This is a genomic window from Rhodococcus sp. 105337, from assembly GCF_012844225.1.
In the GTDB taxonomy this organism is placed as follows: Bacteria; Actinomycetota; Actinomycetes; order Mycobacteriales; family Mycobacteriaceae; genus Rhodococcus.
Map to the genome: position 1 here is coordinate 57,672 of NZ_JABAGQ010000006.1, position 114,989 is coordinate 172,660.

General features: G+C 67.8%; 108 protein-coding genes (1 of these 108 only partly in view). 39 read left to right on the plus strand and 69 right to left on the minus strand.

Annotated features, from left to right (window positions below):
* Position 1 precedes the first annotated feature (1 nt).
* Positions 2–1,000: a UDP-glucose 4-epimerase GalE gene (gene galE, locus HF886_RS11675; protein WP_169620665.1), complete on the plus strand. Its 999-nt coding sequence runs from the start codon at positions 2–4 to the stop codon at positions 998–1,000.
* A 1-nt stretch (position 1,001) separates the two neighbouring features.
* On the opposite strand, the gene HF886_RS11680 is transcribed toward galE, so the two are convergent.
* Both HF886_RS11680 and HF886_RS11685 read right to left on the minus strand, forming a co-directional pair.
* Positions 1,002–2,129: a DUF4192 domain-containing protein gene (locus tag HF886_RS11680; RefSeq protein ID WP_169652378.1), complete on the minus strand. Its 1,128-nt coding sequence runs from the start codon at positions 2,127–2,129 to the stop codon at positions 1,002–1,004.
* A 148-nt stretch (positions 2,130–2,277) separates the two neighbouring features.
* The gene (locus HF886_RS11685) at positions 2,278–3,084 is read right to left on the minus strand and encodes a sensor domain-containing protein (RefSeq protein WP_346765352.1); all 807 of its coding nucleotides are present in this window, start codon (positions 3,082–3,084) and stop codon (positions 2,278–2,280) included.
* 148 nt (positions 3,085–3,232) lie between these two features.
* On the opposite strand from HF886_RS11685, the gene HF886_RS11690 reads away from it, so the two are divergent.
* The 4 genes from HF886_RS11690 (at position 3,233) to HF886_RS11705 (ending at position 8,805) form a co-directional block, all read left to right on the plus strand.
* Complete coding sequence (locus tag HF886_RS11690; RefSeq protein ID WP_169652379.1) at positions 3,233–4,177, plus strand: PAC2 family protein; 945 nt, start codon at positions 3,233–3,235, stop codon at positions 4,175–4,177.
* A gap of 191 nt (positions 4,178–4,368) precedes the next feature.
* Positions 4,369–5,406: an alpha/beta hydrolase gene (locus HF886_RS11695; RefSeq protein WP_169620662.1), complete on the plus strand. Its 1,038-nt coding sequence runs from the start codon at positions 4,369–4,371 to the stop codon at positions 5,404–5,406.
* Between the two features lie 76 nt (positions 5,407–5,482).
* Positions 5,483–7,987, plus strand: a complete 2,505-nt coding sequence (locus HF886_RS11700; RefSeq protein ID WP_169620661.1) for a DEAD/DEAH box helicase — start codon at positions 5,483–5,485, stop codon at positions 7,985–7,987.
* Positions 7,988–8,025: 38 nt separating this feature from the next.
* Positions 8,026–8,805 carry a LysR family substrate-binding domain-containing protein gene (locus HF886_RS11705; protein WP_169652380.1) on the plus strand — a complete coding sequence of 260 codons (780 nt, stop codon included), beginning with the start codon at positions 8,026–8,028 and terminating at the stop codon, positions 8,803–8,805.
* A gap of 7 nt (positions 8,806–8,812) precedes the next feature.
* On the opposite strand, the gene HF886_RS11710 is transcribed toward HF886_RS11705, so the two are convergent.
* The gene (locus HF886_RS11710; RefSeq protein WP_169620659.1) at positions 8,813–9,742 is read right to left on the minus strand and encodes a hydrogen peroxide-inducible genes activator; all 930 of its coding nucleotides are present in this window, start codon (positions 9,740–9,742) and stop codon (positions 8,813–8,815) included.
* 174 nt (positions 9,743–9,916) lie between these two features.
* Between HF886_RS11710 and HF886_RS11715 the strand changes: the two genes are divergently transcribed.
* Complete coding sequence (locus HF886_RS11715; RefSeq protein ID WP_169620658.1) at positions 9,917–10,507, plus strand: peroxiredoxin; 591 nt, start codon at positions 9,917–9,919, stop codon at positions 10,505–10,507.
* A complete protein-coding gene (locus tag HF886_RS11720; protein WP_169652381.1) occupies positions 10,504–11,037 on the plus strand; it encodes a carboxymuconolactone decarboxylase family protein in 534 nt (177 codons plus the stop codon). The genes HF886_RS11715 and HF886_RS11720 overlap by 4 nt, the downstream gene beginning before the upstream one ends.
* A gap of 72 nt (positions 11,038–11,109) precedes the next feature.
* Here HF886_RS11720 and HF886_RS11725 read toward each other — a convergent pair whose 3' ends face one another.
* A complete protein-coding gene (locus tag HF886_RS11725) occupies positions 11,110–11,832 on the minus strand; it encodes a hypothetical protein (RefSeq protein ID WP_169620656.1) in 723 nt (240 codons plus the stop codon).
* 50 nt (positions 11,833–11,882) lie between these two features.
* On the opposite strand from HF886_RS11725, the gene HF886_RS11730 reads away from it, so the two are divergent.
* A complete protein-coding gene (locus HF886_RS11730; RefSeq protein WP_169620655.1) occupies positions 11,883–12,146 on the plus strand; it encodes a hypothetical protein in 264 nt (87 codons plus the stop codon).
* 4 nt (positions 12,147–12,150) lie between these two features.
* On the opposite strand, the gene HF886_RS11735 is transcribed toward HF886_RS11730, so the two are convergent.
* Positions 12,151–13,413, minus strand: coding sequence for an aminotransferase class III-fold pyridoxal phosphate-dependent enzyme (locus tag HF886_RS11735; protein ID WP_169652382.1), 1,263 nt, complete (start codon positions 13,411–13,413; stop codon positions 12,151–12,153).
* 137 nt (positions 13,414–13,550) lie between these two features.
* Between HF886_RS11735 and hrpA the strand changes: the two genes are divergently transcribed.
* On the plus strand, positions 13,551–17,444 hold the full coding sequence (hrpA, locus tag HF886_RS11740; RefSeq protein ID WP_169652383.1) for an ATP-dependent RNA helicase HrpA: 3,894 nt from the start codon (positions 13,551–13,553) through the stop codon (positions 17,442–17,444).
* A 21-nt stretch (positions 17,445–17,465) separates the two neighbouring features.
* Here the strand turns inward: hrpA and nrdR are convergent, their stop codons facing one another.
* Positions 17,466–17,936: a transcriptional regulator NrdR gene (gene nrdR, locus HF886_RS11745; protein ID WP_169620652.1), complete on the minus strand. Its 471-nt coding sequence runs from the start codon at positions 17,934–17,936 to the stop codon at positions 17,466–17,468.
* Positions 17,937–18,133: 197 nt separating this feature from the next.
* The gene (locus HF886_RS11750) at positions 18,134–18,532 is read right to left on the minus strand and encodes a hypothetical protein (protein WP_240955074.1); all 399 of its coding nucleotides are present in this window, start codon (positions 18,530–18,532) and stop codon (positions 18,134–18,136) included.
* Between the two features lie 382 nt (positions 18,533–18,914).
* Between HF886_RS11750 and lexA the strand changes: the two genes are divergently transcribed.
* Positions 18,915–19,637 carry a transcriptional repressor LexA gene (gene lexA / locus HF886_RS11755; RefSeq protein ID WP_169652384.1) on the plus strand — a complete coding sequence of 241 codons (723 nt, stop codon included), beginning with the start codon at positions 18,915–18,917 and terminating at the stop codon, positions 19,635–19,637.
* A 99-nt stretch (positions 19,638–19,736) separates the two neighbouring features.
* On the opposite strand, the gene HF886_RS11760 is transcribed toward lexA, so the two are convergent.
* The 4 genes from HF886_RS11760 to ptsP form a co-directional block, all read right to left on the minus strand.
* Complete coding sequence (locus HF886_RS11760) at positions 19,737–20,879, minus strand: acyl-CoA dehydrogenase family protein (protein WP_169652385.1); 1,143 nt, start codon at positions 20,877–20,879, stop codon at positions 19,737–19,739.
* A 103-nt stretch (positions 20,880–20,982) separates the two neighbouring features.
* A complete protein-coding gene (locus HF886_RS11765; protein WP_169652463.1) occupies positions 20,983–22,233 on the minus strand; it encodes a solute carrier family 23 protein in 1,251 nt (416 codons plus the stop codon).
* A 205-nt stretch (positions 22,234–22,438) separates the two neighbouring features.
* The gene (locus tag HF886_RS11770; RefSeq protein ID WP_206038725.1) at positions 22,439–23,497 is read right to left on the minus strand and encodes a DUF2776 family protein; all 1,059 of its coding nucleotides are present in this window, start codon (positions 23,495–23,497) and stop codon (positions 22,439–22,441) included.
* Positions 23,498–23,708: 211 nt separating this feature from the next.
* A complete protein-coding gene (gene ptsP / locus HF886_RS11775; protein WP_169652386.1) occupies positions 23,709–25,376 on the minus strand; it encodes a phosphoenolpyruvate--protein phosphotransferase in 1,668 nt (555 codons plus the stop codon).
* A 112-nt stretch (positions 25,377–25,488) separates the two neighbouring features.
* Here ptsP and HF886_RS11780 point away from each other — a divergent pair, with 112 nt between their 5' ends.
* From HF886_RS11780 to HF886_RS11795, 4 genes are read left to right on the plus strand one after another with little or no spacing between them, the layout of a single operon-like run.
* Complete coding sequence (locus HF886_RS11780; RefSeq protein WP_169652387.1) at positions 25,489–26,256, plus strand: DeoR/GlpR family DNA-binding transcription regulator; 768 nt, start codon at positions 25,489–25,491, stop codon at positions 26,254–26,256.
* On the plus strand, positions 26,253–27,254 hold the full coding sequence (gene pfkB, locus HF886_RS11785; RefSeq protein WP_169620647.1) for a 1-phosphofructokinase: 1,002 nt from the start codon (positions 26,253–26,255) through the stop codon (positions 27,252–27,254). Before HF886_RS11780 ends, pfkB begins: the two co-directional genes overlap by 4 nt.
* Positions 27,255–27,263: 9 nt before the next feature.
* Positions 27,264–29,378 (plus strand): fructose-specific PTS transporter subunit EIIC, encoded by a 2,115-nt coding sequence (locus HF886_RS11790; protein ID WP_169620646.1) that lies wholly within the window; start codon positions 27,264–27,266, stop codon positions 29,376–29,378.
* 31 nt (positions 29,379–29,409) lie between these two features.
* A complete protein-coding gene (locus HF886_RS11795; protein WP_169620645.1) occupies positions 29,410–29,667 on the plus strand; it encodes an HPr family phosphocarrier protein in 258 nt (85 codons plus the stop codon).
* Here HF886_RS11795 and HF886_RS11800 read toward each other — a convergent pair.
* From HF886_RS11800 to HF886_RS11820, 5 genes are all read right to left on the minus strand, one after another.
* Positions 29,648–30,694 carry a hypothetical protein gene (locus HF886_RS11800; RefSeq protein WP_169652388.1) on the minus strand — a complete coding sequence of 349 codons (1,047 nt, stop codon included), beginning with the start codon at positions 30,692–30,694 and terminating at the stop codon, positions 29,648–29,650. The genes HF886_RS11795 and HF886_RS11800 overlap by 20 nt on opposite strands.
* Positions 30,694–32,160 (minus strand): GTPase HflX, encoded by a 1,467-nt coding sequence (hflX, locus tag HF886_RS11805; protein ID WP_169652389.1) that lies wholly within the window; start codon positions 32,158–32,160, stop codon positions 30,694–30,696. The genes HF886_RS11800 and hflX overlap by 1 nt, the downstream gene beginning before the upstream one ends.
* Before the next feature lie 73 nt (positions 32,161–32,233).
* A complete protein-coding gene (dapF, locus tag HF886_RS11810; RefSeq protein ID WP_169652390.1) occupies positions 32,234–33,100 on the minus strand; it encodes a diaminopimelate epimerase in 867 nt (288 codons plus the stop codon).
* Positions 33,101–33,179: 79 nt separating this feature from the next.
* Positions 33,180–34,136, minus strand: a complete 957-nt coding sequence (gene miaA, locus HF886_RS11815; RefSeq protein WP_346765353.1) for a tRNA (adenosine(37)-N6)-dimethylallyltransferase MiaA — start codon at positions 34,134–34,136, stop codon at positions 33,180–33,182.
* Positions 34,124–34,837, minus strand: coding sequence for a class III extradiol dioxygenase subunit B-like domain-containing protein (locus tag HF886_RS11820; RefSeq protein ID WP_169652392.1), 714 nt, complete (start codon positions 34,835–34,837; stop codon positions 34,124–34,126). The genes miaA and HF886_RS11820 overlap by 13 nt, the downstream gene beginning before the upstream one ends.
* A gap of 152 nt (positions 34,838–34,989) precedes the next feature.
* On the opposite strand from HF886_RS11820, the gene HF886_RS11825 reads away from it, so the two are divergent.
* Positions 34,990–36,402, plus strand: a complete 1,413-nt coding sequence (locus tag HF886_RS11825; RefSeq protein ID WP_169620639.1) for a DUF349 domain-containing protein — start codon at positions 34,990–34,992, stop codon at positions 36,400–36,402.
* Positions 36,403–36,468: 66 nt separating this feature from the next.
* Here the strand turns inward: HF886_RS11825 and HF886_RS11830 are convergent, their stop codons facing one another.
* Complete coding sequence (locus HF886_RS11830; protein WP_169620638.1) at positions 36,469–37,014, minus strand: hypothetical protein; 546 nt, start codon at positions 37,012–37,014, stop codon at positions 36,469–36,471.
* Positions 37,011–38,540 (minus strand): tRNA (N6-isopentenyl adenosine(37)-C2)-methylthiotransferase MiaB, encoded by a 1,530-nt coding sequence (gene miaB / locus HF886_RS11835; RefSeq protein ID WP_169620637.1) that lies wholly within the window; start codon positions 38,538–38,540, stop codon positions 37,011–37,013. The genes HF886_RS11830 and miaB overlap by 4 nt, the downstream gene beginning before the upstream one ends.
* Positions 38,541–38,761: 221 nt before the next feature.
* Here miaB and gluA point away from each other — a divergent pair, with 221 nt between their 5' ends.
* The 4 genes from gluA to HF886_RS11855 all read left to right on the plus strand — a co-directional run bounded on the left by gluA (position 38,762) and on the right by HF886_RS11855 (position 42,139).
* Positions 38,762–39,490: a glutamate ABC transporter ATP-binding protein GluA gene (gene gluA / locus HF886_RS11840; RefSeq protein ID WP_169620728.1), complete on the plus strand. Its 729-nt coding sequence runs from the start codon at positions 38,762–38,764 to the stop codon at positions 39,488–39,490.
* Positions 39,491–39,594: 104 nt separating this feature from the next.
* A complete protein-coding gene (locus HF886_RS11845) occupies positions 39,595–40,428 on the plus strand; it encodes a glutamate ABC transporter substrate-binding protein (protein ID WP_169620636.1) in 834 nt (277 codons plus the stop codon).
* Between the two features lie 131 nt (positions 40,429–40,559).
* Positions 40,560–41,240, plus strand: a complete 681-nt coding sequence (locus tag HF886_RS11850; protein WP_169620635.1) for an amino acid ABC transporter permease — start codon at positions 40,560–40,562, stop codon at positions 41,238–41,240.
* The gene (locus HF886_RS11855) at positions 41,237–42,139 is read left to right on the plus strand and encodes an amino acid ABC transporter permease (protein ID WP_169652393.1); all 903 of its coding nucleotides are present in this window, start codon (positions 41,237–41,239) and stop codon (positions 42,137–42,139) included. Before HF886_RS11850 ends, HF886_RS11855 begins: the two co-directional genes overlap by 4 nt.
* A 4-nt stretch (positions 42,140–42,143) precedes the next feature.
* Here HF886_RS11855 and recX read toward each other — a convergent pair whose 3' ends face one another.
* The 6 genes from recX to HF886_RS11885 all read right to left on the minus strand — a co-directional run bounded on the left by recX (position 42,144) and on the right by HF886_RS11885 (position 46,613).
* Complete coding sequence (gene recX, locus HF886_RS11860) at positions 42,144–42,785, minus strand: recombination regulator RecX (RefSeq protein WP_169652394.1); 642 nt, start codon at positions 42,783–42,785, stop codon at positions 42,144–42,146.
* 97 nt (positions 42,786–42,882) lie between these two features.
* On the minus strand, positions 42,883–43,923 hold the full coding sequence (recA, locus tag HF886_RS11865) for a recombinase RecA (protein WP_169620632.1): 1,041 nt from the start codon (positions 43,921–43,923) through the stop codon (positions 42,883–42,885).
* Between the two features lie 202 nt (positions 43,924–44,125).
* Complete coding sequence (locus HF886_RS11870) at positions 44,126–44,320, minus strand: DUF3046 domain-containing protein (RefSeq protein WP_169652395.1); 195 nt, start codon at positions 44,318–44,320, stop codon at positions 44,126–44,128.
* A gap of 88 nt (positions 44,321–44,408) precedes the next feature.
* A complete protein-coding gene (locus HF886_RS11875; RefSeq protein ID WP_296550890.1) occupies positions 44,409–45,554 on the minus strand; it encodes a nucleotide disphospho-sugar-binding domain-containing protein in 1,146 nt (381 codons plus the stop codon).
* Between the two features lie 39 nt (positions 45,555–45,593).
* Complete coding sequence (locus tag HF886_RS11880) at positions 45,594–46,313, minus strand: PIG-L deacetylase family protein (RefSeq protein WP_169652396.1); 720 nt, start codon at positions 46,311–46,313, stop codon at positions 45,594–45,596.
* 123 nt (positions 46,314–46,436) lie between these two features.
* Entirely contained in the window at positions 46,437–46,613 is a 177-nt protein-coding gene (locus HF886_RS11885) for a hypothetical protein (RefSeq protein ID WP_169620629.1), read from the minus strand.
* A 250-nt stretch (positions 46,614–46,863) separates the two neighbouring features.
* Here HF886_RS11885 and HF886_RS11890 point away from each other — a divergent pair, with 250 nt between their 5' ends.
* From HF886_RS11890 to HF886_RS11900, 3 genes are read left to right on the plus strand one after another with little or no spacing between them, the layout of a single operon-like run.
* Positions 46,864–47,460 (plus strand): biotin transporter BioY, encoded by a 597-nt coding sequence (locus HF886_RS11890; RefSeq protein WP_169652397.1) that lies wholly within the window; start codon positions 46,864–46,866, stop codon positions 47,458–47,460.
* A 20-nt stretch (positions 47,461–47,480) separates the two neighbouring features.
* Positions 47,481–48,161 carry an ABC transporter ATP-binding protein gene (locus HF886_RS11895; protein ID WP_169652398.1) on the plus strand — a complete coding sequence of 227 codons (681 nt, stop codon included), beginning with the start codon at positions 47,481–47,483 and terminating at the stop codon, positions 48,159–48,161.
* Positions 48,158–48,763 carry an energy-coupling factor transporter transmembrane protein EcfT gene (locus HF886_RS11900; protein WP_169620626.1) on the plus strand — a complete coding sequence of 202 codons (606 nt, stop codon included), beginning with the start codon at positions 48,158–48,160 and terminating at the stop codon, positions 48,761–48,763. Before HF886_RS11895 ends, HF886_RS11900 begins: the two co-directional genes overlap by 4 nt.
* 25 nt (positions 48,764–48,788) lie before the next feature.
* On the opposite strand, the gene HF886_RS11905 is transcribed toward HF886_RS11900, so the two are convergent.
* From HF886_RS11905 to pgsA, 5 genes are all read right to left on the minus strand, one after another.
* Positions 48,789–49,604, minus strand: a complete 816-nt coding sequence (locus HF886_RS11905; protein ID WP_169620625.1) for a hypothetical protein — start codon at positions 49,602–49,604, stop codon at positions 48,789–48,791.
* Between the two features lie 33 nt (positions 49,605–49,637).
* Positions 49,638–50,447, minus strand: coding sequence for a PspA/IM30 family protein (locus tag HF886_RS11910; RefSeq protein WP_169652399.1), 810 nt, complete (start codon positions 50,445–50,447; stop codon positions 49,638–49,640).
* Positions 50,448–50,639: 192 nt separating this feature from the next.
* Entirely contained in the window at positions 50,640–51,029 is a 390-nt protein-coding gene (locus HF886_RS11915; RefSeq protein WP_169620623.1) for a helix-turn-helix transcriptional regulator, read from the minus strand.
* A 101-nt stretch (positions 51,030–51,130) separates the two neighbouring features.
* Positions 51,131–51,637: a CinA family protein gene (locus tag HF886_RS11920; protein WP_169620622.1), complete on the minus strand. Its 507-nt coding sequence runs from the start codon at positions 51,635–51,637 to the stop codon at positions 51,131–51,133.
* Positions 51,634–52,311 (minus strand): CDP-diacylglycerol--glycerol-3-phosphate 3-phosphatidyltransferase, encoded by a 678-nt coding sequence (gene pgsA, locus HF886_RS11925; RefSeq protein WP_169620621.1) that lies wholly within the window; start codon positions 52,309–52,311, stop codon positions 51,634–51,636. Before pgsA ends, HF886_RS11920 begins: the two co-directional genes overlap by 4 nt.
* Before the next feature lie 82 nt (positions 52,312–52,393).
* On the opposite strand from pgsA, the gene HF886_RS11930 reads away from it, so the two are divergent.
* Positions 52,394–52,882 carry an amino-acid N-acetyltransferase gene (locus HF886_RS11930; protein ID WP_169620726.1) on the plus strand — a complete coding sequence of 163 codons (489 nt, stop codon included), beginning with the start codon at positions 52,394–52,396 and terminating at the stop codon, positions 52,880–52,882.
* Positions 52,883–52,921: 39 nt separating this feature from the next.
* A complete protein-coding gene (locus HF886_RS11935; protein WP_169620620.1) occupies positions 52,922–53,206 on the plus strand; it encodes a YciI family protein in 285 nt (94 codons plus the stop codon).
* 13 nt (positions 53,207–53,219) lie between these two features.
* On the opposite strand, the gene HF886_RS11940 is transcribed toward HF886_RS11935, so the two are convergent.
* From HF886_RS11940 to thyX, 6 genes are all read right to left on the minus strand, one after another.
* The gene (locus HF886_RS11940) at positions 53,220–54,203 is read right to left on the minus strand and encodes a TerC family protein (RefSeq protein WP_169620619.1); all 984 of its coding nucleotides are present in this window, start codon (positions 54,201–54,203) and stop codon (positions 53,220–53,222) included.
* Between the two features lie 165 nt (positions 54,204–54,368).
* On the minus strand, positions 54,369–57,098 hold the full coding sequence (locus tag HF886_RS11945) for a DNA translocase FtsK (RefSeq protein WP_206038727.1): 2,730 nt from the start codon (positions 57,096–57,098) through the stop codon (positions 54,369–54,371).
* 125 nt (positions 57,099–57,223) lie between these two features.
* Positions 57,224–57,847, minus strand: a complete 624-nt coding sequence (locus HF886_RS11950; protein ID WP_169652400.1) for a TIGR03085 family metal-binding protein — start codon at positions 57,845–57,847, stop codon at positions 57,224–57,226.
* 86 nt (positions 57,848–57,933) lie between these two features.
* Entirely contained in the window at positions 57,934–59,745 is a 1,812-nt protein-coding gene (locus tag HF886_RS11955) for a ribonuclease J (protein WP_169652401.1), read from the minus strand.
* Complete coding sequence (dapA, locus tag HF886_RS21080) at positions 59,746–60,651, minus strand: 4-hydroxy-tetrahydrodipicolinate synthase (protein WP_169620616.1); 906 nt, start codon at positions 60,649–60,651, stop codon at positions 59,746–59,748. It abuts the gene before it with no gap.
* A 60-nt stretch (positions 60,652–60,711) separates the two neighbouring features.
* On the minus strand, positions 60,712–61,467 hold the full coding sequence (gene thyX / locus HF886_RS11965) for an FAD-dependent thymidylate synthase (protein ID WP_169652402.1): 756 nt from the start codon (positions 61,465–61,467) through the stop codon (positions 60,712–60,714).
* 144 nt (positions 61,468–61,611) lie between these two features.
* On the opposite strand from thyX, the gene HF886_RS11970 reads away from it, so the two are divergent.
* Both HF886_RS11970 and HF886_RS11975 read left to right on the plus strand, forming a co-directional pair.
* Positions 61,612–62,136 (plus strand): toxin-antitoxin system HicB family antitoxin, encoded by a 525-nt coding sequence (locus HF886_RS11970; RefSeq protein WP_169620614.1) that lies wholly within the window; start codon positions 61,612–61,614, stop codon positions 62,134–62,136.
* A 63-nt stretch (positions 62,137–62,199) separates the two neighbouring features.
* Positions 62,200–62,640: an SRPBCC family protein gene (locus HF886_RS11975; RefSeq protein WP_169620613.1), complete on the plus strand. Its 441-nt coding sequence runs from the start codon at positions 62,200–62,202 to the stop codon at positions 62,638–62,640.
* Positions 62,641–62,653: 13 nt separating this feature from the next.
* On the opposite strand, the gene HF886_RS11980 is transcribed toward HF886_RS11975, so the two are convergent.
* From HF886_RS11980 to HF886_RS12035, 12 genes are all read right to left on the minus strand, one after another.
* The gene (locus tag HF886_RS11980) at positions 62,654–63,145 is read right to left on the minus strand and encodes an NAD(P)H-dependent oxidoreductase (RefSeq protein ID WP_169620612.1); all 492 of its coding nucleotides are present in this window, start codon (positions 63,143–63,145) and stop codon (positions 62,654–62,656) included.
* A gap of 48 nt (positions 63,146–63,193) precedes the next feature.
* On the minus strand, positions 63,194–63,667 hold the full coding sequence (locus HF886_RS11985) for a hypothetical protein (protein WP_169620611.1): 474 nt from the start codon (positions 63,665–63,667) through the stop codon (positions 63,194–63,196).
* Positions 63,664–64,419, minus strand: coding sequence for a 4-hydroxy-tetrahydrodipicolinate reductase (gene dapB / locus HF886_RS11990; protein ID WP_169620610.1), 756 nt, complete (start codon positions 64,417–64,419; stop codon positions 63,664–63,666). The genes HF886_RS11985 and dapB overlap by 4 nt, the downstream gene beginning before the upstream one ends.
* Before the next feature lie 115 nt (positions 64,420–64,534).
* Positions 64,535–65,872 carry a pitrilysin family protein gene (locus HF886_RS11995; RefSeq protein ID WP_169620609.1) on the minus strand — a complete coding sequence of 446 codons (1,338 nt, stop codon included), beginning with the start codon at positions 65,870–65,872 and terminating at the stop codon, positions 64,535–64,537.
* Positions 65,873–65,964: 92 nt separating this feature from the next.
* Positions 65,965–66,693, minus strand: coding sequence for a respiratory nitrate reductase subunit gamma (narI, locus tag HF886_RS12000; protein WP_169620608.1), 729 nt, complete (start codon positions 66,691–66,693; stop codon positions 65,965–65,967).
* A 3-nt stretch (positions 66,694–66,696) separates the two neighbouring features.
* Positions 66,697–67,374 (minus strand): nitrate reductase molybdenum cofactor assembly chaperone, encoded by a 678-nt coding sequence (gene narJ, locus HF886_RS12005; RefSeq protein WP_206036840.1) that lies wholly within the window; start codon positions 67,372–67,374, stop codon positions 66,697–66,699.
* A 2-nt stretch (positions 67,375–67,376) separates the two neighbouring features.
* Complete coding sequence (narH, locus tag HF886_RS12010; protein ID WP_169652403.1) at positions 67,377–69,050, minus strand: nitrate reductase subunit beta; 1,674 nt, start codon at positions 69,048–69,050, stop codon at positions 67,377–67,379.
* 34 nt (positions 69,051–69,084) lie between these two features.
* The gene (locus HF886_RS12015) at positions 69,085–72,783 is read right to left on the minus strand and encodes a nitrate reductase subunit alpha (RefSeq protein ID WP_169620606.1); all 3,699 of its coding nucleotides are present in this window, start codon (positions 72,781–72,783) and stop codon (positions 69,085–69,087) included.
* On the minus strand, positions 72,780–73,949 hold the full coding sequence (locus HF886_RS12020; protein ID WP_240952173.1) for a nitrate/nitrite transporter: 1,170 nt from the start codon (positions 73,947–73,949) through the stop codon (positions 72,780–72,782). Before HF886_RS12020 ends, HF886_RS12015 begins: the two co-directional genes overlap by 4 nt.
* A gap of 310 nt (positions 73,950–74,259) precedes the next feature.
* Entirely contained in the window at positions 74,260–76,533 is a 2,274-nt protein-coding gene (locus HF886_RS12025; RefSeq protein ID WP_169620605.1) for a polyribonucleotide nucleotidyltransferase, read from the minus strand.
* 325 nt (positions 76,534–76,858) lie between these two features.
* On the minus strand, positions 76,859–77,128 hold the full coding sequence (rpsO, locus tag HF886_RS12030) for a 30S ribosomal protein S15 (protein ID WP_169620604.1): 270 nt from the start codon (positions 77,126–77,128) through the stop codon (positions 76,859–76,861).
* Between the two features lie 182 nt (positions 77,129–77,310).
* A complete protein-coding gene (locus HF886_RS12035) occupies positions 77,311–78,273 on the minus strand; it encodes a bifunctional riboflavin kinase/FAD synthetase (protein WP_169620603.1) in 963 nt (320 codons plus the stop codon).
* Between the two features lie 80 nt (positions 78,274–78,353).
* Here HF886_RS12035 and HF886_RS12040 point away from each other — a divergent pair, with 80 nt between their 5' ends.
* The 4 genes from HF886_RS12040 to HF886_RS12055 are packed head-to-tail and all read left to right on the plus strand — an operon-like array spanning position 78,354 to position 81,618.
* The gene (locus HF886_RS12040) at positions 78,354–79,277 is read left to right on the plus strand and encodes a metal ABC transporter substrate-binding protein (protein WP_169620602.1); all 924 of its coding nucleotides are present in this window, start codon (positions 78,354–78,356) and stop codon (positions 79,275–79,277) included.
* Complete coding sequence (locus HF886_RS12045) at positions 79,274–80,038, plus strand: metal ABC transporter ATP-binding protein (RefSeq protein WP_169620601.1); 765 nt, start codon at positions 79,274–79,276, stop codon at positions 80,036–80,038. The genes HF886_RS12040 and HF886_RS12045 overlap by 4 nt, the downstream gene beginning before the upstream one ends.
* A complete protein-coding gene (locus HF886_RS12050; RefSeq protein WP_169652404.1) occupies positions 80,038–80,919 on the plus strand; it encodes a metal ABC transporter permease in 882 nt (293 codons plus the stop codon). The genes HF886_RS12045 and HF886_RS12050 overlap by 1 nt, the downstream gene beginning before the upstream one ends.
* A gap of 9 nt (positions 80,920–80,928) precedes the next feature.
* Positions 80,929–81,618, plus strand: a complete 690-nt coding sequence (locus HF886_RS12055) for a metal-dependent transcriptional regulator (protein ID WP_169620599.1) — start codon at positions 80,929–80,931, stop codon at positions 81,616–81,618.
* Between the two features lie 4 nt (positions 81,619–81,622).
* On the opposite strand, the gene truB is transcribed toward HF886_RS12055, so the two are convergent.
* The 11 genes from truB to rimP all read right to left on the minus strand — a co-directional run bounded on the left by truB (position 81,623) and on the right by rimP (position 92,610).
* Positions 81,623–82,543, minus strand: a complete 921-nt coding sequence (gene truB / locus HF886_RS12060; protein WP_169620598.1) for a tRNA pseudouridine(55) synthase TruB — start codon at positions 82,541–82,543, stop codon at positions 81,623–81,625.
* 3 nt (positions 82,544–82,546) lie between these two features.
* Positions 82,547–83,209, minus strand: coding sequence for a 4'-phosphopantetheinyl transferase Npt (npt, locus tag HF886_RS12065; protein ID WP_169652466.1), 663 nt, complete (start codon positions 83,207–83,209; stop codon positions 82,547–82,549).
* 41 nt (positions 83,210–83,250) lie between these two features.
* Positions 83,251–84,189 carry a metallophosphoesterase gene (locus tag HF886_RS12070; RefSeq protein ID WP_169620597.1) on the minus strand — a complete coding sequence of 313 codons (939 nt, stop codon included), beginning with the start codon at positions 84,187–84,189 and terminating at the stop codon, positions 83,251–83,253.
* A gap of 5 nt (positions 84,190–84,194) precedes the next feature.
* On the minus strand, positions 84,195–85,526 hold the full coding sequence (locus tag HF886_RS12075) for an MATE family efflux transporter (protein ID WP_296550895.1): 1,332 nt from the start codon (positions 85,524–85,526) through the stop codon (positions 84,195–84,197).
* A gap of 38 nt (positions 85,527–85,564) precedes the next feature.
* The gene (locus HF886_RS12080; RefSeq protein WP_346765357.1) at positions 85,565–86,530 is read right to left on the minus strand and encodes a DHH family phosphoesterase; all 966 of its coding nucleotides are present in this window, start codon (positions 86,528–86,530) and stop codon (positions 85,565–85,567) included.
* Between the two features lie 58 nt (positions 86,531–86,588).
* Positions 86,589–87,047, minus strand: coding sequence for a 30S ribosome-binding factor RbfA (gene rbfA / locus HF886_RS12085; RefSeq protein ID WP_169620594.1), 459 nt, complete (start codon positions 87,045–87,047; stop codon positions 86,589–86,591).
* 58 nt (positions 87,048–87,105) lie between these two features.
* Positions 87,106–87,396, minus strand: a complete 291-nt coding sequence (locus HF886_RS12090) for a DUF503 domain-containing protein (RefSeq protein ID WP_169620593.1) — start codon at positions 87,394–87,396, stop codon at positions 87,106–87,108.
* Between the two features lie 85 nt (positions 87,397–87,481).
* Complete coding sequence (gene infB / locus HF886_RS12095; RefSeq protein ID WP_169652406.1) at positions 87,482–90,430, minus strand: translation initiation factor IF-2; 2,949 nt, start codon at positions 90,428–90,430, stop codon at positions 87,482–87,484.
* A gap of 163 nt (positions 90,431–90,593) precedes the next feature.
* Complete coding sequence (locus tag HF886_RS12100) at positions 90,594–90,947, minus strand: YlxR family protein (protein ID WP_169620591.1); 354 nt, start codon at positions 90,945–90,947, stop codon at positions 90,594–90,596.
* 44 nt (positions 90,948–90,991) lie between these two features.
* A complete protein-coding gene (nusA, locus tag HF886_RS12105; RefSeq protein WP_169652407.1) occupies positions 90,992–92,020 on the minus strand; it encodes a transcription termination factor NusA in 1,029 nt (342 codons plus the stop codon).
* Entirely contained in the window at positions 92,017–92,610 is a 594-nt protein-coding gene (gene rimP, locus HF886_RS12110) for a ribosome maturation factor RimP (protein WP_169620589.1), read from the minus strand. The genes nusA and rimP overlap by 4 nt, the downstream gene beginning before the upstream one ends.
* A 155-nt stretch (positions 92,611–92,765) precedes the next feature.
* On the opposite strand from rimP, the gene HF886_RS12115 reads away from it, so the two are divergent.
* Both HF886_RS12115 and HF886_RS12120 read left to right on the plus strand, forming a co-directional pair.
* Positions 92,766–93,263, plus strand: a complete 498-nt coding sequence (locus tag HF886_RS12115) for a hypothetical protein (protein ID WP_169620588.1) — start codon at positions 92,766–92,768, stop codon at positions 93,261–93,263.
* Positions 93,260–93,703 carry a ferritin-like domain-containing protein gene (locus HF886_RS12120; protein ID WP_169620587.1) on the plus strand — a complete coding sequence of 148 codons (444 nt, stop codon included), beginning with the start codon at positions 93,260–93,262 and terminating at the stop codon, positions 93,701–93,703. The genes HF886_RS12115 and HF886_RS12120 overlap by 4 nt, the downstream gene beginning before the upstream one ends.
* 83 nt (positions 93,704–93,786) lie before the next feature.
* Here the strand turns inward: HF886_RS12120 and HF886_RS12125 are convergent, their stop codons facing one another.
* A complete protein-coding gene (locus HF886_RS12125) occupies positions 93,787–94,764 on the minus strand; it encodes a DUF5692 family protein (RefSeq protein WP_169652408.1) in 978 nt (325 codons plus the stop codon).
* A gap of 161 nt (positions 94,765–94,925) precedes the next feature.
* Between HF886_RS12125 and HF886_RS12130 the strand changes: the two genes are divergently transcribed.
* Positions 94,926–95,537 carry a TetR-like C-terminal domain-containing protein gene (locus tag HF886_RS12130; RefSeq protein ID WP_169652409.1) on the plus strand — a complete coding sequence of 204 codons (612 nt, stop codon included), beginning with the start codon at positions 94,926–94,928 and terminating at the stop codon, positions 95,535–95,537.
* Between the two features lie 35 nt (positions 95,538–95,572).
* Here HF886_RS12130 and HF886_RS12135 read toward each other — a convergent pair whose 3' ends face one another.
* The 3 genes from HF886_RS12135 to HF886_RS12145 form a co-directional block, all read right to left on the minus strand.
* Positions 95,573–96,460, minus strand: a complete 888-nt coding sequence (locus HF886_RS12135; RefSeq protein WP_346765354.1) for a phytanoyl-CoA dioxygenase family protein — start codon at positions 96,458–96,460, stop codon at positions 95,573–95,575.
* Between the two features lie 71 nt (positions 96,461–96,531).
* A complete protein-coding gene (locus HF886_RS12140; protein WP_169652410.1) occupies positions 96,532–97,188 on the minus strand; it encodes an O-methyltransferase in 657 nt (218 codons plus the stop codon).
* A gap of 35 nt (positions 97,189–97,223) precedes the next feature.
* Positions 97,224–98,957, minus strand: a complete 1,734-nt coding sequence (locus HF886_RS12145) for a proline--tRNA ligase (RefSeq protein ID WP_169620583.1) — start codon at positions 98,955–98,957, stop codon at positions 97,224–97,226.
* Positions 98,958–99,010: 53 nt separating this feature from the next.
* Here HF886_RS12145 and yaaA point away from each other — a divergent pair, with 53 nt between their 5' ends.
* Positions 99,011–99,754, plus strand: coding sequence for a peroxide stress protein YaaA (gene yaaA / locus HF886_RS12150; RefSeq protein ID WP_169652411.1), 744 nt, complete (start codon positions 99,011–99,013; stop codon positions 99,752–99,754).
* 37 nt (positions 99,755–99,791) lie between these two features.
* Here yaaA and HF886_RS12155 read toward each other — a convergent pair whose 3' ends face one another.
* The 3 genes from HF886_RS12155 to mqo all read right to left on the minus strand — a co-directional run bounded on the left by HF886_RS12155 (position 99,792) and on the right by mqo (position 104,193).
* On the minus strand, positions 99,792–101,240 hold the full coding sequence (locus HF886_RS12155; RefSeq protein ID WP_169620720.1) for an MFS transporter: 1,449 nt from the start codon (positions 101,238–101,240) through the stop codon (positions 99,792–99,794).
* A 59-nt stretch (positions 101,241–101,299) separates the two neighbouring features.
* Entirely contained in the window at positions 101,300–102,538 is a 1,239-nt protein-coding gene (gene cobA, locus HF886_RS12160; protein WP_169652412.1) for a uroporphyrinogen-III C-methyltransferase, read from the minus strand.
* Positions 102,539–102,663: 125 nt separating this feature from the next.
* The gene (mqo, locus tag HF886_RS12165) at positions 102,664–104,193 is read right to left on the minus strand and encodes a malate dehydrogenase (quinone) (RefSeq protein ID WP_169652413.1); all 1,530 of its coding nucleotides are present in this window, start codon (positions 104,191–104,193) and stop codon (positions 102,664–102,666) included.
* Between the two features lie 219 nt (positions 104,194–104,412).
* On the opposite strand from mqo, the gene HF886_RS12170 reads away from it, so the two are divergent.
* Together HF886_RS12170 and mtr are read left to right on the plus strand one after the other, a co-directional pair.
* Positions 104,413–105,477, plus strand: a complete 1,065-nt coding sequence (locus HF886_RS12170; protein ID WP_169652414.1) for an alpha/beta hydrolase — start codon at positions 104,413–104,415, stop codon at positions 105,475–105,477.
* A complete protein-coding gene (gene mtr / locus HF886_RS12175) occupies positions 105,474–106,847 on the plus strand; it encodes a mycothione reductase (RefSeq protein ID WP_169652415.1) in 1,374 nt (457 codons plus the stop codon). The genes HF886_RS12170 and mtr overlap by 4 nt, the downstream gene beginning before the upstream one ends.
* A 59-nt stretch (positions 106,848–106,906) precedes the next feature.
* Here mtr and HF886_RS12180 read toward each other — a convergent pair whose 3' ends face one another.
* Positions 106,907–107,473, minus strand: a complete 567-nt coding sequence (locus tag HF886_RS12180) for an alpha/beta hydrolase (protein WP_206036770.1) — start codon at positions 107,471–107,473, stop codon at positions 106,907–106,909.
* A gap of 146 nt (positions 107,474–107,619) precedes the next feature.
* On the opposite strand from HF886_RS12180, the gene HF886_RS12185 reads away from it, so the two are divergent.
* Complete coding sequence (locus HF886_RS12185) at positions 107,620–108,234, plus strand: DUF1360 domain-containing protein (protein WP_169652416.1); 615 nt, start codon at positions 107,620–107,622, stop codon at positions 108,232–108,234.
* Positions 108,235–108,280: 46 nt separating this feature from the next.
* Here the strand turns inward: HF886_RS12185 and map are convergent, their stop codons facing one another.
* Together map and HF886_RS12195 are read right to left on the minus strand one after the other, a co-directional pair.
* Positions 108,281–109,138, minus strand: a complete 858-nt coding sequence (gene map / locus HF886_RS12190; RefSeq protein ID WP_169620576.1) for a type I methionyl aminopeptidase — start codon at positions 109,136–109,138, stop codon at positions 108,281–108,283.
* Between the two features lie 117 nt (positions 109,139–109,255).
* Entirely contained in the window at positions 109,256–110,884 is a 1,629-nt protein-coding gene (locus tag HF886_RS12195) for an AMP-binding protein (RefSeq protein ID WP_169652417.1), read from the minus strand.
* A 113-nt stretch (positions 110,885–110,997) separates the two neighbouring features.
* Between HF886_RS12195 and HF886_RS12200 the strand changes: the two genes are divergently transcribed.
* Both HF886_RS12200 and HF886_RS12205 read left to right on the plus strand, forming a co-directional pair.
* Positions 110,998–111,855, plus strand: a complete 858-nt coding sequence (locus HF886_RS12200) for a LuxR C-terminal-related transcriptional regulator (protein ID WP_169620574.1) — start codon at positions 110,998–111,000, stop codon at positions 111,853–111,855.
* Between the two features lie 45 nt (positions 111,856–111,900).
* Complete coding sequence (locus tag HF886_RS12205; RefSeq protein WP_169652418.1) at positions 111,901–113,280, plus strand: APC family permease; 1,380 nt, start codon at positions 111,901–111,903, stop codon at positions 113,278–113,280.
* Between the two features lie 3 nt (positions 113,281–113,283).
* Here HF886_RS12205 and HF886_RS12210 read toward each other — a convergent pair whose 3' ends face one another.
* On the minus strand, positions 113,284–114,989 hold the 3' portion of the coding sequence (locus HF886_RS12210; RefSeq protein ID WP_169652419.1) for a penicillin-binding transpeptidase domain-containing protein. The gene runs 139 nt beyond the window's last position; the window shows 1,706 of its 1,845 coding nt (coding positions 140–1,845); its start codon lies beyond the right edge, outside the window; it ends in the stop codon at positions 113,284–113,286.

The window sequence follows — 114,989 nt, forward strand, 5'->3', positions numbered from 1 at the left end:
CGTGAGACTTCTGGTGACCGGCGGTGCCGGGTATGTGGGCAGCGTGTGCAGCACAGTGCTGCTCGAACAAGGCCACGAGGTGGTTGTGGTCGACGACCTGTCCACAGGCAACGCCGACGCGGTCCCCACCGGTGCCGAATTCGTCGAAGGCGACATCGCGACGGTCGCGACCGAGGTCCTCGGCTCCGGTGACGACGGCCCCCGCTTCGACGGCGTGCTGCACTTCGGCGCGCAGTCGCTCGTCGGCGAATCCGTCGAACACCCGGAAAAGTATTGGCAGGGCAACGTCGTCACAACCTTGACGCTGCTCGAGGCGATCCGGCGATCGCGCACTCCCCGTCTGGTGTTCTCGTCGACGGCGGCGACTTACGGTGAGCCCGACGAGGTACCGATCGTCGAGGACGCACCGACGAGACCCACCAATCCGTACGGCGCGTCCAAGCTGGCCATCGATCATGCGATTTCGTCGTACTCCCACGCGCACGGTCTGGCGGCGACGAGCCTGCGGTACTTCAACGTCGCCGGGGCGTACGGCGGTGCAGGTGAGAACCGGACGGTGGAGACCCACCTGATTCCCCTGGTGTTGCAGGTGGCGCTCGGGCAGCGAGACCACATCTCCGTGTTCGGCACCGACTGGCCCACCAAGGACGGGACCGCGGTGCGCGACTACATCCATGTCAAGGATCTCGCCGACGCGCATGTCCTGGCGCTCACGCGGTCGGAACCGGGTCGCCACCGCATCTACAACCTCGGCAGCGGTGAAGGTTTCAGTGTCCGAGAAGTGATCGCTGCGTGCGAACGCGTCACGGGACTGCCGATCGCGTCGGTCGACGCCCCCCGCCGGGCCGGCGATCCCGCGGTGCTGATCGCGTCGAGTGCTCGGGCGATGAACGAACTCGGATGGGCTCCGAAACACACCGATATCGACGAGATCGTCTCGGACGCCTGGGAATTCACCAAGAGCCTCGGCGATCGCTCGCACGCCGCACGTCGCGGCTGAGTCACCGGGCAGGTCCGTCCTGCGGTAGTGCGACACCCAGTCTCGCGGCGATCTCGTATCCGGTCGCTGCGAGGCTCCTGATCGCGTCAGGACGCAACCCTGCCTGCAACGCCTGATCGAGTAGATCGGAAAGCCGGTGTCGCGGATCGGATTCCAGCGCGACCCCGAGAGCGACGCCGGCGAACGGCCCGTCGCCGCGCACGTACGCTCCGAACGCCACCAGTGCGGCCGCATCGGCGCGTTCGGGGTCGGGCAGGGCGCGTACCAGATCCACCCAGAGGCGTTCGGCGGCGCCCGCCCACGGTCCTGTTGCGAGGGCCAGCGCGGCGTCCCGGACGGTCCGGTTCGCAAGGATCACAGCCAGTTCGGCGCATTCCCCCGGCAGCAGATGTTCCCCGTCGCGGCCCAGGAGGACCAGGGCCAGGAGGGTTCCCAGTTCGGCCCGGTCGGCGGCGGCGGATCCTCCGCTCCGTTCGGCACGCTCGTACGCGAGGTCGCGGGCGTGCACGGCCGCGTCGAGCCTGCTCGCGACGTCGGCGCGGAAACTCGCCGGGTAGGGCTCGAGGAGTGTGGTGAGTTCGCTGCGAGTTCGCCGGATGGGGTTGCCGTCGAACACCCGGGTGGCCGCCACGACGGAGGCGTCGGGGTCGGGCACCGTCCCGGAATCGTCGCGACCGGGAACGAACCACGTTGCGCCGGCATCGATGGCGGGGACCGCGAGCGCACCGCCGAGCACGATGTCGGCGGTCGCGAGATAGGCGGCGAACTCCTCGAGGAGGGCGTGAGCACGGCCGGCGGCAGGTCCGTGAGGGTCCTGAAGCCTGTCGTCGACGAGGATCGCGATCACCGAGTCGGCTTCCTCACGTGCGCACACGGCACGGAACCGGCGGAACGCCTCGCGCATCGGGTCCTGCGTCCCGTCTCGGGGTCCGTCGAGTAACAGGTCGTGCCGCATCACCGCTCCGATCGTGGCGGCCCCCGTCTCACCCGGCCGGGTTGTCACGGGCGAGAGGCTGAGAACGACGAGGGAGCGCGCGGGACGGAACCCGAGCAGCGCGGGCACCGCTGCGATCAGGTCTCCGATATCGGTGAGGCGGAGCGGGCGTGAGGACGAGGTGGGTGTGGTCATGCCCGAACGGTCTCCCGGCCCGAGGACAGGTCCGGTGCCTCCGGGGCTCCATCGGTGCGCTCTGGGGATCGACCCGCGCTCTGTGGACAACCGCGCGGCGTGCCGGTACCGCCGCGGACGCACGTGGCCGGCGCGTGGGTACCCGCGTCTACCGTGGCCGGGCTTCGAGCGCGTACCGCACCGCGTCCGCGTAGACCCGATCGACGTTCTCGGCGTCCGCGGCGCCCGATTCGAACGACATGTACGTCACCAGCACGCGCACGTCCCCGAGTTGGGCGGTATGCGTGAGTATCGACTGAGCGAGAGCGTCCGGGCCTTCCCCCGAGGTGACCGTCCGGGACAACGCCAGTGTCTCCGAGCCCGGGACGAGCACCGGCGGGTCGGGTTCGAGCGCCGTGGTGACGGTCGCGGTGACGCCCCGGTGGGTGGCCTCGACCCGCGCGCACTCGACCAGGTGGCGACGGTAGTCCGCGAGGGGCTCCGCCGGGGTCGTCACTTCGACGCTGAGCGTGGCGCGGCCGCCGGTGTCGGTGCCGACGGCCATCGCCGTCCCTCCCGGCCCGTAGTCCTGCGGCGGCGGCAGGCAGCCGCCTGGGTTCACGCGGGCACCCGGTGGGATCCCGGTGAGGTCCGGCGCCGCCTGCGCCACCGCCTGCGGGGGCAGGACCACGGCACTGTACGGCTCCGGGAAGCGGTCGACCGGCAAGAGCAATTCGGCTGGGGTGCTTCCGCTACCGGGAGCGGCGCCGGGTGGCGGCGCCGCGGTGGCCGGCGGGCTGCCGGTGTGCGGCGTGGCCTCGGGGCGTGCGACACCGGAAATGCTGGTCGTGCACGCTGCGACCAGGACTGATGCGCCGGTGAGGAGTATCGCTGCCGTGATCGTGCGGCGCGCGGCCGGGCGGGGCGGGCGAGGGTCGTCGGCGGTCCTGCACCGTGGAGCGTCGCACTTCGCCACCCGAACCTCCGTCGTCCACAGTCCAGCGGGGCCCGGACCCGGGAAATCGCCACCGCCGCTTCAATTAGACTCGGACACCACCATGCCACGCCGGTGCTGCACCGGCGGGAAGGCTACGACGGCGCAGTGTGATCGGAGTGGTTCCCCAATGGACGAGCAGTCCCGGATGTACGAGCTGGAGTTCCCGGCTCCACAACTCATGACCACCGACGGGCAGGGTCCGGTTCTCGTTCACGGCCTCGAAGGGTTCGCGGACGCCGGACATTCGGTCCGGCTGGCCACCACGCATCTGAGGGAGACGCTCGAGACCGAACTCGTGGCGTCGTTCGCGGTCGACGACCTCATCGACTACCGCTCCCGGCGACCGCTGATGACCTTCAAGTCGGACCATTTCTCCGACTATGCGGCCCCCGAGCTGAACCTGTACGCCCTCATCGACAATGCGGGAACTCCGTTCCTGCTGCTTGCGGGCAGCGAACCGGATCTCAAATGGGAGCGGTTCATCACCGCGGTGCGCCTGCTCGCCGAGCAGTTCGGCGTGCGGCGCACGATCGGCCTCAACTCCATCCCGATGGCGACACCGCACACCAGGCCGCTCTCGGTTACCGCCCACTCCACGAACAAGGACCTCATCGCCGGCCACCACCGCTGGTCCGGTGAGTTGCAGATTCCGGCGGGGGCGTCGTCGCTGCTCGAGCTCCGCATGGCGCAGCACGGACACGAGTCGGTGGGATTCTCCGTGCACGTGCCGCACTACCTGGCACAGACCGACTACCCGGCGGCCGCCGAGACGCTTCTCACCCACGTGGCGGAGATCGGCGATCTCGACATTCCGCTGCAGGCACTCGACGAGGCCGCGGCACGGGTCCGTGAGCAGATCGACGAGCACATCGAGGGCAACGAGGAAGTACAGGGAGTGGTGCAGGCCCTCGAACGGCAGTACGACAGCTACGTGGCCGCGCAGGAACAGCAGACCTCTCCCCTGCCGACCGACGAGAATCTGCCGACCGGCGAGGAACTCGGGGCGGAATTCGAGCGCTTCCTCGCGGAATACGGCCAGCGCGGCGACGACGATACCGATCAGTCGCTCTGAGCGGAACGGGGCGCGTCACGACGCGGCGGGTCCACGGTGGGACGTTTCATGACCGTTACGATCGTCGCCCATCGCGTCACATACACTCGGTACGCTCTCGCGGCATGCAAGAGTGACTCCGGGCGGCGATTACCGTCAGGTCGAGAAACCGGCCGTACGTAGGTGCCTCCCCACGTCGGCAGGAGACGGTGATGACCACAGCGCGTCCGAGGAAGCTCCGCCCGGTTCCCGACAAGGAACCGCGCATGGTCTTCCGCACGATCCACGGCTACCGGCGCGCGTTCCGGATGGCCGGCAGCGGACCTGCGCTGCTGCTCATCCACGGTATCGGTGACAACTCTTCGACGTGGACGGACGTGATTCCGCACCTCGCCGAGAAGTACACCGTGATCGCCCCCGATCTGCTCGGCCACGGCCGATCGGACAAGCCGCGAGCCGACTACTCCGTCGCCGCGTATGCCAACGGCATGCGTGACCTGCTGTCGGTGCTCGGGATCGACAAGGTCACGGTCGTCGGCCACTCCCTCGGCGGCGGAGTCGCGATGCAGTTCGCGTACCAGTTCCCGGGCAGGGTCGAGCGACTCGTGCTCGTGTCGTCGGGCGGCGTCACCAAGGATGTCCACCCTGTCCTGCGCATGGTGTCGGTACCCGTCGTCAGCGAGGTGCTCAAGCTCCTGCGCATACCGGGTGCGATGCCGGCGATGAGGCTCGCCGGCTCCGCGCTGGGCCAGCTCAACAAGTCGCCGCTCAAGCCCGGCGCACTCCTGCACGACGCCTCCGACCTGGTACGTATCCTCGGCGAACTTCCGGATCCGACGGCGTGCCAGGCCTATCTGCGGACCCTGCGGGCGGTTGTCGACTGGCGTGGCCAGGTGGTGACCATGCTCGACCGCAGTTACCTCACCGAGGATCTGCCGGTGCAGCTGATCTGGGGCGACCGCGACAGCGTCATTCCGGTGGGGCACGCTTACCTCGCGCATTCCGCGATGCCCGGTTCCCGACTCGAAGTGTTCCGCGGCGCCGGCCACTTCCCGTTCCGGGACGATCCCCTGCGTTTCCTCCGGGTCGTGGAGAACTTCCTCGACAACACCGCGCCCCTGCAGTTCGACGAGGAGAGCTGGCGGAAGCTCCTCGTCTCCGGGGTGAGCGAATCGCGCATCACCGGCGGCCCGGCCACCCGCATGGCCGTGCTCGACGTGATGGAGTCCGACGAGCGCAGCGCCACGTAGCAGGCCTCGCGGTCCGCTGCCGCGACGGAACGGCAGCGCGGAAAGGCCCTCGCCACCGGGCGACTAGCCTGGAGCAGTGCTGCTTCCCGATCTGATACCCGACCCCGTCGACGACGACACCCTCTTCGACGCCTTCACCTCCTGGACGACGGATCGGGGACTGTCGCTCTACCCGGCGCAGGAGGAAGCGCTGATGGAACTCGTGGGCGGTTCGCACGTGATCCTCGCGACGCCCACGGGGTCGGGCAAATCGATGGTGGCGATCGGAGCCCATTTCTTCGCGCTCGCGGCCGGCAAGCGCACGTTCTACACCGCACCGATCAAGGCGCTCGTCAGCGAGAAGTTCTTCGCATTGTGCGAGGTCTTCGGAGCCGACCGGGTCGGGATGATGACCGGCGACGCCTCGGTGAACCCGACCGCCCCGATCATCTGCGCGACCGCGGAGATCGTCGCCAACCTCGCACTGCGCGAAGGCCCGGACTCGGACATCGGCCAGGTGGTCATGGACGAGTTCCATTTCTACTCCGACCCCGACCGTGGATGGGCCTGGCAGGTGCCCCTCATCGAACTGCCTCACGCGCAGTTCCTGCTCATGTCCGCGACCCTCGGGGACGTGTCGTTCCTCCAGAAGGACCTCACTCGTCGCACCGGGCGCCCGACCGTCGAGGTCTCGGGGACCGAGCGACCGGTGCCCCTGACCTTCTCGTATTCGCAGGCCCCCATCGGTGAAGCGATCGAAGAGCTGGTCACCACTCACCAGGCACCGGTGTACGTCGTCCACTTCACCCAGGCCGCCGCACTCGAGCGTGCCCAGGCACTGACCAGCGTCAACATGTGCACGAAAGCCGAGAAGGAGGCGATCGCGGCCGCACTCGGCGAATTCCGGTTCTCGACGGGATTCGGCAAGACCCTGTCCCGGCTCGTGCGGCACGGCATCGGCGTCCACCACGCGGGAATGCTGCCCAAGTACCGGAGATTGATCGAAAAGCTCGCGCAGGACGGTCTTTTGAAGGTGATCTGCGGCACCGACACGCTGGGTGTCGGAATCAACGTTCCGATCCGCACGGTGCTGCTCACCGGACTGACCAAGTACGACGGCACCCGCACGCGGCAACTCAAGGCGCGCGAATTCCACCAGATCGCGGGCCGCGCCGGCCGGGCCGGGTACGACACCATGGGCACGGTCGTCGTGCAGGCGCCCGAGCACGAGATCGAGAACGTCCGGGCCCTCGCGAAGGCGGGCGAGGACCCGAAGAAGCGCCGCAAGGTGCAGCGGAAGAAGGCGCCGGAGGGGTTCGTCTCGTGGGGTGAGGGCACGTTCGACAAGCTCATCGTCGCGTCGCCGGAACCGATGCAGTCGCGGTTCGCCGTGAGCAACTCGATGCTGCTCAACGTGATCGCGCGGCCCGGCAACTGTTTCGACGCCATGCGGCATCTGCTCGAGGACAATCACGAACCCCGGCCCGCGCAGCGCAAGCACATCCTCAAGGCGATCTCCCTCTACCGGGGTCTGCTCCAGGCCGGTGTGGTCCAGCAACTCGACGAACCCGACGAATACGGCCGCAGGGCCCGGTTGACGGTCGATCTCCAGCGCGATTTCGCGCTGAACCAGCCGTTGTCGCCTTTCGCACTGGCCGCGATCGAACTGCTCGACATCGATGCTCCCGGCTACGCCCTCGATGTCGTCTCGGTGATCGAATCGACGCTCGACGATCCCCGGCAGATCCTCATGGCGCAGCAGCACGCGGCACGCGGGGAAGCCGTGGCCCAGATGAAGGCCGACGGTATCGAGTACGACGAGCGCATGGAATTGCTGGAGGAGGTCACCTGGCCGAAGCCGCTCGCCGAGCTGCTCGATCCGGCGTTCGAGACCTATCGCGGGGGCCATCCCTGGGTGTCGGAGACGCCGTTGTCCCCGAAATCGGTGGTGCGCGACATGATCGAGCGCGCGATGACCTTCTCCGAATTGGTGAGCCACTACGGTCTCGCGCGATCGGAAGGGCTCGTGCTGCGGTACCTCGCCGACGCCTACCGCGCGCTGCGCCAGACGGTGCCGGACGTGGCGCGCACCGAGGAACTCGAGGACATCATCGAGTGGCTCGGTGAGCTCATCCGGCAGGTCGATTCGTCCCTGCTCGACGAATGGGAATCGCTGACGAACCCGGGTGTCGAATCGGACGACCAGCAGGTCGCGTTCGGGGCCGACGTTCCGCGGCCGCTGTCCGCGAACACGCGTGCCTTCAAGGTCATGGTCCGCAATGCGATGTTCAAGCGCGTGGAACTCGCGGCGCGCCGCCGTTGGTACGACCTCGCCCAGCTCGGTGACGGTCTGGATGCGGAGGACTGGGAGGACCTCCTCGAGTTGTACTTCGAGGAGTACTCCGAGATCGGTACCGGGCCCGACGCCCGTGGGCCGCAACTCTTCTCGGTGGAGATGGACACCGACGTGTGGCGGGTCCGCCAAACGCTGCACGATCCTCAGGGCGACCACGGATGGGCACTGCTCGCCGAGGTCAACCTCGCGGAGTCGGATGCGGCAGGCGAGGTGGTGTTCGACGAGTTCGAGGTGGCAGAGGGCTGACGCGGTTCGGGCACGCGCCGTACCGGTAACCTGACCAGGTGAACGAAGAGTCCGCGCAGGCGTTCCGGCTGGCCTATGTCCCTGGGGTCACCCCCACCAAGTGGGTCCGGGTGTGGATCGAACGTATGCCGGACGTCCCGATCGAACTCGTCCCCGTGGAACCGACGGCGGGCGCCGACCCCCTGCGGGACGGAAGCGCCGACATCGCTCTGCTGCGCCTGCCGCTCGAGCGGGACGGACTGTCGGTGATCAACCTCTACACCGAGGCATCCGTGGTGGTTGTTCCGAAGGAACACGCGATCGCCGCCGTCGACTCCGTCTCCGTCGCCGATCTCGCGGACGAAACGGTGCTGCACCCGCTCGACGAAGTGCTGGACTGGGCCACCTTCCCCGGCGAAGAGGCGTTCGAGCGACCCGCCGACACGGAGACCGCGATCTCCCACGTGGCCTCCGAGGTCGGTGTGCTCGTCACTCCTCAGTCGCTCGCCCGCCTCCACCATCGCAAGGACCTCACCTACCGGCCCGTCACCGATGCGCCCGCATCGCAGGTCGGGCTCGTGTGGATGACCGAGAACACCACCGATCTCGTCGACACGTTCGTCGGTATTGTCCGCGGCCGCACCGCCAACAGTTCCCGGGGACGGCAACAGGATTCGGAAACCCCCGCGGAGAACACCAAGGACCGCAAGGGTCCTCGGCGCGGGGAACGACAAGGATCCCAGCCGCGGCGCGTCGTCGGCGACAAGAAGCAGAAGGCACGAGGCGGCAAAGCCACCCGGCCCAAGGGTTCGGGCCGGCCCCGCAAGGGACGCGGCTGACGCGCACTCAGGCGATGGGACGGACCTGCGGAGGCAGTTGCATCCTGATGAGATCGGCCAGCGCCCGATAGTCGGCCGCGCGGGCGGTGGACGACCGGACGACCAGCCCGACGGTGCGGCTCGGCGCGGGAGATGCGAAGTACGCCATCGCAAGATCTCCGCGCGCCGTCTCGACCGGAATCGACGACGCGGGAACGAGCGTGATCCCCAGTCCCCCCGCGACGCACCGCACGACGGTCGCGAGGGATGTCGCGCGGGTGTCGCCGGCCACCGGCCGGGCGTCGACGGACCGGCACAGATCGAGTGTCTGGTCACGCAGGCAGTGCCCCTCGTCGAGCAGCAGCAAGGGGGCGTTGTCGAGAGCGGAGAGCGGCACGTCCGTACGACCGGCCAGCTCGTGCCCCTTGGGCACGACGAGCACGAAGTCCTCGGAATACAACGGCATTTCGACCACCCCGGAGATGTCGGAGGGCAGCGCCACCACCGCAGCGTCGAGTGTCCCCGCCCGCAGCGCTCCGAGCAGCCGCGCGGTCTGGTCCTCGACGACGTGGAGCACCAGGTTGGGCATCGTCACACCGAGCGCGGGAAGCAGATCCGGCAGCACGTAGGGGGCGACCGTGGGTATGAACCCCAGACGGAGCGGGCCGGACAATCCGTCGGAGGCGCCGGCGGCCGCGGCGACGAAACCGTCGGCCGCGTCGAGGATCACCTGCGCCTGCGGCAACAATCGCGCGCCCGCCGGAGTCACCAGCACGCGACGGGTACTGCGCTCGATCAGGTGGACCCCGAGACCGTTCTCGAGGGCCGCCAACGCCTGAGAAAGAGTGGGCTGGCTCACATTCAATCTCGTAGCCGCAGTACCGAAATGGCGATACTTCGCGACTGCCACGAAGGCACGCAGCTGCGACAGGGTGGGTTGATAACTCTGATCGGACACGCCTATCAGTCTAGTGCCACCAATCACCTTTACCTTTTGAAAGGTTTCCGGCAAGATGGTTTTCATACCGGAGAACGGTCCGACAGGATCGTCCGGTAACGCATGATTCCGTGCCGACCGGCGCGGAAGCGCGTGATCGACTCGCTTGTTCACGACTTATCGAGAGGACCGAGAATGGCACTGCTGACCATTGGCGATCAGTTCCCCGCTTTCAACCTGAAGGCCCTCGTCGGCGGAGACCTGACCCAGGTCGACGCCACCCAGCCCGATGACTACTTCACCACCATCACCAGCGACGACTACGCCGGTAAGTGGAAGATCATCTTCTTCTGGCCCAAGGACTTCACCTTCGTGTGCCCGACCGAGATCGCCGCGTTCGGCAAGCTGAACGACGAGTTCGCCGATCGTGACGCACAGGTGCTCGGCGCTTCCGTCGACAACGAGTTCGTCCACTTCCAGTGGCGCGCACAGCACGAGGATCTCAAGACCCTCCCGTTCCCGATGCTGTCGGACCTCAACCGTGAGCTCGTCTCGGCCACCGGTGTTCTGAACAAGGACGGCGTCGCCGACCGCGCGACGTTCATCGTGGACCCGAACAACGAGATCCAGTTCGTCTCCGTCACCGCCGGTTCCGTGGGCCGCAACGTCGACGAGGTCCTCCGTGTCCTCGACGCTCTGCAGTCGGACGAGCTGTGCGCATGCAACTGGAAGAAGAACGACCCGACCCTCAATGCGGGTGAGCTCGTCAAGGCGGCGCTGCAGTGAGTGTCGAGAACCTGAAGAACGCTCTGCCGGAGTACGCCAAGGACCTCAAGCTCAACCTCGGCTCCCTTGCGCGTTCGACGGAACTCAACGAGCAGCAGCTGTGGGGCACGTTCCTCGCCGCCGCGGCCGCGACCAAGTCGCCGACCGTGCTCAAGGAGATCTCCGAAGAAGCTGCCGACGTGCTGTCCGCGGAGGCGTACAACGCCGCCCTCGGTGCCGCGTCCATCATGGGCATGAACAACGTCGCCTACCGAGCCAAGGGTTTCCTCGGTGACGACTACGCCCAGGTGCGGATGGGTCTGCGGATGAACATCATCGGCAACCCCGGCGTCGAGAAGTCCGACTTCGAACTGTGGTCGCTCGCGGTCTCCACGATCAACGGCTGCCACGATTGCACTGCTGCGCACGACAACGTCGTCCGCAAGGAGGGCCTCACCAAGGAACAGGTCTGGGAGGCCGTCAAGATCGCGGCAACCCTGCAGGGTGTCGCCCAGGCGATCACCACCGCCGAGCTTCTCGCCGGCGTTTGATCCGCCCTTCCGTTCGCTGAAAAGGACCCCTCCTCGGAGGGGTCCTTTTTTGCGCCGTCCCCGGTGCCGCGGTCATTCGGGAGGCGCAGCGCTCGCGGTGCCGCCGAGCGCCCGCCCCGTGGCGAGATCCTCGTCGTCGAGCAGAACCTCGATCTCGCCGCCGAAGTCCACGCCGGGCGCGAGGGGAAGCCGGTCCCCACTCCAGAACCGGCCCGGGTCGTACCAGTTGCTGCCGCGCCGCCGTTGCTCGAGCAGCCCCATTTCTTCCATCGTCACCGCCACCACCTCTGCGCAGTAAGCACTTTCGAGACCGCCTCCCCCGGGCACCCGGTCTCGTGCCGTCTTCCGGCTCAGCGGGAGCCGGCCGGCGAACCAGCGGCCCGTCAGCTTGGCGGTGGACGGGAACGGAGTGCCGTCGAGCCGGGCGACCGTTCGGAGCAACTGGTCCTCCTGCTCGGTGCTCACCGGCACGGAGATCTGCCGCAGCCATGCACGCTGCCCGTAGCGGGCGCTCCAGACCTGCACCGCACTGCGCAGGTCGTGCAACTGCACGCCGCGCTGGTGGCGGCCGGTCCACATGTCGGGCAAGGTTTTCCCGAGTTCCGCGTGCCACATCAACGGCGGCAGGTCGTCGAGCACGACCGCCATCCCGACGTGATTGACCGGAGCGTTGGTGAGGGCTTGGATCGCGCGATCCGCACCGCTGCTGCCGCGGAAGATCCAGAGATCGCCGGTGCGGGCGATGGACACCGCGTCGTCGAGGGTGATCTGCGACCGAGCCGGGTACGTGGGCATACCCGACAGCCTTCCACGCCGCGCGTGCGCACGACGCTAGGGTCGGGGGCATGGCACTTCGCGGCAGACAGTGGTGGAAGCTTCTCGGCTTGGCCGGAGTCGTGGGCGTCGCCGCGACCGGAGCGGTGACTCTGCGTGCGGAACGCAAGCGCCGCAGTTACACCCCCGACGAGGTGCGCTCTCGCCTGCACGAACGGTATGCGCGGGCCGTCGCGCAGCAGGACGGCCGCGGCGACCTCCCGCTCACCCAGGTCCCCGCGGGCGCACCGGCCCGGATCCGCCGTGTGCTTCGGCGGATCCGGGATCGCGGCTGAGCGGTCAGCCCAGCGCTGCGGCGAATCCGTCCGCGAGGTCGCGGACCTGCTCGTCGGTCATGACGAACGACGGCGAGATCTGCAACGCGCCCTGTCCTGCCGCCCGCCCCGAGATGCCGTGCGCACGGAGCTGTTTCACGACTTCCGGCGCCTCTGCCGGGTCGGTGAGCTGCACCGCTGCGACGGCTCCCAGTCCGCTGCGGACCTCCGCGACGCGAGGATGGTCGGCGAGCGGAGCCAGGGTCTCGTGCAGCGTCTTCTCGAGGCGCGCCGACTCGGCGAGCAGATTCTCGCGCTCGAGGATGTCGAGGTTCGCCAGAGCGGCCGCAGCGGCGGCGGCGTGGCCGCCGTACGTGTAGCCGTGACGCCACCACACGCCGCCCGCAAAGAAGGGCTCGGCCACCCGGGGAGCGATGAACACCGCACCCATCGGAAGGTAACCGGACGTCAGTCCCTTCGCGGTCGTGACCATGTCCGGCTGCAGATCGAACCGGGAGGAGGCGAACCACGAGCCACCGATCCGGCCGAAGCCGGTGACGACCTCGTCGACGACGAACAGGATGTCGTGCTCACGGCAGATGTCGCGGATCTCGGCGAGGTAGCCGTCCGGCGGCAGGTACACCCCGCCCGCGCCGATGATCGGCTCGCAGAAGAACGCCGCGATCGTGTCGGCACCGACCTTCTCGATCAGCGCGAGCAGCGCTTTCGCGTCGTCCCAGGTCACTGTCGCGGTGTCGTCCCACAGCCGGCCGTATCCGTCGCCGTTGACCGGGATACCCGCCAGCGAGGTGCCGCCGACGTGCATGCCGTGGTAGGCCTTCTCGCGTCCGACGAGCAGCGTCTTCGTGGGTTTGCCGACCTCCTGCCAATAGCGTCGCGCCAGTTTCGCGGCCGTGTCCACCGAATCGGAGCCGCCGGAGGTGAAGAAGATCTTGCTGCCCGGAACCGGAGCGATCGTCGCGAGGCGTTCGGCGAGTTCGACGGTCGGCTCGGAGGTCAGGTCACCGAAGTTCGAGTAGTGGGCCAGCTTCCCGATCTGGTCCGCGACAGCCGTCGCGATCTCGGTGCGCCCGTGCCCGACGTTGGTGAACCACAACCCTGCCGTCGCATCCAGGTAGCGGGTGCCCGCGTCGTCCCAGATGTAGGCGCCCTCACCACGGGCCACGACGAATGCGCCGTCACGCTCGACCACGCCCATATCGGCAAATCCGTGCCACAACGCGCCCACGACCAACTCCTGTCCACGACCAAGATTGTCGCCGGTCATCGTATGCGGCGACCTCGGTCGGGGCGCACACGCCCCGGCCCGGCACCGTGTTCCCTCGAGCCGGTCCCCGGTTTCCGGTTCGACGCAGGCCTCCGCGAGCCCCGGGCCCGGGCGTTTCGCTAGGCTGTGTACTCAGCATGTCCATCTCCCCTGCCCCGAACCGCCGCGACCTGAAGTCGGCGCTCGCCGACGTGTCGCTCCGCGACGAACACCGCCTCCGCCGCCGTCTCGACCGCGCACGTGGCGAGGACGCACTCGCCGGCATCGCCGCCGAGATCGAGCGCGCCCGCGGGCGTCTCGCCGACCGTGCCGCCGCGGTCCCGGCGATCACGTATCCCGAGGACCTGCCCGTTTCCCAGCGCAAGGACGACATCGCCGCGGCGATCCGCGATCACCAGGTCGTGGTGGTCGCAGGTGAGACGGGATCGGGGAAAACCACCCAGATTCCCAAGATCTGTCTCGAGCTCGGTCGCGGGGTTCGCGGTCTCGTCGGCCACACCCAGCCACGCCGGATCGCAGCCCGTGCGGTGGCCGAGCGGCTCGCCGAGGAACTCGGCTCGGAAGTGGGCGACACCGTCGGCTACACCGTGCGCTTCACCGATGAGGTGTCCGGGTCGACACTCGTCAAACTGATGACCGACGGCATTCTGCTTGCCGAGATCCAGCGTGACCGCATGCTGCGCCAGTACGACACCCTCATCATCGACGAGGCGCACGAACGCAGCCTCAACATCGATTTCCTGCTGGGCTATCTCCGCCAGTTGCTGCCGCGACGGCCCGACCTGAAGGTGATCATCACCTCGGCCACCATCGATCCCGAACGTTTCGCCCGGCATTTCGCCGATGCGGACGGAACACCGGCGCCGATCGTCGAGGTGTCCGGGCGGACCTATCCGGTGGAGGTGCGCTACCGGCCGCTCACCGTGGAGATCGGTGACCAGCTCGTCGACCGAGACCCCGTCGACGCGGTGTGCGAGGCGGTCGAGGAACTCCAGTCGGCCGGTGACGGCGACATCCTGGTCTTCCTCTCCGGCGAACGCGAGATCCGGGATACCGCGGACGCGCTGCACGACCGCAAACTCCGCAACACCGAGATCCTGCCGTTGTACGGCAGGCTCTCCGCCGCCGAGCAACACCGCGTGTTCTCCTCCCACACCGGCCGCCGGGTAGTCCTGTCGACCAACGTCGCGGAGACGTCGCTGACGGTGCCGGGTATCCGCTACGTCGTCGATCCGGGTACAGCGCGCATCTCCCGTTATTCGGTGCGCACCAAGGTGCAGCGTCTCCCGATCGAGGAGATTTCCCAGGCCTCCGCTCGCCAGCGCGCTGGCCGATGCGGACGTGTCGCCGACGGAATCTGTATCCGGCTCTACTCGGAAGACGATTTCGAGGGCCGCCCCGAGTTCACCGAGCCGGAGATCCTCCGCACGAACCTGGCGTCGGTCGTGTTGCAGATGACCGCACTCGGTCTCGGAGACATCGGTTCGTTCCCCTTCGTCGAACCACCCGACCCGCGTGCGATCCGCGACGGCATCGCGCTGCTCGAGGAACTCGGAGCGCTCGAACCGGCCAAGGCCGGGGAATCGCCGCGGCTGACCGCAACAGGACGTGAGATCGCCCGGCTTCCGGTGGATCCGCGCATGGCCCGGATGATCGTCGAGGGCCATCGCAACGGATGTCTGCGCGAGATTCTCATCATCGTCTCGGCGCTGTCGATCCAGGACGTACGGGAGCGACCCTCGGAGTTCCAGCAGGCGGCCGACGAGAAGCACGCCCGCTTCGCCGTGGAGGGCTCGGATTTCCTCGCCTTCCTACGCCTGTGGGATTACCTGAAAGAGCAACGGAAAGAGCTGTCCTCCAGCCGATTCCGGAGAATGTGCCGCGACGAATTCCTGCATTGGCTGCGCATCCGTGAATGGCAGGATCTGCAAGGGCAACTGCGCCAGATCACCGTCTCGCTCGGCTGGGAGACACATCACCGGCCCGTGAGCGACGAGGCGATCCACCGCTCGCTCCTCGCCGGCCTGCTCTCGCACGTCGGCCTCCGCGAAGGCGACAAGCGCGATTACCTGGGCGCCCGCGGTGCGCACTTCGCGATCTTCCCCGGCTCGTCCCTGTTCAAGAAACCCCCGCGCTGGGTGATGGCCGCAGAACTGGTGGAAACGTCGCGGCTGTGGGCACGGATGGTCGCGCGCGTCGAACCGGAATGGGTCGAGAAACTCGCTCCGCATCTGATCAAGCGGACGTACTCCGAGCCGCACTGGTCCATCAAGCACGAGTCCGCGATGGCGTACGAGCGCGTCACCCTCTACGGCATTCCCCTCGTCGCCCAACGGCCCGTGCAGTACGGACGGATCGATCCCGAGGTCTCGCGTGAGTTGTTCATCCGCCACGCACTCGTCCAGGGCGAGTGGCGGACGCGCCACAAATTCTTCCACGCCAACCGGGCACTGCTCGAGGACGTCGAAGAACTCGAGCACCGCGCGCGCCGGCGCGACATCGTCGTCGACGACGACACGCTCTTCGAGTTCTACGACGAGCGGGTCGGTCCGGACGTCGTCTCCGCCCGGCACTTCGACACGTGGTGGAAGAAAACCCGGCACTCCCAGCCCGACCTGCTGACGTTCACCCCTGAAACCGTCGTCAACCAGGATGCCGCCGCGGTCCTCGAAGGGGACTACCCCGACGCCTGGCGTCAAGGGGAGATGCAGTTCCCGCTCACCTACCAATTCGAGCCGGGCACCGAGAACGACGGTGTGACAGCACGGATTCCGGTCGCACTGCTCGCCAACGTCCGCCCGGTCGGCTTCGACTGGCTCGTTCCCGGGATGCGGCAGGACCTCGTCACAGCACTGATCAAGACTCTGCCGAAACCTCTTCGGCGGCAGGTTGTTCCCGCGCCCGACTATGCGGCCGCAGTGCTCGCGTCGGTGACTCCCCGTTCCGAACCGCTCGTCAATGCGGTCGCGCGTGAATGCTCCCGGCTCGGCAACTGCCGTATCGAACCGGGCGACTTCGACCTTGCGGCTCTCCCCGACCACCTCCGCATGACTTTTGCGGCGGTGGACGAGAAGGGCACGGTTCTGGCGCGCAGCAAGAGCCTGACCGAACTTCGGGCCCGACTGTCCACCAGGGTCGATGCCGAGGTATCCCGGGCCGCGTCGGGCACCGAACGCGCGCCCGCAGTGGTCTGGACCGCGGAGACCCTCGGCACGCTCGAGCCGACCGTCACCCGCAGTGTCGGAGGCCAGCAGGTCACCGGTTACCCGGCGCTCGTGGCGGAGGGTTCGGGTGTGGCCGTCCGAGTCCTGAGCACCGCGTCGGCCCAGGCTGCCGCGACCCGACTCGGACTGCGGACGCTGCTCCTCGCGACCGCACCGACGAAATCGAAGGCCATCACCTCCGGCCTCACCAACGCCGAACGCCTCGCCCTCGGCCGCAACCCCGACGGTTCGTTCGACGCGCTCGTCGAGGACTGCCGGGCGTGTGCAGTGGACGAGATGATCGCTGCGCACGGCACCCCGGTACGCACACCGGCGGAGTTCGAAGAACTGGCGAAAACGGTTCGTAGCCGTCTTCCCGGTGCGGTCGCCCGTCTGCTCCGCGCAGTGGTCCCGGTCCTCTCGGGCGCACACGAGGTCGGCGTCGCACTCGAGCGGGTCCGCGGTGAGGCCGCGGACGACGTACGAGAACAGTTGTCCTCACTGGTTTTCCCCGGATTCGTGACCGACCTGGGTTCGCGCCGCCTCGCGGAACTGCCCCGGTATCTGGCGGCAGCGGTGCAGCGCCTCGATGCGCTGCCCGGTGGTTCCCCACGCGACGCGCAGGGCATGGACGTCCTGGACCGCGTGTACTCCGCGTACGACCGGTTGCTGGCACGGCTTCCCGAAGGACGCCGAACGGCGCCCGACGTCGTCGATATCTACTGGATGATCGAAGAGTTGCGCGTGAGCCTGTTCGCGCAGGGACTGGGTACCCGAATCCCGGTGTCCGAGAAGCGGGTCCTCAAAGCGATCGACGCCGTCCGCTGAGCGGAAGCGCAGACCCCGCGCTCAGTCGGCGTCGGGGACGCGCTCGGTCTGGTGCTGACGAAGTTCCGTGATCTCGCGCTCGAAATCCTCTGCCGAACTGAAGGACCGATACACCGACGCGAAGCGCAGGTAAGCGACCTCGTCGAGATCGCGCAACGGGCCGAGGATCGCCAGTCCGACCTCGTGACTGGGCACCTCGGGTGAGCCTTTGGCACGGATCGTGTCTTCGACCTGCTGAGCCAGTTTGTTGAGCGCATCGTTGTCGACGTCGCGCCCCTGACATGCGCGGGCGACACCTCGGACGACCTTCTCGCGGCTGAAGGGTTCGGTGACCCCGCTGCGCTTGACCACCGACAGAACGGCGGTCTCGACGGTGGTGAAACGGCGGCCGCATTCGGGGCATGCCCGGCGGCGACGGATCGCGGCACCCTCGTCTGCCTCGCGCGAATCGACCACCCGAGAATCGGGATGGCGGCAATACGGGCAGTGCATGTGGGTTCCTTCGTCGCTGCCGTGAGGGCCGCGACGCCGGCGTGGGACCGATGCCGTCCTGGCGGAATCGCTGCCACCCTCGGGTGCAGTGATGCCGACGCGACCACACGGGGTGGTGTGACTGACAGTCCACGACAATACCCGCATGTCCGGTTCGGCCGGGTGCGGCGGGTCGACAGACGGCGTCGCCACCGGAATCACCCCCGGTCCGGCGCGGGCACCAGGAGTCGATGGCCCGAGGTCAGGGCCCCCGCGTCGAGGTCGTTCATCTCCGCGATCCGCGCGAGCGTGACATCGACCGGAGCGTCCGGATCGACCCGCACAGCCAGCGCAGCAGGCGTCTCCCCGTCGCGTACCTCCGTCACGACCGCCGAGCCCGCGCCCGCCGTCACCTGGCTCGTCCGAACGTGCGCGACCGTGAGCAGCGCGGCGGTGGCGAGCGCGCTGGCCAGCACAACGGCAATCATCTGCCGCCACGTGACGCCGTCGGACACCGCTCGCTGCGACGGACGCGCCGCCACGATCCGGGTGCGCCGGAAGAGCGGATCCACCTGGGGCGCACGACCGGACCGGACACGCTCGTCTCCCGCCCACAAGGCACCGGCACCTCCTGGTGTCGCGCGGGACACCAGCCGTGACGGCTGTCGCGTGCCGTTCCGTGCCGGCCGTCGCGTACGAGGATGCGCCGGCGGCACCACACCCCCCGCTCGACTGTGCGCCGCATTCCGCCGAACCGCTGTTGCACCCATCGGAACCTCCGTGTGCGTTCGCCGTGTCGATCGTACGTTCGATACCGTAAGGGTATTCGATCATCCGTTCGAACGAAAGTCTGTTCGAATTTCTATCACAGGGGCGCGACGGACGTCACCCGTTCGCCGCATGAATCTCGAACAGGTGTTTGATATACGCGGGCGATGTCGATAGATTCGGTAGGTAACACCAATCGCATCCGACACTCGACCCACGGAGGTCACGACCATGGCGGACGGCAACTCCGCGGCAGGCCGGAGCCGGAAGGCGGCCGACGACACGACACCCGGCCTCACCGAGCGCCAGCGCCGCGTCCTCGAGGTGATCCGGGACTCGCTCACGGTTCGCGGGTATCCCCCCAGCATCCGGGAGATCGGCGACGCCGTCGGGCTCAACTCCACTTCCTCGGTGGCGCACCAGTTGCGCACACTCGAGCGCAAGGGATTCCTGCGGCGTGACGCAAACCGTCCGCGGGCCGTCGACATCCGCGGACTCGACGACAACGGCTCGGTGACGTCTACGGAGACCGGCTCCGCCACCACGATCGTCGCGACCTCCGACCCGGATCTCATGGCCTCGGCCGCGATGGTGCCGGTGGTCGGGCGGATCGCCGCCGGCGGCCCCATCCTCGCAGAGGAGTCGGTGGAAGACATCTTCCCGCTCCCCCGCGAACTCGTCGGACAGGGTTCGCTGTTCCTGCTCAAGGTCGTGGGTCAGTCCATGGTCGACGCGGCGATCTGCGACGGGGACTGGGTGGTCGTGCGGCAGCAGAACGTCGCCGACAACGGCGACATCGTCGCGGCCATGCTCGACGGTGAAGCCACCGTCAAGACCTTCAAGCGCGTGAAGAACGACGTGTGGCTCATGCCGCACAATCCCATGTTCGAGCCCATTCCGGGCAACGACGCCGTCATTCTCGGCAAGGTCGTCACGGTCATCCGCAAGATCTGAGCGTCTGTTCCCGGACACGACGAGGCCGGGGTGCCGTCCGCGTAGTGCGGGGCACCCCGGCCTCTTCCGATCCGGTCACCGGGCGAGCCGGTACGAAGGTCAGATCTCGAGTCCGCGCCCGATGACTTCCTTCATGATCTCGTTCGTTCCGCCATAGATCTTCTGCACGCGCGCGTCGAGGTAGGCGCGTGCCACGGGGTACTCACGCATGTAGCCGTAACCACCGTGCAACTGCAGGCAGCGATCGATGAGCTCGACCTGCTTGTCGGTGGTCCAGTACTTCGCCATCGCGGCTTCCTGCACGGTGAGCGTGCCGGCATTGAGTTCCTCGATGCACTTGTCGACGAAGACACGCGCGAGCTTCGTTTCCGTCGCCAGTTCGGCGAGTTCGAAGCGGGTGTGCTGGAACTTGCCGATCGGCTTGCCGAAGGCCTTGCGGTCGCGGCAGTACTGGATCGTGTCCTCGAGGACCTTCTCCATCGCCGCAGCAGCGACGACGGCGATCGACAGACGTTCCTGGGGAAGGTTCTGCATCAGGTAGATGAAGCCCAGTCCCTCTTCGCCGAGGAGGTTGGCCGCCGGCACCCGCACGTCGGTGAAGTGCAGTTCCGCGGTGTCCTGGGCAGCGAGGCCGATCTTGTCGAGGTTGCGTCCCCGCTCGAAGCCGGGCATGCCACGCTCGACGACGAGCAGCGAGAACCCCTGCGCGCCCTTGTCGGGGTCGGTGCAGGCCACGACGATCACCAGGTCGGCGTTGATGCCGTTCGTGATGAAGGTCTTCGAGCCGTTGAGCACCCAGTCGTCGCCGTCGCGTACCGCGCGGGTCTTGATGCCCTGCAGGTCACTACCGGTGCCCGGCTCGGTCATCGCGATCGCGGTGATGATCTCGCCGGAACAGAAGCCCGGCAGCCAGCGCTTCTTCTGCTCGTCGTTGGTGAGCGCGAGGAGGTACGGCGCCACCACGTCGTTGTGCAACATGAAGCCGACGCCGCTGAAGCCGCCTCGCGTGGTCTCCTCGGTGAGGACGGTGTTGTAGCGGAAGTCGTCCACCCCGCCGCCGCCGAATTCCTCCGGCACGGCCATGCCGAGGAAGCCCTGCTCGCCGGCCTTCTTCCACACCTCACGGTCGACGATCTTGTCCTTCTCCCACTGCTCGTGGAAGGGGGCCACCTCCTGTTCGAGGAACTTCCGGTACGACTCCCGGAAGAGTTCGTGCTCGGGCTCGAAAAGGGTGCGTTGCATCTGCGCTCCTGTGTGTGACGGCTTTCGACACCCCAACCGTATGCACGGAAATGTGTGGTGACGCTGACAGGAGCGAGCGAGTTTTGTGACCGCGCACGCACCCTCAGCGACGAAGGTCACTCAATCGCCGAAGGATCGGGTACGCGATGAGGATGCCGATCGAACCCCAGGCGATGCCCCCGAGCTCCACCGAACCGACGGACAGAGTGAGGTCACCGATACCCGCGACCAGCGCCGCCGCGGCGACGGTGAGATTCACCGGGTCGGTGAAGTCGACCTTGGCGTCCATCCAGATCCGCACGCCCAGAAGGCCGATCAGGCCGTAGAGGACGAGTGTTGCGCCGCCGAGCACGCCGTCGGGCACGGTGAAGACGAGTGCGCCGAACTTCGGCGAGAAGGCCAGGACCACGGCGGTCACCGCCGCGACCCAGTAGGCCGCGGTCGAGTAGACACGAGTGGCAGCCATGACACCGATGTTCTCGGCATACGTCGTGGTTCCGGATCCGCCGCCGGCACCGGCGAGGGTGGTGGCAAGTCCGTCGGCCAGCAGCGCATTGCCTGCCACGTCGTCGAGGTTCTTACCCGTCATGGCGGCTACCGCCTTGACGTGCCCGACGTTCTCGGCGACCAGGACGATGACCACGGGAAGCGTCAGCAGGATCACGGAGAGTTCGAACGTCGGCCCCCGCAACTCGGGCAGCCCGAACCATGCAGCCTCGCGCATGGCGTCGACCCGCTCGGATGCGAGCGATCCGGTCAACGCGGCGAAGATCCACCCGACGACGACGCCGACCAGAATGCCCAGTCGCCCGAGCATGCCCGGTCCTACCACGGTGACGAGAAGGATCACGACCAGTGTCACGAAGGCGATCAGCGGCTGCGCTTCGAACGAACCTGCCGCTGTGGGGGCGAGATTGAGGCCGATGAGTGCCACCACCGCGCCGGTGACCACCGGCGGCATGACCGCGTCGATGACGTGGGCGCCGAGCGCTTTGACGAGCAGGCCGATCAATGCGAGCACGACGCCGGCGACCAGGATGCCGCCGAGTTGAGCGGCGGGACCCGAACCGGCGGATGCGGTGAGCGGCGCGATGAACGCGAACGACGACCCGAGGTAGCTGGGCACCCTCCCGCGGGTGAGTATCAGGAACAACGCGGTGCCGATACCGGAGAAGAGCAGCGTCGTGGTCACCGGGAAGCCGGTGATGGTGGGGACGAGCAGCGTCGCTCCGAACATCGCGATGACGTGCTGCATCCCGATGCCGATGGTTCGCGGCCACGACAGCCGCTCGTGCGGTGCGACGACCGCACCCTTGTCGATGTGGCGTCCGTCGCCGTGCAGCGACCATCCCAGACCGCCGAAGCGTCGGCGCTCGGTGCCGCTCTCGCGGTCTCGCTCGGTCCCGTCCACTCGTTCGGTCCCGTTTTCTCGCTCGGTCCCGTTCTCTCGCTCGGTCCCGTCCTCTTGTACGTTCACGAAACGCAATGTTAAGGCTCCGCGCCCCCTGCCGCCCAGGTCGCCCCACCCGAGGTCAGCGAAGCGGGCGACGCAGTGCGAATCAATCCCCGGATGAGGTGCCACTCTCCAAGATGCTGACGATGGAATAGAGCGAGAAGCAGATCGCGCCGAGCCCCACCAGCACCCGGGCGGCGATGAACACACTCTCGTCGTCGACGGCTGCCTGGAAGACGAATGCGGCCAGGAAGAGACACGTCAGCGCCGTCACGACCGGCAACAGCGGAACCCTGTTGGCGAGTTCGAACGTTCGGCGCCAGACGAGGGCGAGCAGGCCGACCTTGCTCAGAATGCTGAAACAGACGAGCCCCAGCCCGACCATTACGAAGCCCGGCGTCCGATAGTAGTCCGGCCCGTTCCACGCGAGCAGAACGATGCCCCAGACGAAAGCGATCGTCCCCGCCGCGATCACGAGCCAGGGCCAGATGATCCGGTGCCGAGGGCGGTAGGTGTCCTGGATCTGCCGCACGATGCTCACGACCAGCCCGATCAGCGCCGTACAGATCAGTGCCAGTCCTGCGACGACGTGCCCCACGGTGAAACGCGCGGGCGTCGTCCCGAGTACCAGGTTGGTGATCGCAAAGGCCCAGGCCACGATCGCAAGTACCACGGGAATCAGGCACAGCACCAGCGCGGTGGTCGGAGAGAAGGCCGTTTCCGGAGGCTCTCTGTCCCCCTCCGGCTCCGGTAGCTGTGAATTCTGCGGGATGAGCGAGAATTTCGTCGACGCGGTGGCAACGGTCGCGACACACCCACTGATCAGTCCGAGTCCGAACACCACGTGACCCGCCACATAGTCCGGGCTCTCCCCCGCACTCGATGCTCCGAGGAAGAGTGAGATGCCGTACGCGGCGGTTCCGATCGCCGCCGCGTATCCGAGCACCGGATAGAGGATCCGGTCGGTCTCGTTGAACCGGCCGATCAACTGGCGGATGATGGTCGCCGCAGTGCAGAACAGGCAGAGGCAGATCGCCCCGAGGAATGTCACCACCCTGCCCGCGACAAAGTTTGCCGGGTCGTCTGCCGCTGTCCAGACGTAGATGCCGAAGCCGAGACACAGCGCCATCATCATCAGCGGGATGGCCCGGAAAAGAACACTCACCCAATAGTTCACGAAGATCACGACCTCTTGTGTCGGGCACGTCGACCTAGCGTTCACATGAGGACCGTCGACCACCTACCGGTGGAGTGCCGGTCGGGTGCATATCGGGCCCGTTCTTGAAGTAGATCACGCTGCCGCAGCGCCTATGGCGCGTTCGGAGGCTCGAGATCAACGGGCCCGTTTTCGGGAGTCGGCGGATACGGCGGTCAGGTCACTCCAGGATCCGGGTCGCCGCCGATCGCGCGGACATCGCATCACCGGACGCGAGCACCGCCTCGGCTGCCTCCCGGCAGCGGTCCATCGTCACCGTCGCCAGCCTGGCGCCCACCGGCGCGACCGCGGACGCCGCACAGGACAGCGACGTCACACCCATGCCGGCCAGGACACAGGCGAGAAGCGGGTCTGCTCCCGCCTCTCCGCAGACGCCGACAGGTTTGCCCACTGCTGCCCCGGCCCGGGCCGTGTGCGCTACGAGGGTCAGAACTGCCGGCTGCCAGGCTGTGGTGAGGGCAGCGAGCTGCGAGGACATCCGGTCCGCCGCCATCGTGTACTGGGCCAGGTCGTTGGTGCCGATCGAGAGAAAGTCGACGTGTTCGAGCAGCCGGTCGGCAAGTAGAGCGGCAGAAGGGATTTCGACCATGACACCCGGGGAGAGGTTGCGTTCCCGGACCAGTGCTGCGAACTCCGCGGCTTCGTCGATCGTCGCGATCATCGGAGCCATCACCCATGGGGACGCACCGGTCCGGATGGCGGCGTCGGCGACGGCGTCGAGCTGGCGTTCGAGAATGCCCGGTGCGGCCGACGTGATCCTGATGCCGCGAACACCGAGAGCCGGGTTCGACTCCTCGGGGTGGTTCGCGAAGCGCAACGGTTTGTCGGAGCCGGCGTCGAGGGTGCGGACGACGACCTTGCGTCCGGCATACGCGTCGAACACCTCCCCGTAGATGTCGGCCTGTTCGGTCACCGTGGGCTCGGTTTCCCGGTCGAGGAAACACAATTCGGTGCGGAACAGGCCGATACCCTGCGCGGGAGTCTCGCGTGCGGCTCGTGCGCCTGCCCCGTCCTGCACGTTGGCGAGGATGTCGACGGGGTGACCGTCGGCGGTGGCGCCCGGTCCGGTCCATGCAGCGGTGCGCTCGCGCTCGGCGCGGTCGCGGCTCACCGCCTCGTCGGCCTCGTCCCGATTCGGTTCGATCACGATCCGCCCGGTGGCACCGTCTACGAGGACCGGCGTCCCGGGCGGGATGTCGTCGAGGCCGGTAGCCGCAACGACACACGGGATGCCGAGTTGGCGCGCGATGATCGCGGTGTGGCTGGTCGGGCCTCCGAGAGTGGTCGCGATGGCGACCACGAGTGCGGGATCGAGGCCTGCGGTATCGGCCGGGGCCAGGTCGTCGGCGAACAGCACCGAGGGCACGTCCGGGGTTTCGAGGCCGGGCTCGGGGAGGCCCTGCAGTTCGGAAATCACACGGTCGCGCACGTCGAACAGGTCGGTGACACGTTCCGCCTGAAGACCGCCCATCTTCTCGAACACGGCAGCGAACTGTTCGGTGGCCGCGGTGGCAGCGGAGACGGCATCGGACCCGGAACGGATGCGGGTGGCGGCAGCACCCTTCCACGCGCGGTCCTCGGCGAGCATGGCGGTCGCGGCGAGCACCTCGGACGCGGCGCCGGACGCCCGGGACGAACGGACACGGAGACGTTCCGCGACATCGGCGACCGCACTTTCGAACCGGCCCACCTCCGCTTCCCGGGCCGTGTCCGGAATCGACACGGGATCCGGTGACACGATCGGCCGCGGAGCAGGACGGATGACCGGGCCGAAGCCGATGCCCGGAACAACCGGCGTTCCGGACAGGACGCGTGCGGTGTTGCCCATGGATACCTCCTCGCAGGGATCAATGTGATCGAGATTACTCCGAACCCTTGACATGTCAACACAGACGGGCGTAAAACAACATAAAGCAACAGAAAACCTCGAAGGAGTGTGGGTGTACGCGGAGGAACGCCAACAGGCGATAGCGGACCTGATCGGTCACAGAGGACGCATGTCCGTGGCCGCGCTCGCCGATCGGTACGGCGTCACCACCGAAACCGTGCGACGGGACCTCGCACTGCTCGAACGACTCGGCCACGTGCGCCGGGTCCACGGCGGCGCAGTTCCCTTCGCGGCACTCACGGTCACCGAACCCGCACTGGCGGACCGGGAACACTCGCGGGCTGACCAGAAGAACCGGATCGCCGCCGCAGCGGCCGCATTCCTCCCGTCCTCCGGCGGAAGCGTCGTCTTCGACGCCGGCACCACGACCGGCAGGATGGTCTCGGCCCTGCCCACCGACACCGAACTCACCATCGCGACCAATTCCGTACCCATCGCCGCCCGCCTCGCAGCACTCCCCTCCGTGCAACTTCACCTGATCGGCGGACGCGTGCGGGGCGTCACGCAAGCCGCGGTGGGACCGGACGCCGTGCAGTTCCTCGAGATCCTGCATGTCGACGTGGCGTTCGTCGGAACCAACGCGCTCACCGTCGAACACGGGCTGAGCACGCCCGATGCGGACGAAGCCGCGGTCAAACGGTCCATCGTCCGCTGCGCGGAACGCGTTGTGGTGGTGACAGATTCATCGAAGGTCGGACGCCGGAATCTTCTCCGTTTCGCGCCCATTTCCGCCGTCGATGTCCTCGTCACCGACAGCGACATCGAGGAAACGGACCACAAGCAACTCGCCGAACTCGGAATCGAGGTGGTGATCGCGTGATCGTCACATTGACTGCCAATCCCAGCCTGGATCGCACCGTCGGACTCAACGGCGCGCTCGTGCGCGGTGCGGTTCTCCGCACCACCGGAACGACGGTCGACCCGGGAGGGAAGGGCATCAACGTCGCCCGCGTCCTGCGCCGTGCCGGACGCGACGTGGTCGCGGTTCTTCCCGCCGATCCCGGTGATCCGCTGCTGACCGCTCTCGACGAGCGCGCGGTGCCGTACCGGGCTGTCGCCACCTCCGGGCCGGCCCGCAACAACATCACGATCGCCGAACCGGACGGCACCACCACCAAGATCAACGAACCGGGGAACACGTGCACGGGTCGCACCCTCGGCGAACTCCACACGGCTCTGCTCGACTCCGCGCGCGACGCGTCCTGGACGGTCCTGTGCGGTTCGCTGCCACCCGGCATCCCCGACATCTGGTACGCCGACCTGGTCACGGCACTGCGAAGCCTGGGATGCCGCATCGCGGTAGACACCTCGGAAGCCCCGCTGCTCGCGCTCGCGGAACAGTTTCCCGCAGCCGCGCCGGATCTGATCAAGCCCAACTCCGACGAACTCGCCCAGCTCACCGGCGCCGACGCGGCCACGTTGGAGGCGCGCGCCGCAGTCGGTGATGTCGGCCCGGTCGTCGACGCCGGCCGGGTTCTGGTCGAGCGGGGCGTCGGAGCAGTTCTCGCGACGCTCGGGGCGGCAGGCGCAGTCCTCGTCACCTCCGACGGTGCGTGGCACGCATCGACGGCCCCGGCGACGGTGCGCAGCACCGTGGGCGCCGGGGACTCGTCCCTGGCCGGCTACCTCGTCGCAGAGCGTGCCGGGCACGGAAGCGCGGACTGCCTGCGGTACGCGGTCGCGTACGGCAGCGCCGCCGTCGAATTGCCCGGCACCGAACTTCCCGGACCCGAATCCGTCGATCCGAACGCCGTGCGCATCACCGGCCTTCAAGACCGTCCGGAGCCACCCACCCGCGCTCTCCCCTCACACCCGTAAGGACACGTCATGACACACAGCGCATCCGATCCCGGCGACCGCCCGGCGATCATCGACGCTGATCTCATTTCCCTCGACGTCGATCTGGGGTCCGACAGGGCGTCGGTGATCTCGGCACTCGCCGGACGCCTCGGTGCTGCCGGTCGCGCATCCGACGCCGAAGCACTCGCTGCATCGGTCCTCGACCGGGAAGCCAAGTCGGCCACCGGGCTTCCCGGCGGGCTGGCCATTCCCCACGCCCGGGCCGACTCCGTCACCACGCCTTCCCTGGCCTTCGCCCGATTGTCGCCGAAGGTCGATTTCGGGGCTCCCGACGGGCCCGCCGACCTGGTGTTCCTCATCGCCGCCCCCGAGGGCGCCGGTGCCGATCACATGAAGGTGCTCACCGCGCTCGCGCGGGCGCTGGTGCGGCCGGACTTCGTTGCCTCGCTGCGCGACGCGAAGTCCGCCGACGAGGTCATCACTCTGGTCGAGAGCGTCCTTCCGCCCCGGACACCGGGAACAGGAAGTGAACCGCAGCCGGCCGCAGCCGCCGCGGCCCCGCCGGGCGCCACCACGGAGAGCCCCACGGGCGCTGTGGCCGGCACCCACGCGCGGGAGGACGCCGAGGCGTCGACCTCTCCCGATTCCCGGACGATCGTCGCGGTGACCGCGTGCCCCACGGGTATTGCCCACACCTACATGGCCGCAGACGCATTGACCGCTGCCGCCGAACGCGCCGGAGTGACCCTCCGCGTCGAGACGCAAGGCTCGAGCGGCAGCACACCGCTTCCCGCCTCCGCGATCGCCGAGGCGGACGCTGTGATTTTCGCGACGGATGTCGGAGTCAAGGGACGCGAACGCTTCGGTGGTAAGCCCGTGATCGCCTCCGGAGTCAAACGCGCGATCAACGAACCCGACGTCATGATCGCCGAGGCGCTGCGGGCCGCATCCGATCCGTCGGCGCGCACGGTGGAGACCGACACGTCCGCCGCGACGCCGGAAGGCGGCGACACGGGATCCGATCTGGGCTGGGGCACCCGCCTGCGGCAGATCCTGCTCACCGGCGTGAGCTACATGATCCCGTTCGTCGCCGCCGGCGGCCTGCTCATCGCGCTCGGCTTCCTTCTCGCCGGACACGAGATCGGCGACTTCGCCGCCGACATCGTCCTCGACAACAGCCTCACCAATCTCCCCGACGGTGGCCTGACAACCTATCTCGGTGCGGTGCTGTATCAGATCGGGTCGCTGGCATTCTCCTTCCTGGTGCCGGCTCTCGCCGGATACATCGCGTTCGCGATTGCCGACAGACCAGGCCTGGCACCGGGTTTCACGGCCGGCGCCGTCGCCGTCTTCGTGGGAGCCGGGTTCATCGGCGGCCTGATCGGCGGCCTGATCGGCGGCTTCGCCGCGCTGTGGGTGGCCCGTATCCCGCTGCCTGCCTGGGCTCGGGGCCTGATGCCCGTCGTGATCATTCCGCTGCTCGCGAGCCTCATCGTCGGCGGCCTGATGTTCCTCGTGCTCGGACGCCCGCTCGCGGCGATTACCTCGGGATTGACCAACTGGCTCAACGGCCTCTCCGGAGGCTCGGCAGTACTGCTCGGCGTCATCCTCGGCCTGATGATGTGCTTCGACCTCGGGGGGCCGGTCAACAAGGCCGCGTACGCGTTCGCCGTCGCGGGACTGGACGTGAACAACCTGGCGTCGCTGCAGATCATGGCCGCGGTCATGGCTGCCGGCATGGTCCCGCCGCTCGCGATGGCGCTGTCGTCGCAGATCCGGCCGCGTCTCTACAGCGAGGCCGAACGCGAGAACGGGAAGGCCGCATGGCTGCTCGGGGCGTCCTTCATCTCGGAAGGCGCGATCCCGTTCGCAGCGGCGGACCCCTTCCGCGTAATCCCGTCCATGATGCTCGGCGGCGCGCTCACCGGCGGCCTCGTCATGGCCACGGGCGTCACGTTGTCCGCCCCGCACGGAGGACTGTTCGTCCTCTTCGCGATGGATCACGTGGTGTGGTTCCTCGTGGCACTGGTGGCGGGCACGATTGTGGCAGGAATCGCCGTCACCATCGCCAAGGAAGTCACCCACACCACCGACGCCATCGCCGACGAGTCCGATTCTCAGCCCACCGCAGTCCGTTCCTGAACCCGTCCCGTTCGCGATCGAAGGAGATCCCATGCCCAGCACCACCGTCGCCGTCGGCTCGTCCATCGGCCTGCACGCCCGTCCCGCCGGAATCATCTCCGAGGCCGTGGTCGCCTCGGGTGTTCCCGTGACGCTCTCCGTGGCCGGAGGCGAGCCGGTGGATGCCGGTTCGGCTCTGATGATCATGACGCTCGGCGCTTCTCAGGGCACCGAGGTGACTGTCACGTGCGACGACGACGCCGTTCTCGATCAGGTGGCGAAACTGGTGGCTACCGACCTCGACGCCTGATCGCCACCACTGCTGCGAGCGCGAGCACGACCACCGCCGCAGCCACCGCGCCCACCACGGGCAACACTGCGGTCGACAACTCTTCGTCGCCGGCGTCCTCGGGACTGTCGGCGACGAAGAGGTCTGTGACCCCGCGCACGATCCGGACGGGGGGCTGTTCCCCGGTGTCGGAGTTCACCTCCGACGCCGTCAGCAGATCACCGTCCGCGGTGAACGCTACCGCCTCGCCCTGTGGTTCTCCGGGGACGGCGATCCGCAGGTCCGGGCCGGACAACAGCGCCGCGACGATGTCGCGGTCCGGGGCGTGGAAGAGGTACACGTCGGTGTAGGTCCGTACCGCCGCGACCGTCCCGTCCTCGCTGACGGCTCCCCCGGTGATCATCGACGAGGACGCTCCCGGGACCGGTCCGCCCGGGGTCTCGGTAGGGCCGAGAGCGAGAGTGCCGACCCGCTCGAGATCTGTGGGTCCGGGCGACTCGAGTTCGGTCACGGTGCGGGCGCCGGCCGGCCGGTAGATCCCGCTCGGCCCGAACAACGACTTGGTGACGACGACAGGCTCGCCGTCGGCCGACACGAGAAGAGTTTCCGCGTCCTGGGGACCGTCCGGGTAGCGGAGGCGATACAGGTCGCCTGCGCCGGACTCGGGATCGAGCGAGACGAGCGCCACGGTCTGCCGGTTACGGGAGTTGTCACCGAGATCCGCGAGCCACAACCGGCCGTCGGACCCGGCTGCCATGTCCTCGACGTCGTACGGATCGGCGGGAGCCGGAAACCGTTGCACCACAGCGCACTCGGAATCGAGTTCGACGATTCTCTCGTCGGGGCCCGCGTCGGGTGTCGCGAACACCCGTCCGCCGAGCACCGCCAGACCCGACAGTTCGGCGAGTGCGGGATCGCTCGGGGTGCAGAGCACCTCGGGTACTACCCCGGCCGACGGGACCTGTCCGTCGTCTGCACCCGCCGGCGCCGCGAGCACCACGGCAAGCAGGAGCGGGACCCCCGCAGCCGAGCTGCGCACACCGCGCATCAGGCGGCGTATTCGCCCAATGCCGAGGCGAGCGCCATCGGAACCCTGGCATGCACACGCGTGCCGTCGGATTCGTGTGCCGAGTCCAGGATCTGCCCGTCGGAGTGGATACGGGCGAGCAGGTCTCCGCGGGTGTAGGGAACGAGCACCTTCACCTCCACGTCGGGGTCCTCGAGGACGCCGGCGAGCCGCGTGCGCAATTCGTCCATGCCCTCGCCTGTGCGAGCGGAGACGAACACCGCATCGGTGAGCAGGCTGCGGAGCTGGGTCAGCGTCACCGGATCGGCGGCGTCGACCTTGTTGACCACGATCAGTTCCGGCGGCGGCGGTGTGTCGCTCTCGCGCAACACCTCCGTGACGACCTCGCGCACCGCCTTGATCTGCTCGGTGGGCATCGGATCGGAACCGTCGACGACGTGCAGCAGCAGATCGGCGTCGGCGACCTCCTCGAGCGTCGACCGGAATGCCTCGACCAGCTGGGTCGGGAGGTGCCGGACGAACCCGACCGTGTCGGTCAGGACGAACTCGCGGCCGTCGGGCAGGGCTGCCCGGCGGGTCGTCGGATCGAGTGTCGCGAAGAGAGCGTTCTGCACCAGCACACCCGAGCCGGTCAGCGCGTTGAGCAGGCTGGACTTGCCGGCGTTGGTGTAACCGATGATCGCCACCGACGGAATCCGGTTGCGCAGCCGCCTGGTCCGTTTGGTGTCGCGCGCTGCCTTCATACCCTTGATCTCGCGGCGCAGCTTCGCCATCCGTTCGCGGATACGCCGACGGTCCGTTTCGATCTTGGTCTCGCCCGGACCGCGAAGACCGACGCCGCCGTTGCTGCCGGCACGGCCGCCCGCCTGGCGCGACATCGACTCACCCCAGCCACGCAGGCGGGGCAGCATGTACTCCATCTGTGCGAGGGAGACCTGTGCCTTGCCTTCGCGCGACGTCGCGTGCTGCGCGAAGATGTCGAGGATCAGCGCCGTCCGGTCGATGACCTTGACCTTGACCACCTTTTCCAGCGCTGTCAGCTGCGCAGGGGTGAGCTCACCGTCGCAGATGACGGTGTCGGCGCCGGTGGCAAGGACGATCTGACGGAGTTCCTCCGCCTTGCCGGAGCCGATGTAGGTCGCGGCGTCGGGTTTGTCGCGACGCTGGATCAGTCCGTCGAGGACCTCCGAGCCGGCAGTCTCCGCGAGTGCGGCGAGTTCGGCGAGGCTCGCGTCGGCCTGCGCGGACGTACCGCCGGTCCAGACACCCACGAGCACGACCCGCTCCAGCCTCAGCTGGCGGTACTCGACCTCGGTGACATCTTCGAGTTCGGTGGACAGCCCGGAGACGCGCCGAAGGGCGGCGCGATCGTCGAGTTGCATCTCGCCGACGGACGGATCGTCGACGGTCCAGTCTCCGTGTGCGGTGTTCGCATCGTCGGGACTGTCTTCTGTGGTGGCACGGTGGGTGTGCGATGTGTTTGTCATACGCCTCCATGTTCCCATGAAGCCCGAATCGATGCATTCGAGTTTCTGCCGCCTCCACCGGGGAGAGGCCAGGTCACCGGAGGGACGACCACCAGTCGTCTGCAAGCTCACCCTTCGCGACGAGGACCGAGGGACCCCGCAGCCACGCACGGCCCTGCTCGATACGCACCTCTACGGAGCCGCCGGGCACACGCACCTGGACCACGCCTTCCTCGCTGCCGTCGTAGTTCAGCGCGGCAGCCGCAGCGGCCACGGTTCCGGTTCCGCAGGAGCGGGTCTCCCCCACACCGCGCTCGTGCACTCGCATGTGTACCGCCCCGGAGAGGATCGGCGTCAGAAACTCGATGTTGACCCCCTGCGGGAAGAACCCCGGGTCGAACCCGGGCGCAGTCAGATCGAGCGCTGCGAGACTCGACTCGGTCAGAGCGGGGTCGACGCACGCCAGGTGCGGGTTTCCGACGTCGATGCCGATTCCACTGTAGAAGCGGCCGTCGAGCGTTGCGGTGGACGTGCCGAGTTGCCGGACGAGTCCCATGTCCACGGTGACCTCGCCGAAGACGGGTCCGGTCGCATGCACCTGAACCGGCTTTCCGCCCGCGCGGCTGCCGACCACGAAGTCCCGCCCCGTCTCGAGACCGTGGGCCGTGAGGTAGTGCGCGAAGACCCGGACCCCGTTGCCGCACATCTCGGCGATCGACCCGTCCGCATTCCTGTAGTCCATGAACCAGTCGTCGGCGCCGGTGCCTTCGGGGAGTTCGGGTAGCACCCCGGCGGACACGAGGGCTCCGGTGCGCGCGACACGGAGAACACCGTCGGCGCCGAGCCCGCGGCGGCGGTCGCACAGCGCCGCGATCCGTTCGGGCGCGAGATCCAACCGCGCGTCGGGATCGGGGAGGATCACGAAGTCGTTCTCGGTGCCGTGCCCTTTGCTGAACTCCATGCCGGTCACCTTATCGAGGACAGGCCGTCAGCGACGGTCCGGCGTCATCCGAGAGCTCGGCGTCACACCGTTCTCGGCGTCACACCGTTCTCGGCGTCAGACCGGTCTCGGCGTCCCGCACGGCACGCAGCGCGGACTCGGTGAGCTTCGGATCGCCGCCGTCGAGCCAGTGGATGCGCGGATCACGCCGGAACCACGAACGCTGGCGCCGGACGTAACGGCGGGTCCCGATGAACGTACGTTCGCGAGCATGGGCGAGGTCGTACCCGCCGTCGAGATACTCGAGAACCTGGGCGTACCCGATGGCGCGGTGGGCCGTGACGCCGTCGCGCAATCCGTTCTCGGCCAGCGTCCGGACCTCGTCCACGAGCCCGAGGTCGAACATGGTGTCGGTGCGGCGAGCTATGCGGTCGTCCAGTTCCCCGGTCTCGCGGTCGACGCCGAGGATCACGGTGTCCCAGCGGGGATCACCGATCGTCGGCTGGGATGCGGCGAACGGCATGCCGGTGAGTTCGACGACCTCGAGTGCACGCACCATCCGTCTGCCGTCGGTGGGAAGGATCGTCTCGGCCGCGACGGGGTCGGCGTGGCGTAGCGCCTCGTGCACGGCTGCGGGCCCGCCCTCGTCGAGCACTGCCTCCCACTTGGCGCGGACCTGCGGGTCCGTCGCGGGGAACTGCCACTCGTCGAGCAACGCCTGGACGTACATCATCGAGCCGCCCACGATCACGGGGACGCGTCCCCGGGCGAGTACGGCTTCGATATCCGCTGTCGCGGCAACCTGATAACGGGCGACCGTCGCCGTTTCGGAGACATCGAGAACGTCGAGTTGATGATGCGGAATCCCTCGCCGTTCCTCGACGGGAAGTTTGGCGGTTCCGATGTCCATGCCGCGGTACTGCTGCATCGCGTCGATGTTGACGATTTCGCCGCCCAGCGTGTCCGCGAGGTCCAGGCCGAGGTCGGACTTGCCGGTCGCGGTGGGACCGACGACAGCGATCGGTCGTAGTACCGTCCCGCCGGTCACGGGCGCCACAGCCCCGTGTAGTAGCCCACGCCGTACGGCGCCTCGGCATAGGTGACCGCCGCAGAGGCGGGCGCCCGAGTGAACGCGGCGGCGAACACCTGCCATGCCGCGCGGCCGGCCAGCCGGACCTCGGCGCACAGGGCCGGGTCGAGCGCCGCCAGACCGTCGGGGTCGCCCGAGGCCAACGCCGTCGCAAGCTCCGAGTCGACGTTCCCGGATCGGGGGTCGAACGCTCCCGGCGCCTTGTCCGTCAGGGTCGCGGGACCGTCCGCGACCACCAGCAGCGCACGTGGGACGGAGTCGGCGTCGAGCCGTTCGCGCACCAGGCGGCCGAGCTTCGCGCACGTCGCGGGGTCGGCGTCTTCGGCCAGGATGTGCACGTCGACGAGGGTTTCCGGAGCCACGCGGTCTCGAAGCCATCCGGCGACGAGAGCAGCGAGCGGGAGATCGGGATCGGGCTCGCCACGCGCGCCCGGTCCCAGCGCGACGGGAACATCCGCCCCGTACCCGCGGAAGGTGCCGCGTGCCGTCGGGGGGACCTCGACAGCAACATCTCCTGTGCCGACGACGAGCCACTCGGGGACCGCAGCGAGTTCGCGGGCGACGTCGAGCACCGCCCGGCGAAGGGCATCGGTTTCGGCCACGGCGAGACCGTTGAGCTCCGGTACGAGCAGCGGTGGGGAGGGCACGAAGGCCCCGGCGATCAACACACCGGCAACGGTAGTCGACCGGACCCGGCGCCCTGCGCCGCCACGACCTGTTTCAATAGGGGGCGGATGTGTGGTCACGGACTCCCGCGACCCGACCTGCGGTAGAACGATGCGACCAGGCAGCCGTGCCGCGCGGCAGAGATGAGGTACTGATGAGTGACCCGAATGCACCGGAACCCGCAGTGGAGCGGACGCCCGGCGATGCACCCCGGCCCGGACCGCCCAAGCCGGGTGCCCCGCGTCCCGGCCCGGTGAAGGCCGCGACCGCCGGCGTCCAGAGCACCGGCTCGCACCCCAAGCCGCACCCCGTCACCTCCCAGAGCCATCCACACATGCCCTCGGTGCCGGCCGGCGATCCCAGCAAGTTCGGCCGGGTCGACGAAGACGGCACCGCGTGGGTCGTCACCGCCGAGGGGGAACGCTGCATCGGTTCGTGGCAAGCCGGTGACGCAGCAGAAGGCCTCGCCCACTTCGGGCGCCGATACGACGATCTCGCCACCGAGGTAGCAATCCTCGAGACGCGGCTCGCCTCCGGCACCGGTGACATCAAGAAGACACGCGCCGCGGCGGAAGCCCTCGCCGAATCCCTCCCGACGGCCGCGGTGATCGGAGACCTCGACGCGCTCTCCGCGCGGCTCGCCGACATCATCACCGCGTCGGAGCAGGCTGCCGTCGCCGCCAAGCACGAGAAGGAACAGCAGCGCGCCGAGAGCACCGCACGGAAAGAAGCGCTCGCAGCGGAAGCCGAGACGATCGGTGCCGAGTCGACGCAGTGGAAAGCGGCGGGCGATCGGCTCCGCGAGATCCTCGACGAGTGGAAGTCCATCCGCGGAGTCGACCGGAAGGCCGACGACGTCTTGTGGCGCCGGTACTCGAAGGCCCGCGAAGCGTTCAACCGTCGTCGCGGTGCGCACTTCGCCGAACTGGACCGTGAGCGGGCAACCGCCAAGAGCCGCAAGGAAGAGCTGGTCGCGCGGGCCGAGTCGCTGCGGGACTCGACCGACTGGGGCGCTACCGCAGCCACCTTCCGCGACCTGCTCGCCGAGTGGAAGGCCGCCGGCCGGGCGCCGCGCGAAGCGGACGATCAGCTGTGGAAGCGTTTCAAGGCCGCGCAGGACGTGTTCTTCGCGGCGCGCAACAGCGCGAACGCCGAGCGCGAGGCCGAGTTCGAGGAGAACGCGCGCGCGAAGGAAGCCTTGCTCGAGAAGGCCGCGACGATCGACCCGTCCACGGACGTGGAGGCCGCGCGGGCGCAACTGCGGGAACTGCAGGACAAGTGGGAGGCGATCGGCAAGGTGCCGCGCGAGCGCACCCACGACCTCGAAGGCCGCCTGCGCGCCATCGAGAAGCGCGTCCGCGACGCCTCCGAGTCGGAGTGGCGCCGCACCGACCCCGAAGCTCTCGCCCGTGCCGCGCAGTTCCGTGAGCGGGTGCGTCAGTTCGAGGACCAGGCCGCCAAGGCGACGGCGAACGGCCGCGAGAAGGAAGCGGAGCAGGCCTTGGCGCAGGCTTCGCAGTGGCGTGAATGGGCCGAAGCCGCAGAAGGCGCCGTCGGCGAACTGTGACGGACATACGACGGTGCCCCTCCCGGAATCGGGAGGGGCACCGTCGTCTGTAGCGCCGGGGGATCTCTACGTATCGCGGAACAGCCGCGGGCGGTCGTTTTCGGCGACGACGCGACGCAGGTCGCTCTCTGCTTCGAGTTGTGCGGACGTCCGCGCCCACACCACGCGTGCCCAGTGGAAGACGATCACCATCATCGCGAACCAGCCCAGGACGACTCCGAAGCCCGGGCCGCTCGCCACCGACTCGACGGGCAGCGTCTGACGTGTCCAGATCGAGAGCATCCCGAACACGAGTGTGACCGACGAACCTGCCAGCGTCACCCAGGCCAGCACCCATTTGCGGGTGAGCAGCGCCAGGATCGAGCCGAGTCCGCCGAAGATCAGGGCGAACCACACGAACAGCCGGGACGGGAGGGCGATCTCCTGCGTCACGGCGTCGGGGGCGAAGGCCAGCACCTCCCAGCCGTTCGCCGAACCCGCGTGCGGCAGAGCGAACGAGCCGAGCAGCACGAGCACTGCGATCGCCACGACCATCGCACGCGCACCGGGATCGATCTCTTTGGCGGCGTTCCGTTCGGCGGCCTCGAGGCCGGCACGGATCTCCTCGGTCATGCGTTACATCCCATCTGGGTCGGGAGGTCGGCAGGAGCACCGATCGTGGGCAGGCCCAGACCCACGCCGATCGGCGGAGTCTTGGGGAGTTTGCCCTGCTCGAAATGGTCTCCGGCGCGGGTACGGCGGTGGGTGAGTATCGGGTTGTCGGCGATGAGGTGGTGCGGCGCCGCCCCGGTGACGACGACTGTGATCACGTCGCCGGGACGAACAGCGGTGTCGATGTTGCCTTCGGGACGGAAGTGCACGAGGCGCCCGTCGCGTGCGCGCCCGCTCATGCGCGCGGTCTCGGCGTTCTTGCGCCCTTCCCCGGCGGCGACGAGCAGTTCCACCTCGGTACCCACGAGTTCGCGGTTCGCCTCGAGGGTAATGCGCTCCTGGAGTGCGATGAGCCGCTCGTAGCGTTCCTGGACGACTGCCTTGGGAACCTGGCCGTCCATCTCGGCTGCCGGGGTGCCGGGGCGCTTCGAGTACTGGAAGGTGAACGCACTGGTGAAACGGGCCTGTTCGACGACGTCGAGAGTGTCCTGGAAATCTTCCTCGGTCTCGCCGGGGAAGCCCACGATGATGTCGGTGGTGATCGCGGCGTGCGGCATCGCGGCGCGCACCCTGTCGATGATGCCGAGGAACCGGTCCTTGCGGTAGGACCGGCGCATCGCGCGCAGGATCCGGTCGCTGCCGGACTGCAGCGGCATGTGGAGCTGCGGGCAGACATTCGGTGTGTGCGCCATCGCTTCGATGACGTCGTCGGTGAACTCCGCCGGATGGGGTGAGGTGAACCGCACACGCTCGAGGCCCTCGATGTCACCGCACGCACGCAGAAGCGAGGCGAAGGCGCCGCGGTCGCGGGGCTGTTCGGGATCGGCGAAGGACCGGCCGTACGAGTTGACGTTCTGCCCGAGCAGCGTCACTTCGAGGACACCTTCGTCGACGAGGGCTTTGACCTCGGCGAGTATGTCGCCCGGACGCCGGTCGACTTCCTTGCCCCGCAGCGACGGCACGATGCAGAACGTGCAGGTGTTGTTGCATCCGACCGAGATGGACACCCATCCCGCGTACGGCGACTCCCGCTTGGCGGGAAGCGTGGAGGGGAAGGCCTCGAGGGAATCGAGAATTTCGACTTCCGCGCGGCGATTGTGACGCGCCCGCTCGAGCAGCGCCGGCAGGTTCCCGATGTTGTGGGTGCCGAAGACCACGTCGACCCACGGGGCCTTCTGGACGACGAGACTGCGGTCCTTCTGCGCGAGACAGCCTCCGACCGCGATCTGCATGTCGGGGTTCTCGTCCTTGACCGGCCGCAGGTGACTGAGGTTGCCGTAGAGCTTGTTGTCTGCGTTCTCGCGGACTGCGCACGTGTTGAAAACAACGAGGTCAGGGGACGTTCCCGGGGAAGCGCGATGAAAACCGGCGTCCTCGAGCAATCCGGACAGTCGCTCGGAATCGTGCACGTTCATCTGGCAGCCGTATGTGCGGACTTCGTAGGTCCGGGCAGCGGCGCGGGAGACATTCTCGTCGATCAGTGACACGTCTCAGGGTAGCTCACGCGGACGAGGGGTCTTCCCGCCGGTGACGCCGGGCGACCGACGAACCGGTCTGTTCCGGTGGCGGCCGTAAATTTTCCGTGACAGCATTCACTCCACGGCCCGAAATGCGAGGAATCGGCGCAAGGACCGCATAAGGTCTTCCCATGACATCACCGGCAGCCGGGACGGAGAAGCCGTCCGACAACTCGGACAGCACCACCTCGATGATCTCCCTCTCCCGAGTCGACAAGCACTTCGGCGACCTTCACGTGCTGCAGGACATCAACGTCGAAATCCCTCGTGGGCAGGTCGTGATCGTGGTCGGTCCCTCGGGATCGGGAAAATCCACACTGTGCCGCACCATCAACCGGCTCGAACCGATCGACTCGGGAGAGATCCGGGTCGACGGCACGCTGCTTCCCGCCGAGGGCAAGGCTCTCGCGAAGCTCCGTTCCGACGTCGGCATGGTGTTCCAGTCCTTCAACCTCTTCGCCCACAAGACGATCCTCGAGAACGTGACGCTCGGGCCCGTGAAGGTGCGGAAGATGAAGAAGGACGACGCACGCGAGACCGGCATGCGGCTCCTCGAACGCGTGGGCATCGCCAACCAGGCCGACAAGTACCCCGCGCAGCTTTCGGGTGGCCAGCAGCAGCGCGTCGCCATCGCGCGGGCGCTTGCCATGAACCCGAAGGTGATGCTGTTCGACGAGCCCACGTCGGCGCTCGATCCCGAAATGGTTCAGGAAGTCCTCGACGTCATGACCTCGCTGGCGAAGGAGGGCATGACGATGGTCGTCGTGACCCACGAGATGGGCTTCGCCCGCAAGGCCGGCGACCGGGTGCTGTTCATGGCGGACGGCCGGATCGTCGAAGACACCGACCCGGACAGCTTCTTCACCTCGCCCAGTTCCGATCGCGCCAAGGACTTCCTCGGCAAGATCCTCAGCCACTGAGCCGACCTCGTGGGCGTACTGCCCCGTGAGGTCCCTGCAAGCGCCGGTGCGGAGATGTCCGCGCCGTTTCCACCCGCACGACACCCGCAAACCGGAGGTACTCGATGAAACTGTCCCGCTCGATCCGCCTGGGCATCGGCATGATTGCCCTTGCCGTCACCGCGACGGCCTGCGGCGGCGACGAGACGCGCAGCGTGTCGGATTCTGCCGAGAACGGCAACCTGACCGTCGGCATCAAGTTCGATCAGCCCGGGCTCGGCCTGCGCAACCCCGACGGAACCTTCACCGGGTTCGACGTCGAGGTTGCGAAGTACATCGCCGGCCAGCTCGGCGTCTCGGAAGAGAACATCGAGTTCAAGGAAGCCCCGTCGGCACAGCGCGAGACGCTCATCCAGAACGGTGAGGTCGACTACGTCGTCGCGACCTACTCGATCACCGATTCCCGCAAGGAGAAGGTCGACTTCGCCGGCCCGTACTTCGTCGCCGGCCAGTCGCTGCTGGTGCGCTCGGACAACACCGACATCACCGGCCCCGATTCGCTCAACGGTGGCAAGCGTCTCTGCTCGGTCGCAGGTTCGACCCCGGCGCAGAAGGTCAAGGACACCTACGCGCAGGACGTCCAGTTGCAGGAATTCGACACCTACTCGGCATGCGTCGAGGCGCTGCGGAACGGGGCCGTCGATGCGGTGACCACCGACGACATCATCCTCGCCGGCTACGCAGCACAGAGCCCCGGCGAGTTCAAGGTCGTCGGTGAGCCGTTCACCGAGGAGCGTTACGGCATCGGCGTCGCCCTCGGCGACGACGAGTCGCGCACCGCGATCAACGACGCGATCGAAGAGATGATCTCCAGCGGAGCATGGGAATCTGCGTTCCAGGAGACGGTCGGCGCGTCGGGCTACCCGCTCCCCGAAGCACCGTCGGTCGACAAGTACTGAGTAGAACCCGGCACCGGTCGATCCGGTTCCGGAAGTCCCCGCCGAAGTAGCGCCCGGCCGGTTCGTCGACGACGTCGCGAACCGGCCGGACCGCTCCGGCAACCGCCCTCCCCTCGATCCGGAGTAGACCTGTGGATCTGTTGAGCAAGTACGGAAGCCAGCTGCTCGATGCGTTCTGGACCACCATCCAGCTGACGGTCGTGTCGGCAATCGGCGCGCTGGTCCTCGGAACGATCCTCGCGGGCATGCGGGTTTCCCCCATCCCCGTCGCGAGGGCCATCGGCACCGCCTACGTGACCATCTTCCGTAACACGCCACTGACGCTGATCATCATTTTCTGCCTGTTCGGGTTGTCTCAGACACTCGGAGTGAAACTCGCCTCGGAGTCTTCCCCGACGTTCCTCGTCGACAACAACTTTCGCCTCGCGGTGCTCGGTCTGACCGTGTACACCGCCGCGTTCGTGTGTGAGTCCCTGCGCTCGGGCATCAACACCGTGTCGCTCGGGCAGTCCGAGGCCGGGCGCTCACTGGGCCTGACCTTCGGGCAGAACCTCCGGCTCATCGTGCTGCCCCAGGCATTTCGTGCGGTGATCGCGCCGCTCGGTTCGGTGCTGATCGCCTTGACGAAGAACTCGACCATCGCCTCGGTGATCGGTGTCTCCGAAGCGTCGCTGCTGATGAAGACGATGATCGAGAACGAAGCCGCGATCTTCGCGATCGGTGGCATCTTCGCCCTCGGGTTCGTGATCCTGACCCTCCCGACCGGCCTTCTCTTCGGCTGGCTCAGCAAGCGATTCGAGGTAGCACGATGAGTGCCAGCGGAAGCGTTCTCTACGACGTACCCGGCCCCCGCGCGAAGGCGATCTACCGGATCCTGTCGGTGGTGGTGGTCGCGCTACTGCTGCTCGCCGCGTGGTTCATCTACCGAGCACTCGACTCGCAGGGTCAGCTGACCGCGGCGAAGTGGGAGCCGTTCCTCGAATCGACCAGCTGGACAACGTATCTCCTCCCCGGCATCCGGGGAACGCTCATCGCAGCGGCCGCATCGATCGTTCTGGCGCTGATTCTCGGTGCTGTGCTGGGCATCGCGCGCATGTCGGATCATCGCCCGGTACGTATCGTCGCCGGCACCATCGTGGAACTGTTCAGGGCCGTTCCCGTCCTGATCCTCATGATCTTCGCCTACCAGGTGTTCGCCGAGTACCGCGTGTTCAAGTCGGATTATCTGGCACTCGCTGCGGTGATCACCGGCCTGACGCTCTACAACGGATCGGTGATCGCCGAGATCGTGCGAGCCGGCATCAACTCGCTTCCCCGCGGCCAGACCGAGGCCGCATCGGCGATCGGCATGCGGAAGAACCAGGTCATGCGGCTCATCCTGCTGCCGCAGGCGGTCACGGTGATGTTGCCGGCGATCGTGTCGCAGATGGTGATCGCGCTGAAGGACTCCGCGCTCGGCTACCTCATCGGATACGTCGAAGTAGTGCGTTCCGGACAGCAACTCGGCGCCTTCTTCTCCAACTACCTGCCGTCGCTGCTCGTGGTGGCCGCCATCATGATCGTGCTCAACAGTGCTCTGACCCAGTTCGCGACGCGACTCGAGAAGCGTTTGCGTTCCGGACGCGGGAAGAAGGGCGCAGTGCCTGCGGAAAGTCCTCAGACGATCCCTGTGCTGGCCGTCCCGGGCATGGACATCACCGACAAGCGGTGACCTGTCAGTCGGCGGGCAGGTCGCCGGTGTCGGCACCGAGGGCCGCGAGTTCCTGCCGCACCACGTCGAAGGCCATGCCCTGCGCGTAGCCGCGTCGTGCCAGCATTCCCACCAGCCGCCGCACCACCTTGTCTCGCTCGAGCGCACGTTCGCGCCGGTCGCCCTCGGTGGACAGCGGCGGCTGGGTGCGAAGCTTCTTCCGGACCAGTTCGACGGCGCGCTCTCGTTCGTCGTCGCTGTCGATCCGGTCGAGGGCCGCTTCGGCGTCGTCGGCGTCGATGCCCTTGCGCCGCAACTCGAGCGCGATCGCACGTTTTCCTCTGCCGGAGTACAGGTGACGTGACCGCGCCCATTGCTGGGCGAAGTCCGCGTCGTCGATCAGTCCCACCTCGGTGAGACGGTCGAGGGTGCGTTCGGCGACTTCCGCTGTGAAGCCTTTCTGCTCGAGCTTCGCGGCAAGTTCGGCGCGGCTGCGGGCGCGATCGGTGAGCAAGCGAAGGCACACGTCTTTCGCCTGTGCTTCGGTTCCTCCGCCGGGCCCCTTGCCGGTGCCCCGGTCGGTGCGGGAACTGCGGTCGGGCCCGGAGCTTCGCTCGGATCTGCGTCGGCTACTCCCCCGAGTGCCCCCTCGGCTGCTGTCGTCCATGCTGCGGACACTAGAGGAGGACACCGACGGGATACGAGGAAGGGACCGACCACACCGGTCGGCCCCTTCCTCACGAACCTCGTGGAAGTCTCGAACTCTAGAAGTCTGCGGGCTCTTCGGCCTCGCCGGCGGTGACGACCGCCCCGATGCCGAGCTTCTCCTTGATCTTCTTTTCGATCTCGTCACGCACGTCGGTGTTCTCGAGCATGAACTTTCGGGCGTTCTCCTTGCCCTGTCCGAGCTGATCGCCCTCGTAGGTGTACCAGGAGCCCGACTTCCGAATGAAGCCGTGCTCGACACCCATGTCGATCAGCGAACCTTCCTTGCTGATGCCGTGTCCGTACAGGATGTCGAACTCTGCCTGCTTGAAAGGAGGCGACACCTTGTTCTTGACGACCTTGACGCGGGTGCGGTTGCCCACCGCGTCGCCGCCGTCCTTGAGCGTCTCGATCCGTCGCACATCGAGACGCACGGAGGCGTAGAACTTCAGCGCCTTGCCACCGGTGGTGGTCTCGGGGCTGCCGAACATCACGCCGATCTTCTCGCGCAACTGGTTGATGAAGATCGCGGTGGTGCCGGAGTTGCTGAGCGCGCCGGTCATCTTGCGCAGTGCCTGGCTCATGAGCCGGGCCTGCAGGCCGACGTGGCTGTCGCCCATCTCGCCTTCGATCTCGGCTCGGGGCACGAGAGCCGCCACCGAGTCGATCACGATGATGTCGAGGGCACCGGAACGGATGAGCATGTCTGCGATCTCGAGAGCCTGCTCACCGGTGTCGGGCTGGGAGACCAGCAGCGCGTCGGTGTCGACTCCGAGGTTGCGGGCATATTCGGGGTCGAGCGCGTGCTCGGCGTCGATGAAGGCGGCGAGACCGCCGTTCGCCTGTGCGTTTGCCACCGCATGCAGTGCCACCGTCGTCTTACCGGAGGATTCCGGCCCGTAGATCTCGACGACGCGGCCACGCGGGAGACCACCGATTCCGAGCGCGACGTCGAGAGCGATCGACCCGGTCGGGATCACTGCGATGGGCTGGTGGGCTTCCTCCCCCAGTCGCATCACCGAGCCCTTGCCGAAGTTCTTGTCGATCTGCGCGAGGGCGAGCTCGAGCGCCTTTTCGCGATCGTGAGTCTGTGCTGCCATGTTGGTCCCCTTCATCGAATCTCGTCCTGCTTGTCGACGACGTTAGAAGCCGGTACCGACAAGTTCGCTGCGGCGAGCACAGAACGTCTCTTCTGTGGATGGATTCGCTCCGTGTGGACGGCGTCGTCACCGCCCGGCCATATCAGCATAGACGAACATCTGTTCGAATGGTCGGAACAGGGCACTCCCCGCTGCGCTGCGGTCACCGTCGCGCCGGTGGCACATCGAACTCTTCGCACAAAGCCCGCCACACCTCCCGAGGTTCCTGGCCTGCCTCGATCGCCTGGGCGGCGGTACGGCCGCCCAGTTCGAGGAGCACGTGGTCGCGCAGCAGGGCGTCGCCGTGCATCTGCCCGAATTCGTCTCGGACCATCTCGTGGAATTCCGTCAACCGCACGCGCCCCACGGTAGTCGTCCCCGACGACGCGGTGCCGCATCCGCCCCGCGGCAATTCGATCTTCCCGAGTTCCTCACCGCACCGTGCTTCAGCGGAGGGCGGCCTCGCACACCGCGACCGGGTCCTCGACACTTCCCGCCGTGGCAGCCGCGGCGCGGGCCGCCGCCGCGAACTCCGGGCGCGACAACACCGTCTCCACCGCGGTCCGCACCGCGCCCGCATCCAGCGGCCGCACGACCACGGCGCTGCCCTGGCGGGCCGCACGGTTCGCAAGCTCCCACTGGTCGCCTTCACCGGGAACGATCACGGCGGGAACTCCGGCGCTGAGCGCCTTCGCCAGCATTCCGTGCCCTCCGCCGCACACCACCACATCGGCGGCACGGAGCAGCACGTCCTGACGGCCGCGCCCCGCGACCGCCCAGTCCGGCAGCGAACCGGCCGGCGGGTCGAGCATCGTCGCCGCCACCCGCATCCCCGTGCCGCTCAGCCCCTCGCACACCGACTCGACCAGTCCCACGACACCGGTCGTGGCGGTCGACGGTGCGACCATCACCAGCGGCCCGGTGCCGGACGGAGGCTCGAGCACCACGTCGGTGGGTTCCCACAGCAGCGGGCCGACGACGTGGGCGTGCGCGGGCCAGTCGGGCCGGGGCACCTCGAGGGCGGGCACGGTCGCGACGAGGCGCGCGCACGGTCCGGGGTCCCGGGCCGGCAGGCCGATCCCGATCCGCGCGTCCGCCCTGTGCCGGACACCTTTACGCACCGAACTCGCGGTCATGGCACGCAGCACGGTGTCCCGGAGGCGTCCTGCCGCTCCGGTGCCCACGGCGAGCCCGCTTCCGATCGGCGGCAATCCTCGAGACGGGAGGTAGAGGGGGTGCGGCGACAATTCGATCCAGGGAATGCCCAGTCGCTCGGCCGCCATGCCGCCCCCGGCGGTGATGACGTCCGACACCACGAGGTCCGGGAGCAGGGCGCTGAGGTCCTGGAGCATCTCGGTCGCGATGTGAGCGGCCCGCCCATGGATCTTGGCTCCGGCATCCGCGTCGTCGTCGTCCGACCGCGGAGCCAGCCCCTTGAGCTCGGCGACGGTCACGCCCGGAACATCGATGCCGAACCAGCGCTCACCGGTGAACAGGATCGCCTCGTGGCCGGCGGCGGCGAACCGGCGCGACAATTCGATCGCCGGAATCGCATGGCCTGCATCGGGTCCTGCCACCACTGCCACTCGCACGCAGCTCAGACTGCCACAGCCGATCAGGACGGTCCGCTGCTACCCCGCGACGGTGAACAGTTCGAACCCGACGGCACGCTCGGCCGGGAACCCCGGCAACGCTCCCGACGACATCTGCACCTGTGCCCGGGCCTGCTCGTCGACGTCCACGGTGCTCAGCGCCTCGAGATATCGCCGGTGCGCCGCGAGCGAGCGCTCGGCGGTCTCGACAGTCTCGGTGACGTCGACCGCGTGCGTCGGTGACGGAGTGTTCACCGCGATCCACCGCACACCCGGCCAGGGTTCGAGCCCGTCGCGGGTCAATTCCGGAAAGATCCACTCGTTGGCGGCGTCGGCCACCGCGTCGAGGACGCAGATGCCGAGTGCACGATGGTCCGCGCTGTTGAGGATTCCGGGCAACCAGGTCTCCCCGAAATGGGCGGTCACGACCATCTGCGGCCGGTGCCGCCGGATCGCGGCCGCGATAGCGCGGCGCAGTTCCGGACCCGCGACGAGCAGGCCGTCGGCGTGCCCGAGGAACTCGACGGATTCGACCCCGACGATCCGAGCGGACTCCCGCTCCTCGTCCTCACGTACAGGCGCGGATTGTGCCGGCGGAAGACCGGCGATACCCGCTTCGCCACGTGTCGCGAGGACATACCGCACGTCCTTGCCCTGCCGCGTCCATCTCGCGACTGCCGCCGCCGCGCCGTATTCGATGTCGTCCGGGTGCGCCACCACCACGACGGCGCGTTGCCAGTCCTCCGGTACAGGATCCATGCACTCACTATCCACCCGCACGATCCGGCTCACCGGGCTCCGAGACACACCGCGCGGACGAAGACCCGGCGGTACGTCTACCGCCGGGCCCCCTCTCTGCCGCCGTGGCTGTCCACCGTCCGGTCAGAACCGGGTGACATGGTCGTCCCTGTCACTGCGCGACATCGCTTTGTACAGCAGATATCCGCCGAAGATGATCGCGCTGAGTACGAGGATGCCGAACAGGTGGTCGAACAGGGCGCCGATCACCGCGAGGCCCACCCACACGAGTGCGACCATTCCTACGATCTTCCAGAACATCGTGTTCTCCCGCCTGGCACCTGAGCACCGTCGCTGTCGTACACACTCGATCCTCACACCGTCACGACGGAAAAACACCACGTCATCGCGTAGTTCAGGAAAAGATCAGGGGATACCCGCAGCGCGCGGCCCGGCCGTCTCAGGGGTGCACCCCGAACGGGGGTGGTGGCGTGGGGACCCTCCTGGACCCTTACGCTCTACACGTTCGATCCCACTGCTACTCGACCCGCCGTCAGAAGGCTGAGAAATCGTGTCCTCGACCCGTCGTATGCCCGCTCGCGATCTCGCGCAGATCGCCGTCTTCGCCGCTCTGATCATCGCGCTGGGTCTGCCCGGCCAGATCACCATCGGCTCTTCCGGCGTCCCCATCACCCTGCAGTCTCTCGGTGTGATGCTGGCCGGCGCGTTGCTCGGCGCCCGGAAGGGTGTCCTGTCGGTGACGACGGTGATCGTGATCGGTCTCGCCCTCCCCGTGCTGGCGGGCGGACGTACGACGCTCACGTCCCTGGCCGGACCGACCGCGGGTTTCCTGATCGGCTGGATTCCCGCCGTCGCCGTCATCGGGTGGCTGAGCATGCGGATGCTCCCCCGGTACCGGACAGTGCTGGGTGTCGGAGTGAACGTGCTCGGCGGCATCGTCGTCCTGTACGCCCTCGGGATCGCCGGCATGGTGCTCCGGACCGACCTGACGGTGTGGGCCGCGGCCGCCGCGAACGTCGCCTTCCTTCCGGGCGACCTGATCAAGGCTGTCGTCACCGCTGCGGTCGCGGCGCAGGTCCACCGGGCCTACCCGGCGCTCCTCGCAGGCCGGATCCAGCGGCAGCCCGCAGCCGACCCGACGCACTGACGGACGGAGCGCACCGGTCGATGAGCGAAATCTGCTTCCGGCAGGTCCGGCACTCCTACGGTGACCGGACCGTCCTCGACGGCATCGACCTGACGCTGACCGAGCGACGGGTCGGCATCGTAGGGGCGAACGGGAGCGGGAAGTCGACGCTCGCGCGCATGATCAACGGTCTCGTGGTGCCCTCCGTCGGCGCCGTGACGGTCGACGGTTTCGACACCGCGAAGAAGGGCCGGGAGGTCCGCAAGCGGGTGGGCTTCGTCTTCACCGATCCCGACCATCAGATCGTGATGCCGACGGTCGCGGAAGACGTCGCATTCTCTCTGCGACGCAGCGGACTGGGGAAAGCGGAGCGCGCCGACCGGGTGCGGGAGGTGCTCGCCGAGTTCGGTCTCGCCGGGCACCACGATCATCCGAGCCACCTGCTCTCCGGTGGGCAGAAACAACTGCTGGCACTCGCGGCGATCATGGTCACCGACCCGGACGTGCTGGTGGCCGACGAGCCCACCACCTTGCTGGACCTGCGCAACACCAAGCTGATCGCCCGCACGTTCGCCTCGCTCCGCCAGCAACTCGTGGTGGTGACCCACGCCCTGGATCTGCTCACGGAGTTCGACCGCGTCCTCGTGGTGGACTCGGGTCTGATCGTGGCCGACGACGAACCCGGACCGGCCGTCGCGTACTACCGGAAGCTGATCGGGTGAACACCTTCGGCCTCTACCACCCCGGGACGTCGGTGCTGCATCGAGTGCCTGCCGGACCGAAGCTTGTCGTCACCGCAGCGATCATCGTGGTCCTGAGCCTGTGGATCCGGCAGCCCTGGCAGGTTCTTCCGGCTGCCGTACTCGCGGTGATCACGTACACGGTTGCACGAATACCCCTGCGGCTCACGGTGATCCAGTTGCGGCCGATCGTGTGGATGCTGGCGTTCGTCGGCGCGTTCCAATGGATCGTCGCGGGCTGGGAACGCGCTGTCGTGATCTGCGGTTCACTGCTCGTCGCCGTCGCACTCGCCGCGCTCGTCACCTTGACGACACGCATGACGGACATGCTCGACGCGATCGTGTCCGCCGCGCGGCCGCTGCGCCGTGTGGGCGTCGACCCGGATCGTGTCGGTCTCGTGCTGGTGATGACCATCCGCGCGATCCCGCTGCTGGGGGCGGTGGTGACCCGGGTGACGGAGGCACGCAAAGCCCGCGGACTCGGATTCTCGCTGCGCGCTCTGGTCGTGCCGGTCGTGGTCGGTGCGCTGATGACCGCCGAAGCGATGGGTGAAGCGCTCGCCGCGCGGGGCGTCGACGACTGAGGGCGGGCTTTCGGTCGCGCGCCGGCTACGGACGGCCGCGATAGCGCCGCTCGATCTGCGCGACGTCCTGCCAGGACAGTGCCCAGCTTTCGAGCTTGTCCGACGTGGTGATCAGCTCCGCTCGATGCTGTTCGAGCAGCGCCATCGAGCGGCTGCCCTCCGGGGCGGCAGCCAGGCGGGCGGCGGCCGCGACGAGTTCCTCGTACTGGTCGACGCCCGACTCGAGCCGCTGACCCGCAGCGGTGATCGCCGTGTCGAGGTGTGCGCCTGCGGCAGCACTCCCCCGCGACGCCGCTTCGAGCGCGACGACGTCTTCGACCACTGCGTCGAGCGCGGCCGACGCCGCACGCGCCGCCTCACCGATCTCGTCGAGGTCGTCGGCGGCGACAGCGCCGGATCGTGCGATGACGGCGAGCAGCCGGGCCAGGCTCTGCTCGTCGGCGGACAGGCGCTCCATGGGGGCGCGCGCCACCGAGCCTGCGGGAGGCAGAGTCCGGCGGCCCGGTCCGGGTGGAGGTAACGGGAGCGCGTCGAGGCGGCGGAACGTCCGCACCGCCATGACTGCGGGAACGACGAATGCGGCTGTCGCTCCGCCGGTGGCGACGATCGTCCAGTCGGGCGCCGACGCGGCGATGAGTGTGGCCGTACCGATACCCCCGGTGCCGCCTGCTGCGCCGAACAAGCGGGCGCGACGACGGGCCCGGCGCTTCTTGCGACGAAGTCGCGCCGCGGGATCACGCCAGCGGCGGGCAGCATCGACCGCAGCGCCCGTGGCGTCTCTGAGCACGGCAGCGGCCGGGCCGGAGATGCTTCCGGCCCGGCCGCTTCCGGGTGCGTTCATGGCGAGGTCACGTTCCTGGGGTGGTCGCGTGCGTTACTGGCTACCGGCACTGTCCGCAGCGGCCGGCGGCTCCTTGCCGATATCGACGGCGGGCGTCGCGGGCGCACCGGGCAGGGCGTCACCCTTCATGGAGGCGCGGATCTGCTCGAGCCGGCTGTGTCCGGCCATCTGGACGGTCGCCTGCTGGACCTCGAGCATCCGTCCCTGCACCGTGTTCTGCGCGAGCTCGGCAGAACCGAGCGCATTGGCGTAGCGACGCTCGATCTTCTCGCGCACGGCATCGAGACTCGGCGTGGTTCCGGGCGCGGACAAAGTGGAATCCATGGAGCGCAGGGATTCGCTGACCCGTTCCTGCATCTTGGCCTGCTCGAGCTGGCTGAGCAGCTTGGTGCGCTCGGCCACCTTCTGCTGCAATGCCATAGCGTTCTGCTCGACAGCCTTCTTCGCCTGCGCCGCAGCCTGCAGGGACTGGTCGTGCAGCACCTTCAGGTCCTCGACCGACTGCTCGGCGGTGACGAGTTGCGCGGCGAAGGCCTCGGCGGCGTTGGTGTACTGAATGGCCTTCTCGGTGTCGCCCGCAGCACTGGCCTGGTCCGCCATCATCACGGCCTGCCGGGCACTCGCGTTGAGCTTCTCGACCTCGTCCAGCTGGCGGTTGAGCTTCATCTCGAGCTGCCGCTGGTTCCCGATGACGGATGCTGCCTGCTGTGAGAGTGCCTGGTGCTGCCGCTGGGCGTCCTCGATGGCCTGCTGAATCTGGACCTTCGGGTCGGCCTTTTCATCGATCTTGGAGTTGAACAGCGCCATCAGGTACTTCCAACCCTTGACGAACGGATTAGCCATGGGTGTGATCCCGCCTCCATCTGGTACGCCGCGCAGAACGCGACCCGATGCGCGGCCCTCGCGCACCGATTCCGGACCGCCCTGCCGGTCGAATCCCGGCGGTCCAACCTGCCGAGCCCGGATCACCCTGGAGGCGAAGCCGGGATATGTCGCTTGTCCGCGCCGGATGCCCGGTGCGATCTTCAATCCATGTTAGGCGGCAGCAAGCGCCCGCGCCGCCGGTGCAGGGATCACAACTCTGGTCTCTTGCGCAATCCGCGCAGAATCCCGCGCCACCCCGTCGGATCCCGCGAGATCGGAGATACCGACCTCGGCAACCCGCTCGTTCATGCCACTGCGGCGGGGAACCGCATCGGCGAGCGACTCGCTCACGTCGGAAAGGACGTCGGAGAGCGGGACGGCGAGCGCGTCGCAGATCGCCGCGAGAAGCTCACTCGACGCTTCCTTGCGCCCACGTTCGATCTCGGAGAGATACCCGAGGCTGACCCTTGCGCTACTGGAGACTTCGCGCAGGGTGCGGCTTTGCGACACACGGGTACGCCGAAGGCTGTCCCCCAGTGCTTCGCGTAGCAACAGCGCCATCGCATCCTCCTTCGTCCTTCGTACCTATACCCCGACAACGTGCAACAGCACCTACGGGTTCCCACTTCTCGATCGAACCTCGAGAACGCGGTGAACAGACATTACAACGCCGAGGTCGTATGCAGGCGGGCGAGTAGTCCCGACACGGCGGCATCGACCGATCCGAGCCGGATGCCCCACCGGTCTCCCGCCACCTCGGGCCGGCCCACGCGGGTACCTCCCGGCCCGCTGATTCCGATGTACACCGTGCCGGGAGGATGTCCGTCCTGGCTGTCGGGTCCGGCCACGCCGGTCAGTCCCAGCCCCCAGGTGGCGTCGCATCGGGTACGCGCACCGTCCGCGAGTGCCGCAGCCGTGGACTCGGAGACGGGACCGTCGTGCGCGAGGATCTCGGTGTCGACGCCGGCCAGAACGGCTTTCAGGTCGGTGGCGTATACGATCAGCCCCCCGCGCAGGACCGCGCTGGCGCCGGGAACGCCGGCGATCGTCGCCGCGACCAGTCCTGCGGTGAGCGACTCCGCGGTCGCGACGGTCTGTCCGCGCGCCGACAACTCGGCCACGAGTTCGGCTGCCCGCGTCGCGGAGGCAAGCGGGTCGGCAGCGGTCACGACGACGTCCGGTCCCCGCCGCCGTCGTGCGCAGGTTCGCCGGCCCGCACCGCCGTACGCAGTCTGGCCGCCTGCACGACGTAGTCGAGGCCCGTCACGACGGTCAGCACCACCGCGAGCACCATCATCGTCACCGCCACCGGCGCGATCGCGTCGGGCAGCGGGAGCAGGTAGATCCCGATGGCAAGGGTCTGGACGAACGTCTTGGCCTTGCCGCCCCGGCTGGCCGGGATCACGCCGTGCCGCAGCACCGCGAATCGCAGAGCTGTGATGCCCAGTTCACGAGCGGCGATGATCGCGGTGACCCACCAGGTGAGGTCGCCGAGGAGCGAGAGCCCGACCAGCGCGGCACCGATGAGCGCCTTGTCGGCGATGGGGTCGGCGAGCTTGCCGAAGTCGGTGACCAGGCCGTACCGGCGCGCCAACTGGCCGTCGATCCGGTCGGTGATCGCGGCGACCGCGAAGACGGCCGTGGCCGCCAGGCGCCACCCGGTGTCGTGCCCGTCGCCGACGAAAAGCAACACCAGGAACACCGGGACCAGCGCGATTCGCAGCACCGTCAGGATGTTCGCGATGTTCCACAAAGGCACCGGATCGTGCGGGGAACCGGCGTTCGGTCCCGGGGCGGCGCCGCTCCCGCCCGATGCGGCGACGTGCTGGCGGGGCGTGCTCATGGGCCCCACAATATCGCCTGGGGCACGCGCTACTGTTCACCGCATGACAACAGCGGCGCCGGAATCCAGCACAACCGACCGAATGGTCGTGCGTCGGGCCCGAACGTCCGACGTGCCGGAAATCAAGCGGCTCATCGACATCTACTCGGGAAGGATCCTTCTCGAGAAGAACCTGGTGACCCTGTACGAGGCCGTCCAGGAGTTCTGGGTGGTCGAGGTCGGTGCGCGTGTCGTCGGGTGCGGAGCGCTGCACGTGCTGTGGTCCGACCTCGGTGAGGTCCGCACCGTGGCCGTCGACCCGCAGGTCAAAGGGCGCGGCGCCGGTCATCTCCTGGTCGCGCGGCTGATCGAGGTGGCCCGGGAACTCGAGCTCGAGCGGCTGTTCGTGCTCACCTTCGAAGTGGACTTCTTCGCCCGCCACGGATTCACCGAAATCGAAGGCACCCCGGTGACAGCCGAGGTCTACGCCGAAATGTGCCGGTCGTACGATACCGGTGTCGCCGAATTCCTGGACCTGAGCTACGTGAAACCGAACACGCTCGGGAACACCCGGATGTTGCTCACACTCTGAGCCGCGACGCCCGTCTCCCACCGGATCGAAGGAAACTTCATGGCCATGTTCGCCGTCGAATACACGTACTCCGACGCCACCGCCGCGGCCCGCGACGAGCACCGCCCGAAGCACCGGGCATGGCTCAGCGGTCTCGTCGAGGACGGACGGGTCCGGGCAACCGGCCCGTGGACCGACGGGTCCGGGGCACTGATCCTGCTCGACGTAGCCGACGAGGCCGCGGCGCGGGACCTGATGGCTCAGGATCCGTTCGCGCAGCGCGGCCTCGTCGATGCGGTACGCATCACCGCCTGGACTCCCGTGATGGGCGCTTTCAGCGGTTAGGCGATCGGCGCCGTCATCGCTTGGCGGATGCTTCCACGTGCCGCGTCCGCAGCAAGCTCGCAACCGTGGTGATGATGAGAACACCGACGATCACAGCCAGCGACAAGCCGGTGGAGATCTCGGGCACCGCCACGTGTTCGCCGCCGTTGATCCAGCCGAGCGTGTTCTCGTGCAGCGCGTGCAGCACGAGCTTGACGCCGATGAACGCCAGGATCACCGAGAGTCCGTACGACAGGTACACCAGGCGCTCGAGCAGGCCGCCGATGAGGAAGAACAGCTGCCGCAGACCCATGAGCGCGAACGCGTTCGCGGTGAACACGAGGTAGGGCTCTTCGGTGAGACCGTAGATCGCGGGAATCGAGTCGAGCGCGAACAGGATGTCGGTGAACCCGATCGCGATGAGGGCCAGCAGCATCGGCGTGACCATCTTCTTGCCGTCGATGCGGGTGACGAGCTTGTCGCCGTCGTATTCGTCGTGGACCGGCAGGAACTTACGCGCGAGAACCACCATCTTGTTCTCGGAGATACTTCCCTGGTCCTCACCGTGGTCGCGGATGAGCTTGACGGCGGTGTAGATCAGGAAGATCCCGAAAAGGTAGAACACCCAGCTGTACGCATTGATGGCGGCGGCGCCGACAGCGATGAACAGGCCGCGCATCACGAGGGCGAGAACGATGCCGATCGTGAGCACCTTCTGCTGATACTCCCGCGGCACCGCGAACGTCGCCATCAGGATCACGAACACGAAGAGGTTGTCGACGGACAGTGCCTTTTCGGTGACGTAGCCGGCGAAGTACTCCCCGCCGTACGTCGGCCCCCACACCATGAAGACGACCACACCGAAGATGATGGCGATCGTGATGAACACCGCGGACCAGAAACCCGATTCGCGCAACGTCGGCGCGTGGGGCTTGCGTACGTGGGCATAGAAGTCGAAGACGAAAAGTCCGACGATCACCGCGATGGTGATCAACCAGGTCGTCAGGGTTACGTGCATACCTCGGCCTTCCGGTAGGTGTATACCTGCCGGAGGTCTCTCCCGCCCTGCACGAATGCCGGACCGACGGCCCCGGAACGGCATCGGCGCCGTACGTGTTGACGAGACCGCCGCGAAGTAGGGGATACTCCCCTCCACAGCTGACACGATTGTGCCATATGTGTCTCAGGCGTCCCCGGACCCGGATCCTGCGTCGTCCGGATCCCCGCCGCCGCGGATCGAGTACAGGAGCCCGTCGAGTTCGTCCGGTTTGACGAGCACCTCGCGAGCCTTGCTGCCCTCGCTCGGACCCACCACCCCGCGAGTCTCCATGAGGTCCATGAGCCGGCCTGCCTTCGCGAATCCCACGCGCAGCTTGCGCTGCAGCATCGACGTGGAGCCGAACTGGCTCGTCACGACGAGTTCGACGGCCTGGAGGAACACGTCGAGGTCGTCGCCGATGTCTGCGTCGACGTCCTTCTTCTCACCGGCCTTCGGTGCCGTGACGCCCTCGGTGTACTCGGGTTCGGCCTGGTTCTTCGCGGCGTCGACGACCGCCGAGATCTCCTCGTCGGTGATGAACGCACCCTGCATGCGGACCGGCTTGCCGGCACCCATGGGCAGGAACAGCCCGTCGCCCATACCGATCAGCTTCTCGGCGCCGGGCTGATCGAGGATGACGCGCGAGTCGGTGAGAGAGCTCGTCGCGAACGCGAGCCGCGAGGGCACATTGGTCTTGATCAAGCCGGTCACCACGTCCACCGACGGACGCTGGGTGGCCAGGACGAGGTGGATGCCGGCGGCGCGGGCCTTCTGCGTGATCCGGACGATCGCTTCTTCGACGTCGCGCGGAGCCGTCATCATCAGGTCCGCCAGCTCGTCGACGATCGCGAGGATGTACGGGTAGGGCCGGTAGACACGTTCACTGCCGAGCGGGGCGGTGATCTCGCCCGACTTCACCTTCGAATTGAAATCGTCGATGTGGCGGACGCGATTGGCCTGCATGTCCTGGTAGCGCTGTTCCATCTCCTCGACCAGCCACGCCAGCGCGGCCGCGGCCTTCTTCGGCTGCGTGATGATGGGCGTGATGAGGTGCGGAATGCCTTCGTAGGGCGTCAACTCGACCATCTTGGGGTCGATCAGGATCATCCGGACCTCGTCGGGCGTGGCCCGGATGAGGAGCGAGACCAGCATCGAGTTGACGAAACTCGACTTACCGGACCCGGTGGAACCCGCCACCAGCAGGTGAGGCATCTTGGCGAGGTTCGCGGAGACGAAATCTCCCTCGATGTCCTTGCCGAGACCGATGACCAGCGGATGGTGGTCGCGGCGGGTCGACGGGGCGGCGAGGACATCCGACAGCCGGACCAGTTCGCGGTCGGAGTTCGGTACCTCGATACCGACCGCCGACTTACCGGGAATCGGCGCGAGCAACCGGACGTTGTCCGTCGCGACCGCGTACGCGATGTTCCGGGCCAGCGCGGTGATCTTCTCGACCTTCACGCCCGGTCCGAGTTCGACTTCGTAGCGGGTGACGGTGGGCCCCCGGGTGAAGCCGGTGACCGCCGCATCGATCTTGAACTGTTCGAGGACTTCGGTGATCGACTCGATCATCTCGTCGTTCGCCGGCGACCTCTTCTTCGGCGGATCGCCCTTGGTGAGCAGGCTCAGCGACGGCAGGACGTAATCGCCGTCGACTTCGCGGTCGGGAACGACGAGAGCATGGGCATCGGACTGCTCCGGCACCGGTTCGGGCTCCGGAACCGGTGCCGCCGGGACCGGACGTTTCGCGCGGGTGCGCGCCGGTGCGGGGGCGGTTTCCGGCTCGGGTTCGGGCGGCGGCGCCGCGGCGGTGGCCTCGTCGTCCGGCCACAGGGGCAGTATCTCGGTCTCGGCCTCGAATTCGTCGGGTGGGTAGTTCTCGACGGGGGTGCGGCGACGACGCGACCTGGGCTTTTCCGTGCGATACCCGTCGTCGTAGAGACCAGGATCGTCGTCGTAGTAGTCCCCGTATTCGTCCCCGTATTCGTCGTCCGCGGGGTATTCCAGGCCGAAGTACTCACGGAACAGTTCGGGCAGTTCCCGGATGGTGGTGCCGGTGAGCAGAAGAATGCCGAATCCGGCGGCGAGGAGCATCAGCGGAACGGACAGCCACGCGGTCAGTCCCGCGGTGAGAGGTCCGCCGACCGCGGCGCCGACGAAACCGGCGCCCTCGGATCGACCGGTCGCATCCCCCGGGAGGCCGGACGCAACGTGCCACAGGCCGAATGCCGGGAGAGCGACGAGAAGCCCACCGAGCACGAGCCTCGGGCGGATCTCGGGGAACGGTTCGGTACGCATCAGGGTCAGGGCGATGCCGATGGCGACCAGCGGGAGCACCGCTCCCGCGCCGCCCACAACGGCGCGCACACCGGTCTCGACCCAGTCCCCGACCGGACCTCCGACACCGAACCACAGCGATCCTGCGACGACCACCCCGACTGCGACGAGTCCCAGCGCGATACCGTCCCGCCGATGGCCGTGCTCGATGTCGGTGGCCATGCCCATGGTGCGCGCGGTGGCACCGAGCGCGCGCGCCGCCATGAACCATCCGGCGGCGACGCCCTTGCCGAGCGCGCCGAGTACCCCGCCGGAGGTGCGGGACCGCCGCGCTGCGGCGCCGCGCGGGGTGTTGGCGCGGGGCCGGGGCGAGCGGCGGGTTCCGGCCGAGCCCGTCCCGCGGGACGTTCGCGCTCCGCCCGACGTCTTCGCCGTCGCGCCTCGGCCCGCTGCTGCCCTACCGGTACCGGCCTTCGCCTTTCCCGACTTGGCCGAGGCCGCACGGGACCGGTTGGCACCGCCGGACGAGCCGCGTGCCCCCGTCCGCGACCGTGAGGTCGTTGAGGACGAAGCGCGACTGCCCGACTTTCCTGCCATAACCGCCAGGGTAACCGCCCGGGCCTCTCGTGAACCATGTGCAACACGGGTAACGCCGGGCGGCACTGGTCACAGGTGGTGCGGCGCTCTCGGCCACGACGCCGCGACGATGCGGGGCCGGCCGGTCACACTCCGCGCTTGGATCCGTCGATCTCGGCGACGGCGCTCGGCTCGCCCTCCTTGTCGACGTGCACCGCGTCGCGTCCGAACGCGTGAAGAAGTAGTTCCGCGGGCTCGCCCCGAAGGACGACGCTGCGAGGCCCACGCTTCCGGACGGTGACGCGCTCGCCGTCGGGGCGCTCGAAGACGACGGTGACATCGGACCCGCCGTAGCTGGTGCGCGCGAACATCCGCCCGGTCCTCCACAACTGGTCCTGGACCTCGGTGGAGAGGCGTCGCGGTTCCCATCCCTGCTGGGCGCGGCGCACATCCTCGTGGTGCACGAACATTTCCACTGCGTTGGCCACGGAGTCCAGGAGGAAGAGCGGCGACCACTTCGGCGGACCGGAGTCGACCTCGGACAGCAGGTGAGACCACTGCTTGTCGGTCGCCTCGCGACGGACCTTCTCCGTGTGGCCGGCGAAGGCCGGGATCATGATTCCGGGCATCGTGTCGACCCGGCGCTCTCGGACGAGGAGATGCGCGGCGAGATCGCGGGTCGTCCAGTCGCCGCAGAGGGTGGGCGCGTCGGGACCGACCTCGGACATCGTGCGGACCAGGGCATGTCGTTCCGTGCGGGCAAGACTCATCCGGCCACTCTATCGACGGCACGGGCGCGCGGCACGGGAAGAGTCCCGTGCCGCGCGAACATGCCTGGTCGGGCGGGCGAACTATGTCAGGACACAGCGATGACGGTCGGCACGATCATGGGGCGACGGCGGTACGTGTCGGCCACCCACCTGCCCACTACGCGCCGGATACCCTGCGCGATGCGGTGCGTCTCCGTGACGCCTTCGGCCGCAAGCTCGCTGAGGGTCTTGTCGACGAGCTGGGCGGCTTCGGTGAGCGCCGTCGGGTCGTCGGAGAACCCTCGGCCGGAGACCTCGGGTGTGCTCACGGCGCGGCCGGTGGTCGCGTCCACCGCGACCGAGATGGAAATGAATCCACCTTCGCCGAGGACGAGACGGTCCGACAGTGTCGATTCGCCGACATCGCCGACCGACAATCCGTCGACGTACACGTAGCCCACCGGAACGCGGCCCACGATCTCGGCGAGGCCGTCGACCATATCGACGACGACGCCGTCCTCGGCGAGGACGATTCGTTCCTTGGGCACGCCTGTGGCTTCGGCCAGTGCGGCGTTGGCGCGCAGGTGCCGCCATTCGCCGTGAACCGGCATCGCGTTCGTCGGCCGCACCGCGTTGTACAGGTACAGCAGTTCGCCCGCGGACGCGTGGCCGGACACGTGCACCTTCGCGTTCTGCTGCGTCACGACCGTGGCGCCGCGCTTGGCGAGACCGTTGACCACGGCGAACACGGAGTTCTCGTTGCCGGGGATCAGCGACGACGCGAGCACGACGAGGTCGTCGGCGCGGATGTTGATCTGGCGGTGTTCCCCGCGCGCCATGCGCGACAAGGCCGACAACGGCTCACCCTGCGAGCCGGTGGACACCAGAACGACCCGGTTGTCGGGCAACGACGCCGCGGCGTTCAGATCGACCTCGACGCCGTCGGGAACGTGGAGATACCCCAGGTCCTGCGCGATCTGCATGTTGCGCACCATGGAGCGCCCGACGAAGGCGACCCGACGGTTGTAGCGGTGTGCGACGTCGACGACCTGCTGGATCCGGTGCACGTGGCTCGCGAACGACGCCACGATGACCCGGTTGTTGGCCTTGCCGATGACGTTGTCGAGCACCCCGCCGATCTCGCGTTCGGGGGTGACGAATCCGGGGACCTCGGCGTTCGTGGAGTCGACCAGGAAGAGGTCGACACCTTCGTCGCCCAGGCGGGAGAACCCGGCCAGGTCGGTCAGCCGGTTGTCGAGCGGCAACTGGTCGAGCTTGATGTCACCGGTGTGCAGCACGAGACCGGCCGACGTCCGGATCGCGACCGCGAGCGCATCGGGAATCGAGTGGTTGACGGCGAAGTACTCGCACTCGAACGGGCCGTGATCGGTGCGTTCGCCCTCGGTGACCTCGACGAGGCGGGGCCGTTGCCGGTGCTCGCGGCACTTGGCGGCGACAAGCGCGAGAGTGAACTTCGAGCCGACGACCGGGATGTCGGGGCGCAGTCGCAGCAGGAACGGGACGGCACCGATGTGGTCTTCGTGACCGTGGGTGAGAACGATCGCCTCGACGTCCTCCATCCGGTTCTCGATGTGCCGGAAGTCCGGCAGGATCAGGTCGACGCCCGGCTGCTGGTCTTCCGGGAAGAGCACGCCACAGTCCACGATCAGCAGACGGCCCTGGTGCTCGAAGACGGTCATGTTGCGGCCGATTTCGCCGATGCCGCCGAGAGCGACGATCCGCAGACCGTTCTTGGGCGCCTTGGGAGGGGTCCCGAGGCGTGCGGTGGGATCGACGGGCGGACGCGGGTCGGGACGCTGCGCCGATGCCGAATTCTGGACGATGCGGCGCTGCGGCCGCGACGCCGGCGGGCCGGCGTTACGGGTGGCGCGGCCACGACTACTGGTGGGACGACTCATTTACAGAACCCCTGCTGCTTGAAGATCGGCCGCGAGGGCGTCGATCTGGGCCGATACCGGTGCGACCTGCGGAAGGCGCGGCTCGCCGACGTCGATACCCAGCAGTCTCAGCCCTGCTTTGGAAGCGCTGACACCGCCGAGTCTTGCGACCGCGCGGTAGATCGGCACCATGGACAGATTGATCGTGCGGGCCAGTTCGAGATCGCCTGCTTCGAAGGCGGTGTGCAGTTCGCGCAACCGGCCGGGCACGAGATGACCGATGACACTCACGAATCCCACAGCACCCACCGACAACCACGGCAGGTTCAGCGGGTCGTCACCGGAGTAGAACTTCAGATCGGTCGTGCCGATCAGTTCGGCTCCCGCATTGAGGTCACCCTTCGCATCCTTCACGGCCACGATCCGCGGATGCTCGGCGAGCAACCGCAGCGTGTCCGTTTCGATGGGCACCACAGAGCGTGGCGGAATGTCGTAGAGCATGACGGGAAGGTCGGTGGCATCGGCCACCGCCACGAAGTGCGCGTAGAGACCGGCCTGCGGCGGCCGGGAGTAATACGGGGTCACGACCAGCAGGCCGTGCGCGCCGGCGCGCGCGGCATCGCGGGCGAGTTCGGCGCTGTGCGCGGTGTCGTTGCTTCCGGCACCGGCGATGATCTTCGCGCGATCGCCGACAGAAGCGAGAACAGCCCGCATCAGTTCGAGCTTCTCGTTCTCGGTGGTGGTAGGCGACTCGCCGGTGGTACCGGCGAGTACCAGCGCGTCGCAGCCACCCTCGACGAGGTAGTTCGCAAGACGCACACCCGCGTCCACGTCGAGCTTGCCGTCGGCAGTGAACGGGGTCACCATCGCAGTGGCGACGGTGCCGAACGGGAGCTCGACAGCAGTTGCGGATTCACCGTTGGTCATGGTCAGAAGGCTACCGCGTGGGGATACAGGTCCGACACACGCCCGCCTCCGCCGGGTGGGTCAGCGGTCTGCGGCAAAGGTGGGAGCGGCGATTTCGCTGCCGTCGGGCATCGCCGTGATCGTGAAGTCGGAGAACGCGTTCGGCGCCGCATCGGTGAGTTGCCGCAGGCATTCGACGGCGAGCCGCCGGATTTCCACATCGGCGTGCTCGGTCGCGCGCATCGCGATGAAGTGCCGCCACGACCGGTAGTTGCCGGTGACCACGATGCGGGTCTCGGTGGCGTTGGGGAGCACCGCTCGCGCCGCTTCCCGCACCTGCTTCGCCCGCAGGGGCCCGGGAGGCAGATGCGCCATCTTCTCGTCGAGTGCGTCGAGCAGTTCCACGTACGCGTCGCGGCTGCGCCGGGTGGCGGCGAAGAACAGTTCCTCGAGATGAGGATCGCCCGCGATCGCGGGAGGAACGACGACCGGAGCATCGCCGTCCGCGACGAAACGCTGGGACAGCTGGGAGAACGAGAAGTGCCGATGCCGGATCAGTTCGTGGGTGCACGAACGGGAGATTCCGGTGATGTAGAAGGTGACCGAGGCGTGCTCGAGTACCGACAGGTGGCCCACGGTCAGCAGGTGCCGCAGATATCCGGTGTTGGTCGCGGTCCGCGGGTTCGGCTTCGACCAGCTCTGATAACACGCACGTCCGGCGAACTCGGCGAGCGCTTCCCCTCCGTCGGCGTCGGTTTCCCAAGGGATGTCGTCCGGCGGCAGGAATTCGGTCTTTGCGACGAGCCTGACCTTCAGGTTTGCGGGTTCGGGAATCATGCGCGTCTCCTCCCGGTGCGTGATCGCACCCTAGCGACCCGGAGCCTCCGCGCGCTCACCGCCACCTCGATGACGCCACCACGACAGCACTCGTGGCGTCATAGGCCTGTTGACTGATGTCACGCATGGCGTCACACTGACGGCATGAACATCGACACCTATACCGCGGCGATCACCGACGCCGTCGTCAACGCCGCCGAACTCGGCGACGAACAGACCCGCCGTACCGCAGCGGCCCTCTCCGCCGCTCTCGCCGCGCCGGCCCGGCTGGCCGTTCTCAGTGCGCTGTCGGATATGGCCGGGGAAATCAGCAAGCAGTTGGACGACCACACCGTCACGGTTCGGCTCGACGGCACGGAAGCCGTCGTGGATGTGCGCAGCGATGCCACGCCGCACACCGACTCGCCGTCGCAGACCTTCGAGGAGATGACCGGAGACATCAGCCGGGTCACCCTGCGTCTCGTCGAACAGATCAAATCCCGCGCCGAGGAAGCGGCCGCGCAGAGCGGTGTCTCGCTCAACTCCTGGGTGGCGCAGGCCGTGCAGGGCGCACTGAAGGATCAGAAGCGGTATCAGAAGCGCGCCGAAGAGTGGCGCCGGCAAGGCACCACACCCACCGCTCCCCCGGCGCCGGCTCCCCGAGAGGACGAAGACGGCGATACGGCCTGAAAACCCCTCCCGTGCGGTAGATTCCCGACGCACCGAACGCGGGAACGAGAGGACACCGAACCGATGGCCGTGAGCAGCACCAGAAGCTTCGAGATCAAGGCGACACCGGAGCAGGTGATGGCGGCTATCGCAGCGGTGGACCGGTTGCCCGAGTGGTCGTCGACGCACAAGAAGGTCGTTGTCGAGTCCACCTACCCGGACGGCCGCCCGCACCGGGTGCGCATGACCGTCTCGGTCATCGGACTCACCGACGAGCAGGTCGTCGACTACACCTGGGACGGCGACCGGTCGATGTCCTGGACGCTCGTCGAGAGCACGCAGCAGAACCAGCAGGACGGTGCCTACACACTCACACCGGCAGGCGGAGCGACCGAGGTCGGTTTCAGCCTGACCATCGATCCGAAGATTCCGGTCCCCGGATTCCTCGTCCGACGCGCCGAGAAGACGGCGATCGAGACAGCCGGCAAAGGCCTGACGAAGTTCGTCGAGGAGAACTACCGCTGACGCGGGCAGCCCCTCACACCCTGTCGGCGAGAGTCACCGCAACCGTCCCACCGAGCTCGTAACAGCGTTCGCGGACCTGCGCGTCGATCGGGCCGGTGATCTCCAGGTCGGCAGCCACCTGCGTCAACCCCATCCCCGTCACCAGTTTGCGCACCGACGACACCGCTCCCGCGGTGTCGTCGTTGCCGTGGACCCACATGCCGTACGGGCGGCCCGCAACGGCGTCCAGACACGGGTAGTACACGGTGTCGAAGAAGTGTTTGAGCGCGCCCGACATGTATCCGAAGTTCGCGGGAGTACCGAACAGGTAGCCGTCGGCGGCAAGCACGTCCGGGACGGTCGCGCCGAGGGCGGGCACCGCACGCACAGTCACCCCGTCGATGTCGGGGTCGTTCGCCCCCGCCAGCACCGCTTCGAGCAGCTCGCGCGTCGCCGGAGACGGCGTGTGGTGGACGACGAGCAGCGTCCGGTCCGTGGCGTCGGTTCGTTCGGGTTGTTCGGTCACAGGCGAAGACTACGACGGGGCGTTGCCCGAGCCGCGATACCGCGCCCGCTACGTCGTGCTGTCGCGTTCTGCTTTTTCGAGGGCAACCGCCCGGCGCATCGTCTCGCGGGCACGCCCCCGGTCACCCGCATAGTCGTAGGCGCGCGCCAGCCGGTAGGAGTTCCGCCAATTGTCGGGATCGGCTTCCCATTCCCGTTTGACGGTCTCGAACAGGGCGTCCGCCGCGTCGCGGTCGATCTTTCCGGACGGCCGTCGCGGAAGGTCGGTGACATCGAGTTCGAGACCTTCCTCGTGGATGCGCTGCGCAAGCTGCTGGTGCTGCCAGCCCGCACGCAGACTGGCGTACACGATCCAGACTCCGACGAGCGGGAGCAGCAACACGCCGATACCCAGCCCGACCGCGGCGACGCCGCCGGACCGGACGAGTTCGACTCCGCGGCTGCCGAGCAACACGAAGTAGAAGGCGAGCGCGGCGACGATGAACGCGATCGGTACGAGGACCTTGACGAGATCTTTTTTCACAGGTCGAGGAGGGGGTCGATGCCCAGCGTCAGGCCGGGACGGGAAGCGATCTCGCGGACTGCGAGGAGTACGCCCGGTGCGAACGAGGAACGGTCGATGGAATCGTGGCGGATCGTCAGCGTCTCACCCTGGGTTCCCAGCAACACCTCCTGGTGCGCGACCAGCCCGGCGAGACGCACCGAGTGCACCCGCACCCCGTCGACGTCGGCGCCGCGCGCACCGTCGAGTTCGGTGGTCGTGGCATCGGGGCTGCGTCCCACGCCTGCGGCGGCACGTGCCTCGGCGATGAGTTCCGCGGTGCGGTAGGCGGTGCCGGACGGCGCATCGGCCTTGTTGGGATGATGCAGTTCGATGACCTCGACGGAGTCGAAGAATCGGGCGGCGGCCTGCGCGAAGCGCATCGACAGCACCGCGCCGATCGCGAAGTTGGGAGCGATGAGCACACCGACGGCGGGCTGATCGGCGAGGCGGCTGCGGACCTGCGCGAGGCGGTCGTCGTCGAAGCCGGTGGTGCCCACGACGGCGTGGATGCCGTGGTCGATCAGGAACTGCAGGTTGCCCATGACCACGTCGGGGTGCGTGAAATCCACGACGACCTGCGTGCCGGAGGTCACGAAGTCGTCGAGGCTGTCGCCTCGGTCCACCGCTGCGACGAGTTCGAGGTCGGGGGCCGCCTCGACTGCCGCGCAGATGGCCTGGCCGACTTTGCCCTTGGCCCCGAGCACACCCACCCGAACTGCTGCTGCGTTCACTTTGCCGTCCACGACCTTCCCGTCACGTCTTTCCGAGGAAAGCGTACGCAACCGGGGTTGTGGTCTGCACGGGTGGTCACCGCGACGGCGCAGGTGCCCGGCAGGCGGAACAGGGTCAGCCGACGATGTCGCGCACCGCGGCGGGGAGATCGCGCGGGCGTCGGTACGGCCCGACCACCGCGGCGGCGAACGGACGGTGCAGTAGTTCGGCTGCGACCTCACGCACCTGTTCCGACGACACGGTCGCGATGCGCTCGAGGGTCTCGGTGAGGCTCCAGTGCCGGCCGTAGTTCAGCTCGCTGCGTCCGATGCGGTGCATTCGCGCCCCGGTGTCTTCGAGACCGAGGACCAGACCACCGCGCAACGAGCCTTTGGCGCGAGCGCATTCCGCGTCGGTGATGCCGTCCTTCGCGACGGCGCCGAGCACCTCGCGGATCACGGCCGCGACCTCGGAGAGATTCTCGGGCTGGCACCCGGCGTACACGGAAAACGCGCCGGTGTCGGCGAAGGTGTCGATACCGGAGTAGACGGAGTACGCCAGACCCCGCTTCTCGCGCACCTCCTGGAACAACCGTGAGCTCAATCCGCCGCCGATCGCGGCGTTGAGCACCGACAGTGCCCAGCGGCGGTCGTCGTGCCGGCCGAAGGAACGAACGCCGAGCGAGAGGTGCGACTGCTCGCCGTCGTGCTCGGTGATGCTCAGGGTGGGTGTGGTGCGCAGTTCGAGCCGGCCTTCCCGGCGCGGCACCGGCCCGCCCGTGCCGTCCAGGTGCCCGGCGAAGGCGCGGCGGACGAGTTCGACGGTGTGCTCGTGATCGACGTTGCCGGCGACCGCGACGACCATCCGCTGCGGGGTGTACCTGCGCACGTGGAAGGAGTGCAGCTGAGCGCGGGTCATCGCCTCGATGGAGTCGACGGAACCGATGATGGGACGGCCGATGGGGTGATCTCCGTACAGCGCGGTGAGGAAGGAGTCACCGAGGAGATCCTCGGGATCGTCGTCGCGCATCGAGATCTCCTCGAGTACGACCTGCCGTTCGACGTCCACGTCGGCGCTGCGGCACCGGCCCCGTAACACCACGTCGGCGACGACGTCGACTGCGAGCGGAAGATCGTCGTCGAGGACGTGCGCGTAGTAGCAGGTGTGTTCCTTGCTGGTGAACGCGTTGAGTTCACCGCCCACCCCGTCGATGAGCTCCGCGATGTCGAGCGCCGTGCGCGTCGGGGTGGATTTGAACAGCAGGTGCTCGAGAAAGTGTGCCGCGCCGGCGACGGACGGCTGTTCGTCGCGGGAGCCGATTCCGACCCACACGCCGACCGCCGCCGATCGCACGCCCGGCACGTGCTCGGTGACCACTCGCACGCCTCCGGGCAGAACGGTGCGGCGAACGCCGGAATCCACTGCGGGGGCGGAAGCGGTATCGGAAGGAGAAACGTGCCGGGTGGGAGCCATGTGTGAGTTCTACGGTCCTGCGGTCGGGGTCCGGCACATACGTCCGGGAACGGAACATCACACGATACATGCGCGGGCGGATCCGGCGACGGTCACCAACCGCGGCGCCGGGGCTGGGAGCCGACCAGCTGACCCTCTCGCGCCTCTCCCCTGCTGCGGTAGACGATGTACGGGCGGAACAGATATCCCACCGGTGCGCTGAATGCGTGGACGAGCCGGGTGAACGGCCAGATCGCGAACAGCACCAGACCGATCAGGGTGTGGATCTGGAACGACACCGGCGCCTCGACGAGGAGTTCGCCGCGTGGCTGCAGGATCCAGATGGACCGGAACCACGGCGAAACGGTGTCGCGGTAATTGTGTTCGCCGACCACTCCCGCGCCCATGAGGGTGGTGGCGAGACCCGCGACGATCGCGGCGACCAGGACTACGTACATGACCTTGTCGTTGAGGGTGGTCGCGGAGTACACCGGGCCGTTGGTACGCCGGCGGTAGATGAGCAGGCACACCCCGATGAGGGTCGCGGCGCCGGCGATGGTCCCGAGCACGAGAGCTTGGACGTGGTACGCGTGCTGGCTGATCCCTATCGCGTACGTCCACTGTTTCGGGATCAGCAAGCCGATGACGTGGCCGATGATCACCACCAGAATGCCGAAATGGAACAGCGGACTGCCGATGCGCAGCAGCCTGCTCTCGTAGAGCTGTGACGAGCGGGTGGTCCAGCCGAACTTGTCGTATCGGTACCGCCACCACGTGCCGACGATCAGGATCGCGAGTGTCACGTACGGCACGATGTCCCAGAAGATTGCACCCGCGCTCATCGTTTACGGCCCTTCTCGTCGGTCGTGGGCGTCCCGGCGTGGCGGAACGGTCAGGGTGAACGGCTGCAGGCCGATCGCCTCGGCCGGAGGTCCGGCGTGCATCAGCCGGCGGGCCCGTTGTTCCTGGGCCTCGTCCACAGGAGGCAGCGTGGCGCACACCGCGGCGACGGTGTCCGCGTACGGCGAATCGTCGCCGACCAGCGCGCGATGCAGGACGTCGATCGGTACCCGGTGCGCGACGAGCAGCCGTTCTCCCGCCTCGGGTGCGACGGTGGCCGCGAACTCGAGGACCACCGGGAGGTGGTCGGGCGCCTCGCCGACCGGAGGTTCGGCGCCCGCCTCCCGATAGGTCTGCACGAACGCGTGGATTTCCGATCCCCGGTTGCGTGTGTCTCCCGCGGTCCAGTAGGTCAGGTACATCGTCGAGCGCCGACGCAGGTCGAACGTGTCGACATACGCCTGGGCCGCATCGAGCAGGCTGCTACGACGCAGGTACGCGGCGGTCCGGGTGAGCCGGCCGCGCGCGGGCTCGTCGATGTGGTCGACGAGTGCCTCGACGGTGTCGAGACGCTCCGCCATCTGCTCGTCCGGATACGCCAGCAGCAACGAGGCCGCCTGGTGGACGAGCCGGGTCTGCAACCGGCGAGCGGGATCCTCTCGGCGTGACGCCCGCCGGAACAATGTCACCGCCGCTCCTCGCCGTCGCCGGGCCAGGCACCCGGGAACAGACCCGTGGGCGCTCCTTTGCCGTCCCAGTTCAGCAGATTGACGCGGGAGGGCTCGCGCTCGTTGACCGCGAGGCCTTCCGTGGTCTGGCGCTCTGCGAGCGCGTGGAACGTTTCCACCGCGACCGGGACGGGTCCGCCGCTCGACTCACCGAAGGGCCCGGACTCGTACATTCCCGGTCCACCGTCGAACGACAGAGAGCAGTCCGTGGCGGATTCCTCGAGCTTGTGTCCTTCGGTCGCGTAGGCCGTCGGGATCACGTAGCGCTCTTCGTACTTGGCGAGGGCGAGCAACCGGTACATCTCGTAGATCTGCTCCTCCGTCATGCCCACGGACTCCGGGATATGCGGCTGGGTGTCGCGACCGAGGTTGATGTCGCGCATATACGACCGCATCGCGGCGAGCCGTTGCAGGACGGCTTCCACGGACGCGGTGTCCCCCGCTGTGAACAGCTCCGCGAGGTAGCGGATGGGAATGCGCAACGACTCGAGTGCTCCGAACAGGTTTCCGAGATCTTCCCCGTCGTGACCGTCGCGGCTGACCGCGTCGACGACCGGCGACAGCGGCGGCACGTACCAGACCATCGGCATGGTCCGGTACTCCGGATGCAACGGCAGCGCGACCTTGTAGACGTTGATCAGAGAGTAGATCGGTGACTTCTGTGCGCCGGCGATCCAGTCGTCGGAAATCCCTTCGGCCCGGGCCCCCGCGATGACCTCCGGATCGTGGGGGTCGAGCAGGACCTGACGCTGGGCTTCGTAGAGATCCTGTTCGTTCTCCACCGCCGCCGCGTCGAGCACCCGGTCGGCGTCGTAGAACACCAGCCCGATGTAGCGCAGACGCCCGACGCAGGTTTCGGCACACACCGTCGGTAGCCCGACCTCGATGCGGGGATAACAGAACGTGCACTTCTCGGCTTTGCCGGTCTTGTGATTGAAATAGACCTTCTTGTACGGGCATCCGGAGATGCACATCCGCCAGCCGCGGCACCGGTCCTGGTCGACGAGGACGATGCCGTCCTCCGAGCGCTTGTAGATCGCTCCGGACGGGCACGACGCGACACACGAGGGGTTGAGGCAGTGCTCGCAGATCCGGGGCAGGTAGAACATGAACGTCTCTTCGAGCGACGTCTTGACCTCTTCGTTGATCTTCGCTAGGATCGGGTCGTCCGGAACGATCTCGGGCGAGCCCGCCAGGTTGTCGTCCCAGTTGGCCGACCACTCCACTTTCATCGGTTCGCCGCTGAGGAGACTGCGCGGTCGCGCCACCGGGATGTTCTCCCCCGCAGGGGCGTTGGTGAGGGTCTCGTAGTCGTACGTCCACGGTTCGTAGTAGTCGTCGATCGACGGCATCTTGGGGTTGGAGAAGATCCGGCTGAGCTTGTGGAGGCGGCCGCCGTCGCGCAGCCGAATCCTGCCCTTCTTGTCCCTGATCCAGCCGCCGCGCCACTTGTCCTGATCCTCGTAGGTGCGGGGGTACCCCTGACCCGGACGGGTCTCCACGTTGTTGAACCAGACGTACTCGGTTCCGGAACGGTTGGTCCAGGTCTGTTTACAGGTCACCGAGCACGTGTGACACCCGATGCACTTGTCGAGGTTCATGACCATCGCCATCTGTGCCATGACCTTCATGAGTGCCCCCGTCCGTGGGGTCCGATGGTGTACATCAGTACGTCACCTCCTGAGACCGGCGGCGCACGACCGTGACTTCGTCGCGCTGGTTGCCGGTCGGTCCGAGATAGTTGAAGGCATACGAGGTCTGGGCGTAGCCGCCCGCCAGATGACTCGGTTTCATCAGGATCCGCGTGATCGAATTGTGGATCCCGCCACGCTTTCCGGTGGTTTCGGTGAGCGGGACATCGATGACGCGTTCCTGCGCGTGGTAGACGAACACCACGCCCTCGGGCATGCGCTGCGACACGATGGCCCGGCACACCACCACGCCGTTGCGGTTCACGGCCTCGATCCAGTCGTTGTCGCGCACCGAGATCTTCGCCGCGTCCGCCGGACTCATCCACATCGTCGGTCCGCCGCGCGAGAGCGAGAGCATGAACAGGTTGTCCTGATACTCCGAGTGGATCGACCATTTCGAATGCGGGGTCAGGTATCTCACCGTCAGCCCCACTCCGTCACCGGTACCGAGGGATGTCTCACCGAACAGACGGTTCATGTCCAGCGGGGGCCGGTAGGTCGGAAGTTGCTCGCCCATCTCCTCGATCCAGTCGTGGTCGAGGTAGAAGTGCATCCGGCCGGTGAGGGTGTGGAACGGTTTGAGTTCCTCGATGTTGGTGGTGAAGGGTGCGTAGCGGCGACCACCTGTTTCGCTGCCCGACCATTCCGGGCTCGTGACCACCGGTACCGGCCGGGCCTGCGTGTCGGCGTAGGTGATCCGGCGTTCCTCACTGCCTTCGGCGAGGTGGACGAGCCTGCGCCCGGTTCGCTTCTCGAGTTCGCGATACCCCTGCACGGCGAGCCGGCCGTTCGACGCCCCGGACAGCGCGAGAATCACGTCGCACATCCGTTCCGCAGTGGTGATCGCCGGGCGCCCGGCGGCGGCACCGGAATCCATGACGCCGAACTTGACGGCGAGTTCGGCGACCTCCTGGTCGGGGTGGGTGGTCACCCCCTTGGTGGTCAGCCCTGCCGACTCCGCGAGCGGCCCGAGCGTGGCCCACTTGTCGGCGACGGCGGTGTAATCCCGCTCGACGACCACGAGAGGCCCCATGGTCTTCCCCGGGATGGGCACTTCACCGGTTTTCCTCCAGTCGTTCTCCGTGCCACCGGGATACGCCATCGCACCGGGCGTGTCGTGCTGGAGCGTCCCCATCACCACGTCGGTCCGCGTTCCCAGATGCGTGCGTGCCAGGGCGCTGAACGCCTTCGCGACCGCACCGAACGCCTCGTAGTCCGAGCGGGTCTCCCAGGGCGGATCGATCGCGGGGCTGAACGCGTGCACGTAGGGGTGCATGTCGGTACTCGACAGGTCCCCCTTCTCGTACCAGGTCGCTGCGGGCAGCACGACATCCGAGAACAGCGTCGTCGACGTCATCCGGAAGTCGATCGACATGAGCATGTCGAGTTTGCCGTCGGGGACGTCCTCCCGCCAGGTGACGTCGTTGGGCCGCAAATCCGGCGCGGTCTGAGCACCCTGAATGTTCGAGTCGGTACCCAGCAGATGCTGCAGGAAGTACTCGTTGCCCTTGCTGGAGGAGCCGAGAAGATTCGACCGCCACACGCTCAGCACGCGCGGCCAGTTACGCGGCGACCCGGGATCGGTGACGGCGAGTTTCACCGTCCCCTTGGCCAGTTGTTCGGCAACATATTCGGGGATGTCGCGACCGGCCGCACGAGCCTCGTCCGCCAGATCGTGTGTGTTGCGGTCGAACTGCGGATAGAACGGCGACCAGCCCATCGCGACGGCCGACGCCATCACATCCATGGTGTGCTTGTCCCGGAAGCGCCCCCGCGACAGCGGGCTCGAGAGGGCGTCCGCCCGGTACCCGTCGTACTTCCACTGGTCGGTGTGCACGTACCAGTACGAGGTGCCCGCCATCTGACGAGGTGGCCTGCTCCAGTCGGTGGCCATCGCCATCGTGGCCCATCCGGTGGCGGTTCTGCACTTTTCCTGCCCGACGTAGTGCGCCCAGCCGCCGCCGTTGCGTCCCATTGCCCCGGTCAGGAGCAGCAGGGACAGCACGGCCCGGTAGGTCGCGTCGCCGTGGAACCACTGGCAGATTCCGGCTCCCATGATGATCATGGAGCGCCCGCCCGATTCCTCGGAGTTTCGCGCGAGTTCCCGGGCCACCCGGATCGCTTGCGCCGCAGACACTCCGGTGATCGATTCCTGCCACGCCGGCGTGTAGGGCGTCGACGGATCGTCGTACCCGGTCGGCCACTGCCCGGGCAGATTCAACTCTGCCCGCTGCACGCCGTATTGGGCGAGCATCAGGTCGAACACCGTGCAGACCAGGTGCTCACCCACCCGGCGGACCGGCACACCGCGCTCGAGGCTTCCGCCCCGACCGTCGATCGTGTCGAAACTCGGCAGATGCACGGCGAGGACCTCCGCTGTGCCGCCGGCCGGCGGTGCCACCGTGAGGGCGGGCGACAGGTCACCCAGTTCGAGGTTCCACTTGCCGATACCCTCCTCGCCGTAGCGGAATCCGAGGGAGCCGTGAGGAACCGTCACGCTGTCGGTGGCGCTGTCGAGGAGCACCGGTTTGAACGGGGCGTTCTCCACGTCCTGCCCGAGGTCGGCCGCGGTGAGGTTCTTGCCCGCCACCCACTTTCCGCCGCGCTCTTCGAGTTTCACGAGGAAGGGCAGATCGGTGTACTGCGCGGAGAAGTCGGTGAAGAAAGGTACGGGCTTCTCGACGTAGCACTCGCGCAGCAGGACGTGGCCCATCGCCATCGCCAGGGCACCGTCGGTTCCGGCAGCGCACGGCATCCACTCGTCCGCGAATTTCGTGTTGTCCGCGTAGTCCGGGCTGATCGCGACGACCTTGGTCCCGCGGTACCGCACCTCCGTCATCCAGTGTGCGTCGGGGGTGCGGGTCACCGGGACGTTGGAACCCCACATCAACAGGTACGACGCGTCCCACCAGTCGCCCGATTCGGGGACGTCGGTCTGGTCCCCGAACACCTGCGGGGACGCGACCGGAAGGTCCGCGTACCAGTCGTAGAACGAGGTCATCGCGCCGCCGACCAGTTCGACGAACCGGGAACCGGCTGCGTGCGACACCATCGACATGGCGGGAATCGGGGAGAAACCGGCGATCCGGTCGGGCCCGTACTCCTTGATGGTGTGCACGTGGGCCGCGGCGACCATTTCGGTGGCTTCGGCCCAGGTGACCCGCACCAGCCCGCCCTTGCCTCGCGCACGCTGGTACCGGCGCCGGCGCTCCGGGTCGTTCTGAATGTCCGCCCACGCCAGTACCGGATCACCGAGACGCTGTTTGGCCTCGCGATACATCTCGACGAGGACTCCGCGCGCGTACGGGTACCGCACCCGTGTCGGAGAGTAGGTGTACCAGGAGAAGGCCGCTCCTCGGGGGCAACCGCGCGGTTCGTACTCGGGGCGGTCCGCTCCCACCGTGGGATAGTCCGTCTCCTGGGTTTCCCAGGTGATGATCCCGTCCTTGACGTAGATCTTCCACGAGCACGAACCGGTGCAGTTCACGCCGTGTGTCGATCGCACCACCTTGTCGTGGCTCCACCGGTCGCGGTAGAAGATGTCACCTTCTCTGCCGCCCTGGTGCAGGATGCTGCGGGTGTCGGCGGATTCTTCGCCACGCGTGAAGAACCGGCCGCTACGCACCAGCAGTTCCTCGAGCGTCCCACCCACAGCGACTTTTTCCGTAGTCACGTGCTCTCCTCCGGTTGCCTGTGTGGAGCGTCCCGCGATGCGGCAGGTTCACGTGCCTTCAGCCAGACCGCGGTGTAGACCAGTGCAATGAGAGCCGCCGCGACCAGGAGCAACAGGCCCACGGTGTAGTCGTTGCCCACCGGGTCGTAGGTCGCGCCCATGACCAAGGGCGGGAAGTATCCGCCGAGGCCACCTGCCGCCGCGACGATTCCGGTGATGCTGCCGACGGACTGCGCGGGCGAACGCCGCGCCACCCAGGCGAACACGCCTCCGGTGCCGATGCCGAGGAAGATCGCCATCGAGATGAAGACAACGGCCGACCAGAAGTCCGGCGGTGGCTTGAACGTGGCGATGAATGCGGTCACGGCGGTGCCGGCGAAGGATGCGATCACCACGTACTTCGGTGGGATCCGGTCGGAGAGGGTTCCGCCGATGGGGCGGGCGATCACCGCGGCGACGGCGAACCCCGCGGTACGGGTACCTGCATCCACCGCGGAGAACTCGTACACCGTCCTGATGTAGGTGGGCAGGTAGCTGCTGAACGCGACGAAACCGCCGAAGACGATGGCATACAGGAACGACATTTCCCAGGTGACCCGGAGTTTGCATGCCGCAAGGAATTTGGGCACCACCGGCTGGGTGTTGGGAACGAATGCGGGCGCGTTCCTCATGACGGTCAGACACAACACCGCGGTCAGTGCGAGCACCACTGCGATGATCACGTGGGTGGCGACCAGCCCGAACCATCCGACGAAACGCGGCGTGAAGAAGGCCGACAGTGCCGTGCCGACCATGCCCGCACCGAATACACCCGTGGCGAAGCCACGACGCGACGGGTCGTACCAGTTGTTGGCGAACGGGATCCCGACGGCGAAAATCGTGCCGGCGATTCCCAGGAAGAATCCGAAGACGAGCAGCAGCGGGTACGAGCCCGCACTGCCCGCGAAGCCGACCGCGAGGACCGGCAGTATCGACGCGAGGGTGATCGTGATGAACATGACCCTGCCGCCGTAGCGGTCCGTGAGGGCGCCCACCACGATCCTGCCGAGCGACCCCACGAGGATCGGGGTCGCCACGAGCATCGATGTCTCGGAGCTGCTCAGCGACATGTCGCCGGCGTAGGTGGTGGACAGCGGTCCGATCAGGTTCCAGGCCCAGAAGTTCATGGCCGACACCCAGGTCGCCAGTGCCAGGTTGACTCCTGGACGTGCCCCGATTCCTGAGGCTGTAACCGTGCTCACACCACCAGGGAACACCCTCGGCAGAATCGCCGTACGCCTTTTGCCTAAAGGTTTACACGGGGGTGGTCTTCGATTCTCCATGTTGCGAGCCATCGGCGACGCTCCGCCGCAGGTCGGGTCGGCGACCGGACAGGACCCTCGCGCAACGACACCGCGCGCTGTTCCCGCCCCGAAGGGAAGGAACAGCGCGCGGTGATTGCCTGTCCCGGAGCGGGAGGCTACCGGGAGGAGCCGATCAGGACTCGGTGGCTGCCTCGGCCGGAGCGGCCTCGGCGGCGGCGTCGTCCTCGACGGGCACGAGGCTGATCTTGCCCCGGTTGTCGATGTCGGCGATCTCGACCCGCAGCTTGGACCCGACGCTCACGACGTCTTCGACCTTCGCGATGCGCTTGCCGTTGCCGAGCTTGCTGATGTGCACCAGACCGTCACGGCCCGGGAGCAGGGAGACGAACGCACCGAACGCCGTGGTCTTGACCACGGTGCCGAGGAAACGCTCGCCGACCTTCGGCAGCTGCGGATTGGCGATGGCGTTGATCTTGTCGATCGCTGCCTGCGCGGACGGACCGTCCGCAGCTCCGACGTACACGGTGCCGTCGTCCTCGATGGAGATGTTGGCGCCGGTCTCCTCGGTGATCGAGTTGATCATCTTGCCCTTGGGCCCGATGACCTCGCCGATCTTGTCGATCGGAACCTTGATCGTGGTGATGCGCGGCGCGAACGGGCTCATCTCGTCCGGAGCGTCGATGGCCTCGGCCATGACCTCGAGGATCGTGGCGCGCGCGTCGTGTGCCTGCGACAGCGCACCCGCGAGCACCTGCGACGGGATTCCGTCGAGCTTGGTGTCGAGCTGCAGCGCGGTGACGAAATCCTTCGTTCCGGCGACCTTGAAGTCCATGTCGCCGAAGGCGTCTTCGGCTCCGAGGATGTCGGTCAGTGCCACGTAGCGGATCTCACCGTCGACCTCGTCCGAGACCAGGCCCATCGCGATACCCGCGACCGGAGCCTTGAGCGGAACACCGGCGTTGAGCAGCGACAGGGTCGAGGCGCACACCGAACCCATCGACGTGGAACCGTTGGAGCTCAACGCTTCCGACACCTGACGGATCGCGTACGGGAACTCTTCCTGGCTCGGGAGCACCGGCACGAGTGCCCGCTCCGCGAGGGCGCCGTGGCCGATCTCGCGACGCTTCGGCGAACCGACGCGGCCGGTCTCACCGGTCGAGTACGGCGGGAAGTTGTAGTGGTGCATGTAGCGCTTGCTGGTCTCCGGGCCGAGCGAGTCGACCTGCTGAGCCATCTTGACCATGTCGAGGGTGGTGATACCCATGATCTGGGTCTCGCCACGCTCGAACAGAGCCGAACCGTGTGCACGGGGAACGACCGCGACCTCGGCCGAGAGTGCACGGATGTCCGTGATCCCGCGCCCGTCGATACGGAACTGGTCACGCAGGATGCGCTGGCGAACCAGCTTCTTGGTCAGCGCGCGGAAGGCCGCGCCGATCTCCTTCTCGCGGCCCTCGAACTTCGGGCCGACCTGCTCGAGAACCTCGACCTTGATCTCGTCGGTGCGCTCGTCACGCTGCTGCTTGCCGGCGATGGTCAGCGCCTCGGCCAGCTTCGTCGACGCCGCAGCCTCGACCTCGGCGTACACGTCGTCCGCGTAGGCCGGGAACAGCGGGAAGTCGCCGGTCGGCTTCGCGGCAGCAACAGCGAGCTGCTGCTGAGCGACGCAGAGGCGGGCGATGAACGGCTTGGCGGCCTCGAGGCCCTGCGCGACGATCGCTTCGGTCGGCGCCTGTGCGCCACCCTCGACGAGTGCGATGACGTTCTCGGTGGCCTCCGCCTCGACCATCATGATCGCGACATCAGCGGTGTCCGGGTTGTCCGCACCGCCGACGATGCGGCCCGCGACCACCATGTCGAACACGGCGTTCTCGAGCTGCTCGACCGTCGGGAAGGCAACCCACTGGCCGGCCTTGTTGTCGTCGGACGTGATGAGTGCGACACGCACACCGCCGACGGGTCCGGAGAACGGCAGTCCGGCGAGCTGCGTCGACGCCGACGCCGCGTTGATCGCGACCACGTCGTACAGGTCGTTCGGGTTCAGGCTCAGAACCGTGACGACGACCTGGATCTCGTTGCGCAGGCCGTCCACGAAGGACGGGCGCAGCGGCCGGTCGATCAAGCGGCACGTGAGGATCGCGTCGGTGGAGGGACGGCCCTCGCGACGGAAGAACGAGCCCGGGATGCGCCCGGCAGCGTACATACGCTCTTCGACATCCACCGTGAGCGGGAAGAAGTCGAAGTGCTCCTTGGGGTGCTTCGACGCGCTGGTGGCCGACAGCAGCATGGTCTCGTCGTCGAGGTAGGCGACGACGGCGCCGGCGGCCTGCTGTGCGAGGCGGCCGGTCTCGAAACGGATGGTGCGGGTGCCGTAGGCACCGTTGTCGAGTGTCGCGACGGCTTCGTAGACGCCTTCGTCGGTCTCGACTGCGGAATTGCTTGTCATCTTTGTATCTTCTCTTCCCTCTTCGTCTTCGCCGTACCCGCGCGGGCTCCACGGCCCCCTTGGCCGTGGTAGCGCACCGATTCACGGAGGCGGTCGTCGATCGAAACCCTCCGGCGGGGGCGTCTCTTACGGACGCCGTGCCCGGACCGGAAAGTCACTACCGAGGACCGACACCATCGGTGCATACGGTTCACCGCCGTCGGCGGTGTGGCGTGCCGGCTATACCGGCACAAACACCGATAGCCAACGGGGCCCAGTGTAGTGGGTGCCCCGTTGGCTGTCGGAAAAGATCAGCGGATGCAGATCGTGTCGCTTCTCGGCTGCGTCAGCGACGCAGGCCCAGACGCTGGATGAGCGAGCGGTAACGCTCGACGTCGACCTTCTCGACGTACTTCAGCAGGCGGCGACGACGACCGACCAGCAGCAGCAAGCCGCGGCGGGAGTGGTGGTCGTGCTTGTGCTGCTTGAGGTGCTCGGTGAGGTCGACGATGCGCTTGGTGAGCATCGCAACCTGAGCCTCGGGCGACCCGGTATCGGTCTCGTGCAGGCCGTATTCGCCGAGGATCGACTTCTTCTGTTCGGTGGTCAATGCCACTGGTAGTTCTCCTGAACAACTGACGTCCGCGTGACAGATAGCGGACCGGGTCCGCCGGTGCGGCCGCCGCGAACCGCAGCACACACCAGCGGTCGATATTACCAGAGCCGCGCCCGCCCCCCGCGCGCCCGCCTCTCCCGTACGTTCGGCCGACGGGGATACCCGGCGGCCGGTACATGCGGTCAGCCGGCAGCGAGTACCTCGCGCACGCGGTCGGCATCGCGGTGCATCGCAGAAATCAGCGCCTCCACGGAATCGAACTTCTCCATGCCGCGCAGCCGTTCGACGAAGTCCACCGCCACGTGCTGACCGTAGAGATCGGCTTCCTCGTCGAGGACGTATGCCTCGACGGTGCGCTTGCGTCCGGAGAACGTGGGATTGGTTCCGACGGACACCGCGGCCATGTACCGCTCCCCGACCGAGACACCGTCGACGGGTGATCCCGAGCCGAGCACGGTGAACCATGCGGCGTAGACGCCGTCGGCCGGGATAGCGGCGTACATCGGCGGCGCGACGTTCGCGGTCGGGAAGCCGAGCCCGCGCCCTCTCCCGTCGCCGTGCACGACGACTCCTTCGACGCGATGAGGGCGGCCGAGCGCATCGGCCGCCGCAGCGACATCACCGGCGTCGACACAGGACCGGATGTAGGTCGAGGAGAACGTGACGGCGTGCTCGGCGACGAGGGTCAGGCCCTGCACCGCGAAACCGGATCGCGCGCCGATCGAGCGCAGGAGGTCGACGGTGCCGGCCGCCTTCTTGCCGAAGGTGAAGTTCTCCCCCACGACCACTTCCGCGACATGGAGTCGTTCGACGAGGATCTCGTGGGCGTACCGCTCCGGCGAGAGCTTCATGAATTCGGGGGTGAACGGCACGACGCAGAACACGTCGATTCCCAGTTCCTCCGCCAGCTCGGCGCGCCGCGCCAGTGTCGTCAGCTGCGCGGGGTGACTTCCCGGCCGCACGACCTCCATGGGGTGTGGATCGAACGTCATGAGCACGCTCGGGACACCTCGTTCCGTCGCGGCTTTCACAGCGCTCGAAATCAGCTGCTGGTGCCCCCGGTGTACGCCGTCGAACACCCCGATCGTCACCACACAACGACCCCAGTCCGCAGGTATCTCGTCCAGACCTCGCCATCTCTGCACATCGGCAGCCTACGGCGCACGCGCCGGTCGGTCATCCTCGACCGGCTCCGTAGCCCACGTGGACAACATCCGGCACCCGAATGCATAATTTCGGTGTGCCGAAGATTTCCATTGGATGGGTCAAAACCGCCGTTCTGGCGGCTGCTGCCGTCGCCCTCACCGCCTGCACCTCACCGACGGACGCCGACGAGCGGCCGTTCGCCCTCACCACGTTCACCGTGATCGCCGACATGACCCGCGCCGTCGCCGGAGACCATGTGCGCGTCGAATCCATCACGAAACCGGGCGCCGAGGTCCACGGCTACGAGCCCACTCCCAGCGACCTCCGCAACGCCGCCGACGCCGATCTCGTCCTGGACAACGGACTCGGGCTCGAGCGCTGGTTCGAACAGTTCCTCGAAGACGCCGACGCCTCGCACGTCGTCCTCAGCGACGGCATCGAACCGGTGTACATCACCGGAGACAGCTACGCCGGGCAAACCAATCCGCACGCGTGGATGTCACCGCTCACCGCGCAGATCTATGTCGACAACATCGCCGCCGCGTTGTCCGATCTCGCACCCGAACACGCGGACGACTTCGCGGCGAACGCATCCACGTACAAAGCCGAACTCGCGGCGCTCCACGACGAACTGATCGCCGGTGTCTCGGCACTACCGGAGGAGCAGCGAGCCCTCGTGACGTGTGAGGGCGCGTTCAGTTATCTGGCGCGCGACGCAGGGTTGCGGGAGGCCTACCTGTGGCCGGTCAACGCGGACCAGCAGGGCACGCCCCAGCAGGTCGCCCGGACCGTCGACTTCGTGCGCGAGAACCGGGTCCCCGCGGTGTTCTGCGAATCGACCGTGTCGGACAAGGCGCAGCAGCAGGTCGCGGCGGACACCGGGGCGCGGTTCGGCGGCACCCTCTACGTCGATTCGCTGTCCGGCCCGGACGGTCCCGTCCCCACCTACCTGGACCTGCTGCGGCACGACATCTCGACGATCACGGCAGGATTGACACGATGACGGCACCTGCACTGGACATCGATACGGTCACCGTCCGCTACGACACCGTCACCGCGCTCGACCGGGTGTCCCTGAGCTTGTCGCCGGGAACGGTGTGCGGTCTGGTCGGAACCAACGGCTCGGGCAAGTCGACCCTCTTCAAGACGATCATGGGCCTGGTCCGGCCCGTGTCGGGACGCGTGTCCATCGCGGGCGAATCCACGGTGGTCGCGCGCCGGACCGGCGCAGTGGCATATGTGCCGCAATCGGAGGCCGTCGACTGGGATTTCCCGATCGGGGTGCGGGAAGTGGTGATGACCGGCCGCTACGGTCACCAGGGATTCATGCGCCGGCCCCGGCCGGCGGACCGCGCGGCAGTCGAGTCCGCACTCGACCGTGTCGGCATGACCGACTACGCGACACGGCAGATCGGCCAGCTCTCCGGAGGACAGCGCAAACGCGTGTTCGTGGCGCGCGCGATCGCGCAGGAAGCTCCGCTACTCCTGCTCGACGAACCGTTCGCCGGCGTGGACGCGAAGACGCAACAGGCACTGACAGCGGTGATCCGGGACCTCGCGGCCTCGGGACGCGCAGTCCTGGTCGCCACGCACGACCTCACCGGACTGCCGGTTCTCTGCGACGAAGCCGTGCTGCTGCAACGACGCCTCCTTGTGCACGGTCCACCCGAGGAGGTGCTGCGTCCCGAGAACCTGGCGCTCGCATTCGGCGCTTCCCCCACCGAGTCGCCGGCGAGTGCGCCGGTCGCGCGAGAGGTGCAGTGATGCTGGATCTCCTTGTCGATCCTCTGCAGTACGGATTCATGCAGCGCGCGCTGATCGTGGCGGTCGCCGCCACAGTGGTGTGCGCGTTGCTCAGCTGCTGGCTCGTCCTGATCGGCTGGTCGCTCATGGGCGATGCCGTCTCGCACGCGGTCCTGCCCGGTGTCGTACTCGCCTATCTCGTCGGCGCACCCTTCGCGCTCGGCGCCCTGCTGTTCGCCGGGATCGCGGTTGCCTTGATCGGACTCGTGCGCAGCACGAGCCGGGTGAAAGAAGACGCGGCGATCGGAATCGTGTTCACCACGCTCTTCGCACTCGGTGTCGTGCTGATCTCGAAGAATCCCAGCCAGGTCGATCTGAACCACGTACTTTTCGGCAACCTGCTCGGACTTGCCTCGAGCGACGTCTGGCAGGTCTCGGCGCTCGCGGCGGTCGTGCTGATCGTGCTGGTGGTCAAACGCCGCGACCTGACGTTGTTCGCGTTCGACCGGGTGCAGGCGCACGCCCTGGGTATCTCGCCCGGCAGGTTGTCGGCTCTGCTGCTCGCACTCCTGGCCGTGACCATCGTCAGCGCGATCCAGGCCGTCGGCGTCATTCTGGTCGTGGCGATGCTCATCATTCCGGGCGCAACCGCGTATCTGCTCACCGACCGTCTCGCGCGGATGCTCGTCATCGCCCCCATCCTTGCGGTCGCGGCCTCGGTGGTCGGGGTGTACACGAGCTACTACACCGACGCCGCGACCGGTGGTGTCGTGGTGCTGGCGCAGGCAGTGGTGTTCGCAGCCGTGTATCTGTTCTCGCCGCGCCACGGAGTGGTCACCAAAGCGATCCGGCATCGCACCGGTGCCGGCGACGCGGGTGAATCCGTGCTGCCGGTTACCTAAACTGAACGCGTGACGGACACGAGCGAGACCACCGCGACCGAGACACTGTCCTCGGTGGCCCAGGACTATCTGAAAATCATCTGGACGGTCCAGGAGTGGTCCGGAGAGAAGATCTCCACCAAACTGCTTGCCGAGAAGCTCGGAGTCTCGGCGTCGACCGTGTCCGAAGCGGTGCGGCGCCTGGCCGATCAGGGCCTGCTCGACCACGCACGCTACGGGTCGATCTCGCTCACCGATGCAGGCCGGACCGCTGCCGTTTCGATGGTGCGGCGGCACCGCCTCATCGAGACCTTCCTGGTACGGGAACTCGGCTACGGCTGGGACGAAGTCCACGACGAAGCCGAAGTGCTCGAGCACGCGGTATCCGAACGGATGGTCGCCGCCATCGACGCCAAACTCGGTTACCCGGAACGCGACCCCCACGGCGACCCCATCCCGTCGCACGACGGCCGTATTCCGGCGCCGCCCGCCCGTCCACTGACCACGTTCAGCGACGGCGAGCACGGCCGGGTCGCGCGGATCTCCGACGCCGACCCGGCGATGCTGCGCTACTTCGACGAGGTCGGCATCGCCCTCGACACCGATATCCGCGTGGTGGAACGACGAGATTTCGCCGGAACGGTCTCGATCGGGATCGGCACCGACGGCCGCACCGTGGACCTGGGCACCCTTGCCGCAGGCGCGATCTGGCTCGTCTGAGCCGTCACATGTTCGCGGGCCGGACCACGAACACCGACGCCGCGCGACGCCCCTTCTCCTGGACCAGCGCCGCCGCGCGGCCGTGCTCGTCGACCGCCGCGTAGACCCCCTCGATCCCCACGGGTTCGAGCCAGCGTCCGTTCGCGAGCACTGCTGCTTCGTCGTCGCTCACGGTCCGGCACTCGAACGCGGTGCGGATCGCGTCGTCGATGCCGAGACTCGGCACGGGATCGTCCGCGAGTTCCTCGAGGGTGCGCGCGTGTTCGAGTCCGAACGGGCCCACCCGGGTGCGGCGCAGGGCCGTCAGGTGTCCCCCGACTCCCAGGGTGGCCCCGAGGTCACGGGCGAGTGCGCGAATGTAGGTTCCCGACGAGCAGTCCACCTCGACATCGAGGTCGACGAAGGCACCGTCGTTGCGGCGCGCGAGCACGTCGAACCGCGACACCGTCACCGGCCGCGCGGGGATCTCGACGGTCTCCCCCTCGCGCATGCGGGCATAGGCGCGCTTACCGTCGATCTTGATGGCACTCACGCTCGCCGGAATCTGCTCGATGTCTCCGGTCAGCGTCTCCACCACCTGGGCGATCCGCTCGTCGGTCACGCCGGACGCATCCGACGTCTCCACGACGTCGCCTTCGGCGTCGTCTGTGACGGTGCTCCGGCCGAGCCGGATCGTCGCGGTATAGGACTTGGTGGTCAGCGACAGCAGACCGAGAAGCTTGGTGGCCCGCTCGACGCCGAGCACGAGCACACCCGTGGCCATCGGATCGAGAGTGCCGGCGTGGCCGACCTTGCGGGTGCCGAGCAGCCGGCGGCAACGCGCCACCACGTCGTGGCTGGTCATGCCGGCAGGCTTGTCGACGACGAGCAGGCCCGCGCGGGCGACGGCAGGATTGTCGGAGAATTCGTGGGTTCGGTCGGTCATCGTTCAGCGCACCGTGATCGCGGTGAGAACGAGACCGTCGGCGACGAGCCATCGTCCGTCGAATCCGGTGAGCGGTGGACCGTTCGGCGTGTCGCCGGGCACCAGTATCCGGGAATGGAAGGTGCCGGTCACGGCATCGGCGGTGGTGTCGCGCTCGAACGTGATGTGCGCGTCCTCGAACCCGAGCCACCGGCCGGTGAGCGGGAACCATGCCTTGTAGGTGGCTTCCTTCGCGCAGAACAGCAGACGGTCCCAGTGCAGGTCGTCGCCCGCCGACGCGAGCCATTCCCGTTCCGGTTCGAGGCTGACCGCAGGCAGAACGCCGTCGGGGAGCACGTCGTGAGGCTCTGCGTCGATCCCCAGCGACCGCACCTGCAGCGAGTAGCCGAGCACTGCGGCCCGGTACCCGTCGCAGTGGGTGAGACTGCCCACCAGCCCACGCGGCCACACCGGAGCGCCGCGCTCGCCCCGCAGGACGGGGCCGGGTTCGACCCCGAGGTGCCGCATCGCCTGCCGGGCACAGTGCCGGGCACCGGCGAACTCCCGGCGGCGTTTGTCCACCGCGCGTGCGACGAGCGGTTCCTCCTGCGGATGCGGCCGCAGTCCCGGCGGGTCGGAGAACATTTCCGCAGCGGCGACCCCCTCCGGCACGATGCGCGACAGCAGCGCCGCGTGCGTCTCGGCCTGTTCTCCGACGGACGGCTCGGTCACCGCATCTCCCTCTGTCGTTGTGCTCGCATCTTCTCGGCTTCGGCTTCCATCTCGGGTGTCACCGTGAAGTGACCGCCCCACTTGTTCAGGGTTCCCGGCGGGTAGTCCGGCACCGGAAGGATCTGCCGGAGAAGCCGATCGGGCAGTCCGCGCCGCTGCCATTCCCTCGGGTAGCCGACCGACACCTCTTCGAAGCGGACCCCGTCGTAGTACGTCGTCCGGGGAATGTGCAGGTGCCCGTAAACGCTGCACAGCGCGCGGTAGCGCAGATGCCAGTCGGCCGTCTCGGTGGTCCCGCACCACAGTGCGAACTCGGGGTAGAACAGCATTCGGGTGGGTTCACGCACCAGCGGGAAATGATTGATCAGCACCGTGGGCAGAGCCGGGTCGAGCGCGTCGAGCCGAGCCCGGGTCTGTTCCACCCGCACCGCGCACCACGTGTCCCGCGTGACATACGGGTCGGGCCGAAGCAGGAACTCGTCGGTCGCGACGACGTTGCGGTCGCGTGCGACGGTGAGGCCTTCGGCCTTGGTGGTGGTGCCGTCGGGCAGGAACGAGTAGTCGTACAGCAGGAACATCGGTACGAGCACTACCGGTCCCCCCTCGCCTTCCCAGACGGGATAGGGATCCTCGGGCGTGAGCACCCCGAGTTCGCGGCACATCGTGACGAGGTAGTCGTAGCGGGCCACCCCGTGCATCTGCACGGGATCCTTCGCGGTGGTCCACAATTCGTGGTTGCCCGGAACCCAGATGACCTTCGCGAACCGGCTGCTCAGCAGCGACAGAGCCCAGCGGATGTCGTCGGTTTTCTCCGACACGTCGCCGGCCACGATCAGCCAGTCGTCGGGCGACTCCGGATACAGGTCTTCGGTGACCGGCCGGTTGCCTCGATGGCCTACGTGAATATCACTGATCGCCCACAGCTTCGCTGCCACCGGCATCAACCTCCCGACTCGTTGTGCACGCCGACCTGCCGGTCCGCGCCCGTCACCGCCCATCGACCCGAGACCGTGCGTCCCACGACGGCGAGCATCCGCAACACGATGAACACCGTAAGCCCCGTCCAGATCCCCGCCAGACCCCAGTCGAAGACGAGAGAGCACCAGATGAACGGCAGGAACCCGATCAAGGCCGACAGCAGCGTTGCCGTACGCAGGAACGCGGCATCACCCGCACCGAGGAGTACCCCGTCGAGCGCGAAGACGACACCGGCGACCGGCATGATCGCGACGAAGAACCACCATGCCACGTCGATCTGACCGAGTACCGCGAGGTCCGACGTGAACAAGCCCGGAATCACCGTGCGCCCGAGCAGGAACACGACGGCGAGACCGGTGGCGAACAACGCGGACCACGCGGTGACCCGCCATGCGAGCCGGGTGGCACCGCGCCGATCGGCGCCCCCGAGCGCAGCACCGACGAGCGCCTGCGCCGCGATCGCCAGCGAATCCAGCGCGAGCGTCACGAAATTCCACAGTTGCAGGACCACCTGGTGGCCGGCAACTGCCGCGGCGCCGAACCGCGCGGCCACGGCCGCGGCGGAGAGAAAGCACGCCTGAAATGCCAGGCTGCGGGCGATCAGGTCCCGTCCGAGCCGTAACTGGGCGCCGATCACCTCGGGCCGGGGCCGCAGCGGCACTCCCGACCGCAAGAGCGCCACCACGAACAACGTCGCGGCGACCGTCTGGCCGAGCACGTTCGCGACGGCGGAGCCGACGAGTTCCCATCGCGGTGCTCCCAGCAGTCCGTGCACCAGCACGGGACACAACACCGCGGACAGGGCGAGACCTGCGATCACGTAGCGCAGCGGCCGGAAATTGTCCTGCACTCCCCGCATCCAGCCGTTGCCGGCCATACCGATGAGGATCAGAGGCACTCCGAACAGTGCCACCCGCAACCACGACACGGCTTCGGCGGCGATCTCGTCGTCACCGGCGATCAGGCGCGAGACAGGTCCGGCGAGGAGCTGCCCGGCCAGCAGAATGAGCAACCCCACTCCGACGGCGAGCCAGGTCGCCTGGACGCCCTCACCGACGGCGTCGTCGTGGCGGCGGGCGCCGTGGAGTCGCGCCGATCGGGCGGTGGTGCCGTACGACAAGAAGGTCAACTGTGTGCTGACCGTGGCCAGGACGAGTCCGCCGATCGCGAGTCCCGCGAGGGGCAACGCACCGAGGCGCCCCACCACAGCGATGTCGAAGAGCAGGTACAGCGGTTCGGCGGCGAGGACTCCGAGCGCGGGTAGGGCCAGACCGAGAATGCGACGGCCGGAGATCTCCGGCGTCGTCGCGGTGTCTCCCGTGGGTTCCGTCGTCACCCGAGTACGCCACGCAGTGCCGCCACCACCGAGTCCGGTGCGCCGTGCGCGGTGTAGCCGGCTGCGAACGCGTGGCCGCCGCCGCCGAGGGCGGTGGCGGCTGCGGATACATCCACCACGGTCTTCGACCGGAGCGACACCGTCCACACTTCGGTCCCGACCTCCTTGAACACCGCGGCGACCTCCGCTTCTGCGGTGGTCCGCACGATGTCGATCACGCTCTCCACCTCCTCCGAACCGAGGTGTGCCGAATCGGCGCGACGAACGAACGCGTAGACCAGTCCCCTGCCCCGCACCGCCTCGGGTACCAGAGTCGCGGACGCCAGCACCGACGAGAGCATCGGCAACCACCCGAAGGGATGGGTATCGAGGAGCCCGCGGGTGATCGCGGATCCGTCGATGCCGGTCGCGAGAAGACGCGCCGCGAGGAGATGCGACGCAGGCCGGCCCCAGCGGAACGAACCGGTGTCCGTCACGAGCCCCGCGTACAGGCAATGGGCGAGGTCCGCGTCGAGCACGACACCCCACTCGTCGAACAGGTCGGCGAGCACCACGGCGGTGGCCTCCGCGTCCGGCACGATGAGGTTGTCGGTCCCGAACCGGGTGTTGGACACGTGATGGTCGATGACGAGGGTGCGCGCAGCACCTGTCAGGCGGTCACGCAGATCGCCGAGGCGCCCCGCCGTTCCGCAATCGACGGTCACCACGAGGTCCGCATCCCGGCGCACCGCGGCGGCGGGCGTAACCAGATGCCCGCCGGGCAGTGAGCGCATCGACTCCGGCACCTCGGCGGGAGCGGCGAAGGCCACCTGCACAGCGACGCCCCGCCGCTCGAGCGCGAGACCGAGTGCGAGCCCGCTGCCGAGGGTGTCGGCGTCGGGCTGGATGTGACACAGCACGGTCACCGTCGTCGCGGCGTCGAGCAGGGCCACGGCGCCCGGCAGGTCGACCGAGGCCCCCACTGCGGGCGCGGTGGCGTCCGCGCGAGGAGCAGCAGACCTCGGTTCGCTGCTCGGATCGTTACTCGGCGTCGTCACCGGTGTCACGCTCACGGGGCTCCTTGTACGGATCGGGATCGCCGGCGGGTACTGCGCCCTCGCGGGCGCGGGCCACATCCTCGTCGGCTGCGCGTGCCCGCGCAAGCAGTTCCTCCATCTGCCGTGCCGTGTCCGGCACGGTGTCGGTGACGAAGGTCAAGCTCGGGGTGAAGCGCACACCGGTGCCCGCACCGACCATGGTCCGCAGAACGCCCTTGGCCTTCTCGAGACCGGCGGCGGCTGCCTCCACGTCGGGTTCGGTGTCGAGGTCGGCGCCGCGCACGGTGTAGTAGACGGTCGCGTCGTGCAGGTCGGCGGTGACCTTCGCGTCGGTGATCGTCACGAACTCGAGCCGCGGATCCTTGATCTCGGTGCCGATCGCCGTGGCCACGATGGTGGCGATGCGCTTGGCGAGTCGGCGGGCCCGTGCTGGATCGGCCATGTCGTTCGTTCCTCTCCTCGGCCACCAGTGCCGGTGGCCGTGATGTCCGTCGGCCGGGTCAATCCTCCGGACCGAACAGTCTTCGTCTGGTGGACAGCAGGTCGAGTTCGGGGCGCTGTGCGACCAGTCGCTCGCAGGTGTCCAGTATGTCGCGCACGTGCGCGAAGTCGGGTGCGACCACCGCCACAGCCAGGGTGGAGCGCCGATAGAGGTCGTGCTCGCCGGTTTCCGCGACGGACACACCGAAGCGACGCAATTCGGCGAGGACCGGCCGGATGTACGACCGCTTCTCCTTGAGTGAATGCACGTCTCCGAGCAGGATGTCCAGCTCGAGCGCTCCCAGGTACATCCGCATCCTCGGTGTCGGTGGTGGCGTCCCGACACGCCCGTGGCGGCGAACGACGAATCGTTCGCCGCCACAGGCGCGGGGTGTATCAGTCGCGCGGCTTCTCGCGAAGCTCGTACGCCTCGATCACGTCGCCGACCTTGATGTCGGAGTAGGTGACCGTCAGACCACACTCGTAGCCCTCGCGGACCTCGGTGACATCGTCCTTCTCGCGTCGCAGCGACGAGATGGTGATCGTCTCGGCGACAACGTTGTTGTCGCGGAGCAGACGAGCCTTCGCGTTGCGCTTGACGATGCCGGACTGCACGAGGCAACCCGCGATGTTGCCGACCTTCGACGACTTGAAGATCGCACGGATCTCGGCGCGGCCGAGCTCGACCTCCTCGTAGACCGGCTTGAGCATGCCCTTGAGAGCCTTCTCCACCTCGTCGATCGCCTGGTAGATGATCGAGTAGTAGCGGATGTCGACGCCCTCGCGGTTCGCCAGCTCCGTCGCCTTGCCTTCGGCGCGGACGTTGAAGCCGATGATCACCGCGTTGGACGCAGCTGCCAGGTTGACGTTGGTCTCGGTGATGCCACCGACACCGCGGTCGATGACCCGCAGACGCACCTCGTCGTCGATCTCGATACCCATGAGGGCCTCTTCGAGGGCCTCGACGGTACCGGAGTTGTCGCCCTTGAGGATGAGGTTGAGCTCGTTGTGCTCCTTGAGAGCGGCATCGAGATCCTCGAGGCTGATCCGCTTACGGCTCTTCGCAGCGAGCGCGTTGCGCTTGCGTGCATTGCGCCGGTCGGCGATCTGGCGAGCGATACGGTCCTCGTCGACGACAACCAGGTTGTCGCCGGCGCCGGGCACCGACGTGAAGCCGATGACCTGGACGGGCCGCGACGGAAGCGCCTCGAGGACGTCCTCGCCGTGCTCGTCGACCATCCGCCGGACGCGACCGTAGGCGTCGCCCGCGACGATGGAGTCGCCGACCCGCAGCGTGCCGCGCTGGACCAGCACCGTGGCGACCGGACCGCGACCGCGGTCGAGGTGCGCCTCGATGGCGACGCCCTGCGCCTCCATGTCGGGGTTGGCCCGCAGATCGAGCGATGCGTCTGCCGTGAGCAGCACCGCTTCGAGCAGCTGGTCGATGTTCAGCCCCTGCTTCGCCGAGATGTCGACGAACATGGTGTCGCCGCCGTACTCCTCGGTGACAAGGCCGTACTCGGTGAGCTGCTGACGGATCTTGTCCGGGTTCGCGCCCTCCTTGTCGATCTTGTTCACCGCGACCACGATCGGCACGTCGGCCGCCTGGGCGTGGTTGATCGCTTCCACCGTCTGCGGCATGACACCGTCGTCGGCCGCGACCACGAGGATCGCGATGTCGGTGGACTTCGCGCCACGGGCACGCATGGCGGTGAACGCCTCATGACCCGGGGTGTCGATGAAGGTGATCAGGCGATCGTCACCGTTGAGGTGTGTGAGCACCTGGTAGGCACCGATGTGCTGCGTGATGCCGCCGGCCTCGCCCTCGCGGACCTTGGCCTGACGGATCGTGTCGAGCAGTCGGGTCTTGCCGTGGTCGACGTGACCCATGACGGTGACCACGGGCGGACGCTGCTGGAGGTCTTCCTCGCCGCCCTCGTTCTCGCCGTACTGAATGTCGAACGACTCGAGCAGTTCACGGTCCTCGTCCTCGGGGGAGACGACCTGCACGACGTAGTTCATCTCCGAGCCGAGCAGCTCGAGGGTCTCGTCGTTCACGGACTGAGTGGCCGTGACCATCTCACCGAGGTTGAACAGTGCCTGCACGAGTGCAGCGGGGTTCGCGTCGATCTTCTCGGCGAAGTCGGACAGCGATGCGCCACGAGCGAGCCGGATGGTCTCGCCGTTGCCACGCGGCAACCGCACGCCACCGACCGACGGCGCCTGCATCGAATCGTATTCCTGCCGCTTCTGCCGCTTCGACTTGCGACCGCGACGCGGAGCACCACCGGGGCGACCGAACGCACCGGCTGCGCCGCCACGGCCACGACCGCCGGCGCCACCGCCGCCGGGACGACCGCGGAAGCCACCGGGAGCACCTGCTCCTGCGGGCGCGCCGCCACCGGCGCCACCACCGCGGTAGCCGCCGCCACCGCCGGCGCCGCCACCGGGACGACCGCCCGGAGCACCGCCGGGACGACCCGGACGGCCGGCCGGAGCCGGACGTGCAGCCCGCTGCGGCATGGCACCGGGGTTGGGACGAGGGGGCATCGAACCCGGAGTCGGGCGAGGTCCGCCCTGACCGGGAGCCGGACGCGGACCGCCCTGGCCGGGAGCCGGACGGGGTCCGCCCTGACCTGCGGCGGGACGACCCTGACCGGGAGCCGGGCGGGGTCCGCCCTGACCTGCGGCGGGACGACCCTGGCCGGGAGTCGGGCGAGGACCGCCGGGACGCGGAGCCGGACGCTCTGCCGGAGCAGACGAGTACGGGTTGTTACCGACGCGCGGGGCCTTGGGGCCGGGACGCGGGCCTGCCGGCTTGGGACCGGGCTTGGCCGACGGAGCCTGCGGGGACGCCGCCGCAGCGGGTGCCGCTGCTTCGGGAGCCGACGCAGCCGGAGCCTCGGCAGCCGGAGCGGCCGGAGCCTGCGCGGCCGGAGCCGGAGCTGCGGGAGCCGGCTTGGGGGCGACCGGCTTGGGAGCGCCGGGCTTCGGCCGCGAACCGGCGGCCGGGCTCGGAGCCGGTGTGGTCTCGGCCGGCGCGGGTGCCGCCGGTGTTGTTTCGGGGGCCGGGGCTGCAGCCGCCGGCGCGGGTGCCGCCGGGCGCGGACCCGGACGGGGTCCTCCGCCGGGACGCGGTCCCGGGGTGGGTGCGGCCTTACCGGCCGTAGCGCCGTCTTCCTTCGCGCTGCCGAACGATTCGCGCAAACGACGCGCAACCGGGGGCTCGACGGTCGAAGACGCCGACTTCACGAACTCGCCCTGCTCCTTGAGCCGTGCGAGTAGTTCCTTACTGGTGACACCGAGTTCTTTAGCCAACTCGTGCACGCGGGCCTTGCCTGCCACTGCTCTCCTCACTGATGAGGTCGAGCCGGCCAATGCCCGCACGACCTCGGGTTATCTCCGATGGACGTTCATCGCTGGTGCTTCACGGTGTGCTCATGAGTGTTCGTACCTGTTCTTCTCAGAGTTCGATGTCACTGTTGGTGCCTCGTCGCCGATCTCACTGTCACGCAGTCCGGTGACAATCGCCGGACTCCGCCACGTTCTGTGATCTCGCCGCCGCGGACCCGACCAGCTGATCCAGCGCCGCTGTATCCGGATTTCCGGATACTTTGAGTGCTCTGCCGAATGCTCGGCGCCGAACGGCCTGACCCAGGCACTCCGGGGTGGGGTGCAACCATGCACCTCGCCCGGGAAGCCTGTGCCCGGGGTCGGGAACCACGACGAACGTTCGTGATCCGTGCTCGCGTGCCACGACCCTCAGCAGCTCGGCAGCCAGCGTTCGCTGCCGACAACCGATACAGGTACGCACCGAGCCGGTGCGCGACCCATGGGCCGAGGGCAGTTCATGCTGAACCATCGACCACTCTACCGTTGTTTTGCGAAGAATCCCGCATTCCACGCCTACCTGCCTGTCGGCGCGTTACCGGAAGCCTCGTTCGTGGCGGGTGCAGCGTCACTGCGGATGTCGATTCGCCAGCCGGTCAGGCGTGCTGCCAGGCGGGCATTCTGACCCTCTTTGCCGATGGCCAGGGACAACTGGAAGTCGGGCACCACCACGCGCGCGGCGCGTGCTTCGGGGTCGACGACCGTGACCGATACCACCTTCGAGGGCGACAGGGCATTTCCGACGAACTTCGCAGGATCCTCGTCGTAGTCGATGATGTCGATCTTTTCCTCGCCCAGTTCGCGCATCACGTTGCGCACGCGCTGACCCATCGGCCCGATGCACGCGCCCTTCGCGTTGAGACCCGGAACGAGCGAGTGCACGGCAATCTTCGACCGGTGACCGGACTCGCGAGCGACCGCGACGATCTCCACCGAGCCGTCGGCGATCTCGGGCACCTCGAGCGCGAACAACTTGCGGACCAGGTTCGGGTGCGTACGCGAGAGCGTGATCTGCGGTCCGCGCTGGCCGCGGGACACGCCCACGACGTAGCACTTGATGCGGTCGCCGTGCTCGTACGTCTCGCCGGGGACCTGCTCGGCAGGAGGGATGAGCCCCTCGGTGCTGGTCGTCTCGCCGCCGATCTTGACCACCACCATGCCGCGGGCATTCGCGCGGGAGTCGCGCTGGACGACACCGCTGACGATTTCGCCCTCGTGGGTGGCGAACTCGCCGAACCGCTTTTCGTGTTCGGCGTCGCGAATGCGCTGCATGATGACCTGGCGCGCCGTCGTTGCGGCGATGCGTCCGAAGTCCTCGGGGGTGTCGTCCCATTCGGCGACGACGTTGCCGTCCTCGTCGCGCTCTTCGGCGAGCACCTGGATCGCACCGGTCTTGGTGTCGACGGCGACCCTGGCGTGCGGCTGGTGGCCGTCCACGTGGCGGTACGCCGTCAGCAGCGCGGTTTCCAGCGTCTCGATCAGTTCTTCGAACGGGATGTTCTTCTCGGACTCCAGCATTCGCAGAGCCGCGATCTCGATATTCACTTGTCCAGCCTCGTTTCGTTCACGTCTTCTTCTTCGTCTTCTTCGTCGCCGAGGACCTCGGCGATCTCGCCTGCGGCCGCCCTGCCGTCCGGGAGTCCCCCGGCCAGTTCGAGCTCGCGCGGGTTGGGCTTGGCGAACTCCACCTCGACCACCGCATGCCGGATCTCGCTCAAGGGGATAGCGCGCACGAACGGGCCGGCACGATCCGGCAGCACGACGCGGATCTCGTCACCGACCAGTTCTCCGACGCGCGCGACGATGGTCTCGTCGGCGAGCTGGATCTTCGCCTTGCGTCCTTGAGCCCGCCGCCAGTGCCGATCGTGGACGAGCGGGCGGCCTACACCCGGACTGGTCACTTCGAGCATGTAGGGCGCCTCCCCGAAGTCCGACACGGAGTCGAACGCCTCGGAGACCACCCGGCTCAGTCGCGCAGCCTCGTCCAGGCTGAGCCCGGCATCGCTGTCGACGAGCAGCCGGACCGTGCTGTGTTTTCCGGCCGCGGTCACCACCACGTCTTCGAGGTCGTATCCCTCTTCGGCGAGAAGATCGGAGACGAGCTCGACGATCCGTTCCGGGGGCGGCACAGGCATTGCGGGCGGGCTCCTCGTTCAGTTGTGGTCACAGCGGACAGCCGGCCGATACGGATCCGAACCGGCTGGGTCAAGCGTAACGCGCAAATCGGGGCGCCGTGACCAGGCCGCCGTGGTTCGCTACCGGGGTCTGCTGGCACGATGGTGCGGTGCCGATGTCAGTTACCCGTACCACCCTGTCCCGACGAGCCCTGTTGCGATGGTCCTCGGCGACGATCGGCGGGGTCGGTGTCCTGGGAGTCACCGGATGCGGGCTCTCCGACGACGACGCCGAATCGGAGCCGGATCCGCTGCTGGCGCAGGCCGCGAGCGCGCGGCGGGATGCCGCGACCGCCCGCGCACTCACCGCCCTGTACCCGGATCGGGCGGGCGCGCTGAGCGTGATCGCCGACGAACGCACCGCGCACGCCGACGCGTTGGACGCGGACGTCGCTCGCATGGCGGGAATCACTGCCGACACGACCACATCGGGTACCTCGTCCACCACGTCTGCGCCCGGCGCGGAGCAGCCGACCGTCGAACAGTTGCGGGAAATGCTGGTCCGGTCGCAGCGCAGCGCGGCGGACCTCGCCCGCACGCTCACCGGCTACCGAGCCGGTCTCCTGTCCTCGATCAGCGCAGCATGTGGAGTCCAGACGGAGGTTCTGCTGTGAGTTCCCCGGAGCTCGGACCCGAGCAACAAGCCCTTGTCGACGCGCTGGAAGCGGAGCATTCGGCCGTCTTCGGGTACGGACTCGTCGCCGCGTTCGCGGACCCCTCCCGTTCGGGTGACGTCGCCGCCGATGCCGCCGCGCACCGTGCCCGCCGCGATGCAACCGTCGACGCACTCCAGTCCGCCGGAGTGACACCGCCCACCGCCGCGCCCGGGTACACCGTTCCGTTCCCGGTGACCGACCCCGTCGAAGCAGCCCGGCTGGCCGTGCAGATCGAGAGTGACACGGCGGTCGCGTGGCGGTCGGTCGTCGAGCGCGCACGCAGTGAGGCCACGCGTGGAAACGCACTCGACGCGCTCACCGAAGCCGCCTTGCGCGCTGCCCGCTGGCGTGTCGTCGAAGGGGTTCCCCCGACCGTCGCCTTTCCCGGCCGGCCCTGACAGCGGCGCCGTGGCCGAGCCCGCAGGCTCGACCACGGCGCGTGGTGTTGCTGCTCGCCCGGCCGGGGCCGGACGCGCGGCGGTCAGACCCTGGCCAATCGGTCCGAGTCCCGGGACTCCGGCAGAACCGACGGCGACTCGACCGGGAGGTTCGCGTCGCGCACCTCGCGGTACGGGCGCAGGTGGGTGTACAGCTCGTCGCGCAACGGGTTGCGGTGCCGCGTGACGATGGTGAACACCTGGTAGGCCGCGACGGCGATGTTGGCCGCGAGCGACAGCGCCGACACGACGAACAGTGCGGTGGGGTTGTGCGACGACTCGACGGCGAACTGCGACGAGGTCACGAACGTCGGGACTGCCATCGTGAACATCATCCACAGGGCCAGCGTGTGGGCGCGGTGCTGCAACCAGGCGCCCTTCTTGATGAAGAAGGCGGGGATGGTGCAGGAGATGAGCAGGGCCGCACCGGCGTAGAAGGCGTGGTCACCGACGCAGTTGTAGACGTAGGCGAAGTTCCACAGGTCGTACGCGATGATCCAGAACCACATCATGTCGGGCCAGATCATGTCCTTGGACTTGTCGCGCGAGACGATGATGCCGGCCCAGCCGCAGATGGTGACCAGGTTGAGGATCCCGGCGATGCCGTTCATGTAGTTCCACGGACCGCCGACCATGAAGACGCCGTCGTGCATGCCCTGCATGCCCGCGACCTCGAAGTCACGAATGACTGCCTCGCCGATGTTGATCGCCAGGATCAGGGCGGGGAACATCAGCATCCAGCGGTTCTTCGCCAGACGCGGGACGTACCGGATGAGCATGAAGCCCAGGCACCCGATGAGCGCCGAGTACACCTTCACCCAGTGGAACCAGGTGCCCGTCGACGAGCCTGCGCCGGCCGTCGTCGGCCACACGAACAATGTCAGGACGAGAGGCAGCGCCACGAAGAAGCCGAGACCGGCCCACTTCCAGCGGCGCGTCACCTCGTTGAGGGCGATGAGGGCGGCCAGCACGACGCACCACATCACCCAGGAGTACCAGGGAATGGATTCGAACAAGAACATCGGAGCTCCTCTTCGCGGCCCGCGGCGTGCGTGCCGTCCGGATATCTTTCGCGGCCCGCGGCATGCGTGCCGTCCGGATATCTACGGTAGGAATCCCGGCACCGAGCGTCACTAGACATCTGACGCGATGTGTCCAGGGACCTCGGGCGGTACCGTGAGCCATGGCCGACGAGAGTGCCGATGCGCAGCGGCGTGCAGGTGCACGCGACGCGCTGGCAGCCGCGCTCAAGGCCCGGCTACGGACCGAGCCGCTCGACAAGGTGACCGTGACGGAGCTGACGCGCGACTGCGGACTGACGCGGCAGGCGTTCTACTACCACTTCCCCGACGTGCGGCACCTCGCTGTCTGGGTGTTCGAGAGAGAGGTCGCCGGCCGTGTCCGCACGTACGCGTCCGAGGAGGGATGGGCCGACGGTCTGGTCCGGTTGCTGCTGTACATGCGCGACAACCGCTCGTCGACGCTCGGGGTGCTCGACGGGCTGGGCAGATCCGGGCTCGAGCGCTTCCTGTTCGGGCAGATGCGGCCCGTCACCGAGGCCGTGATGGACCAGGACGGCGGCGGACCGGCACGCGTGCAGGACCGCGTACTGGTGGTCGACTTCTATACCTCGGCGGTGCTCGCCGTGGTGCTGCGGTGGGTCTCGGACGGCATGGTCGAGCACCCGTACCAGTTGGTCGGCGATCTCGAGATCATGCTGCACGGCGCGGTGCGGGAATCCGTCCGCCGGCTCGACGCTCGTGCCACGCCGCCGCGGCGAGCTCAGGGCCGGTGACCGGCAGGGCCGGGTTTCCGGGACAGTCCCGACCGTCACCGGTTCAGTGCGCGCCGCACCGCCATCCCCACCGGGGCGGTGCCGGTGGCGTCGAGCCGGAAGGGCGCGACCGTCTCGATCGGCGGCTGGGCGATGATGCGCGGTGGCCGAGTTCCGCTCTCCTGCCCGCTGTTCGGCGGTTGAGCGCTGCGCATCGGCTGGGCCGCATGCACCAGGAACGGGTGGCACACATAGACATCGCCCGCGGCACCGGTCGCCTCGACCGTCGGCCGGGAAGCCGCGTCGAGCATGCCGTCCTCGTCCATGGCGCGGCACAACTCCAGCACCGAACGCCCGTCGCGGTGGTCGACGAGGTAGCCGGGCACGTCGAGGTGCGAACCCACCTTGATCCTGGTGGGAGCGTCGTCCGGTCCTACGTCGGTGAGCAGGAACAGCACCAGCAGACCCCGGCCGCGTGAGCGGAGATCGACGTACGGCCAGGTCTGTCCCTCGACGGCGAAACTACCGTCGACGTGCCATCCGGTATCTCCGGGATCGGCGGGATGCGGAAACCGGACGGGAAACGTGCCGAGGCCGCGGGGCCGAACCCAGCGACCGGATCCCAGCAGACGGTCGTAGGCGTCGAGTAGGACCGGCATCGTGGCGGCCTCGACGAACGGCGGATCCCATCGACCTCCGACCCGCACGACAGGTTCGGTCCACGTGCCCGGGTCCGATCGGTCTGCGTCGAGATCTTCCCAGAGGAGATCGCAGCACCGCTCCGTGATCGAGCGCGGAACGGCGCCTGCGATCCGCAGATATCCCTCGTCGATGAAACGCTCGGTGTCGACCATGCGCTCGGTGTCGACCATGCGCTCGGTGTCGATCACGCGCTCGGTGTCGATCACGCGCTCGGTGTCGGCCGCTTCCCGGTTCTCGCTCACACGAACAATGTCCGCCGTCCCGGGTGCCGGGCGCCACCGATTTTCTGCCGGACCGGCGGTCCCGGCTACGGCTACTGCTCGACGACCAGTGCCAACGCGAAACCGTCCCAGCCCTTGACCCCGACGGTCTGCAACGCCGTGGCGTCGAGACGAGGTTCGGCCGCCAGCACGGCGAGCAGTTCCCGCGACGCGCGGACCTTCGAGTCGTCGTCCTCCGGATCGCTGATCGCGCCGGCGCGGACCACGTTGTCGACCACGATCACCGTGCCCGGACGTGACAACCGCAACGCCTCGCGCACGTAGTTGCTGTTGTTCTCCTTGTCGGCGTCGATGAACACCAGGTCGAACGGTCCTTCGAGGTGCGGGAGCGTGTCGAGCGCCGGGCCGACGCGAATGTCGACGCGCGCTCCGACGCCGGCCTGGTCGAGGTTGGCACGCGCCACCTCGGCGTGCCGGGGTTCGTACTCGAGGGTCGTCACGTGTCCCGACTCGCCGACCGCGCGTGCCAGCCAGATCGCCGAGTACCCGCCGAGCGTGCCGATCTCCAGCACCCGGCGGGCACCTCGGATCCGGGCCAGCAGGTACAGGAACTTGCCCTGAACCGGCGCGACGTCGATGGGCCTCAGTCCCGCCTCCGCGTTCGCCTCGAGGGCGGCGTCGAGGGCGGGATCGTCGCCGATGAGGAAATCGGCGAGATAGGTGTCGGTCGCGCTCCAGTTCTCGGACATGGGCCCATTCTGGCCCACCGGCTCCGGGTATGCGATCAGCGCCCGAGGATCTCCCGCACCGCCTCGCCCACCGGCACCTCGCTCGACTCTCCGGTGAGGCGGTTGCGCACTTCGACGTTGCCGTCGGCGAATCCGCGTCCCACCACGACGACCAGGGGCATCCCGAGCAGTTCCGAATCCTTGAACTTCACACCGGGCGACGCCTTGCGATCGTCGAACAGCACGTCCAGGCCGGCGTTCGAAAGTTCCTCGACGAGGTTTTCCGCCCCGGCGCGAGCCTGCTCGTCCTTGTTGGCGATGACGACGTGCACGTCGAACGGCGCGACCTCGGACGGCCAGCGCAGGCCCTTCTCGTCGTGCTGCTGCTCGGCGATCACCGCGACCAGGCGGGACACGCCGACGCCGTACGAGCCCATCGTGGGGCGCACCGGCTTGCCGTTCTCGTTGAGCACATCGACGGCGAACGCGTCGGTGTACTTGCGGCCGAGCTGGAAGACGTGGCCGATCTCGATGCCACGGGCGGACACCAAGGGGCCGGCACCGTCCGGCGACGGGTCACCGTCGCGGACCTCTGCGGCCTCGACCGTGCCGTCGGCGACGAAGTCACGACCGGCGACGAGCCCGAAGACGTGCTTGCCGTTCTCGTCCGCGCCGGTGATCCATGCCGTTCCGTCGACCACGCGCGGGTCGACGAGGTAACGGACGCCGTTGGCGAGCAGCGCCTTCGGGCCGATGTAGCCCTTGACGAGGAACGGGTTGGCGGCGAAATCGGACTCGTCGAGCAGCGCGACCTCCGCCGGCTCGAACGACGCCTCGAGACGCTTGTCGTCGACCTCGCGGTCTCCCGGGATGCCGATTCCGACCAGTTCCCACTCTCCGCCGGGCTGCCGCACCTTGACGAGGATGTTCTTCAGGGTTTCGGAGGCGTCGACGTCACGGCCGAGGATCTCGGTGGCCACCTCGACGAGCGAACCGATCGTCGGGGTGTCCGGCGTGTCGTGGACGACCGCGTCCGGCAGTCCGTCGAACGGAATCGGTGCGGGGGCGAGCGTCTTGACGGCCTCGACGTTGGCGGCGTAACCGGACTCGACGCACCGGACGTAGGTGTCCTCCCCGACCTCGCTCTCGGCCAGGAACTCCTCCGAAGCGCTGCCGCCCATGGCGCCCGACGTCGCGGACACGATCACGTACTTCACGCCCAGGCGGGCGAAGATCCGCTCGTAGGCGTCGCGGTGTGCCTGGTACGACTGCGCGAGGCCCTCGTCCGTGAGATCGAAGCTGTACGAGTCCTTCATCACGAACTCGCGGCCGCGCAGGATGCCGGCGCGGGGGCGCTCCTCGTCGCGGTACTTGGTCTGCACCTGGTAGAGGGTGACCGGGAAATCCTTGTAGGAGTTGTACTCACCCTTGACGGTGAGCGCGAACAGCTCCTCGTGCGTGGGCCCGAGCAGGTAGTCGTTGCCCTTGCGGTCCTGGAGACGGAACAGTCCGGCGCCGTACTCGGTCCAGCGGTTCGACGTCTCGTAGGGCTCGCGCGGCAGCAACGCGGGCAGGGAGATCTCCTGCGCTCCGATGCTGTTCATCTCCTCGCGGACCACCCGCTCGACCTGACGCAGCACCTTGAGCCCCAGTGGCAGCCACGAGTAGATGCCCGGCGCGATGCGCCGCACGTACCCGGCCCGGACGAGCAGTTTGTGGCTGGCGACCTCGGCATCGGCCGGGTCGTCGCGGAGAGTGCGGAGGAACAGGTGCGACATGCGAGTGATCACGGTCGATGAGCCTACCGCTCGCCGGAATCGGGCCCTCGGTACGGTGGGCTGTTGTGCTGGTGCTTCTCCCCCCTTCCGAAACCAAATCCACCGGCGGCTACGGCGGGCCGCTGGATCTCGGCGACCTCTCGATGCCGCAGCTGACCGAGACCCGCGAGCTGCTCGTCCGGGCTCTGGTCGAGCTCGCCGCCGATTACGACGCGTCGAGCCGGGCGCTCGGCCTGGGCGCGAACGGAGCAGACGAGATCGAACGCAACGCCAAGTTGTGGGTCTCCCCCACCCGTCCCGCACTCGAGCGGTACACCGGGGTGCTGTTCGACGCCCTCGACGCCGCACGCTTCACGAAGGTGCAGCGCGAGAAGGCGTACCGGCGACTGGCTGTCGGCTCGGCGCTGTTCGGTGCCGTGCGTGCGAGCGACCCCATTCCGGCCTACCGCCTCTCGGGTGGCTCGAAGCTTCCCGGGTTCGGCACCCTCGCGGCGTTGTGGCGGCCCGAGTTGACCGACGCGCTCGTCGCCGACGCGGCAGGTGACCTCGTCGTCGATCTCCGTTCGGGTGCCTATCAGCAACTCGGTCCGGTTCCCGGCGCGATCACCGCGACGGTGCTGACGGAAAAGCCCGACGGCACCCGCTCGGTCGTGAGCCATTTCAACAAGCACCACAAGGGGCTCCTCGCCCGCGCGCTGGTGCAAACCCGGGCCGAGCCGGCCGATGTGCGAGGTCTCGCGCGCGTGGCGTCGAAGGCCGGACTGCGGGTGGAGATCGCCTCCCCGACGGAACTGATCGTCCTCACCTGACTCCCGGCGCGACGGGCCGGGAGTCAGGGGTGACACCTCATCCGGACTGAGCGGACTTCTCGGCTTCCTGAGCCTGCGCGACCTCTTCGGAGGTGAACCGGATGAAGAACGCCGCGATGCCGGCGATCACCGCGCACGCGGCGCATCCGACGAGTGCGAACATGTATCCCTCACCCTGCGCGGTGAGTTGCGCGGCGGTCATGTCCGCGACCGCGCCGGACGTGCCTCCGAGCGACATCGTCTTCGAGGTGGCCAGCGCGCCGATGACGGCGAGGCCGAGCGGTCCGCCGAGCGTCTGCGCGACCTGCGCGATGGCGGACAGCGGCCCGATCTCGTGCGCGCCGACGCCCGCGATGGCGCACAGCGGAAGCGGGACCACGGCCAGACCCACCCCGAACCCGACGACCAGCACCAGCACGAACAGCGTCGGGAAGTACCGCACCGTCTCGTCCATCGTCGACCCGTAGAGCAGGCTCAGGGTCATGATGACGGCACCGGTGACCACGAGCCATCGGGGCTGCACCCGTGCCGCGAGCTTGGACGAGGCTGCGGCCGCTCCCCCGAGACCGAATGCGAACGGCACGAACGCGAGGCCCGCCTGCAGCGGCGTGTAACCGAGAACGTCCTGCACGAACAACGCGACGAACGCCGCGAGGCTGAACATCACCGCGCCGGCGAAGAAGATCGCCACGAAGGTCGCCACGCGGTTCTTGTTGCGGAACAGCACGAAGGGCAGGAGTGGGTTCTCGGCACGGCGCTCGACCAGCAGGAAGATCCCCAGCAGGATGACGCCGGCGGCGAGCGCACCGATCACGGCGGCGCTGCCCCAGCCGAGTTCGGGACCTTCGGTGAGGCCGAACACGATGCCGGTGCAACCGAGCGTCGCAAGGATGGCACCCGGAACGTCCAGTGCCAGACGTTCGGACGACGTTTCGCGCAATGCACTGAGGGCCAATACGACGATCACGACACCGATCGGGACGTTGATGAGGAAGATCCATCGCCACGACACCTGCGTCAGCGCCCCACCCAGGATGAGGCCTGCGATCGATCCGACGCCGGTCATCGCCGCGAAGACCGCGATGGCCCGGTTACGGGCGGGACCGGCGGCGAACGTGGTCGCGACGAGCGCGAGCGCCGTCGGTGACGCGATCGCGGCGCCGACTCCCTGGAGCGCACGCGCACCGATGAGCATCGCCTCGTTGGTGGCCAGACCGCACAGCAGCGACGCGAACGTGAACAGGCCGACGCCGGCGATGAACATCCGTTTGCGCCCGAAGCTGTCTCCGAGGCGGCCGCCGAGCAGCATCAGCCCACCGAATGCGAGCGCGTACGCGGTGAGGACCCAATTCCGGCCGGCGTCGGACAACCCGAGTTCCGCCTGCAGTGGAGCGAGAGCAAGGTTGGCAACGGTGCCGTCGAGCACCACCATGAGCTGCAATCCGCTGAGGACCAGGGTGGCCAGAGCGAGTGCGCGAGCGGTCATGGGGTGCGCGGCGCCGGAGGCGTGTGCGGTATCCGAGGTGTGTGCCACGGGGTCCAACGTTACCGACCTTCCGGACCGAACCCGGCGACCGGACCGATGACGATGATGGCGGGTGGACGGGTCCCCTCTTCGCGGACCCGGGCGGCGACGTTGCCGAGATCGGTCCGGAGCACCCGCTGGGTGGCCAGGGTTCCTTCCTGAACCACCACCACCGGGGTGTCGACGGGCCGGCCCCCGGCCGTCAGGGCGTCGGCGAACTTCTCGATGCGTTCGACGGCCATGAGCAGCACGAGCGTCCCCCGGAGTTTCGCGAGGGCACTCCAGTCGGTGAGCGAATCGGGATGGTCGGGCGCGACGTGCCCGCTCACCACGACGAACTCGTGTGTCACCCCGCGATGGGTCACCGGAACGCCCGCGGCGGCCGGCACCGAGATCGCGCTGGTGATGCCCGGGACGACCGTCACCGGTATTCCGGCGGCGGTGCACGCCTCGAGCTCTTCGTATCCCCGTCCGAAGACGTAGGGGTCGCCACCTTTGAGCCGGACCACGAACTTTCCGGCCTTCGCCCGATCGATCAGGGTGTCGTTGATGACCTGCTGCGCCATCGCGCGGCCGTACGGCAGCTTGGCCGCGTCGATCACCTCGACGTGCGGATCCAGTTCGGCGAGGAGTTCCTGGGGGGCGAGATGATCCGCCACCACCACATCGGCACGGGCCAGCAACCGGCGGCCCCGGACGGTGATGAGGTCCGGATCACCGGGTCCACCGCCGACCAGCGCCACGCCGGTCGGCTTCTGCGCCGCGTCGTCGGCGACCTCGGACAGCGCCGCGCCCGCGAGGGCGTCCCGGATGGAGGTGCGCACTGCCGCGGACCTGCGATGGTCGCCGCCGGCGAGGACTCCGACGGAAAGCCCGTCGTAGCGAGCGGTCGCGGGTGTGACGGCACTACCTTCGCGTGCGCTGTCGGCGCGCACGCAGAAGATCCGGCGGCGTTCCGCCTCGGCGACGATGGCGGCGTTGGTCTCGGGCTCGTCGGTGCAGGCCATCGCGTACCAGGCGTCTTCGAGGTCGCCGTCGCGGTAGTCGCGGACGTCGAGCGAGAGGCGGCCCTTCGTGGCCATGCTCTCCACCGCGGGTGTGGCGGCCCGTGCCACGACGTGGACATCGGCGCCCGAGGCCACCAGCAGGCCCAGACGACGTTGCGCAACGCTGCCGCCGCCCACGACCACCACACGTCGTCCCCGAAGGTCGAGCCCCACCAGGTAATTGGTCTCGTCGTCGGCTACCGGCACCGGCATTCCCCATCTCTCGTGTCGAAGCGAACCGTCGAGAGATCAACCCCGGGAGCGCTCCTCGTCTCGCCCGCCCGTCGCGGACGAGTGCGGCCCGGCTCGGAGCCGGGCCGCCATATCCGTGCCGCGGATCAGACCGCGGCGGCTTCCATGGGTGCGACCTGACCGCGACCCGGAACGACGTCGAGCTGAAGCGTCTTGGTGGTGTGGTCCCACACCTGACGGAACAGATCCTGGTTCTCGGTGAGCTTGACCCCGAGGGAGGGGACCATCTCCCGGAGCTTGGGCTGCCATGCGGCCCACTGCTGCGGGAAGCAGCGTTCGAGGACGTCGAGCATCGCGGGGACCGCGGTGGACGCACCCGGCGACGCTCCGAGCAGACCCGCGATCGAACCGTCCGCAGCGCTGACCACGGCGGTACCGAACTCGAGCACGCCGCCCGCGCCCTTACGGCGGATCACCTGCACGCGCTGGCCGGCGACGATCAGCTCCCAGTCTTCGAGTCGTGCCTCGGGCGCGAACTCCGCGAGGGTGCCGATGCGATCGGCGGGCGACTGGGTGAGCTCACCGACGAGGTACTTGACCAGGCCGAGTTCGGTCACGCCCACTCCGAGCATCGACATCAGGTTGTTCGGCTTGACCGACTTGGGCAGGTCCATGATGCCGCCCTGCTTGAGGAACTTGGGCGACCATCCGGCGTACGGCCCGAACAGCAGACCCTGCTTCCCGCCGATCACGCGGGTGTCGAGGTGAGGCACCGACATCGGGGGCGCGCCCACCGCGGCCTTGCCGTACACCTTGGCGCTGTGACGAGCGATCACCTCGGGGTTGGTGCAGCGCAGGAAGGCACCCGACACGGGGAATCCGCCGAAGCCCTTGGCCTCGCTGATGCCGGACTTCTGCAGGAGGTGGAGGGCACCGCCACCCGCGCCGACGAAGACGAACTTGGCGTGGACCTTGCGGGACTCGCCCGTGCGGCGGTTGCGCACCTTGACGATCCAGCTGCCGTCGGACTGCTTGCTGATGTTGGTGACCTCATGGCCGAAGAAGACCGTGCCACCCGAGGCCGCCACATTGTTGATGAGCTGCTTGGTGAGGGCACCGAAGTCGACGTCGGTTCCCGTCTCGGTCCAGTTCAGCGCGACGGGGTCGGAGAAGTCCCGGCCGGCGGCCATGAGCGGCAGCCGCTCGGCGAAGAACTCGGGGCTCTCGGAGTACTCCATGCCCGCGAACAGCGGATGGCCCGCGAGGGCGTCGTACCGGGCACGCAGGTACTTCACGTCGTCCGCGCCGTGCACGAAGCTCACGTGCGGGATCGGGTTGATGAAATCCTTGGGGTCGCTCAGGATGCCGTTGTCGACCGCGTACGACCAGAACTGGCGCGAAACCTGGAACTGCTCGTTGACGTTGACCGCTTTGGCGATCTCCACCGAGCCGTCGGGCTTGCCCGGCGTGTAATTCAACTCACACAGCGCCGAGTGGCCGGTACCCGCGTTGTTCCACGGGTCGCTGCTCTCCGCCGCCGCGGCGTCGAGCCGCTCGAAGGCGGTGATCGACCAGTCGGGCTGGAGCTGACGCATCAGCGCGCCGAGGGTCGCGCTCATGATGCCGGCGCCCACGAGCACTACATCGGTTTTCGCCTCTACCACGTTCTCTGACACGGGGAAATCGACTTCCTTGTCTGTTCGCACGCGCCGTCGCGCCTTCGCGCACCGCTTACGTGAGTGTCCCGAACGCGCCCGCACACAATCCCCGATTTCAGGATTCGTCCGCAGCCGCGCGACTGCGACGCACAGGTTACCCGGGCGTATACCGGCTCTTCATTTTCACCTCATTGTCTACCCGCAGCACCCCCCGCCGAACCCTCCTAGAGTGTGATAGTGACTACTTGGCAGCCCGACATCCTGGGCGACGGATACGAGCAACTCGTGTTGCCGCTGGGCGACGACCCGGACGGTGAGGGCGACATCACCGCGACCCTGGTGCGATATCAACCCGCCACCGGCGCGGTGGGCGAGCCGAGCGCGCTGCCCCATCGCGCGGTTCTCTACGTTCACGGCTTCACCGACTACTTCTTCCAACAGCACCTCGCCGAGCATTTCGCCGCGCAGGGGTATCGGTTCTTCGCACTCGACCTCCGAAAATGCGGACGCTCGCGCGCCCCGGGCCAAACGCCCCACTTCGTCACCGACCTCGAGTATTACGACCAGGAACTCGACGAAGCGCTGCGCATTGTCTCGGCCGAGGTCTCCGGGGGCGGCGTCGTACTGGCCGCGCACTCCACGGGTGGCCTCGTGCTTCCGCTGTGGCTCGGCCGCCTGCAGCGTCGCCCCGGCGGATCGGCCTCGGCCGGGGTGAGCGGGCTCATCCTCAACAGTCCGTGGTTCGACCTGCAGGGCCCGTCGTATCTGCGCAACGTCGGTACCGCCGCGATCGACGTGCTCGGACGCGTTCGCCCACACTCCGCCGTGCCCGGGCGAAAGCTCGACACCTACGGTGTCAGCCTGCAGAACGGCGGCTGGTCCTACGACCTCGACATGAAACCGCTGACCGGATTTCCGATCCGGTTCGGCTGGTTGCGTGCCGTGCGCATCGGGCACGCTCGCCTGCATCGCGGTCTCGATGTCGGGGTGCCGTCGCTGATCCTTCGTTCCGGGGCGTCACGCTTCGCCCCGAAGTACGACGCCACCATCGACACCGTCGATGCGGTCCTCGACGTGCGTCAGATCGCGCGGTGGGCGGGCTGCCTGGGAGACCGCACCACGATCGTGCCGATCGCGGGCGCGCGACACGATGTGTTTCTCTCCACACCGGGGCCCCTGGCTGCGGCATTCCGGGAATTGGACCTGTGGCTGGGATGGTTGAACGGAGACGGAACCGCGGGCGAGCCCGCCGGGGCCGGGGATGTTTCCGCACCGCCACAACCCACGGGAGAACACGCGTGACCCATTACGACCTCGCGATCATCGGCTCCGGATCGGGCAACTCGATCCTCGACGAGCGCTACGACGGCAAACGCGTCGCGTTACTGGAGGCGGGCACCTTCGGTGGCACCTGCCTGAACGTGGGCTGCATCCCCACCAAGATGTACGTGTACGCAGCGGACGTTGCCCGCACCATCCGGTCGGCGCCCAAGTACGGGATCGACGCCACGATCGACGGGATCCGGTGGAACGACATCGTCGACCGGGTCTTCGGCCGCATCGATCCGATTGCCGCGGGCGGTGAGCAGTACCGGCGTGAGGGCTGCGCGAACGTCACGGTGTACGACGGTCATGCACGGTTCGTCGGCGAACGCACGCTCGACACCGGGACCGGCGAGACGATCACCGCCGACCAGATCGTCGTGGCAGCCGGCGCGCGCGCCGAGATCCCGCGGGAAGTGCTCGACCGCGGGGTGACCTACTACACGAGCAACAACATCATGCGGCTCCCGAAGCTCCCCGAATCGATGGTGATTCTCGGAACCGGCTTCATCGCGATGGAGTTCGCCCACGTCTTCTCCGCCCTCGGCACCAGGGTGTCGGTGATCGGGCGGAGCGGCAGACTGCTGCGCCACCTCGACACCGACGTCTCCGAACGCTTCACCGCACTCGCGCAGCAGAAGTGGGACGTCCACCTGGAGAACCCGGCCCGTGCCTTCCGGCCGGTGGGCGACGGAGTGGAAGTCGAACTGGCCGACGGCGCCGTGGTGGCCGGAGACGTGCTGCTCGTCGCGACGGGCCGGCACCCCAACGGCGATCTCCTCGACGTCGCGGCGGCGGGGATCGAACTCGACGCGTCCGGGTCCATCGTCGTCGACGACTTCCAGCGCACAACGGCGGAAGGTGTCTTCGCGCTGGGCGACGTGTCGTCGCCGTACCAGCTCAAGCACGTCGCGAATCACGAAGCGCGTGTCGTGCAGCACAATCTCCTGCACGACGCGTGGGGACCGGACACCTCCGCACTACAGCGCACCGATCACCGGTTCGTGCCTGCCGCGGTGTTCACCGATCCGCAGATCGCGACCGTCGGACTCACCGAGGCGGAGGCCCGCGCCGCGGGATACGACATCTCCGTCAAGATCCAGGACTACGGAAATGTCGCCTACGGCTGGGCGATGGAGGACACCGAGGGGTTCTGCAAGCTGATCGCAGACCGGTCCACCGGCCTGCTTCTCGGTGCCCACATCATCGGTGCGCAGGCATCGACAGTGATCCAGCCGCTCATCCAGGCCATGGTGTTCGGTATCACGGCACAGGACATGGCCACACGCCAGTACTGGATCCATCCGGCACTTCCCGAATTGGTGGAGAACGCACTGCTCGGCCTGTAGAGCCGAACTCCTCCGGCCCTCGCACCCTCCGCGGCTGCGGGGGCCGGATGCGTTGTGGCCTACCAGCTCCCGGTGCGCAACGCGATCGCCGACGCGAACTCTGCCGCTGCCCGTGCGGGCACGTTGTCGATGCTGCCGAGGTCGACCACGCGAAACTCTCCGGTCACGTACCGCATCGAGGCGTCCGCTTCCGGCTTGCGGGCCGGGTCTCCGATCACGATGGTGGTGGGTACTTCCGCCACCGGTGCCGACGCGTCGCGTACGGCGCCGTCGAACATCGGGACGACGGGATGGCCGCGGTCGACCACAACGAGACTCGCGAAGCGGCCGAAGCGGCCGGAAGCGACCGTCCAGGCCATTTCGGCGCCGGCGCCGATGCCGGCGAGGTGCACCCACGGCAGCGACAGTTGATCGAGCACGGCGAAGACGCCGTCCGGAGTCAACCCGTCGAGAGTCTCGGGCACGATCGTGCGCAGATCCGAGTTGTGCAGTCGCTCGCACACCGAGTCGAATACGTCGGCCCGTTCCCCCGCGTCGGGCAGCAGCAGCACGGAGTGCCGGCTGTCCGGTCCGTCGACGCGCACCTCGATCGAACCCGAATCGGTGGTCACCATCGTCGATTCCATGCCCCGAAACGCTACACGTCCCCACGACGACCGGCCCTGCGTCCCGTACCCGGGAAACCCGGACGGGCACGCCCGCCGCTTCTGCGATTTCCCGACGGATCGGTGTCTCCGGGTTTAACCGGATCCGGCCCGGGAAATCGGCCGCTATGACTCCGACGAGCAACGGCGACCGCTCGCCCCGAAACGACCCGTCCGACACCGTGTCCGGCCACGATTCGGTCTCCACCCTCGACCGAACCGCCGAACACCAGGAAACACACGCACCGGCGACATCGTCGGCACCGGCGAACACCCGACACGAGAACCGCAAGCTCGGTGGCTACGTGGCAACCCTGCTGCTGTACGGGCTGTTCGTGGCGGTGGTGGCCGTCCTGACCGCAGTCACCCCTCGGCGACTGCCGGGACGGCTGACCGTGCGCGACCTCGTCGTCTCCGCCGCCGCGGCCCACAAGTTGTCGAGGACGGTGACCAAGACGTCGGTCACCCGCCCGCTGCGCGCCCCGTTCACGAAGCCCGGTGAAAAAGGCGGCCCCGGCGAGGTCATGGACCGGCCGGCCGGGCGTGCGGGCCTCAAGCACAGCATCGGAGAGTTGCTGACGTGCCCGTTCTGCTTCGACGTGTGGGCGATCACCGCCGTCACGGTGGGCAGGGTGTTCGCACCCGCCGCCACGGTTGTCGTGGTGGATGCACTCACAGCGCTGACGGGCGCAGATTTCCTGCACCTCGCCTACGCCCGCGCACAGCAGATGGCGGAGGGGTGATCCGGCGGGTCGGCGGACCCGGCGACGGGTAGGTGAGACGGCCGGTTTACGGAACCGTCAGAATCTCGGCTCCGGTGTCGGTGACGACGAGCGTGTGCTCGAACTGCGCACTCCACTTGCGGTCCTTGGTGACGACGGTCCAGCCGTCCTCCCAGATCTCGTAGTCCGGAGTGCCGAGATTGATCATCGGCTCGATCGTGAACACCATGCCCGGCTCGAGGACCGTGTCGATGTCGGGGCGGTCGTAGTGGAAGACCACCAGACCGTTGTGGAAGGTCTCGCCGATGCCGTGACCGGTGAAATCGCGCACCACCCCGTACCCGAACCGGTTCGCATACGACTCGATGACGCGACCGACCACGTTGAGGGCTCGCCCGGGCGCGACCGCCTTGATCGCCCGGGCTGTGGCCTCGCGGGTACGTTCGACGAGAAGCCGTGCCTCCTCGGACACATCACCGGCGAAGAACGTCGCGTTGGTGTCGCCGTGGACGCCGTGGATGTACGCGGTCACATCGATATTCACGATGTCGCCGTCCTCGATCACCGTGGTGTCGGGGATGCCGTGACAGATCACCTCGTTGAGCGACACGCACACCGACTTCGGAAATCCCCGGTAGCCGAGATCGGACGGGTACGAACCGTGGTCGCACATGTACTCGTGTGCGATGCGGTCGATCTCGTCGGTGGTGACGCCCGGTGCGACGGCTTTACCCGCCTCGATCAGCGCTTGTGCAGCGATCTTCGACGCGATCCGCACCTTCTCGATCGTCTCGGGCGTCTGCACCCACGGCTCGTTGCCCTCGTTCGCGGTCGGCTTCCACACGTATTCGGGACGCTCGATCGACTTGGGTACTTCACGGATCGGTGTCGCGGTTCCGGGGACGAGCGGGGCGCGGGTAGGCATGGAATCAGATTAACCCGCGCGCCGCGCTCGCACCGACACCCCGGCCGAGCCGCGGTTCTCGTTACGGAGTGACGCCCTGACGGCCCTCGTTACGGAGTGACGCCCTGACGGCCCTCGTTACGGAGTGACGCCCTGACGGCGCAGAATGTATCGCTGGACCTTGCCGCTCGGCGTCTTGGGAAGGTGCGGAACGAAATGCACGGTCCGCGGGTAGGCGTGAGCCGCGAACTTCTTCTTCACCAGTTGCTGGAGATCGGCCTCGAGCGCATCGTCGCCCTCGACGCCTTCGCGCACCACGACGAACGCTTCGAGGACCTCCCCGCGAAGTTGGTCGGGCACGCCCACCACCGCGGCCTCCACCACGTCCGGGTGCATCACCAGAACCGATTCCACGTCGAACGGCCCGATGCGGTATCCGGCCATGATGATGACGTCGTCGTCACGTGAGGAGAAGAAGAAGAAACCGTTCTCGTCGACCCGCCCGGCGTCGCCGGTGAGGTACCACCGGCCGTCGTCGCTGAACCGGTCCGCCGTCTTCTCCGGTGCGTCGACGTAGCCGGTGAACCACACGAGCGGGCTGGCGGGGACGTCGATCGCCACTCTGCCCACCTCTCCCGGGGCCGCGACCTCGTCGCTGTCGTCGCGCAGTACCGCGCAGGTCCATCCGGGCAGCGGCTTGCCCATCGATTGCGGCGGAACCTGTTCGCGCAGCCCGTCCGCCCAGGCGTCGACCACGAACATGCCGTGCTCGGTCTGGCCGTACTGGTCGCGCACCACGGCACCGAGGGTCTCTTCGGACCACGCCAGCACATCGGGGGTGAGCGGCTCCCCCGCCGACGACGCACGGCGCAGCGTCACCGCGGGATGTGCCGCGGTGTCGGCTCGCAGGCTGCGATAGACGGTGGGCGCGGCAGCGAAGTTCGTGACGCCGAAACGGTCGAGGATCTGCCACGTCAGCGCCGGTGAGAAACCTCCGTGGAGGAGGATGCTGCGGCGTCCCGCCGCGAGCGGGCCGAGCAGGGCGTAGTAGAGGCCGTACGCCCAGCCGGGATCGGCGGCGTTCCAGAACACATCGTCCTCGCGCACGTCGAGCCCGAATTCGAGGTACGCGTGGAAGGACGCGAGGGCCCTGACCGGCACGGGCACGCCCTTCGGGGTGCCGGTCGTGCCCGAGGTGAACAGTTGCACGAGACCACCGGCCGCGCCGACCGCCACCGCCTCGGCACGCGGGTCGTCGGCCGAGTGGGATTCGAGCAGGTCCGCGAAGCGCACACCGACTCCGCTGCTCTCTCCCGCGACCACGACCTGCCACGGAGCGTCGTGCGGCATGTCGTCACCCGGTGCGAGTTTGCCCACCTGATCGCCGTCCGCGACGACGACCCGCGCACCGCCGGCCTGCAACCGGAAAGCGATGGCGGGCGGTGCGAATGCCGTGAACAGCGGGAGGTGGACGGCACCGCGACGCCAGATCCCGAGCAGCGCGACCACCAGGTCGGCGGACTTGCCCATGAGCGTGGCGACGTGGTCACCGGGTTCGACGCCGAGGTGCGCGAGTGCCGCGGCGAAACGCTGCGATCGTTCGCGCAGTTCGCCGTAGGTCAGGTCGGTGGAGGTGAGGTCGGGTTCGATCACGGTGAATGCCACCGCATCCGCGGGATGGTCGTCGCACAGCAACTGCGCAGCGCACGCGTCAGGGGTGTCGTAACGATCCAGCAGTTCCCGAACGCGTGTCGCTGTGTCGACCATCAGGTCCGTCCTCTCCTCGTATCCCGGCGGGCCGCGCTCTACGCGGCACTCGTATGCCTCTATGATCCGAGTCACACATTGGTTCCGATACCCCCGGAAAGGGGTGACATCCGGTGTCGGTCGTCTCATCGCCGCTGCTTCGCCCCCGTGACGGGGATGCACTGCGTCTCGAACTCCGTCGCACCGCCGCGCAGGCACAGGTACCCGTGGTCTTCGCCGGCCAGGTCCAGAACAACGACCTGCATCTGAGCGAGTTCTTCGGGACCCGCACCAACAACCTCGCCGGCGTCGTCGTGCCACCCCGCGCGGGGCTGGGAGGCCGTGTGCTCTCGGAGGGCCGCCCCGTCACCGTGGCCGATTACGGACGCTCGTCGTCGATCACCCACCACTTCGATCGCCCGGTCCTCGGGGAAGGTCTCCGGTCGATCCTGGCGGTGCCGGTGATGGTCGGCGGGGTCGCGCGTGCGGTGTTGTACGGGGCCGCGCGGGAATGCGCACCGCTCGGCGAACGCGCGGTACATGCCTTCGCGCAGACGGCAAGCCGGCTCGCGAACGAAATCGCGGTGCGCGACGAAGTGGACCGGCGGATGGCGATGCTCACGCACCTCGGGCCGAACGGGCACGATCCGGTCGCGACCGCTCATATACGAGAAGTCCACGCCGAGTTGCGCACTCTCGCACGGGATGCCGGCGACGAGCACTTGCAGCGGCGCCTGCGCGAGCTGTCCGAACGACTGGCGGTCGCGATGGGAGGCACCGAGAAGGGGCGGCCGGAGGTGACGCTCTCGTCCCGCGAGACCGATGTCCTGTCCTACGTCGCCCTCGGGTGCAGCAACGCCGAGATCGCGAGGCGGTTGTCGGTCGGTCCGGAAACGGTCAAGAGCTACCTCCGCAGCGCCATGAGCAAACTCGATGTCCATTCCCGCCACGAAGCGGTGGTCGCCGCGAGAAAATCAGGGCTGCTGCCCTGACCCCTTCGGGTTCCGGATCGGTCGGGCATCGGGAAGGAGCGTTCGATGCCGGAGACCACCGCAGCGCCCGAACTCAAACGTGTGATGGGGCCGGGTCTGCTGCTCCTGTTCATCGTCGGAGACATTCTCGGCACAGGGATCTATGCACTCACGGGCAACGTCGCGAACGAAGTCGGCGGAGTCGTCTGGCTGCCGTTCCTGACCGCGTTCGTCGTCGCCACGATCACCGTGTTCAGCTACCTCGAACTGGTCACGAAGTATCCGCGCGCCGCGGGTGCCGCGCTGTACACGCACAAAGCTTTCGGGATCCGCTTCCTCACGTACATGGTCACGTTCACGGTGATGGCATCCGGTATCACCTCCGCATCGACAGCGGCACGGGCGTTCGCGGCGAATTTCGGGGAGGCGTTCGAGCTCGACCTCGCGGGCGGAATCGGGATCACCGTGGTGGCGCTGGGGTTCATTGTCGCGGTCGCCGTGATCAACGTGCGCGGGGTCAGCGAAAGCGTCAAGACGAACGTCGTGCTCACCGTCGTGGAACTCTCGGGCCTGCTCATCATCATCTTCATCGGGATGTGGGCGCTCGGGTTCGGCACCGGTGACTTCTCGCGAGTGGTCGAGATCGATACCGGTGATCGCTCCGTCTTCACCGGGGTGGTCGCGGGCACGGCTCTCGCGTTCTTCGCCATGGTGGGATTCGAGGATTCCGTGAACATGGCCGAGGAGTGCAAACACCCGACGCGGATCTTCCCGAAGGTCCTGCTCGGCGGTCTGTGCATCACCGCGCTCATCTACGTGCTGGTCTCCATCACGTCGGTGGCACTGGTGCCCCCCGACCTCCTCGGGGAGGGCGAGACACCGCTGCTGCGGGTCGTCGAAGCGGGTGCGCCGGCCTTCCCCCTCGGCATCTTCGCGTTCATCACGATGTTCGCGGTCGCCAACACCGCCCTGATCAACATGCTGATGGCGAGCCGCCTCCTCTACGGGATCTCGCACGAGGGTGTGGTCCCCGCTGCGCTGGGCAAGGTGCACCGGACGCGGCGCACGCCCTACGTGGCGATCGCCTTCACCTCCTTGCTCGCAGTCGGGCTCATCACGTTCGTCGGGGAGATCCCCGAACTCGGCGGCACGACGGCATTGCTTCTCCTCATGGTGTTCACGATCGTCAACGTGGTCGTGCTGGTCCTGCGCCGTGATCACGTGGACCACAACCATTTCCGGGCGCCCACGGTGCTGCCGGTCATCGGTGCCTCGAGTTGCCTGTTCCTCGTGTCCCCGTTGGTGGATCGACCGGGCACCCAATACCGCATCGCAGGCGTCCTGCTGGGAATCGGCGCACTGCTGTGGGTCGCCACCCGCCTGCTGGCACGATACGGCGGGATGACGCACCGGACGTCTGCACCGGCGGAGCCACCCGTCGACTGACGATCAGGCTCCGTCGTCCCGGTAGCCGGGAGGCAACGCGGCGAACATGTCGCGCGTGACCGCGACGGCATTGTCCGAACTGCCTCCTCGCACCACGAGGGTCGCGAACGCGAGGTCACCCCGGTAGCCGACGAACCAGGAGTGCGAACCGCCCTCCACCTCTGCCTCACCGGTTTTGCCGTACACGTCGCCCTGGTCCCGGATGCGGTCGGCGGTGCCGCTCGTGATCACCAGGCGCATCATGTCGCGCAGGCCCGCCACCACCTCCGGAGAAACCGGAGCGGGATCACCCTGCACGACCGTCTCCCGGCCTTCGATCAGATACGGGACGGGTGTGCGCCCGCTCGCGACGGTCGCGGCGGCGAGCGCCATCCCCAACGGGCTGACGACCACCTTGCCCTGCCCGAATCCGTCCTCGGTGCGTTCGACCAGATCGTCCGCGGGCGGAACCGACCCGGTGAATGTCGGCATGCCGACCACCTCGTAGTCGACGCCGATGCCGAATCGCCCGGCGGCGGTGTGCAACGCATCCGATTCCATCTCGGAGGCGAGTTTGGCGAACGAGGTGTTGCACGACCTCGCGAAGGCGGTGGCGAGTGTGACCGAGCCGAGCGCGAACTCGTTGTAGTTCGGGATGCTGCGGTCGCCGATGGTGATGCGTCCCGGGCACGGAACGATGGTGTCGGGCAGTGCGAGACCGCTCGACATGGCGGCGCCCGATGTAATGATCTTGAATGTGGAGCCGGGCGGGTATTGCCCTGCGAGCGCCACCGGTCCGTCGCGGTCGGCAGCGGAGTTCTGCGCCACCGCAAGCACCGCGCCGGTGGAGGCCTCGATGACCACAGTCATTGCTTGCTCCGTCCGGGCGCCGACCGCATTCTGCGCGGCCACCTGGATCGGACGGTCGAGGCTGATGGAGACCGACGGCACCGGCATGGGTTTCGTCTCGGTGAGCACATCGGTGTCGACGCCGTACTGGTTGACGATGACGACGCTCCACCCCGCGGTCCCGTCGAGGTCGCCGATCACCGCCTTCTTCACCTGCCCGACGAGGTCGGGCGCGAAGGCACGATCCGTCGAGACCAGATCGGACTGTTCGGTCACCACCACACCGGGTATCGCGGCAAGACGGTCGGCAACGAGTTCGTAGTCGTCCTCCGCGAGCCGCATCACCGACCGAGGGCCGGACACCGCGGTCACCGATTCGGCGATCGCCTGAGCACTCAGCGACGAGTCGAACTGCACGAGCGCGGCGGCCAGAGCCTTCGCCGCGGACGAGACGTCTCTGTTCTGCGTCGCATCGAAGGCGATGCCGTACACGGTCCCCGGGACGAGCACGTCGCTGCCCGCATGCTCGTTGACGCGGGCGCGCGGGGCCGGAGTGCTGCGCAGTTGCATGGTCTGGCGGTTGCCGAGTTGCGGGTGGAGAGCCGATTTCGCCCATCGGACCGACCACTGCTCGCCGCTTCGCCCCATGTGCAGTTCACCCGTGTACTGCCACACCCTCTCTCGCGGCAGGTGCCATTCGTAGCTGTACCCGACGGTCGCGGAATCTCCGTCGATGCGCGTGGAGGTGGTGGTCGCCACCAGGGATTCGGCTTGCAGCCCGTCCCATGCCTCGCCCAGTGCGCCCTCGGCCTCGTCCGGCCGGTCCGAATGCGCGGCCGCTGCGGCGAAGTCCTGCGCCGCGAAGTCGTCGAGAAAAAGCT

Excerpts from the sequence above, each read along its gene's own strand:
- HF886_RS12130 (WP_169652409.1), top strand. The coding sequence starts at position 94,926 with ATGGCCGACGAGAGTGCCGATGCGCAGCGGCGTGCAGGTGCACGCGAC.
- HF886_RS11825 (WP_169620639.1), top strand. The coding sequence starts at position 34,990 with ATGAGTGACCCGAATGCACCGGAACCCGCAGTGGAGCGGACGCCCGGC.
- rbfA (WP_169620594.1), bottom strand. The coding sequence starts at position 87,047 with ATGGCCGATCCAGCACGGGCCCGCCGACTCGCCAAGCGCATCGCCACC.
- cobA (WP_169652412.1), bottom strand. The coding sequence starts at position 102,538 with ATGCCGGTGCCGGTAGCCGACGACGAGACCAATTACCTGGTGGGGCTC.
- HF886_RS11895 (WP_169652398.1), top strand. The coding sequence starts at position 47,481 with ATGAGCGAAATCTGCTTCCGGCAGGTCCGGCACTCCTACGGTGACCGG.
- HF886_RS12100 (WP_169620591.1), bottom strand. The coding sequence starts at position 90,947 with ATGGTTCAGCATGAACTGCCCTCGGCCCATGGGTCGCGCACCGGCTCG.
- HF886_RS11940 (WP_169620619.1), bottom strand. The coding sequence starts at position 54,203 with ATGCACGTAACCCTGACGACCTGGTTGATCACCATCGCGGTGATCGTC.
- narH (WP_169652403.1), bottom strand. The coding sequence starts at position 69,050 with ATGAAGGTCATGGCACAGATGGCGATGGTCATGAACCTCGACAAGTGC.
- HF886_RS11855 (WP_169652393.1), top strand. The coding sequence starts at position 41,237 with ATGAGTGCCAGCGGAAGCGTTCTCTACGACGTACCCGGCCCCCGCGCG.
- HF886_RS11945 (WP_206038727.1), bottom strand. The coding sequence starts at position 57,098 with ATGGCAGGAAAGTCGGGCAGTCGCGCTTCGTCCTCAACGACCTCACGG.
- HF886_RS12180 (WP_206036770.1), bottom strand. The coding sequence starts at position 107,473 with ATGGAATCGACGATGGTGACCACCGATTCGGGTTCGATCGAGGTGCGC.
- HF886_RS12040 (WP_169620602.1), top strand. The coding sequence starts at position 78,354 with ATGCATAATTTCGGTGTGCCGAAGATTTCCATTGGATGGGTCAAAACC.
- HF886_RS11995 (WP_169620609.1), bottom strand. The coding sequence starts at position 65,872 with ATGGCTCCCACCCGGCACGTTTCTCCTTCCGATACCGCTTCCGCCCCC.
- gluA (WP_169620728.1), top strand. The coding sequence starts at position 38,762 with ATGATCTCCCTCTCCCGAGTCGACAAGCACTTCGGCGACCTTCACGTG.
- HF886_RS11885 (WP_169620629.1), bottom strand. The coding sequence starts at position 46,613 with ATGTTCTGGAAGATCGTAGGAATGGTCGCACTCGTGTGGGTGGGCCTC.
- narI (WP_169620608.1), bottom strand. The coding sequence starts at position 66,693 with ATGAGCGCGGGTGCAATCTTCTGGGACATCGTGCCGTACGTGACACTC.
- HF886_RS12185 (WP_169652416.1), top strand. The coding sequence starts at position 107,620 with ATGACTCCGACGAGCAACGGCGACCGCTCGCCCCGAAACGACCCGTCC.
- HF886_RS12205 (WP_169652418.1), top strand. The coding sequence starts at position 111,901 with ATGCCGGAGACCACCGCAGCGCCCGAACTCAAACGTGTGATGGGGCCG.
- rimP (WP_169620589.1), bottom strand. The coding sequence starts at position 92,610 with ATGCCTGTGCCGCCCCCGGAACGGATCGTCGAGCTCGTCTCCGATCTT.
- HF886_RS11725 (WP_169620656.1), bottom strand. The coding sequence starts at position 11,832 with ATGCCCACGTACCCGGCTCGGTCGCAGATCACCCTCGACGACGCGGTG.
- HF886_RS12155 (WP_169620720.1), bottom strand. The coding sequence starts at position 101,240 with ATGACCGCTCGCGCACTCGCTCTGGCCACCCTGGTCCTCAGCGGATTG.
- HF886_RS11730 (WP_169620655.1), top strand. The coding sequence starts at position 11,883 with ATGGCACTTCGCGGCAGACAGTGGTGGAAGCTTCTCGGCTTGGCCGGA.
- HF886_RS12045 (WP_169620601.1), top strand. The coding sequence starts at position 79,274 with ATGACGGCACCTGCACTGGACATCGATACGGTCACCGTCCGCTACGAC.
- thyX (WP_169652402.1), bottom strand. The coding sequence starts at position 61,467 with ATGATTCCCGAACCCGCAAACCTGAAGGTCAGGCTCGTCGCAAAGACC.
- HF886_RS11800 (WP_169652388.1), bottom strand. The coding sequence starts at position 30,694 with ATGCGCGGTGTGCGCAGCTCGGCTGCGGGGGTCCCGCTCCTGCTTGCC.
- HF886_RS11795 (WP_169620645.1), top strand. The coding sequence starts at position 29,410 with ATGCCCAGCACCACCGTCGCCGTCGGCTCGTCCATCGGCCTGCACGCC.
- truB (WP_169620598.1), bottom strand. The coding sequence starts at position 82,543 with ATGACCGACCGAACCCACGAATTCTCCGACAATCCTGCCGTCGCCCGC.
- pgsA (WP_169620621.1), bottom strand. The coding sequence starts at position 52,311 with ATGAGCACGCCCCGCCAGCACGTCGCCGCATCGGGCGGGAGCGGCGCC.
- HF886_RS11715 (WP_169620658.1), top strand. The coding sequence starts at position 9,917 with ATGGCACTGCTGACCATTGGCGATCAGTTCCCCGCTTTCAACCTGAAG.
- HF886_RS11695 (WP_169620662.1), top strand. The coding sequence starts at position 4,369 with ATGACCACAGCGCGTCCGAGGAAGCTCCGCCCGGTTCCCGACAAGGAA.
- recX (WP_169652394.1), bottom strand. The coding sequence starts at position 42,785 with ATGGACGACAGCAGCCGAGGGGGCACTCGGGGGAGTAGCCGACGCAGA.
- HF886_RS11970 (WP_169620614.1), top strand. The coding sequence starts at position 61,612 with ATGAACATCGACACCTATACCGCGGCGATCACCGACGCCGTCGTCAAC.
- HF886_RS11690 (WP_169652379.1), top strand. The coding sequence starts at position 3,233 with ATGGACGAGCAGTCCCGGATGTACGAGCTGGAGTTCCCGGCTCCACAA.
- hrpA (WP_169652383.1), top strand. The coding sequence starts at position 13,551 with ATGTCCATCTCCCCTGCCCCGAACCGCCGCGACCTGAAGTCGGCGCTC.
- HF886_RS11935 (WP_169620620.1), top strand. The coding sequence starts at position 52,922 with ATGGCCATGTTCGCCGTCGAATACACGTACTCCGACGCCACCGCCGCG.
- dapA (WP_169620616.1), bottom strand. The coding sequence starts at position 60,651 with ATGACCAACGGTGAATCCGCAACTGCTGTCGAGCTCCCGTTCGGCACC.
- HF886_RS11955 (WP_169652401.1), bottom strand. The coding sequence starts at position 59,745 with ATGAGTCGTCCCACCAGTAGTCGTGGCCGCGCCACCCGTAACGCCGGC.
- HF886_RS11735 (WP_169652382.1), bottom strand. The coding sequence starts at position 13,413 with ATGACCGGCGACAATCTTGGTCGTGGACAGGAGTTGGTCGTGGGCGCG.
- HF886_RS11930 (WP_169620726.1), top strand. The coding sequence starts at position 52,394 with ATGGTCGTGCGTCGGGCCCGAACGTCCGACGTGCCGGAAATCAAGCGG.
- HF886_RS12090 (WP_169620593.1), bottom strand. The coding sequence starts at position 87,396 with ATGTACCTGGGAGCGCTCGAGCTGGACATCCTGCTCGGAGACGTGCAT.
- nrdR (WP_169620652.1), bottom strand. The coding sequence starts at position 17,936 with ATGCACTGCCCGTATTGCCGCCATCCCGATTCTCGGGTGGTCGATTCG.
- HF886_RS12050 (WP_169652404.1), top strand. The coding sequence starts at position 80,038 with ATGCTGGATCTCCTTGTCGATCCTCTGCAGTACGGATTCATGCAGCGC.
- HF886_RS12125 (WP_169652408.1), bottom strand. The coding sequence starts at position 94,764 with ATGTTCTTGTTCGAATCCATTCCCTGGTACTCCTGGGTGATGTGGTGC.
- HF886_RS11845 (WP_169620636.1), top strand. The coding sequence starts at position 39,595 with ATGAAACTGTCCCGCTCGATCCGCCTGGGCATCGGCATGATTGCCCTT.
- recA (WP_169620632.1), bottom strand. The coding sequence starts at position 43,923 with ATGGCAGCACAGACTCACGATCGCGAAAAGGCGCTCGAGCTCGCCCTC.
- HF886_RS12195 (WP_169652417.1), bottom strand. The coding sequence starts at position 110,884 with ATGGTCGACACAGCGACACGCGTTCGGGAACTGCTGGATCGTTACGAC.
- dapF (WP_169652390.1), bottom strand. The coding sequence starts at position 33,100 with ATGGAGTTCAGCAAAGGGCACGGCACCGAGAACGACTTCGTGATCCTC.
- HF886_RS12025 (WP_169620605.1), bottom strand. The coding sequence starts at position 76,533 with ATGACAAGCAATTCCGCAGTCGAGACCGACGAAGGCGTCTACGAAGCC.
- HF886_RS11830 (WP_169620638.1), bottom strand. The coding sequence starts at position 37,014 with ATGACCGAGGAGATCCGTGCCGGCCTCGAGGCCGCCGAACGGAACGCC.
- HF886_RS11910 (WP_169652399.1), bottom strand. The coding sequence starts at position 50,447 with ATGGCTAATCCGTTCGTCAAGGGTTGGAAGTACCTGATGGCGCTGTTC.
- HF886_RS12115 (WP_169620588.1), top strand. The coding sequence starts at position 92,766 with ATGTCAGTTACCCGTACCACCCTGTCCCGACGAGCCCTGTTGCGATGG.
- HF886_RS11975 (WP_169620613.1), top strand. The coding sequence starts at position 62,200 with ATGGCCGTGAGCAGCACCAGAAGCTTCGAGATCAAGGCGACACCGGAG.
- ptsP (WP_169652386.1), bottom strand. The coding sequence starts at position 25,376 with ATGGGCAACACCGCACGCGTCCTGTCCGGAACGCCGGTTGTTCCGGGC.
- HF886_RS11790 (WP_169620646.1), top strand. The coding sequence starts at position 27,264 with ATGACACACAGCGCATCCGATCCCGGCGACCGCCCGGCGATCATCGAC.
- HF886_RS11905 (WP_169620625.1), bottom strand. The coding sequence starts at position 49,604 with ATGAACGCACCCGGAAGCGGCCGGGCCGGAAGCATCTCCGGCCCGGCC.
- HF886_RS11680 (WP_169652378.1), bottom strand. The coding sequence starts at position 2,129 with ATGACCACACCCACCTCGTCCTCACGCCCGCTCCGCCTCACCGATATC.
- map (WP_169620576.1), bottom strand. The coding sequence starts at position 109,138 with ATGCCTACCCGCGCCCCGCTCGTCCCCGGAACCGCGACACCGATCCGT.
- HF886_RS12140 (WP_169652410.1), bottom strand. The coding sequence starts at position 97,188 with ATGTCCGAGAACTGGAGCGCGACCGACACCTATCTCGCCGATTTCCTC.
- HF886_RS11760 (WP_169652385.1), bottom strand. The coding sequence starts at position 20,879 with ATGCAACGCACCCTTTTCGAGCCCGAGCACGAACTCTTCCGGGAGTCG.
- HF886_RS12020 (WP_240952173.1), bottom strand. The coding sequence starts at position 73,949 with ATGAACTTCTGGGCCTGGAACCTGATCGGACCGCTGTCCACCACCTAC.
- lexA (WP_169652384.1), top strand. The coding sequence starts at position 18,915 with ATGGCGGACGGCAACTCCGCGGCAGGCCGGAGCCGGAAGGCGGCCGAC.
- HF886_RS11950 (WP_169652400.1), bottom strand. The coding sequence starts at position 57,847 with ATGAGTCTTGCCCGCACGGAACGACATGCCCTGGTCCGCACGATGTCC.
- HF886_RS11915 (WP_169620623.1), bottom strand. The coding sequence starts at position 51,029 with ATGGCGCTGTTGCTACGCGAAGCACTGGGGGACAGCCTTCGGCGTACC.
- hflX (WP_169652389.1), bottom strand. The coding sequence starts at position 32,160 with ATGACAAACACATCGCACACCCACCGTGCCACCACAGAAGACAGTCCC.
- HF886_RS11880 (WP_169652396.1), bottom strand. The coding sequence starts at position 46,313 with ATGGATCCTGTACCGGAGGACTGGCAACGCGCCGTCGTGGTGGTGGCG.